The following is a 96,564-nucleotide window of genomic DNA, read 5'->3' on the forward strand; positions in this document are numbered from 1 at the left end:
TACCCTGCCGCGGCGGATGCGGTTAACAGGCCAACCCCCACAACCACCCCGCCCATCCCTCCCCCCCCCCCCCCCCCCCCCCCTCCCCCCCCCCCCCCCCCGCGTCCGGACGGCGGCCGGTGGTGGCCAGGTACATCATCAGTGGCAGCTGTACTTCGGGCTGGTGTCCTTGACCTGGCCGTCCGTGCCGACGTAGCTCCAGCCGTACCCGGAGTCGGTGAAGTCCAGCTTCAGCACGCCGTATTCACCGCTGATCCGCTTCTGGCTGTTCGGCTGGACCTGTTCGATCGGGTACGGCTCGGCGCCGCCCATCCCGCCGACGATCTCGACGATCCCGTCCGCGGTGGCCTTCCCGTCCGGGTCCTGCGGGGCGAACCGCTCGTAGTGGTGGTCGTGCCCGTTCAGCACCAGGTCGGCCCGGGCGCCGTAGAGGATCTTCCAGACCGGCCGGGAGACCGGGTCGTTGCCGTGCCCGCCCGAGGAGTACAGCGGGTGGTGCCAGTAGGCGGCGACGCACTTCTTCGCGTTGGCCGCCAGGTCGGCCTTCAGCCAGTCGATCTGGGCGCTCTGGTCGAAGGCGTTGGAGTCCAGCGCGACGAAGTGCCAGTTGCCCTCGTCGAAGCTGTACCAGCTCTTGCCCTGCGGGTAGGCGATGCTGCCGAAGTACGACTTGTACCCGGCGAGCGACCCGGCCGGGTCGTAGGTCTCGTGGTTCCCCGGTACCGGGTGGGTCTTCGCCTTGAACGCACCCCAGCTCTTGTCGTAGTAGTTCCGGAAGTCCGAAAGCCGGGCGTCGTCGTACTGGTTGTCACCCATCGTCAGGTAGAACTTCGGGTTGATCTGCTGGGCCAGCGCGGCGGTCTTCGGGTGCGCGCAGCCGCTGTCCGAGGCGGTGCACTGCGCGGCGATGTCGCCCGCCGCCACCACGGTGAACGCCCCGCCCGGCGGGGGCCCGTCGTCCAGCGCCCCGTACACCTCCATCTCGAACAGCGAGTACCCGTACGAGGTCCCGCGCGCCGTTCCGTACATCCGGACGTAGCGGCCCTTGCCGGCCAGCCCCGTCCAGTCGTCCGTCCCGCCGTTCCCGGCCTTCTCCTCCGCCAGCGTCGTCCAGGTCACCCCGTCCGCCGACACCTCCAACCGGTACGCCTTGGCGTACGCGGCCTCCCAGCCCAGCTTCACCCGTGAGACGTTGGCGTTCCCGCCGAGGTCCACCCGCAGCCACTGCGGGTCCTTCCCCTCCACGCTCGCCCACCGGGTGGTGGCGCTCCCGTCGAACGCCTTCCCCGCCGCGTACGACGAGCCTTCCGTGGACGACGCCGTCGCGGGTTTCCCCTGCGAGATCAGCGGATCGGCCGCCGCCCCCGCCCGCCCGGACCAGCCGAGCAACAGGCCGCCGAGCAACGCGAGCACAGCGGCGAACACACCGATACGGACAGGCCTTGCCGAGACACCAAGACGCATTCCTGGACTCCCTGACCTTGAGAAACGGCGAGAGCTGGACACCGGCGCACACCACACGAGCCCGCCGGTCAAGCGGCGACCGCACCACCGCAGCGGCCGGGTCAGAGCTCTCGCTGAGCGCGTCACACCCCGTTCGGTGCGGGTGCCGCGCCAAGCCGCCGGCCGACAGCCTAGTAGAAAGTAAAGTTTCCTATCAATGGTCGAACAGGACCGAACTTCGTCCGGAGTCCGACCCGCGGGCGCCGTCGCCAGGCTCTAGGCTGACGCTCATGTCGGGCTACGAACTGCAACGCATCAACGCCTTCCTCGCCGGGTTCGCGCGCAGGCAGGCCGAGCGAACGTCTGAACTCCCCTTCGGGTTCGCGGTTTTCGACGATCGGTTCGCCGGCTCGTGGTCGAACAACCAGGTCGTCGCCGACCGCGCCGGCGCGGACCCGGCAGTCGTACCGGGCCTGGTGGACGAGGCGATGGGCGAACGGCCGTTCCGCCTCGTCTCCGTCCTCGACGAAGGATTCGGGGACGCGTGCGCGGGGCCCTTCGAACGCGCCGGCTACCGGCACCGCACCTACCTGGTGATGCTTCACACCGGCCCGGCACCCGGCGCCGGCGGGCACGCGGCCGAGGACGTCGACCTGGAAGCGATCCGGGAGCCGCTCTCCGCGCGCTGGCGCACCCTGCTGCCGGAGGCCGGTGAGGAGGTGATCCGCACGCTGGTCGACCGCCGTGCGACGCGTCGACGCGGGGCCGACGGCGTGCGGCTGATCGGCTCGCGGGCGGAGAGCGGCGAGGTGGCCGCCTGGGCGGACCTCTACCTCGAACCTGCCCTCGGCATCGCCCAGGTCGAGGACCTGATGACCGCCGAGGCCCATCTGCGACGCGGCCACGCCGACGCCGTCCTCGCCACCGCGCTGCGCCGGGCGGTGGACGCGGGCTGCGGCACGCGCTTCCTGATCGCCGACGCCGACGACTGGCCTCGCCACTGGTACGAACGCCGGGGCTTCGCCGTCATCGGGCGCTCCCACGGCTTCGAGCGCACCTGACCGCTGCCCGGCTGCGGGCTGCCTGGCGGCCTGGCAGGGGTGCCGGGCGGTGGCGGGCATGCCGCCGGCAGGTCCGAGGACCGGTCAGGGACGGTCCTGGTCGGCGGGGTGGTGCTGTCCGGCAGGGTCGGGCCGGGAGGGCTGCGGGGTCGCGGTGGCGGGCATGACGCGGCAGGCGAAGACGATGTGGGCGGCGATGAGGAGCACGACGGGGAGGCCTCCGAGAAGCAGGAGGAAGGCCGGCGTGAGGTTGGCGAGCAGTGCGAGGGGGAGGCGGGCGTTCCGGCCGCGCGACGCCCAGGGGGCCACCATGAGCAGGGCGGCAAGGACCGGGGCACCGATGAACAGGGCTACGACGCCGGCGATCTGGAGGTACAGCCCCGGTGGGGAGTCGGGGAAGCCCGCGTCGGGGGAGGTGGTCCCGACGGCGAGGGCCGGCAGGGGGGCCAGCAGGACGATGGGCGTCAGGTAGTAGGCGAGGTAGTGGGCTGCGGCCTTTCCGGCCCAGCGCAGGGCCGTCCGGCCGTTGGTCGCCCAGGTGCGGGCACCGAGGGCGAAGGGGAGGAGCAGCAGCGGCGCGATGAACAGGAGCAGGAGCCCGAGGTCTCCGCCGGGGTACTCCTCGGCGAGTTCGAACAGCGCCAGGTAGGCGGCGGGCAGCGCGATGAGGGTCGAAACGGTGAAGGAGTGGCCGACCGCGCAGCACAGGCCGTGCCCGGCCGGTCGCCCGAGCGGCGGCCGTCCGCGCCTCGGGGCGGCGGTGCGGGCTGCCACGAAGGGACCTTCCAAGGCCACCCCGGTCAGCCTGCGTCCTTGCGTGACAGCGCTCGGCCCGATCTGCTGGAACGCTTGCACAGGGCTTCCCCCTCGGTAAAATTGAACGCGTTCAAAGTAGCCCCTGATGCCACGTCCGGTCAATTGACGATCACTCAACTGCCCTGCCGGCGGCGCAGGGCGGCATGCCGGGACCGGCGGGGAGCGCACGATGCCGTGGTGACGGCCCGGGAGGTGACGTCGTCGACGGTGTCGGAGACCGCCGGTCAGGCCCGGCCCTTCTGCCGTAGGAGCGTCCTGAGGTTCTCCTTCGCCTCGGCCAGTCCGGCATCGGCGGCCTTCCTGAACCACTGCTCGGCCTGGACGAGATCCCCGGTGTGCCAGGAGCGGACTCCCACGTCGTTCATGGCGGTCGGATCGCCGGACTCGGCGGCCCTCCGGCGCCAGATTCCCGCTTGGGACAGGGCTCCGCGCCGTTCGAGCAGGCGCGACAGCCGAAGCATCGCGTCGGGCCGCCCGGCCTCGGCGGCCCTGCGGTACTGGTGCTCCGCCTCGGCGGTCGAGCCGACCCGCTCCAGCCGCTCCCCCTCCTTGACCAGTGCCTCCGGGTCGGGGGAGTGGGTGTACAGCCGGTTCCGGACCAGGGCGAGCTTGCCGGCCGTGCGGGTGTTGCGCTGCTCGGGGCGCGGGTGCCCCTGACTGGGCAGCACCCTGGCGAGATGCTCGTGGATGGCCAGCAGGGTGAGGAACTCCGCCGCCTCCGTCGACCCGTGCCGCAGGAGGCGCAGCAGTTCACCGGTGTAGGCCGTGTGCTTCGCGTCGGAGGGCGCGACGGAGGGCCGGTTCGCCGGTGAGGAGGCCAGGGTGCACGTCCCGGCCGCCTCCAGCTGGCCGGCCACCACCGAGGTGGCGGAGGCCATCGTGTCGATGGCCATCCCTGAGAAGCAGCAGTCCAGGATCAGGACCCGGTTCGCCGCCCGGGCGGTGGCCAGCGTGCGGCGCAGCAGGCTGAAGGGCAGCCCCGTCCAGGCGATCAGCGCGGGGTCGCTGGAGGTCCCGGGCAGCGACAGGTACAGCTCCCCGTCCGGGCCGACCAGGCCGTGGCCGGTGTAGTAGACCAGCAGGAGGTCCTCCGCCTGCGCGGCCGCGGTCACCAACCGGGTGCCGATCACGGCGAGATCGGCCAGGTCGGGCTCCGCCACACAGTGCTCGGACCGGAGGGCCGTGCCCCACGGGCTTGTGAGCACCTCGGCGAGGTCGGCGATGTTGTTGCGCACGGCGGGCAGGTCGGGCAGGTCGGGGTCGGCGTACCGGCTGGAGCCCAGCAGCAGGGCCCTGGAGCGCGGCGGGTCCGGCAGGCGCATTCACCGCTCCGGGGCGCGCCGCGGGACGGCATCCGTGCCTGCGCGGCGCGCCCCTGGGGCGACGTGGGTCGGGAGAACGAGGCGGGTCACGGGAGTTCGGCGGGTCGGGCGATCCCGGCGGGTCGGGCGAGCGCCGCGGGTCGCGTGAGGTCCGCGGGTCCGTCGCGTCCGGCCTGCCGGTCGCGTCCGGCCGGCCCGGTCACTGCTCCAAGGCATGCCGCAGCACGGCTTCCACGTCCAGTTCCGGAGCGTCCCGCACGGAGATCCTGACACTCCGTCCGTCGGGCCCGGTCACCTCGATGTCCGCGGACGGACGGCGGTGCCTGATCCACACCGCCACCGAGGCGGCCAGCACGGTGCCGGCTCCCTGCGCCCCGAGGGCGACGATCAGGATGTCGGCGAGCCCTCCCATCTGCTCGGGAAGCGTCTCGGGCTTCTCGATCGCGGTCTGTCCGCGGAGTTCGTCCTCCCGCGACAGCCAGTCCGCCAGCTCGATCAGCTCCGCGGGGCCCTTCTCTCCGGTCAGCCGGATCCGTGCCTGCATCGTGCTCCCCTTCTCGGTTCTCATCCCCAACGCCGCGCGTCCGTCACGGCCTTCAGATCGATCAGCGCGTTGGCGTATCCGGCATCGATCGCCAGCCGACACCACTGCTCCGCCTGGGCCGTCTCGCCGAGCTCGGCCAGCAGCAGCCCGAGCATCGCCATCGCCGACGCGTTGCCCGCGGCGGCGCTCCTGCGCAGCCACAGTTCCGCCGCCTCCAGGTCCCGCTGGTCCCACCGCAGCCGCCCCACCTGGAACATGCCGAACTCGCTGCCCGCCTCGGCGGACCGCAGGTACCACCGCTCCGCCTCGGCCAGGTCCTCGCGCTCCTCCGCGTGCGCACCCATCCTGTACATGGCCAGGGTGTCCCCGGTGTCCGCCGCCCTCCGGCACCACTGCTCCGCCTCGGCCGCCGCGCCGCGCCGTTCCAGCACGGAGGCCAGCCGAAGCATCGTCTTCTGGATCCCGGCGCTCACGGCCTCCCGGTACCACCGCTCCGCCTCGGCGAAGTCCTGCCGCTTCTCCAGCAGCCTCCCCAGCAGGTCCATCGCCATCGGCGCCCCCGCCTCGGCCGCCGACCGGTACCAGGGCTCGGCCCCGGCCGCGTCCCCGCGCTCCTCCAGCAGGGTGGCCAGCATCATCATGGACCGGATGTGTCCGGCCTCCGCCGCCTGGCGGTGCCACTGCTCGGCCCCGGCCAGGTCACCCTGCTGCTCCAGCAGTCCGGCCAGGCTGAAGACCGCGGGGAGGTGCCCGACACCGGCGGCCCAGCGCAGCAGCCCCTCCGCCTCGGCCGGTTCGCCGCGCTCCGTCAGCAGGGACGCCAGCAGGGTCAGCAGCTCGGCCACGAGCTCGACCGCCTCGTCCTGCGGGGCGTCGCCCGCCTGCGACACGATCGTGGCGGCGCTCCGCACCAGCTCCTCCGCCTCGTCCAGGTCACCGCGCTGCATCGCCAGACGTGCGAGATCCCTCAGCGCGTTTCCCCGCACCACGGAGTAGCCCGTGGTGTCGGCCGCCTTGCGCAGCCACTCCCGCGCCGCGTCCAGGCGGCTCTCCTGCACCAGCAGGCACCCGATCTTCCACATCGCGTAGGCGTCGCCGTGCTCCACCGCCCGGTGGTACCAGTTCTGCGCGCCCGCGAGATCGCCGCGCTGCTCGAGGAGGTAGCCCATTGCTCCCATCGCGTTCACGTGCCCCGCTTCCGCGGCCTTGCGCATCCACTCCTCGGCCGCCGCGGGCTCTCCCCGGTCCCGCAGCAGCTGGCCCAGCCGCGCCATCCCGTCGAGATCCCCGCCGGACGCGGCCCGCCGGTACCACCCCTCGGCCTGAGCGGAATCCCCGCGCTGCTCCAGCAGCCAGCCCAGCCGGATCATCGCCTTCGGATCGCCGCCCTCGGCGGCCTCACGGTACTGCTCCTCCACCTGACCCCCTGTCGGTGTGCGGATGATGCGCGCCGGCCGTGGGCCGGGCGCCCGCCGGGCCCGTGGCTACGTCTCGGAGCCGGCACCTCCCATGCTGCCCGCAGGCGGACATGATCATCCGACTGTTTGTGCCGTATCCACCGGACCACCGCATCCGCGCGTGGTGGCCGTCGGTTCCCGCAGCCGGCGTGCCGGCCGGCGTGGCACCGCTCGACGGCGGGCCTGAGCCCCACGCGCCGACCCCGCCCCACCCGGCCGGCGGGCCGGACGGCGTCGTCCGCGAATCCGGCGACCTTGTTCTTGAATGGTCGCTCATGTATGTTCCTTCCATGCCCAGACCGCGTGAGTTCGACCCCGACACCGTCCTGAACCAGGCGATGCTGCGGTTCTGGGAGCGGGGGTACCGGGCCACCTCGATCGAGGACCTGGTGAAGGCCACGGGCGTCAAGCCCGGAAGCATCTACAGTGCGTTCCCCGGCGGCAAGCGCGCGCTCTTCGTGAAGTCGCTGGAGCGTTACTCGAAGCTGGTCGTCCCGCAGAAGCTCGGGGAGCTGGAGGCGCCGGGGGCGTCGGTGGCGGAGGTCCGCGGCTACTTCGACGGGCTGGTGCGCGACCTGCTCAGCCCCGAGGGGCGCCAGGGCTGCCTCCTGGTCAACACCGCGATCGAGAAGGCCGCCGAGGACGACGAGGCGGCGGCGGTCGTGCGCGGCCACCTGGCGCGCCTGGAGCGGTGCATGACCCGCGCCCTGGAGAACGCGGTCCGCCGCGGCGAGGTGCGGGACTCCCTCGATGCGGGCGGCAGCGCCAAGCTGCTGGTCGCGACCTGTCAGGGGCTCATGGTCGTCGGCAAGGCGAATCCGGACGAGACGGTCCTGCGGGCGATCGTCGACAACGCCTTCGCCGTGCTCGCCTGACCGTACGACTTTCGGGCCACCGCGCGCGGTGGCCCTTTCGTCGGCCCAATAGTTGAATGACTACTCAAGAACGAGGTTCGGACATGAAGGCCATCGTCATATCCGCTCACGGCGGCCCCGAGGTGCTGACCGTCACCGACCTGCCCGACCCGGTGCCCGCCGCCGGCGAGGTCCTCGTCAGGGTCAAGGCGTTCGGCCTCAACCACGCCGAGGCGTACATGCGCAGCGGCGCCTGGGGTCAGGTCGCCGCCGTCCCCGGAATCGAGTGCGCCGGCCTCGTCGAGGCCGACCCCTCGGGCCGGCTCCCCGCCGGGACGAAGGTGGTGGCGATCCTGGGAGGCATGGGCCGCACCCGCAACGGCAGCTATGCGGAACTGGTGACCGTCCCTTCGGCCAACGTCGTGGCCGTGAACGCGCGGCTGCCCTGGGCCGACCTGGCCGCGGTGCCCGAGGTGTACGCCACGGCGTACAGCGCCCTGCACGGCAACCTCGCCCTGCGGCCGGGCGAGACACTGCTGATCCGCGGTGCGACCTCCTCCCTCGGGCAGGCCGCCGTCAACCTCGCCGTCCAGCACGGCGCGAGCGTGCTCGCCACGACCCGCCACCCGGCGCACGTGCCCCTGCTGAAGGAACTCGGGGCCTCCGACGTGCTCATCGACGACGGCCACCTGGCGGCGGAGGTCGGCCGGCGGGGCGTCGTCGTCGACGCGCTGCTCGACATCGTCGGCAACACGGTGCTGCGTGACTCGCTGGCCGCGGTCGGGCCGCGCGGACGGGTCTGCCAGGTCGGCTTCCTCGGCGGATTCGCCCCGGTGGCGGACTTCGACCCGATCGCCGATCTGCCCAGCGGCGTCCAGCTCAGCTTCTTCGGCAGCGCCTTCGTCCTGGGAACCCCTGCCTTCCCCCTCGCGGAGGTTCCGTTGGACGCGATCTACGCCCGGGTCGAGGCCGGCGCCCTGCGGGCCCGCCCCACCCGGATCTTCCGCTTCGGCGAGATCGTCGAAGCCCACCGGGTGATGGAGGCCGGCCGGGCACTGGGAAAGATGGTCGTCGTCCTCGACTGACGACGGTGCGCTCCCGGGCGCCGTTCGTGATTCGTAAGGCCGTACCGCGCCGGCTCCCGCTGCGGCGGCTCCTACAGTGGCGGCACAGTCAGGCGAGAAAGGTGTGTGAAGTGACGGGCAATCAGTTCCTGCTTCCCCGGGCCGATGTAGGTGTGATCGGCGGGTCCGGGCTCTACGAGCTGCTGGACGACGTGGCCGAGGTGCGGGTGGAGACCCCGTACGGCGAGCCGAGCGACGCGCTGTTCGTGGGGGAGGTGGCCGGCCGCCGGGTGGCGTTCCTGCCCCGGCACGGGCGCGGCCACCGGCTGCCGCCGCACCGGATCAACTACCGCGCCAACGTCTGGGCGCTGCGTTCGCTCGGCGTGCGTCAGGTGCTCGGGCCCTGCGCGGTCGGCGGGCTGCGGCCCGCGTACGGGCCCGGGACGCTGCTGGTGCCCGACCAGTTCGTCGACCGGACCTCCGGACGCGTCCAGACCTTCTACGACGGACTGCCGTTGCCGGACGGTTCGGTGCCCGGGGTGGTCCACGTGTCGATGGCGGATCCGTACTGCCCGCAGGGGCGCCGGGCCGTGCTCGCGGCAGCCGCGGGCGCCGCCTGGGACCCGGTGGACGGCGGGACCCTGGTGGTGATCGAGGGGCCTCGGTTCTCCACCCGTGCGGAGTCACGGTGGTTCACCTCCAACGGGTGGTCGGTGGTCGGCATGACCGGCCACCCCGAGGCCGTCCTGGCTCGTGAACTCGGCCTGTGCTACACCTCGATCGCCCTGGTCACCGACCTCGACGCCGGCGTGGAGACCGGCGAGGGAGTGACCCACGCGGAGGTGCTCGCGGAATTCGGGCGCAACGTGGAGCGGCTGCGCACGGTGCTGTTCAAGGCGATCGGGCGGCTTCCCGCCGACCGCGCCTGCCCGTGCGGGCACGCGCTGGACGGCCTCACGACCGGTCTTCCCGGCGTTCCGGGCGACTGACCGGCCGGGGTCGGCGCCACCGCCGCACGAGCCCGACCAGGACGGCGAGTGCGGCGGTGGCAGCCAGGACGGACAGCCAGTTGCGCAGGTAGGGCAACGGCAGCAGGGAGGGGTTGCCGTGATCGTCGCCGGCACGCAGAACGGCGGGCAGGCCGACGGCGGTCACGGCTGCGACCACGATCAGCCAGCCGCGCAGGACCGGCCCTCGGGCCAGGCGGGCGCCGACGAGGCAGAGCAGCGGCAGCCAGACGCCGTCGTGCAGGACCAGCGCCCCGACCCCCCAGGTGAGGATCTGTGCCGGGGCGGTGATGTAGGAGTCGGTCAGCAGGCCGTACAGGCCGAAGGCGATCAGCGCGAGACCGGAGGCGAGGGTGGTGCCTCGGAGCCAGGCCGTCATCGGGCCACCTCGATCCGGGCGACCCACTTGGTCTGGAGCACGCCTGGGCGGTTCGGCGCGATGATGCGCGCCGGGAACCCGTGATCGGCGTCCAGCGTCTCGCCGTTGACCCTCAGGGCCAGCAGGGTGAGCGGGTCGTCGGCGTACTGCGCGGGCATCTCCATGACCCGGTACGGGCCGGCCGCCTCCAACGAGGTGATCCGTGCGGCGGACCCGGCGGGCGCACCGGCCCGGGCCAGCAGGTCGGCGACCCGGACGCCGCCCCAACGGGCGCTCGCGCTCCACCCCTCCACGCAGGAGATCGGCAGGACCGCCTCGTGCTGGGGGAGTTGGGCCAGCTCGTCGAGCGTGAGCTCGTACGGCCGGGGCCCGTCCACCCGGAGAACCCAGGTGTCGGGAACGGTGACGGTTCCGGCCTGGGCGGCGGTGCGGTTGACCGGGAGACCCTGGGGGCCGAGGTCGGGGCGTCGTGGCGACAGCAGGTTCAGCGGGCGCAGCCAGGGCACGGTCTGTCCGGCGGTGGTGAGTGTGACCGCGCCGACCGCCGCGGCGACCGACGTCAGGAGCGCACGCCGCCCGGGAACGGGGGCTTGCGGGCGTCGCCAGTTCCCGGCGATGAGCGGCAACTTGGCGGCGATGTGGACCAGCAGGCCTCCGGTGGCCAGCCAGCCGAGCCAGAAGTGGGTCTGCCGGAACGGGAACGGCCACGGGTACCACTGGAGGGTGTTCAGCAGGCCGGTGAACAGCTCCAGCAGCACGGCGGCCACCAGGACGGCGACACCCAGCCGCTCCAGCGCGTGCGGCACGCTCCGCGCCGGAGGCCACGCGAACAACCGGGGGTAGACCGTCCAGAGTTTGGCCCCGGTCAGGGGGATGGCGGCAAGGCCGCTGATGACGTGCAGTCCCTGGGTGACGCGGTAGCCGTTCACCGGACGCGCGGGCAGCAGGCCGGACAGCCCGCCCGGCGGGTCCTGGAGCAGATGGCTGGCGAGACCGGTCAGGAAGCAGACCAGGAGTGCGGCGCCCAGCCACCGGCCGAGGACGACGGCGGTGCGCGGCTCGTGCACCGCCGAGGAGAAGGCGTCGTCACGGAACGGACCGCGGCGCAGGACCGCGGGTGGGGGCGGGATCGCGGGACGGAGGCGGCGCCGGGCGCCGGAGTGCTTGGATTCCACGCCCTCATCGAAGCGTTACCGGGCCCTCGTCGGGTGGTGCGACGTGCTTACGGAATCCGAACGGCGGCCCGCCGGAGCCGTCCGCCCGGCGGGGCCGGTGGCAGGGTGGGCGCGTGGCCACACGTACCCTGCTGCCCTGCACGCTCGCTCTCTCCGCGCTGGTGGTGGCTCTGGCCATGACCGTGACCGGCGGTGGCACGCTCGCCGACCGGAGCCCGCTGTGGGGCTGGTACGCACTCGACGCCGGACTGTTCGCGGCGGCGCTGGTGCTCCTGCGGCGGGTGCCCGGCCGCCGGGTGGCGCCGCTGGTGCTGGCCGGGAGCGTGGCCGTCGCCGCGGTCGGGCTGCTGGCCCCGCCGCGTACCAGCGACGACGCCTACCGGTACGTGTGGGACGGACGGGTGCAGGCGGCCGGCATCTCGCCGTACGCGCACGCCCCGGACGATCCGGCGCTCGTCCGGTTGCGCGACGAGGCCCTGTTCCCGGCGACGGACGGCTGTACGGGGTGGGACGAGCGGCGGACGGCGTCCGGCGACTGCACCCGGATCAACCGGCCCGCCGTGCACACCATCTACCCCCCGGTCGCGCAGGTGTGGTTCCTCGCCGTGCACCCCTTCGGGGGCGGGGTGCGGGGGGTGCAGGCCGGGGGTGCGCTGCTGGCGGTCGCGACCACGGGTGTGCTGCTGGCGATCGGGCGGGGGAGCCGGCGGGCGGCCCTGTGGGGTTGGTGTCCCGGCGTCACCGTGTGGGCGGTCAACGACGCGCACATCGACACCCTCGGGGCTCTGTTGGCGGCCGCCGGGCTCGGCTGTGCGGCCCGTCTGCACGTGGCCCACCGTCGTGCCGGAGCCGGAGCCGGAGCCAGGGCCAGGGCCAGGGCCGGAACGGGAGTGGGGGCGGGAGCCGCGGGCGTGCTGCTGGGCGCGTCGGTCGCCACCAAGCTGCTGCCGGCCCTCGCCCTGCCCGGAGCCCTGTCCGGGGCGCTCTCCCGCCGTCCGACCAGGAGCGACCTCGCCGTCCTCGGCGCGGCTCTCGGGGCGTTCGCGGCGGCGTATGCGCCCCATGTGGCCGTGTCCGGCCCGGCCGTCCTGGGATACCTGCCCGGATACCTGCGGGAGGAGGGCTACGAGCAGGGGCACCTCGACCGGTTCGGGCTGCTGCGGCTCGTGGTTCCGGACGGCTGGGCGCCATGGGCGGCGGGACTGGTGGCGGCGGCGGTGGTGCTGTGGGTGCTGCGGCGCGGTGACCCCCGCCGCCCGTGGCGGGGCGCGCTGCTCGTGACCGGGACGGCGCTGCTGCTCGTCGCGCCGGCCTACCCCTGGTACGGCCTGCTGGTGGTGGCCCTGGTCGCACTCGACGGTGCCTGGGAGTGGCTGGCGGTTCCCGCCGCCGGGCAGGTGCTCTACCTGGTCGGCGGTGAGGTGGCGCAGCAGGTCGCCTACGGGGCGGCCCTGGCCTGCGTCCTCCTGGTGCCGGTGCTGCGCGGGCTCGCGCGGTTCCCGCAGGGCGGGACGGCGCCGTGGTCCACGCGTGACGCGCCCGGCGCGGAACGGCCAGTGGTGCGCGGACGGAGATGACGAAAGCCTGACGGCTCGGCGCCGGATCTGGTCGCGGCACCGGTGCGACTGGTCGAATCGGAGGCGTGGACAGAACAGCGAAGCATTCCGGGGGCACCCCGGTGGGCCGGCGGGTGGTGCTCGGCATGCTCGGCCTCGGCGCCGTGGGCGTGGCGGCCGGCCCGTATCTCCAGCGGGCCCAGGACGCCGTGGCCGGGAAGGACCCGACGGGACTCACCGGACTGCTGCCGGGCGGTGGCGGCTTCCGGTACTACTCCGTGGTGCCCTCGGTACCGGCCAGGGGCCCTGATACGTACACCCTGACGGTGGACGGGCTGGTGGAGCGGCCCGGCAGCCACCGCCTGGCCGACCTTCAGGCGATGCCGCAGCGCCGGATCGTGCGGGACGTGCAGTGCGTGACCGGCTGGCGGGTACCGGACACACCGTTCGAGGGCGTGCCGCTCGCCCACCTGCTCGACGCCGCCGGCGTCCGGGCGGGCGCCGGAGCGGTGCGGTTCAGCTGCTTCGACGGCGAGTACACCGAGAGTCTCACCCTGGAACAGGCCCGGCGTGACGACGTGGTGGTCGCGCTCAAGCTCCAGGACGCCCCGATCTCGCACTCCCACGGCGGACCGGTGCGCCTCTACGTGGCGCCGATGTACTTCTACAAGTCGGCCAAGTGGCTGTCCGGGATCACCGTCACCGACACGGTGCAGCCGGGCTACTGGGAGCAGAACGGCTATGACGTCGACGCCTGGGTCGGCCGGTCGAACGGACGTGACGATGCGCCGACCGCCTGAGCTCGTCCTCCGTTTCACCCGCGCCGAGCGCTGGGTGCACCGCGCCACCGCCGCCCTGATGCTGACCTGCCTGGCCACCGCCGCCTGCCTCTACGTGACGCCGCTGGCCGAACTGGTCGGGCGCCGAAGGCTGGTCGCCACCGTCCACGTGTGGTGCGGCCTGGCGCTGCCGGTACCGCTGCTGCTCGGCCTGGCCTTCCGGGCGGTGCGCGCGGACGTGTCGAGGCTGAGCCGCTTCCTTCCGGCCGACCGGGCGTGGCTGCGGGCGACGTGGGCGCGCGCGTCGCACCGTCCGGCGGGGAAGTTCAACGCCGGGCAGAAGCTGTACGCCCAGTGGACCCTCGGGGCGATGCTGGTGATCCTCGGTACGGGCCTGTTGATGTGGCTCACCCACCTGACGCCGCCGGCCTGGCGGACCGGCGCGACCTTCGTCCACGACTGGCTCGCGGCGGCCATCGCCACGGTGACGGCCGGGCACATCCGGATGGCCGTACGGGATCCCGAGGCCCGGCGCGGGATGCGGACGGGGCTGGTCGACCGGCGATGGGCCGAGCGGGAGCACTCTCAGTGGCCGGCCGGGAGCCCGGCGGCCCGGGAGGAGTAGGCCGATGGGGAGGTCCTGTCCGGCCGGTCCCGCCGGGCGCGAGATCGACCGGACCGCGATCGGTCGGACCGCGATCGACCGGACAGGACCTGGCTCCCGCTGCGCGTCTCGTCAGCGGGGGCGGACCGCCTTCCGGAAGGAGAGGAAGCGGCGGCCGTGGGAGGACCAGCGCTCGGTCTCGACGAGCCCGGCATGGCCGGCGCGACGGACGGTGGCCGCCGCGCCGCAGCGGGCCCAGGCGAACGGAGGCCCGAGCCGTCCCTCGGGGCCCTCGACCCGGACGGTGATCCGCTCGTCGACCTCCCACGGCTCGACTTCGACCAGCAACACGCCTGCCGGAGCGAGGAGTTCGGCGCTTCTGGCGAGCAGCAGCCCCGGGTCGCCGCCGATCCCGAGGTTGCCGTCGGCGAGGAGCGCGCCACCCCAGCGGCCCTCGGCGGGCAGCCGGTCGAACACCGACCGGCACAGGGCCGGCCCGCCGAGCATGCGGGTCCGGGCCACCGCGGCTCCGGTGATGTCGACACCGAGCGCCGGCACGCCGAGGCCCAGCAGAGCGGCGACGAGGCGGCCGGGACCGCAGCCGAGGTCCACCACCGGCGCGGGCAGCCGCGTGCAGCGCAGCAGCAGGCCGTGATCCGCGCCGGCGGCGGGTGCGCACCAGCGTTCGACGTCGAGCGGGATCCGGTCGCCGTCCTCGCGTCGTAGCCACAGCGGGCCCCGCCCGGCACGAACGGCCTCGGCGAACGGGTCGTCCACCCACGCCTCCGCCGCGACGGTCACCGCGTCGTCTCCGGCGCGGCCCCGATCAGGCGGAGGCATGCCGCGAACCTGCTGCCCGGAGCCTCGGCGGCGACGTGGCGCGCGTCCCGGATGGTGTCCACGTCGGTGAGCACCGGGAGGTGGCCGACCGTCAGGCCGTTCGCCGCCAGTCGGTCGAGCAGGGCCTGCCCGGTCTCCGGTGTGGACATCGGCAGGCCCAGAAGCAGCCGCCGGGCCAGTTCTGCGGTGGGCCTCGCCAGCCCGAGAGCCCAGAAACCGCCGTCGCCGGCCGGGCCGTACCAGGCGTCGACGCCGGTGCGGCGGGCCGGTGACAGGGGCTCCGCGAGGAGGGCGCCGCCGATCTGCGGCGTGTCCATGCCGACCAGCAGCGCGGGCGTGTCAGGGGCGGTCCCGGCGGCGTGCGCGAAGGCGGCCGCGAGCCGTTCGTCCAGCCCGCCCCCCGACTGCGGCACGACCTGCCAACCGGGCGGGAGCCAGGGGCCGGCCTCGCCCTCCAGCACGAGCAGCCGCCGTCCGGCCGGTACCCGGTCGAGGGTAGCCAGGGTGTCGGCCAGGGCGGCCTCGGCCAGCGCCGCCGCCTGCTCGGGTGTGCAGGGCGGGGTGAGGCGGGTCTTCACCCGTCCCGGGACGGGTGACTTGGCGATCACCAGCAGGGTCGGCGGCGGAGCGGCCAGAACGGCCCGCATGTCCCGGACGGCCTGCCGGGTGCCGCGCACGGTTCCGGTGACCTTGGAGCGGCCCGTGCGAGGCAGGTAGTCGACGGACGTCTCGGCGATCCGCATCCCGGCCGCCGAGGCGGCGAGCACCATCTCCAGGGGGTAGCCGGAGCGTCGGTCGCCCAGCCCGAGTGCCAGCAGCCGCTCACGGCGGGCGGCCCGCATCGGCCCGAGGTCGTGCAGCGGCGCCCCCGTGCTCGCCCGCAGCCGGCGGGCCAGGGCGGCATTGGCGAGGCGGGCGTGCAGCGGCCACGCGCCGGCGGTCGTGGGGCGGCGGCGGCCGAGCACCAAGTCCGCCGAGCCCGCGTGGACCGGCGCGGTGACGCGCGGCAACTGTGCGGGATCGAGGGAGCCGTCGCAGTCCAGGAAGCAGACCAGCTCGGCGGTGGCGGCCAGCAGTCCGGCGTGGCACGCGGCGCCGAAACCGCGCCGCGGCTCCTCGACGACGCTCGCGCCCAGCGAGCGCGCCAGCTCGGCCGAGCCGTCGCGCGAACCGTTGTCGACGACGATCGCCCGCCAGCCCGCGGGTACTCGTCCCAGCACCCAGGGGAGGGCCTCGGCCTCGTCGAGGCACGGAAGGATCACATCGGCGGGTGGCAGTGGGGGAATCGGAGAGATCACGTCGGTCACGCTAAGGGCGGGCGGCCCGGCGGCGGCCGAACGGCGGCCTTACGAAAGTCCTACGGGCCGTCGCGGGCGCCGTGCCCGGCCGGGCCGCGATCTTACGGAACCCGAACGTGAACCCCGGTGCGGCACCTGCCCACGGCCGCAGCTCGTATCCTCGGCGAGGTGAACGAGAGCCCCGCTTCCTCCGGACCACCGGACCCCGCCCGCATCCTGGTGGTCGACGACGACCTGACCGTGGGCGAGGTCGTCGCCGGCTACCTCACCCGGGCCGGCCACCGGGTCGACCGGGCCTGCGACGGCAACCAGGGCCTCGACCTGGCCCGCAGCAATCGCCCCGACCTGCTGGTCCTGGATCTCATGCTCCCCGGGATCGACGGCCTGGAGCTGCTGCGCAGGCTGCGCGCCACCGAGAACGGCGCCGACCTGCCGGTGGTCGTGCTCACCGCCAAGGGCGACGAGGCCGACCGTATCCTCGGCCTGGAGCTGGGCGCGGACGACTACGTCACCAAGCCGTTCAGCCCGAGGGAACTCGTCCTCCGGGTGCAGTCCGTCCTCCGTCGCTCCCGTGCCGCCGCACCCTCCGCGCCGTTCCCCGCGCCGCTGGCCTCCGGGGACATCACGCTCGATCCGCAGGCCCGCCGGGCCCACCGCCGAGGAGGCGAACTCCTCCTCACGCTGCGGGAGTTCGACCTGCTTGCACACTTCCTCCGGCACCCCCGGACGGTCTTCGCCCGGCAGGAGCTGATGCAGCGGGTCTGGGGCTGGGACTTCGGCGACCTGTCCACCGTCACCGTCCACGTCCGCCGGCTGCGCGAGAAGATCGAGGACGACCCCGCCGCACCGACGCTGATCACCACGGTCTGGGGCGTCGGCTACCGCTACGACCCGGTGACGGCCGGCATGGACGGCCCGGCGTGACGGACCTGCTGCTGATCGCCCTGTTCGCAGGCCTCGGCGCCACCGGCGCCGGCCTCCTCGGATGGGTGGCCGTGCGCCTGCTGCGCCGCCGTTCGGTGGCGCTCTCACTCTTCTGCGTCGCCGTCGTCACCGTTCTCGCGGTCACCTCCGGGACGCTCGCCGTCGCCCAGGCGATGTTCCTGTCCGGGCACGACCTCGGCGTGGTGATCACCGTGCTCGGCATGGCCTCCGTGGTCTCACTGCTCACGGCCGCGCTGCTCGGACGCCAGGTCGTGGCCGGCAGCCGGGCCCTGACCGCGGGCGCCCGCACCGTCGGAAGCGACACCGGTTTCACCGCTCCGGACCACCCCCTCGGGCTCGAACTGGCCCAGTTGAGCGAGGAACTCGCCGCCACCAGTGCCCGGCTCGCCGAGTCACGCTCCCGGGCGCAGGCGCTGGACGCCTCGCGGCGCGAGCTGATCGCCTGGATCTCCCACGACCTGCGCACCCCGCTGGCCGGCCTGCGCGCCATGGCCGAGGCGCTGGAGGACGGGGTGGCCGACCAGCCGGAGCAGTACCTCCAGCGGATCCGTGCCGAGGTCGAGCGCCTCACCGGGATGGTCGACGACCTCTTCGAACTCTCCCGGATCCAGGCCGGCGCGCTGTCCCTCTCGTTGTCCCGGGTGTCCGTCTACGACCTGGTCGACGACGCACTGGCCGGTGCCCACCCGCTGGCCCGGCAGCGCGGCGTCCGTCTGGAGGGCCGTCAGGTCGCCGCCGAGCCGGTCGAGGTGGACAGCCGCGAGATCACCCGGGTGCTCGGCAACCTTCTGGTCAACGCGATCCGCTCGACGCCCGAGGAGGGCGTGGTCGCCGTCTCGGCCCGCCGCGAGGTGGACGACGTGGTGCTCTCGGTCACCGACGGCTGCGGGGGCATCCCTGAGCAGGACCTCTCCCGGGTGTTCGAGACCGGCTGGCGCGGCAGCGCCGCGCGCACGCCCCGGCGGGATCCCGGCGAGGGAGGGGACAGCGGTGCCGGGCTCGGCCTGGCCATCGTCCGCGGTATCGTCGAGGCGCACGCCGGGCGCGCCCGGGTGCACAACGTCGCAGGGGGCTGCTGCTTCGAGATCGCACTCCCGGCGGCGCGTGCGTAGTCAGGCCCGCAGGGGCGCGGCGGCGAACCCGGCCATCCCCGCACGGAACGGGACCCGGGCCCGCCAGCCCAGTTCGGCACGCAGCCGGGAGGAGTCGGCCGTGATGTGCCGGACGTCCCCCAGCCGGTACCGGCCCGTCACCACGGGCGCCGGCCCACCGCAGGCGTCGGCGAGGGCCCGGGCCATCTCGCCGACCGTACGCACCTCGCCGCTGCCGACGTTGTACGCCCGGGAGCTGCCCGGCAGCCGGCTGCCGAGGTCCTCCAGCGCGGCGAGGTTGGCCGCGGCGACGTCGTCGACATGGACGAAGTCCCGGCGCTGGCCGCCGTCCTCGAACACCCGGGGGGCCTCGCCGCGGGCGAGCGCGGAGCGGAACAGGGCGGCGACTCCGGCGTACGGGGTGTCACGCGGCATGCCCGGGCCGTAGACGTTGTGGTAGCGCAGCGCCAGGACGGACCCGCCGCAGGCGCGGGCCCAGGCCGCGGCCAGGTGTTCCTGCGCGAGCTTGGTCGCGGCGTAGACGTTGCGGGGGTCGCCCGGCGCGTCCTCGGTGACCAGCCCCGGCCGCAACTCGGCGCCGCACCTCGGGCACGGCGGTTCGAACCGGCCTGCGTCGAGATGGTCCGGCCGTCGTGGACCGGGTGCCACGTCCCCGTGGGCCGGGCACACGTACCGGCCCTCGCCGTAGACCACCATCGATCCGGCCAGTACCAGCTTCCGCACCCCGCCGCGTGCCATCGCGGACAGGAGGACCGCCGTTCCGAGGTCGTTGCAGCCCACGTAGTCGGGCGCGTCATCGAGGTCGAGCCCGAGACCGACCATCGCCGCCTGGTGGCAGACCGCGTCCACCCCGGCGAGGGCCCCCTCCACGGCCGCCGCGTCCCGTACGTCGCCGAGCCGGAACCCGACGCCGGCCGGCAGAACGGGCGCCGCACCCGACGGGTGGACCGCAGGCAGCAGTGCGTCCAGCACACGGACCTCGTGGCCCGCCGCGACCACGGCACGGACGACGGCCGAACCGATGAACCCGGCACCGCCGGTGACCAGAATCCTCATGACCGGCGACGCTACCGGCCGGGGACGGCGCGGTGGCCGACGACGGGCGTCACGTCATGCATCGGTAAGAGAGATTCGCCCCTTCCCCCGGCGGCCGCCTGCTCGCCGGAGCCGTCGACACCGCCGGCGCCGACCTCACCGCGCACGGCCGTGCCCGCAGGCACGGTGCGGCGTCGGCCCCGCCGCGGGCGGGTGCGCCGACGTGACGTGGCGCAGCGGGTGCGCCGGCGGGCCTTCGCCTCCGACCGGGCGCGCGGGCGGGAGGAGCGGCCGAAGAGAGAGGGTGGGCGCGCGTTAGGGCTGCGGGCACCGGGGTAGCCGCGATCAGGTAGCGGGGGGAGAGAAGCGCACGACGACAACCTGACCGGAGAGAAGGGATTCCCGACATGTTGCTGCTCGGACTCTTGCTGATGGCCGCGGCCGGCGCCTTCACCGGCCTGTTGATCGCGGACAACCTCTCCGGCGGGCCGGACTACCAGGTGACCGTTCTCGGCAACGACCTGGTGGTCATGAACAGCCTGGCCGTCTTCCTGTCCGGCGTCGCCCTCGCCCTGCTGTTCTGCCTCGGTCTGGCGTTGATCGGCCTCTCCCGGCGGGCACGGCGCCCGGTCGGGCTCGGCGCCCACCGTCGGGTGCGTCCGCAGGCGTACCCGGCCGCGGAGGCGGACACCGCGCAGGAGGCCGCTGAACGGGTCGGCCCGGCCGCCGGACCGACCGCGCCCGAGCGCCGCGGGCGGATCCGGCACCTGCTCGGGCACTGAGGCCGGCGGCCGGTCCGCGCGACACCCTGCGATGCGCCGTGGCGGAGGCCGACGACTCCGCACACGAACAGCCGGACCATCGGAGGCCCGGAGGGGCGGGCCTCCGGGCGGTGCCGGCTCCGCCCCGCCCGGTCAGCCGATGAGGCCGAGCCGCTGTCCGCCCCGGCCGTGCAGTCGCCTCAGGAAGGCGAGCACGCCGGCGGAGCCGCCGGCCCAGGTGGCGCTCGACCCGGTCAGGCCGGCGTCCGGGAACACCGGACGCGACGAGGTGCCGCCGCTGCGGCTCAGGATGATCGCGGCGACGGTCTCGGCGGCGTCCCGGAACTCCTCGGACCCGGACGCCTCGGCGACGTCCACCATCAGGTCGCCGGCACCGGACAGCCCGCAGCACTGGGTGACCAGCGGCATGCGGGGCGCCAGGGCGGCGCAGGTGCGCGCGGCCCGCTGGGCGAGGGCGAGGTACCCGGGTTCGCCGAGGCGGTCGGCGGCCCGGACGAGCACCGCCCCGATCCCGGCCAGGCCCCGGCACCACGAGCCGTAGCGGCGTGTCGCCCCCGGGCCGGCCGCCGCCGCGACGATGCCCGGCGTGAGGGCGGCGAGCTGCGCGCATGCCTCCCCGGCCCTGCGGACGGCGGCCGGCTCCCCGGTCGCGCTTGCGTACTCGAGCAGGAAGTACGCGACCCCGGCCTCGCCGTGCGCGAGTCCTTCGCGCAGGGCGGCGCTGCCGATGGTGCCGGTGCCGACGGGCGTCAGCCGGGCCCTGCCGGACGCCAGCATCCGGTCGCACTCGGCGGCGACGGCGAGGTGTCGGTCGGCGAGCCGGCTGTTGCCGTCCGCGACGGCGTGCCGGGCGAGAAGCAGGCGGCCGATGCCGATTCCGGCGACGCCCTCGATCAGGTCCGCTTCCGGTGGTCCGCCGTCCGGGCCCCGGGTCGGCAGGGCCGGGTGGCCTGCCGGCCCGGCCGGTCGTGTCGTTCGGTGCCCTTTCCGGTGCCCGTCCCCGTCCCCGTCCCCGTCGCCGTTCCCGGCGTCCGGGGTCGCCCCTGCTGCGGTGAGGAAGAGCTCGACGCCGGTGCGGCCCGAGTAGAAGCCGGGTGACAGGCTCCTGGACTGGCTCGCCGTCCAGTGCGCGAGGGCGTCGACGGCTTCGCGCACCCCGCTTCGGTGGAGGTGGTGAAGGAGTTCCAGGCCGAGTCCCGAGCTGCCGCGGTAGACGTCGACCGGCGTCGGGATGGTCGCGCGTGCGGCGAGTACGGGGTCTGACATCCTGCGGGCCTCGTCGACGCAGAACGCGGTCGTGTGCTCGATGATCTCTTCGAGCAGGCCGTCGTCGAATCGGACCCGGCGGGGACCCCGGGACGCCCGGGGTGCCACCGGCGGCTCGAACGCCGCTGGCACCCCCGTACGGAGCCGGTCGGCGCCCGCGGTCCGCACGGCCGGATCGAAGCTCGTCAACTCGGCGATCGCCGCCCGGATCCGCCGGTGCTCGTCGCCGGGCAGCGCCCATGCCAGGCCGGCGAGGGTGCGGTCCCGGTTGACGGTGGCGTCCGTGTCGACGATCACCGGATCCATGCCGGTGGCGGCGAAGCAGAGGGTCGCGCCCAGGGCGTAGTAGTCGTCGGCGGGCTCGGCCGGTCCGGTCGCGCGTCGGACCGGGTCACTGTAGCCGGGGGTCGAGCCGTCCGGACCGACGCCGTCGAGGGCGCTGATCCCGAAGTCGATCACGTGGCACCGGCCCGTGGCGTCGAGCACGACGTTGTCGGGCTTGAGATCGCGGACGACCACGCCCCGGAGATGGATGGCGTCCAGGACACGCAGGAGCTGGGCGGCCAGGTCGGGGAGCGTGCGCGACGGCCGGGCCTCGTCGTCCCGGTACGGGCCGTTCTCCTGGACGTCCCGCCGCAGGTCCCGGTCGCCGCAGGCGGTCATCACCAGGTACTCGTCCGTGCGGTGCCGGAAGTAGTCGAGCGCGCGGGGCACCCCCGTGACGGTGGCGAGCGCGGCCAGGACCGTCCGCTCGTTGCGCAGCCGGTCGCGGGTGTCCGCACCGGACTCGTCCTCGGCCACGAAGGCCCGGGCCTGCTTGACGACCACCGGCAGCCCGGTGAGCCGGTCGGCCGCGCGGTAGACGTTGCCCTGCGGCTTGCGCACGATGCCGCCGGTGACTAGGTAGCGTCCGTCGCCGAATCCGGGGGAGGACTGCGGCCGGGCGCCGTGCCCGGGCCGGTTCTCGAAGGGGTCCTCGGCCCACGGCGGGCAGCGGTACGCACCGGCCGCCAGGCCGTCGAAGGCCCGGCCGTCCGGACCCACCATGACCGACTCGAGCCGCCCGCTCCGGCCGGTCCGGTAGTCGCCCGTGAAGGGCCCGTAGCGGTAGTAGACGGGGGAGCGTGGATCGACCCGCCGGTCGCTGACGATCTGCGGACCCTCCCGGTCGCGCAGCAGGGCGACGAGTTCGTCGGCGAGCCCGAGGACGGTGCCGGGTGCCGGGTAGACCGTGATCGCCTTCCCGACGGCACCCGCACTCGACACACCGGAGTTGATCGCCCGCAGGGTCTCCGGACTCCTCGCCCACTTCGCGTGGCAGACGTGGCGCGCCAGCACCGGCAGGACGAGGCCGGTCACGGCCTCGAGGTCGCCGGGCCGCGCCGAGATGTGCAGCTTCCAACCGTGCTCCATCGCCGGCATCCGCGGATCGTTCAGGTACGACCAGGTGTCATCGGACCATCCGCTGCGGCCGGCGATGGGCGCGGTCACCGCTAGGAGTTGAAGTCGCAGGCGAAGCGCGTGGTCGCGGTCACCCACGGGTCGGCGAGACACGCCGTGGCGTCGTGGTCGCTTCGGTCGTCGTCCTCGAACACGATGGCCTCGTCGTCGACCACCAGCGGACCCGCGTCGCGGATCTCGTCCATCATGGCTACGGGCATGTGACGCCTCCAGGTCTTGTCGTGCGTCCGGCGACGGCGCGGGTTGCGCCCGTCGCGGACCGCCAGGCCCGATGGGGCCGGGGTCCTGACCCCCGAAGGTAGGGAGGAATGATCGGCCTGACAAGGGGTCAGAACACGTGAATTTCACAGGGAGCACACATCCATGGAGGGATGGTGCGCTCCGGTGGGTTCTCGGTCCCGCCGCCTCCTGGGCGCTGCGGGGGCCGTGGCCTGATCGTTCCGTTCCCGCGGACCTGTGACCGGTCGAGGGGTGGCGTCCGGGGAGGGCCGGCCGGAGTGACGACGGCCGACCGCGTGGGCGGGCCGCCCTTCTCGGGGGCCGGGGCGTGGCGCATCCGCCCCCGGGGTCACAGTCCGCGTGGCGGTGCGACGCCTGGCCCGGATCCGGGCCGCGGCCTTGGTCTACTCATGGGGCCGGGGTCGTCGTCCCGGTCCAGCCAGGGCCGGTCGACCCGGCCGATGGCCGGCGGGAGGAGAGTGGTCATGACGTTCCAGCATCCGGCGCAGAAGCGCGACGACGGGCGGCGTGGCCGGTTCGAGGAGGCGGCCGAGCTGGCGTCGAACTTCACGAGTTCGCCGTTGTTCGCCGCGCTCTGTCTGGGACTGGTCGGCCTGTTCGTGGCGGCTCATGTCGCGGGGTGGTCCGCGAGCTGGCAGTTGCTGGTCGGTGACGCGATGAGCGCGGTGACGCTGCTGTTGCTGGCGTTGCTGAAGAACGCGGAGCGCCGTGCCGAGCACGCGATCCAGCGCAAGCTCGATGCGATCGCCGCGGCCCTGCTGGAGCAGCAGGAGGGCAAGCGGGGCGAGGCGCACGAACATCTGAAGAAGGTCATTCGGATGGAGGAGCGACTCTGATCCCGTCGCGGTCCGGACATCGTGGCCTCCTCCGCAGCGGCGAAGCCGGAAACAGGGTTGCGGAAACCGGCATTTCGGTTCATATAATGGGTTTTATGGCCGAAGTCCAGGAGTCGCGCAGTAGCTGGACGTTCCTGACGCAGCACGCCAGGGTCCTGCTGCTGATCTCGCGCGACGCGGACGTGCGCCTGCGGGACGTCGCCGCGGCGTGCGGGGTCACCGAGCGGGCCGTCCAGGCGATCGTCACCGACCTGGAGAGCGCCGGCTACGTCACCCGCACCCGGCACGGGCGCCGTAACCACTACCAGGTCGTACGTGGCACGCACTTTCGCCACCCCGCCGAGGAAAGCCACGAGATCGCCGGGCTGCTCGGACTGTTCGCCGACAGCGCCCGGCTCCCCGGCAGCCCGGAGTCTCCCGACACCGCAAGGGAGTGAGCGCCATGACCGCACCACGAGTCCCCGACTCCCGGACCTCGCTCTCCGGCCCGGGCCAGGCGAACGGAAGGCCCCGGCCGGGCAGTGTCCCGGACGGTGGCAGCCTGCCTCCCTCCGTGGACCAGGTCTCCCGGCCGCGGTCGGCTCCGGGAGGCCCGGACGGACGGCACACGGGGCACCGCGCGGAGCCGCAGAGGGAGCCGGCTGCGGACACGCCCACCGCCCGCCCGTCGGCGGCCTCCGGCCCGGCCGAGGTCCCGGTACCGCTCGGTGAGGTCGCCGGGCCGGATCTGGCGATCCGGCTCACGCCCGGCCGGGCGGGTCGCTGCCGTGCGGAGGTGCGCGGCGAGATCGACACGGAGACGGCGCCCGAGGTCGTCGACGCGCTGACCGCGGCGCTGCGGGACGCCATCACGGGCGTGGACGTGGTGCTGGAGGACGTGTCGTTCTGCGACTGCGGCGGCCTCAACGCCCTGCTGGAACTGCGGCTGCTGGCCGAGGAGGCGGGCAAGGACCTCGTTCTGGCGGGAGCCTCCCCCCAGGTCCTCCGGCTGCTGGACCTGACCGGCACCACCGCTCTGCTCACCGCACCCGCACGCCCCCGGCGTGACCCGTAGACGTCCTTCGGCGCCCCGCCCGGCTCACGACGATGCCGCGTGCTCCGTGCGCTCCGCCTGGTCCAGCAGCAGCCGGGCGAGTTCGCGTGCCTCGGCCGGGCTCAGCCCGGCCCAGATCCTCGATGTCCCGCCACGTTCGGGCCCCACGGCCAGCGCGATCCGGCCGAGGCGCAGTCCGGCTGCGCCGAGCCGGAGTCGGCGAACCTCGATCCGCCGCCCACAGGCCGTCACCAGCGGCTCGATCCCGGTGTCGTCGGTCGCACGCGACAACGTCCTCACACCCCTTCGATACGTCCCGGTCGGTATAGGAGGGAACGCGTACGGCGGGTGGGCCATTCCACGGCCACCCCGTGGGGCGGAACGCTCGCCCCGGCCGCGGTGACGCGGCAGGCCGGTCGCCGAGGCCGGAAGCGGTGGCCGCCCGCACATCGTCGGCGGCAACTCGACGGCGCCCGGCGGCTTTCATCCGGTACGAACACGAAGTCCGGGCCGGGCGGGAGCCGCTGCATGTTTGTGGTTTCCACCAGTACGACGCCCCGGCCGACGGGAGGGAGACTTCCCGCCAGAGGCCGCGGCCTGTCCCGAAGGCCGACGCCAGAGGAACAGAGGGGGAACAGCACGATGAGTGGTCAGCTGTACGACGAGATCGGCGAGGCGTTCGAGGGCTTCAAGACCCTGCCTCTCGCGCGCTACGGGGAGGTGCCCGGCTTCCTCTCCCTCGTCGGTGACGTGAACGGCAGGTCGATCCTCGACCTGGCCTCCGGAACCGGCTTCTACAGCCGGGAGTTCAAGCGCCGCGGCGCCTCCCGCGTCCTCGGCGTCGACATCTCCACCGCGATGGTCGACGCGGCCCGGGCCCTGGAGGACAGCGAGCCGCTGGGCGTGGAGTACGAGGTCGGCGACGTCGCCGAGCTGCGCACCTTCGGGCAGCGCTTCGACATCGCGGTTGCGGTCCAGCTGTTCAACTACGCCGAGGACGTCGCCACCATCGAGCGGATGTGTCGCAACATCCACCGGAGCATCGCCGACGGGGCCGAGTTCTTCGCCTTCGTACAGAGCCCGGAATTCCGTTTCGACGGGCCGTCGCTGGCCAAGTACGGCTTCCTGTGCGAATCACTCGGCGAGGAAACCGAGATCGGGCCGCGCGTGAGGATCACCGCGCTTCTCGACCCGCCGATCTCGTTCGTCGCGAACCCGCCCAGCCGCGAGGTCTACGAGAAGTGCCTGCGGGCGGCCGGATTCGCCGAGGTCACCTGGGTCCCCCTGGAGATCTCCGCCGCCGGCGTGCACGAGTACGGCAAGGAGTTCTGGGACGACTACGCCGCCAACCCGCCGCTGACGATGCTGCGCTGCCGCGCCTGACTCCGAGCGGCCCGCCCCCGGTTCGCCCGGGGGCGGGCCGCCCTCCGGCATACCCCTACGGGGAACGGCGGTTGTTCAGGACGGGTCCGGAGGGCGGACCCGCAGACGCGGCCGGCGAAAAATCCGTACCGCGTCTGTCCGGGCAGGAGCAAAATCGCCCCATGGCGGACATGCGAGCGTTCCGGGATGCGGTCACCAGCTGGGCGGCGGGCAGCCCCGGTGGGCCGGCGGATGAGCAGACGAGTGAGTCTGCGGGTGAGTTGGCGGGTGAGCTGGCCGTGCGACTGCGCGTGCGGACGGCGGTGCTGTTGGAAGGGCCGAGCGACCTCGCGGCCGTGGAGGCGCTGGCCGGGCGCTACGGCCGGGACCTGCCCGCCGAAGGGGTGTGCGTCATCCCCATGGGCGGCGCGATGAGCATCGGCCGCTACGCCGGCCTCCTCGGCCCGCCGGGGCTGGGTCTGCGCCTCGCCGGGCTCTGCGACGAGGGGGAGCAGGGCTTCTACGAGCGCGGTCTCGAGAGGGCGGGCGCGCCGCGGCAAGGGTTCTTCGTGTGCACGGCGGACCTCGAGGACGAACTCATCCGCGCGCTGGGTGTGGCACGGGTGGAGGAGATCGTCCGGGCCGAGGGCGACCTCCCGGCCTGGCAGACCTTCGTGCGCCAGCCCGCGCACCAAGGCCGCTCCCCGCAACGGCAGATGCGGCGCTTCCTCGGCACGAAGAAGGGCCGCAAGATCCGCTACGGCAGCCTCCTGGTCGAGGCCCTCGACTCCGTGCCGGTGCCGGCTCCCCTCCACGATCTGCTCGCGAGCCTCTGACCGATGCGCTGATCGAGGGTCGGCAGCCCCGGCTGCAGCCGGGGCTGCCAGGAGGCCGCGGTCCGGCAGCCGGGGGGGTGAGCGTGACGATGCCGCCGGGCCCGGGCCGAGGTGGGCCCCCGGACCCGGCGGTGGCCGCGGGAGCGGCGGCAACGGCGCCGAACGCAAGGGCCGTTGTCACCGGAGCGGCAACGGATGAACCACGGGCTATGAGAGAGATCTTCATGTCGGTTTTCTGCTTTCGGGCAGCCTTCGGCGTGCCGAGGTGCACGGTGAATTTCGGTGAATTGGTCCAGAGCCGGGTGGACGACGGTCCGCCGATTGCGCCGTCCTGATCGGCCGGCCTGACCGCGACCCTCACCCCGGCCCCGTGGCGGCCGCAGAACTCAGCGGGGACGGCACATCCTGGACCGCGATCGGGAATCGCGATCCGCCGGATTGAAGACCCGAGAACGGGAAAGACGCAGCTCGACCTCCGCGTCGGCGGATGGCCATTGTCGGGAGCAGCGAAAATCGGAGGTCATCGTGATCGTCCTCGGAGTCATCCTCCTCGTTATCGGATTCGTCACCGGTCTTTCCATCCTGTGGACCATCGGCATCATCCTGGTCCTCATAGGCGTGGTCCTGTGGATCATGGGTGCGGTCGGCCACGAGGTCGCCGGCCGCCGCCATTACTGGTAGAGGCCGGCCGAAACTCTCCGACGTCCGGCGGGTGCGCGTTCACAGCAAGGCGGGTTCCGCGCGGCCGGCACCGAGGTCGTGAAAGCGGGCCTGGGGGTGCCGGACCGCGCTGATTCCAACAGTCGAAGGCAGCGGGTGGCGGTTCGGCTCCCGCCTGCAGATCCCCGAATGCCCGACTCCCCGCATGCCCGCAGAGGCGTTGCGAAAGGCACCGACCTCGTGGAGGGGTCACGGTCAGGCAGCACGCGGCGGGCGCGGTCCTCTCAGGGCCCCGCCCGCCGCCGTTGCGTGCCCGGCAGCCCCTGCCACGAGCCGGAGACCACCGCGAGTACGGAGCCTCGACTCTCTTCGCCTCTCGTCTCTTCGCCCCTTCATCGCCTCGCCTCGTCGGAACGCGGCAACTCGGTTGGCGCGGGAAGGGCGGTCTCATACGGTGGCGCCATGCATGATGAACCCGCACGTGCGGCAGGATTACTGGATGCCCAGGCGAAGGCCGTGGAGCTGTTCTCCGAGGTGGAGAGGCGAGGTCTGATCGCGGCCGGGGAGGGCGAGCGGGCCGTCAGCGACCGGATCCGTGACCTCGCGAACGAGATGTTCGACGTGAGGCGCCACTGGCACAAGCGGATCGTCAGGTCGGGACCGAACACGCTGCACCCGTACCGGGAGAACCCGCCGGACCGGGTGATCGGCGAGGACGACATCGTCTTCTGCGACTTCGGCCCCATCTTCGAGGAGTGGGAGGCCGACTTCGGGCGGACCTTCGTCCTCGGCGACGATCCGGACAAGCACCGGCTGCGGGACGACCTGCCGGCCGTCTTCGCGGCCGGCCGGCGATACTTCGAAGCCCACCCGGATGTCACCGGCGCCCAGCTCCACGCCGAGGTGGCACGGCTGGCCGCCGAGGCCGGCTGGGGGCTCGGGGGTTCGATCGCCGGGCACCTGGTGGGGGAGTTCCCGCACGAGAAGATCGACGGCGCCGACATCGAGTCGTACATCGCGCCGGGCAGTGACCACCCGATGCGTCGCACCGACCGGGTCGGGCGGCGCTGCCACTGGATTCTGGAGGTCCACTTGGTGGACCTCGAGCGTGGCTACGGGGGCTTCCACGAGGAGTTGCTCGACCTCGGCTGACCGGAGCACCGGCTCTTTCCCGCACCACCTTTCATCATCAGATTTCTCCAGGAGGTTGTCCGCATGGCTGATCCGGCTACTCACCAGCTGTTCTCCTACGGCACGTTGCAGTTGCCCGAGGTGCAGCTCGCACGATTCGGTCGGCTGCTCGAAGGGAGCCCCGACGCACTGCCGGGGTACCGGCTGACCTACATAGAGATCACCGATCCCGAGGTGATCGCGGCCAGCGGCACCGACCGGCACCCGCTGGTCGTCGCCTCGTCCGATCCGGGCGACGCCGTCGACGGCAGCGTCTTCTCCATCACCGACACCGAACTTGCCGCGGCGGACGACTACGAGGTCGACGACTACGCCCGGGCGGAGGTCGTCCTGCGCTCGGGCGTCAAGGCGTGGGTGTACCTCGACGCGACGGCGGGGGCGAAGGTCTGACGGTTCGTCGGTCTCATGTGGCGGAACCGTCCCGGGGTGCGACCTCGAGCACGTCGCGCTGCCATCCGGGCCGGTGGGGCCGGACCGGTGAGGCCGCGCGGGCGCGGACCTGGCGGGGCGAACCCCGTGGGCCGCGCCCGCGCAGACCTCAGCGGCAGGTGACGGTGTGTCCAGCACCAAATCCGGTTGCCGGCCCGGGCGCCGCCTGAGTAGCGTCGCCGTCCGTGACCCCGACTTTGCGCACCGAGCGGCTGCTTCTGGACCCGTACGTCCCCGGCGATGAAGAGGGCTTCGTCGCCCTGTTCCAGGACACCAGGGTGTCGCAGTGGATGGGTGACGGCCCCGCGTCCGAAGCGGAGGACCGGGCCCTGTTCGGGCGGATCTTCACCAAGGTCTATGCCCGGAGCCTCTTCGACGTCTGGGCCGTTCGCCGGGACGGACTCCTCGTCGGGCATGCCGAGATCAAGCCGACCGGTGTCACCGGGGGCCACGAGATCGTCTACGCCCTGGCGCCGGCGGCCTGGGGGCTCGGCCTGGGCACCGAGCTGGCGGAGGCGCTCACCGCCTACGGCTTCGGCACCCTCGGACTGGCGGAGGTCCATGCCACCGTTGCCGCACCGAACCAGGCCTCACTGACCCTGCTGCACAGGATCGGTTTCGAGCACGTCCGGGACATCGAGGAGGACGACGGAAGCACCACCCGCGTGTTGGTCCGCCGTCCGGTGGCGGGCGCCGAGTAGCCCTCGGTAGCCCTCGCCCGACGGGGGATCCGCTGATCGAAATCCTACCGGTCGTGGCGCCGACGCGCGAGATGGACGGTGATGTCGGCGGTGATCTCGACCGTCTCCGGCAGGGCCCGCAGGATCCGGCGGAAGACCTGCTCCTGCTCCGCGAGCGGGAGCACGAGATAGGCCGAGACGGTCGAGAGATGGCCGACGTACTCGCGGGCACTCACCGTCAAACGTCGTTCGATGACCGACTGCCGGACACCGGTGAACCACTCGGACCGTTGGAGCTCCGTACCCGGCCACTGCAGGTCGTGCCCCGGCGGCGTCCCGTCGGGCGACGGGACGCCGCCGCTCTCCAGGAACGGAGCCCGGGCCGCGCGGACGGCTTCCTCCACCGCCGGGTCGGCCGGCCGTACCGGCCCGCCGAAGGAGGCGAACACACCACCCGGCTCCAGCAGCCCGGCCATGCGTGACCACCGGCCCTCCGGGGTGGTCCAGTGCAGTGCCGCTGCCGCGTAGACCAGCCCGTACCGCTGGCCCGGCCGCAGGTCCTCGAACGCCGCCTGCACCGCTTTGACGTTCCCCGGCACGTGCTTGCGCAGCTCGGCGAGCATGGCCCCGTCGGGCTCGGTCGCCGTGACCGTGACCCCCCGGTGAGCGAAGAGGCGGGTCGCCTTGCCCGTCCCGGCGCCGATTTCGAGCGCGGTTCGCAGCCGACGGCCCGCGTACGCCGCCACGAGGTCGAAGAGCTCCGCGGGGTACCCCGGACGGAACCGTTCGTAGGCTTCCGCCATCACTCCGAAGCTCAGCGCACGACTCGACATGCCGAGCATCCTGGCACGAGCTACGCCGTCGATGCCCGGTCTTTCGCGCGACCCACGGCCTCGGGCTCACCGGGCGCGGTGTCGAGCAGGCGGGCGGTGTCCAGCAGGCGGGCGGTGTTCAGTTCGGCGAGGGCGCGTCGGATCACGGTCGCGTCCGCCGCCGGGTGGGTGCCGGCGACGGCGGTGCCGAGGTCGGTGAGGGTGCGGGTGCCGTCGGCGAGGCGGAAGACGGCTGCGCACAGCGGGCTGAGGAGGTGCCCCTGCTCGGCGTGCTCGTCGTAGACGGCCAGGCGGCCGTCGGCGAGCTCCTTGACGCGCAGCCCGTCGCGGTGGGCACGGAAGGTGGTCATCGGCGGCGCTCCTTGCGGTGGCCCGGCGTCGGGTGTGGTTCAGGAGGTGAACCGGTCGCGGAGGTCCTCGGCCACCGGGCCGGTCTGGTCGGCCTGGGCGGCGATGACCGGCACGGTGCGGTGGATGTCGGGCCGGTCCCAGCGGGAGAGGTACTGGTCGAGGGCGGCGTGGCGCTGGATCCAGGCGGTCATGCCCTCGACCGTGTCGGGGAGTTCGTCGAGCAGGTGGGCGAAGACGCTGTGGTGGTAGGCGATGGCGTGGCTGGTGGTGATGCCGGTGACCGTTTCGAGGTGGTGGCAGCCCTCGGCCCGCGGGAAGACCCGGCCCCGGTCGGCGCCGCCGAGGTAGAGCAACGACCAGGACCTGCCGTCGAGTTCGGCCAGGGCGCGGCGCAGGACCCAGGTGGCACCGGGCAGGAAGAGGGCGTCGTCCTCCAGGACGAGCAGGGAGTGCAGGCCGTCGATGTGGGCCTGCTGGATGGCACGGCGGTGGGAGAGCGCGCAGCCGATGCGGTGGTTGCCCGGTGTCGCGGTGGCCGGTTGGCGGTGCACGCGTTCGGGACGCAGGCCGAGTCGGGTCAGGCGCCGTTGCACGGCCTGCCAGCGGTCGGGTCGTTCGTCGAGGTTGATGCAGGTGATGCCGCCGAAGGCGGTGAAGGGGTTGCGTTTCTCGGCCTCGTAGTCGGCCAGTGCCTGACGGACGGCCTTCTCTCCCAGGACGGCGGTGAAGTGGTCGATCGCCTCGTCGGCACTCTGGCCGAGTTCGTCATAGCCGATGAGGTAGTTGAGCAGGCGCTGGTACCAGGTCGAGGCGCTCCCGCCGCGACGCGGTCCGTCGAAGCGGTGCGTCCAGCGCAGGGCGGGCAGGCACCGTACGGCGTGGCCGGCGCGGCGGAACTTCTCGTGCAGGTGGCCCTCTTCGCCGCCGTGGCCGGCGAAGGCGGGGTTGAGCCCGGGCCAGGCCCCGGTGCGGCAGGCGAACAGGCCGAGGCCCTGCATGGCGATCTCGAAGGGCGGGGCGGCGGGGTCGGTGCCGCGCGGGTCGGTGCCCCAGACCCCGTACATGAGCCGTTCCCAGCGGGGTTCCCAGTGGGTGGACACCTCGCGTCCGTCGGCGGACACCAGCGGCCCCTGGAGCAGGTCGTCGCTGTCGGGGTGGGCGTCGATGTGGTCCAGGAGACCGGCCAGCGCCCCGGGGTGCAACTGGACGTGGGAGTCCACGCACAGGACCCAGTCCGAGGTGGCCTCGCGGAAGATCCGGTCGCGGGCGGCGGTGCCGAGGCGCCGGTCGTAGGGCACGTAGCGCAGCTGGGGAACCTCCTGCTCCAGCCGCTTCAGCGCCCAGGCGTGCGGGCCGGAGGGGTGACCGTCGACCACCATGATGCTGACCCGGTCCATCACCTCCGCGTGGTAGAGGAGCAGGCTCGTCACGGTGAAGTACACGCCGTCGTAGTCGTCGTACGTCCCCATGCCCACGGTGAGGGTGCGCGGTTCCTGGGCCGGTCCGGGTTCCGGGCGCAGCCGGAAGCGGTCGCCGGACGCGGCCACCAGCTCCCGCAGGGCGGCCAGCCCCGCCTCGTCCGGCGTCCCGGCCGGTTCGCCGGAGGGTTGCGTCGTCATTGCCGCCTCGCTGCCGGGACTGTGTGCCGGCCGCCGGGGCCGCTTCCGCCTGCTCACCGGCTCGCTTCGGAGTCCTGGGCGAGTTCGCGCAAACGCCGGACCTCGGAGGTGAGTTCGTCGATGCGTCGGTTCAGGGCCTGGATGCAGACCAGGGCGATGCCGTTGGCGTCGACGACGGGGATCACGCGGGTGTTCTCGTGGTGGAAGTCGAAGGCGGCATGCCAGTCCTGGGCCATCGGGCCGATGTGGCGCACCTGTTCGGGCTCCCAGAGGTAGCGCCAGGTGCTGATGGGCAGGTCGACGACCGTCTGCAGCACCTGGTGGCCGTTGACCGCCCCGGCCGGGGCGACCGCGGAGGCGCCGGGGGCGGCGGTGGGTTCCGGGGCGGCCTGGGCCGCCTTGCCGGAGCGTCGGAACAGTCGCACGGTCAGCAACTCCAGTCGACCGGGACCACGTCGCACTTGAGCCGGCGGTCGCTGGGAGGCGGCGTGGGGGCGCAGTCCGTGCCGACGGTGATCGCCCCGTGCGCCGAGGCCGCGACGTGGACACCGTCGCCGACCAGCACGGCCTCGTAGCCGTTCAGCAGTTCCTGGATGGTGCCGGGGCCGAGGTTCTCCGAGGCGGTGATGCCCGCGATGCCGCCGTAGTTGGTGTAGGCCGACCCCAGCAGACGGCCGCCGGACGTGTAGAACCGGACCTGCAGGCCCACCAGCGGCCGCCCGGTGACGATGTCGTTGACGGTGGCGGAGATGTTCTCCAACTGCAGGCTCGTGAGGTTCAGCGCCCCCTGGCTGGCACTCATGCCGACGGGCTTCAGACTGGGGCAGTCGGCCTCGCCGCAGACGGGCGGCTGGGCCATGGCGGGCGTGGCGGAGCTGATGATGGCGCCGAGCGACAGCGTGCTCACCGCGACGGCCGCGAGTCCGGCGATCCGGCTTCCTGAAAGCTTCATGTTCGTCTCCACGGGTGACTCGGTTGCGGGGCCGTCCTGCGCCATCTCACCCGGCCGGCCCATCATCCGATCCCGGCAATCGGGACATAGAGGATGGCGGTCGCGCATTGCGCCCCATCGGGTGACCGCCACGGTCGAGGCCGCGTTCGCTCACCGGGCTCCTGTCCGAGCGGCCCGGGGCGCCCGGTAGGCCCGAGCGGCGCCCGGGAGGCCGGGAAGGTCACGGGTGGTGGTCGCGATGCCCTCGGCGGACGCCCACGGGACCGGAAGGTCAGCCGTGCTCCGCCGAGCCGGTGAGCCGGAGCTTGCGCTGGGCCCGCTGGTAGAAGGTGGTGTGGCCGAGTCGTACGACGCGTGCGGCGGCGGGCAGCATGTTCACCTCGACGATGTCGCCCGGTGAGACATGGCCGACCAGCAGGCCGTCGGCCTCGATGGCGAGGTCACCGCTGTGCGGCAGTACGTCCAGTTGGAGGCGCTCACCGCTGGAGAGGAACACGGAGCGGTTGAACGCGGCGTGCGGAGCCACGGGAGTGATCAGCAGCCCCTCCGCGTTGGGGGAGACGATCGGGCCGCCGGCGGAGAAGCTGTACGCGGTGGAGCCGGTCGGCGTGGCGACGACGACCGCGTCGGCGGTGTAGGACACGAAGGGCTCGTCCTGGACCCGCACGGCCACCGCCGCGGACTTGTGCCCCGGGCTGCGCAGGAGCACGACGTCGTTGAGCGCCGTCTCCTCGGTGGCGCCGAAGCGGGCGTGGACGCCGGATCGTACTTCCACGGTGAAGCGCTGGTCGTCGATGGCGTCCAGCGCGGCAGGGAGTTCGGGGATGTCGACCTCGGCGAGGAAACCCAGGCGACCGACGTTGACGCCCAGGACGGGTGCGTGCCCCCCGGTCATGAGCCGCATGGCGCGCAGCATGGTGCCGTCCCCGCCCAGGCTGATCATGAGGTCGGCACTCGCGGTCATCTCCTCGGCCTCGACCGGTATGGCCTCGCAGCCGATTCGTGCCACCTCCGCCGCCAGCCCCAGGACCTTCGCACCCCTGGCCCGGCTCCACCGCACCACTGCATCCACCGTGGGCGCGCAGGTACGTTCGGGGTGGAGCACCAGCCCCACCGTGCCGATGAATCCCATCCGGAGCACCTCGATGTCGGCCAGGTCACTGTTGCTCCCTCCAGTCACGCACAGCCGGTCGCCGGCTTCAAGGTCACCACGGGGCTTCGGTCCGTCGCGGGTGTCCCCGCTGGACCGGCGACCGGCCCGCTCCTCAGCGTCACGGCCTCCTCCGAGAGCGTCCACAGGCGCCGGGCGGTTCAGCCGGCGGCCGCGAGGAGCTCTTCCGAACCCGTCGTCCGCCTCGCGGCCGCCCTGCGGGCCGCTGCCCTCGGCACCGGCACCGTCCCGGATCCGTGACCGGGACTCCCCGGCGGCCGGCCGCACTGCACCGCACCGCACCTCGCCCGTCACGAGTTGCGGGGGCTGCGGGCCCGGCCGGCTGCCGTCGGGCTGGCGGGATCTTGACGGTTGTGGGCGATCGCGCCGCTCGCGGGGTCCGGTCCGGACCGGCGAGGATCGAACCACCGCCGAACAGGGCGGGCCCCGGGGCGGGTTCGCCCCGGTGGGACTTCGCCCGCGCCGAGCCGAGGAGCACCCTGATGACCAGCCGGACGACCATCAGCGCCGTTCTCGGCGTCCCCGCCGCCGACCCCGCCGTCGCCGCCGCCCACTACCTCGCCCGGCTGTCCTTCGAGGCCGACGTCTCCGACGTGCACGCCGACCTGGCCGCGGGCGTTCCCGGCGTGGTGGTGGTCGACTCCCGCAGCGACACCGCCTGGGCGCAGGGCCGCATCCCCGGGGCCGTGCACATCCCCACCGCGCGGATCGCCGAACTCGCGCCGCGGCTGATCGCCCCCGGCACGACCGTGGTCACCTACTGCTGGGGCCCCGGCTGCAACGGCGCCACCCGGGCCGCCCTCGCCTTCGCCCGGCTCGGCTACGCGGTCAAGGAGATGCTCGGCGGCTTCGAGTACTGGGCCCGCGAGGGCTTCGCCTACGACACCGACCACGGCACCGGGCAGCGGCCCGTCGACGACCTCACCGCGCCCCGCTCGGGGATCTCCTGCGCCTGCTGAGTCCTCCCCGGCCCGGGTGGCCCCGGCGCCGGCCGGCGACCGTTGGCGGGCGGAGGGTGGGCGGCGAAGGGCGAAGGGCGAAGGGCGGCTGACGGCCGACGGCCGGCGCACGGCGAAGGGGGAGGCCCCAGGCCCGGAGCGAGCGTGCCGTTCACTCCGGGCCTTCAAGGCGTGCGGATGTCAGCCCGGCAGGCTGACGACCAGGGACTCGGACTCCGGCGACAGGTAGTAGTGATCGGGGAAGTAGTCGACGTGAAGATGGTCGAGCGAGTTCCCGGCGTCGGCGTGGCGGCCGTACTCCTCGACGTTGGCCGCGAGTACGTCCAGCAGGCGAGGCTCCCCGGTGATCCGGAACCGGTCGGAGCTCCCCTCGACGGACAGCGTGACCGCCGCCTCGGCGACGGTCTCCACCTCCAGGACCGCCAGACCGCGGTCATAGGGCGCCGCATCGGTGACCGGGGCGAGTCCGACGCGGCCGGTTCCCGAGCGGATCACCTCCGCGAGCGCCAGCAGCTCCTCCCGATTGCCGAGGAGCAGCGCCTCCCCCGTGCTGTCCGAGTAGTGGATCTCCATGGTGTTCCTCCTTCTTCGGGCGGGTCGTGCTCCGCGGGCCGGCCGGGGTCGTCGGCGACGGGGATCCCGCGATGGCATGCCGGTCGCGGGTACGGCCGTTCGCCGCCGGGGTCCGGACCAGGGCCCTCCCCGTCGCCCGAGGATCCCACGCGCTGTCCTGACCCTCCCGCACCCGGGCCCAGCTCGTGTGATGGTCCGTTTCGGTATCGGGCGGGATGCCAACAGCGGCACGGCCCCCCGACGACGCCAGGGCGGAGTCCGTCCCGTGACGGGGCATCGAACCGGGTCGTCAGTGTCCACAACTACCGTGACAGCCATGACCGATACCGGTTTCTGGACGTGTGCGCCCGATCGCAGGGTCGACGGATGGGGCGAGTACACCATCACCATCCTCCGGCCCCGTTCCCGGCTTCCACCGGCCCGAGCACCCTCGCCACGGTCGCCGCCCTGGCTCCCCACGACCCGGCAGCGGCCCGCCGGTTCGCCGGCGCCTTCGGTACCGTCGACAGCATCCTGGAAGAACTCCCCCTCACCGACTCGGTCGTTCCCAGCCCGCGCACGCGAGCCGACCTGGACGTCGTCCACGTCGGTTGCTGGGGCAACGTCGTCGCCATCTCCGACCCGGCTCTGGCCGACAACGGAAACACGTGCCCGCTGCTGACGGAGACCGAAGCCCTGCACCGGCGTCACCCCGGCGCCCGGATCGTCGGATCGGTCGGCGTCGACATGGGGGAGCACCACTCGGAGGACACCGTCCACCTGCCCGAGGGGCTGATGCTGCACTCCGAAGGCTGGGACAGCACGCTGTGGGATCTGACCGGGGACCCCCACGCCGTCCTGCGTGCGCTCGGCGTCACGCCCGCCTCGCTGGCCGGGCATGACGCCGAACTGAACGAGGAGGACCCGGCCTTCACCAACTGGCAGGCATTCGGCCGCCTGGTGCTCGGGCCCTACGACCCGTGGGGGTTCGAAGCCCTCCGGATGTCCGCGTTCCGCGTCCGCCACACCGAGGGCTACACGGCCCTGATGGAAGAGATCTGGCGCTTCGGGCCTGTCTGACGAGTGCCGCCGCGCGCTGATGCGACGCGAGTCATCAGACTAGCCCTCGGGGACCGGGCCGCGCGGGCGAGGGCACCGTCCCGCCGATTCCTGCTGCTGTCGGCCCGTTGCCACCGAGGGGGCGCGGCCGTGCCGGTCTGCGGGTCAGGCGCTGAGGAAGCCCGCGTCGGAGAGCACTTTCTGGCCGTCGGGGGATTCCACCAGGGCGACGAAGGCCTGGGCCCCGGCGCGGTTGGGGGCGTGGGTGAGGGGGCGATGGGGTAGTCGTTGATGGCGGAGGAGGCCTCGGGGAAGGTGACGCCGTCGACCTTGCCCGCGGCGGATCTGACGTCGGTCTGGTAGACGAGGGAGGCGTCCGCCTCCTGGAGTTCCACCTTGGTCAGGGCACCCTTGACGTCCTGTTCGTAGCTGACGGGGGTGACCTGCACGTTGCCGGCCGCCAAGGCCTTCTGGGCGGCGGCCCCGCAGGTACCTCCTTCGCGCAGAGGACGACCTTCAGCCCCGGCTGGGCGAGATCCTGGAGGGATGAGATGTGTTGGGGGTTGCCCGGTACGGTGGCGATCTCCAGCTGGTTGCGGACGAAGGTCTTCGGGGTGCCGACCGCGTCTCCCTTGTCCGTGACGGTCTTCATGGTGGCCGGGCTGGCGGCGGCGAAGACGTCGGCCGGGGCGCCGCTCACGATGCTGGCGGCGAGGGCGTCGCTGCCGGCGAAGTTGAAGACCACCTTGGTGCCGGGGTGTGCGGCCTCGCACTGCCGGCCGATCGTCGTGAAGGCCTCCTTCAGCGACGCGGCGGCGAAGACGGTCACCGTGCCGGTGATGTTCGCCGCCGTCCCCGACGCCGTGGCGGAGGCGGACGCACCCGCCGATGTGCCGGAATTGCTGGACGAGCAGGCGTTGAGGGCCAGGAGGACCGCAGTGCAGGCGCCTGCCAACTGCAGCGTCCGGCGACGGGTGGCACGGGTGGGCACGGGGCTTCTCCCTGTCTGCCGTCCGGTGTGCGGCGGCATGGTCGTGGCGGGGCCTGCCGGGCGGGTGGACGCCGGCCCGGACGGGAAGGCCGTCGGCACGGTCAGGGTCGGGCCTGCGCATGTGGTCAGGGCCCCGCCCGACAGCTCGGGGCCCGGGTGTCCCTCACGCGCCGCCGGCACCGGTCCGACGGCGCCGGTCGGAACGCGCCGCGCCGAGCATAGAGCCGCATCTGCGAGGGATATCAGCACATTCGCCTGGAATTGGCCCGATGGTGTGAGCGATTGCCCGCCGCGTTCCGCCGCCATGACGCTCTCCCGCCGCCTTGTTGACGAAATGTCAGCAAGTTCGACGCAGTGTCTTGACGGTGCATGGACACGGCTCTACAACGTAGTCAGCTCCCAGATCCCCCCACCGCCGGGGAGCACTGAAAGTTCGCCTTCTCGATCCCCCCTCACCGAGGAAGAGGCTTTCCCATGCGCCTTCACCGCCATCTTGCCGTCGCCGCCACCGTCGCCTCCGTGCTCGCACTGGGCGCAGTACCCGCCTCAGCGACGCCGGAGCCCGTCGCCACCCCGGTGCTGACCGCCGGCAGCGCGGGCGGCACCGCCGTCGCGGCGGGCGACGTGCTCGCCGCACCGCTGGCCGCGAACACCCGCGCCACCTTCTACTCGACCGCCACCAGCACGACCGGCGTCACCTGCGCCCTCTCCCAGCTCTCGGCCACGGTCCTGGGCAACCCGGCGGCGCCCGGCACGGCGACCGAGTCCCTCACCGGGCTGACCTTCGGCTCGTGCACCAGCAACGTCACCGGTGTCACCTCGGTCCGCAGCCTGACGGTCGGCAATCTGCCCCACGGCATCGCCGTCGACGACGGCCCCGGCCTCCCGGTCACCCTCACGGCCGGAGCCGCCGGGCCGATCCAGGCCACCGCCGTGCTCAACACCTGGTTCGGCACCATCACCTGCACCTACCAGCTCAGCGGCGCGTTCACCGGCAACGCCGACAACACCGCCCACAGCCTCGGCTTCCGCAACGAGCACTTCGCCAAGAGCGGCGGCTCGGGCCTCTGCCCCGCCGACGGCTACTTCTCCGCCGCCTACGGCCCCGTCACCGACACCACCCAGCCCGGCAGCCCGGCGGTCTACGTCAACTGACCCGCGTCGGCCCGACCGGCGACCGGCGACCGGCGGCCGGCGGTCACCGGTCGGGCCCGGCCCCGCTGTTCCGGTACGCGACGTCGCCACGGCCGGGCGGTGGGGCGATCGCGGACCGCTCACGGTCCGCGGTCCCGCTCACGGACCGCGGACCTGTTCGCAGACCGGAAGGGGCCGCAGCGTTGGCTGCGGCCCCTCGGTGGTGCGGGGTCGGTCAGGAGACGTTGAGTGCGGCGTCGTCGACGACGAAGCCGGTCTGGAGGGAGCTGTCCTCGGTGCCGGTGAACTTGACGGTCACCGTCTGGCCGGCGAAGGCGGAGAGGTCGTAGCTGCGGAGGGTGTAGCCGGTGCCGGCGTTGGCGTTGCTGAAGGTGGCCAGGGTGGTGGAGTTGGCCTGGACGGTCAGCTTGTCGTAGACGGTGGAGCCGGACTCGGACGTGTCGATGTGCAGGTAGAAGCTGAGCGTCGCCCGGCAGCCCTGCGGGATGGTGACCGCCTGGGAGAGCGTGTCGGTGTGGGTGGAGCCGTAGCCGTCGAGCCAGGCCTTCCAGCTGCCGGAGTGGGCGGCCTCGCTGCCGGAGTTGTCGATCACGCCGGCGGTGGCGTTCCACGGCGTGGCACTGCCCGTCTCGAAGCCCGGGTTGCCGAGCAGTTGGGCGGCGGTGCAGCCGCCGCCGGTGCCGGTGACCGCCCAGGTGAAGGTGGTCGAGCCGCTCGCGCCGGTGGTGTCGGTGGCCGTGACGCTCACGGTGTACGTGCCGGCCGCGGTGGCGGTGCCGGTGATCAGGCCGGTGGCGGAGTCGACGGACAGGCCGGTGGGCAGGCCGCTCGCGCCGTACGTGAGGGTCTGGCCGGAGGCGGAGTCGGTGGCGTGGATCTGCAGGCTGACCGAACCGCCCTGCGCGGTGGACTGGTTGCCCGGGTTGGTGACGGTGACGGTGTTGCCGGAGGTGCTGCCCGAGGTGAAGGCGGCGGTGCCGTTGGGGGTGCCGAGGCCGGTCGGGCCGTCGTAGCCGCTGCCCGCGGTGCAGAGGTAGGACGGGGAGCAGCTGCCGTTGGCGCCGCTGGTCACGTCGTACAGCGCGGAGGTGTGCGCGTACGGGTAGGAGGCCGGGGTGGTGCCGGCGGCGGGGGTGCCGGCCAGGGCGTACACGGCGGCGATGATCGGGGCGGAGGCGCTGGTGCCGCCGTAGACGTTCCAGCCGCTGCCGCCGTAGGTCTGGTAGACGGCGACGCCGGTGGCGGGGTCGGCGACGGCGGAGACGTCGGCGACGGTGCGCTTGGCGCAGCCGCTGTCGGTCTGCCAGGTGGGCTTGGCGTCGTAGCCGGAGCAGCCGGAGCCGGCGCCGTTGCCGCCGGAGGTGGTGCCCCAGACCTTCTCGCTCCAGCCGCGGGTGGTGGAGGTGCGGCTGAGGCTGGTGCCGCCGACGGCGGTGACGTACCTGGAGGCGGCCGGGTACTCGACGCCGTAGCCGGAGTCGCCGGAGGAGACGGTGATGGCGACGCCGGGGTGGTTGAAGTAGCTTGCGTCGGAGCTCGGGTCGGTGGAGTCCTCGCCGCCGCCGTAGCTGTTGGAGACGTACTTGGCGCCCAGGCTGACCGCGGTGTTGACGGCGGCGCCGAGGTTCTCCATGGTCGGGGTGTCGGCTTCGACCAGCAGGATGTGGCAGTTGGGGCAGACGGCGCTGACCATGTCGACGTCGAGCGAGATCTCGCCGGCCCAGCCGCTGTCGGCGGTCGGGTAGGAGGTCCCGCCGCGCTGGTCGGCCTTCTTGAAGCAGCCGTTGGCGGTGGTGCAGGCCGGGAGGCCGTACTGGGAGCGGTAGGCGGCGAGGTCGGATTCGGCCTTGGGGTCGTCGTAGGCGTCGACGATGGCGACGGTCGCGCCCGAGCCGGCCGAGGCGGGCAGGTTGTAGGCGGAGGCGAGGTCGCCCGGGCCGTAGCCGGAGGGGGTGGCGTTCGGCGCCAGGGTGCGCTGCTGGGCGATGTCCGTCCTGGCCAGGGCCAGGCAGGCCATCTCACCGGGGTGGCTCGCGCAGAGCCGCTTGGTGGTGATGGGGGAGTGCGGCGCGGTGCCGGCCGCGGTGGCGCCGGGGGCGGCGGTGAAGAGCCCGGCGGCCGCCATGGCCAGGGCGGGCAGGACGGCGAGGAGCCGGCGTGCTCTGGGCAGGCGCGGCCTGCCGGGGGAGTGGAAGCGCAAGGATCGACCCTCCGTGGGGTGAGGGCGCGGCCGGTGCCGGCATGGGGGTGCTCGCCGGTACGGGCTCGTGCCCGTGCTGACGGATCTCGGCATGTGCGGCCGGCCGCGGCGGGTGGCCGGGCCGGCTGGTGCTTGCGCTGTACGGGAGTCGGGTTGCTCCGGGGCGCGTGGCAGGCTCATGACAGCTCTCTGAGCACACCAAAGGCCCTACCGCATACGGTCGTTGCCGGGCGGTGTGGCCACGACGCTACTGACGGGTCACCGGCGGCGACAAGGCCGGGCGCGCAGCCTTTACCGGGCCTTGTGCATGAATTGCCAAGTGCGATACGTGACTTGGCCGGACGGCGGGCGGTGATGGGGCCTGTCGCCGCGGGTCGTGGATTCCGTGGGCTGCCCGGCCGTCACGGCCGGTCGGCGGCGTCGGCGGCGTCGGCGGGGGAGGGCCGGCGGGCCCGGACCGGCGCTGGGGCGAGGGGTGGGGCGGACGTGACGTGCCGCCGGCATGTGCTCCGGTCAGGCCGCCCCGATGGTACGGACCTCGGCGTACCCGGCGGTGCGTCGGCGGTGCGGCGGGCGGGCCGGGGTGCTGTTCTCCGGGTGGGGCTCGCGGAGGCCGCCAGGCGCGCGCGGGCGGGCGCGTGCCGGCGGGCGTGCCGTGGGGTACCGGTCAGGGAGTGCGGGCGACGAAGAGCTGGTACCCGAGCAGCGTCACGGGATGGTCCTCGCCGGGCAGGGTGAGGGCGGATCCGAAGCCCGCGGCGGCCAGCACGTCGAGCCACCCCTGTCGGGAGGGTGGTCCGGCGTGTGCGGCGGGCGAGGGGGCGAGGAAGTCGCGGGTGATCAGGCGGTCGAGGTGTTCCCGGGTCGGCTCGACGGCGAGCAGCCAGCCGCCGGGAGCGAGCAGGCCGGCCAGTCGGCGGGCACGGTCCCCGGCATCGCGGGCGCCGCCCAGTACGCCGGTGGAGACCACCACGTCGACCGGGCCGGGTTCAGTGGTGCCCGGCCCGCCGTGGGGGTCGAGGAGTCCGAAGCGTAGCCAGGGGTGGCGTCGGAGCCGGGCCCGGGCGGCGTCGAGGAGGACACCGGACGGCTCGGTGCACAGGTAGTCGACGGGGTGGACGGCCCCGCACGCGGCCGCCAGCGCGTCCGCGATCGCCTCGGTGGCCGCCCCGGTACCGGCGCCGAGTTCCAGCAGCCGCAGCGGACGACGGCCGCGGTGGGCCGTGGCGATGTGCCGTACCGCCGAGCCGAGGGCGCTGCCGAGGTAGCGCCCTGTGGCGGTGGACCGCGTCAGGGCGTCGATACCGCCGGCGCTCCCGTCGGGGCGGAACAGCCTCCCGGCGGGCTGCTCGCCCGAGAGGAGACCGGGCAGGTGGGCGGCGCCGCGTCGCAGGTGGTCGATGACGGCGGCCGCGCCGAGGTGGCCGGTCCAGGCCTCGGCGGCCTGCTCCCAGGCCGTGTGCGCGGCGGCGTCGTCGACCGGCCGGGCACCGTGGACGTGCTCTCCCCGGAGGGTGACCAACTGCCCCCGTACCAGCGCCCGCAGCCAGCGTGCGGCGAGCGGGCGGTCCTCGGGCGCCACCCGGGCGGCGTCCAGGATCTCGGTGCGTGGGTGACCACGGGCCGGGTCGTCCAGGACGCCGGCGCTCTGCAGGGCCGACAGCATCGACAGGAGCACGGCGTCGTCGAGCCGTTCGACGAACAGCCGCGCCTGCCCGGCGGTGACGCCGATGGTCTGCTTCCAGGCGGTGTCCGCCGCGGCGCCCACGACTTCGCGCAGCCGGTGGTCGGCGAGCTCGGCCTCGCTGCGCGGCGGGCGGACGTGGGCCACGACGGCGCCGAGGGCGTCCATGGCGGCGTACACGTCGTCCTGGGCGGGTTCGGGGCCGACGTGGAGCACCTGGCGGAGCGCGGCGAGGTCGCTCCCGCGCAGCGTGGTGACCCGGCTGAGCCGCCAGAGCAGCTCGGACGGCAGGCTCAGGTGGGTGGTGCCGGACTGTTCGAGCTGGGCGGGGAGTTGGTCGGCCGGCTGGTCGGGGTCGCCGCAGATGACCGTCCCGCCGGCGAGCAGGGTGGCGAGGGCGAGTTCGACCCCGAGCTCGGTCGCCGGGTAGAGCACGGTGTGCCGGATCGGCGGCGGGCCGAGTACGCCGGCCCAGTGCCGCAGCCGGCGTTCGGCCTGCGCGCTCTCCGCGGCGGGGAGCGCCGCGTGCGCCGCCACGCGTTCGGCCACGGCCTCCGGCAGGCCACCCTGCGGTGCGACGCCGAGCAGGAGCCCGATGCCGCTGATCGCGCGGCCGCCTGCGACGACGGCGGGCCGGTCGCCGAGTGTGCGCAGGGCGCTGACGAGCGCGGGGATGGCAGGCACGGTGATCACTCCGGGGTCGGCGCGGGCGCGGGGACCACTGAACCATGTCGCGTGCATGAGCAGCACTGATGTTCGGGTCAAGTTTCGGCAATGGTTTTCATCTCACGCTGGATCGGCAGGAGACGAGACGCCTGCGCCGAGCCCGCGGCCCCGGGCTCCCGGGCACCGTCCAGAGAGGGAACACGCCCGGGTCGGAACCGGCGGCGAGCGCGCGGAGGCCCGGGTCGCCGAGGGCGAGTTCCTCGGCGACCCGGCGCCGGGTGACCGGGGTGACGCCCTGGCGCCGCAGGGCCCGCCTGCCGGTCGGCGTGGCGGGCGGTCAACTCCACTGCTCCCGGCTCGACTTCGGCGGGTGGCCGGAAGGAGGGCGGCCGGGCGCGTTCACGGGCGGTCTCGGAGAAGCCGAAGGTCTCGGCGGTCGCCCGCTCGGCCTGCGCCGGCGTGACGCAGTCGGCCGGGCCGCGGGCGAGGGGATCGACGGCGAGTGCCCTGGCGAGGGTGGGGCGGTGGACTCCGGCGCTGCGCTCGTCCAGGCGCAGCGGCTCGGGGTCGTCCCGGATGGCGCAGAGGCCGCGCGCGCCCCGGGCGGCGGCCGGCATCGCGCTGGGGTGGGAGGGGTGCCGGCCGAACGCCTGGCGGACCGGTGCGGCGTGCGCGGCGGTGAGGGTGAACGCGGCCGGGGTAGCCGGGCGGACAGACCGCGCTCCGGAATCTCCCGGTCCGGGCCCGGGCCGCCACCGTCGTCCGGGCGGCCCGGTGGAGTCGGGCGGGGCGGTGTCAGACGGTCGCGCTGCGGTGGAGCCCTGCGGCGAGCGGGACGGGGGCGCCGCTGCGGGCGGTGAGCTCCAGCTTCTCCAGCAGCGCCGACGGCGAGACAGTGATCACGGGGCAGGGCGCGTGGGTGCGGCAGTGGCGGGTGACGGAGCCGTGCAGCAGGTGGTCGAGGCGGCTGTGGCCGCCAGAGCCGACCACGAGCAGGTCGTCCGGGCCGGTGGCGGCGACCAGGGCCGGGCCGGCCGGGCCGCGGATCACCAGCGGGCGCAGGACGAGGCCGGCGGGGTAGCCGCCGAAGGCCTGCTCGAAGGTGGTGTCCAGACGCTTGCGGGTCGCGCGCTCCAGCTCGGAGTGGGGTCGCGGGCCGTCATGGCGCGACGGCTCCCAGGCGGCGACCGGGACGAGCGTCGCCGCGCGGCGGGTGGCCTCGTCGACGGCGCGGTACAGGGCCGCGAGACTGCTCAACGACCCGTTGAGCCCGACGATCACCCGTGTGGTACCGGTCATGGCCGCTCAACTCCTTCTCGGTGTTCCGCTGCCTTCAGTGAAACCCGCCGCAGGAGCGGGCGGAGCGGCCGCTGATGGGGCTCTGACGCCCGGCGCGTGCTTCTTGACGGGGCCTTGACGAGCTGCCGGTTCTCCTGGCCTCAGCCGAGGCCGGGGACGAACTGGACGAGCAGGTCGATCGCCTTGATGCCGAGGAAGGGGAGGATCAGCCCGCCCAGCCCGTAGACGCGGAGGTTGCGGCGGAGCAGGTCGGTGGCGGAGGCGGGCTGGTAGCGGACGCCGCGCAGGGCGAGCGGGATCAGGGCGATGATGATCAGGGCGTTGAAGATGATCGCGGAGGCGATGGCCGAGGTCGGGCTGTGCAGGCCCATGATGTTGAGGTGGGCGAGGCCGGGGTGGGAGCCGACGAACATCGCGGGGATGATGGCGAAGAACTTGGCGACGTCGTTGGTGATCGAGAAGGTGGTCAACGCCCCTCGGGTGATGAGGAGTTGCTTGCCGACGCGGATGATCTCGATCAGTTTGGTGGGGTTGGAGTCGAGGTCGACCATGTTGCCGGCCTCCTTGGCGGCCGGGGTGCCGGTGTTCATGGCGACGCCGACGTCGGCCTGGGCGAGGGCGGGGGCGTCGTTGGTGCCGTCGCCGGTCATCGCGACCATGTTGCCGGCGGCCTGTTCCCGTTTGAGGTAGGCGAGTTTGTCCTCGGGGGTGGCCTCGGCGAGGTAGTCGTCGACGCCGGCCTCGGCGGCGATCGCGCGGGCGGTGAGCGGGTTGTCGCCGGTGACCATGACGGTGCGGATGCCCATCCGGCGCAGCTCGGCGAAGCGGTCCGCGATGCCCTCCTTGACGACGTCCTTGAGCTCGATCACGCCCAGCGCCCGGGCGCCGTGCCGGTCGTGGACGGCGACCAGCAGCGGGGTGCCGCCGGCGGCGGAGATCCGGTCGACGACGCCCTTGGCCTCCATCGGCAGCCGTCCGCCGGAGCGCACCACCCAATGGGCGACGGCGACGGCGGCACCCTTGCGGATGAGACAGGTGGCGCCGTCGGGCCAGGCGAGGTCGGCGCCGCTCATCCGGCTCTGGGCGGTGAACGGGACGGTGCTCCGCTCGCCCAGTTCGCCCTCGGCGCGCGGCGGCGTCCAGTACTGACGGTTGGTCAGCTCGATGACGGAGCGTCCCTCGGGGGTCTCGTCCGCCGCAGAGGCGAGCTGGGCGGCCTCGGCGAGTTGCTCGACGGTGGCGCCGGGCAGCGGGTGCAGGGCGACGGCGCGGCGGTTGCCGTGGGTGATGGTGCCGGTCTTGTCGAGCAGCAGGACGTCGACGTCGCCCGCGGCCTCGACCGCCCGGCCGGAGAGCGCGACCACGTTGCGCTGCACCAGGCGGTCCATGCCGGCGATGCCGATCGCGGAGAGCAGGGCGCCGATCGTGGTCGGGATGAGGGCGACCATCAGGGCGACCAGCACGACGGTGGTCTGCGGGGAGCCGGCGTAGATCGCCATCGGCTGGAGGGAGACCACGGAGAGGACGAAGACGATGGTGAGCGAGGCGAGCAGGATGTTGAGGGCGATCTCGTTCGGTGTCTTCTGCCGGTTGGCGCCCTCGACCAGGGTGATCATCCGGTCGATGAAGCTCTGGCCCGGCCGGGAGGTGATCCGGACGACGAGGTGGTCGGAGAGGACGCGGGTGCCGCCGGTCACGCTGGTGCGGTCGCCGCCGGACTCGCGGATGACGGGCGCGGACTCGCCGGTGATGGCGGATTCGTCCACGGCCGCGACGCCCTCGATCACCTCCCCGTCGCGGGGGATCACCTCGCCGGCGGGGACGAGCACGATGTCGTGCAGCAGCAGGTGCTCGGCCGGGATGGATTCGTGGCGGCGGTCGGGGCTGCCGACCCGCCAGTGCAGGAGGCGGCGGGCCGTCGTCCCGGTCTGCGCCTGCCTCAGCGAGTCGGCCTGCGCCTTGCCCCGGCTCTCGGCGACGGCTTCCGCCAGGTTGGCGAAGAGCACGGTGAGCCAGAGCCAGAAGCTGATCATCCAGGCGAAGACGCCCGGGCGGACGACGGCGGTGAGCGTGGTGAGGGCGGAGCCGGTCTCGACCACCAGCATGACCGGGTTCCTCGCCATGGTGCGCGGGCGGAGCTTGCGCACGGCGGCGGGCAGGGCTTCGCGGAGCTGCTGCGCGGTGATCAGCCGGCGGCGGCCCGGGCGGGGCGCGCCGGGGCGGTGGCGCGGGGGTGCCGGCTCGGCGCCGGTGGCCTTTGCGCGGCGGGACCGGCCGGGCCCAGCCGGGTCGGGGGTGGTGGCCGGTGGGGTGAGGGCCGAGCGGCGCATCAGTTCTGGGACCTTCCGGAGCCGGCCCGGCGGAGCGGGACGGCATGTCGGCGATGACGGGACGAACGGGACGGGCACAGCGAAGCACCGACCCGCCACGGGCCGTACGCGTTTTGACGCCTGCTTGGCGTGACGCGGGAAGTCCTTGATGCGGCCCTGACGCATGCACCTGCTGCCCCGGCGTGTCCCGTCGGCCAGGGCGGGGGCCACCCGGACGCGCCGGGCCCGCCCGTGGCTGCCCGGGCCCGCGCGAGGGCGGCCAGGGCGTCCATCGACGGCGGCGCGAACGTACGCCCGGATGGTGACACAGGGGATGCGAGTGAATGTGGAGTGTCACGGCCCGGTGCGACGGCGTCAAGGTTGCGCCAAGAAGTGCCGTCCGCGCTCAGGATTTCGGCGATCCCAGGTGCATCCCGTTGCTAAGGATGTATTACGCAGGCTAGACTCGGACAACAGCCTATGAATCGAAGGAAGCGAAGCGTCATGGCCGAGGACACTCGGGTTATCGCCGGAGTCAGTGGATCACTGGGCAATCTGGCGGCCCTGCACCGCGCGATGGAGGAGGCCGTGCTCCGCGACGCCGTGCTCGTCCCGGTGATCACCTGGACGCCGGTCGGCGGCGAGCCGGCCTACCGGGCCCACCCGTGCCCGCCGCTGGCGAAGCTCTGGGCGCAGGCGGCCGGCGAGCGGCTCGACACCGCCTTCGAGCAGGCCTTCGGGGGCTACCCGACCGGCGTCCGCATCGAGCCGCTGGTGCTGCGCGCCGAGGCCGGCCGGGCCCTGGTGGAGGTCGCGAACCGCCCGGACGACCTCCTGGTGGTGGGCACCGGCCGGAGCGGTCGGCTGCCGCGGATCCTGCGGCCCTCGGTGAGCCGCTACTGCCAGGCGCACGCGGCCTGCACCGTGATCACGGTGCCCCCGTCCGAACTGCTGAAGGACCTCCGGCACGTGGCGCGCAGCGCGGACCTGCTGACCCTCCTCGCGGCCTGACCTCCTGACGGTTCGACCACCTGAGCCCCGGCCCGCGAGGGGCTGCCGCTCCCGGTCGTGACCTCCGGCGCCAAGGGGTCGTCAAGATCGTCGCGCGGCCCGTCAGGGAGGCGTCAGGGCCGGTCGGATGCCGTACCGGCGGGCATAGCGTCAGCAGCGAGGAAACGGTTCGCCACCAGAGTCAACGACTGGACGGCGGACCGTGCCGAATCCCGGCCCCGGCGTTCCTCCGGGGCCGTTTTCGGCGGCCAGTGAAAAACAGGGGTGGGGGCGCGCGGCGATTGCCAAAGGGTGCCCGGGCAGATCGGTTGTCGTGGGGACGGGCCCGCCGGGGGTGGCGGGCTCAAATCCGGTCGACCCGACACCCGAGCCGCGCGCCCCCCGTCACCGGCACCTCATGCGCGGCCTCCCGTGGTTGGTCCCGCCGGTTGTGGTGGAACAGCCCGGAGCAGGTGCGCGGCCGCCGCTCAGTGGGGTGCCAGCGGCGGGAATGCGACCTCGTAGGCCTGCTCCGTCCCACCCCGCAGGAAGACCAGTCGGACCGTCAGCGCGCCGGCCTCCGGTGGTACGGGCGGGCGCCCGGAGTTGCTGCGGTCGGTCCGCAGTCCGTCGGGGCTGAGCCCGTGGGCGCCGCCGTAGTCGAGGTAGTGGCGGCCGCGGTCGTCGACGGCCTCCAGCCAGAGGAACAGCGGCGGTGCGTCGCTGCTCCGTCTCCGCGTGCCTTCTGGTGCTGCCGGGCGCCGGGACCGGGCAGGAGCTGTACCGGTCGGCCGCGGTGTCCGGGTGGCCGACCCTTGAGGGGCCAGGTGACTTTGTGGCCGGTCCGGACGGTGTCCCCCACCGCCGCCGATGAACCGGCAACCCGTGAGGCCGCCGTGGAAGTTCTACCAGTTCGGCTCGGGGTGCGGGCCGTCCGGCGGGTCGACGGCCGGCCGTCCACGGCGGAGTGCGCCGTCGTCACCGTGGCCGCCGGTCGAGGACGACCAGGACGAGCGCGGCGAGCACCATGACGCCGCCCAGCCCCAGGAACGCGTACTCCAGCCGACGGCGCTCGCGCCCGCTGACGAGGACGTGACGAGGGTCCGCAGGGTCGTACCGGATGCCGACGTACGAGCCGTCGACGAGCGGCGCGCGGCGGCTCGACGGCACCGGCGAGAAGACCTCGACCACGCGGCCGTCCTCGGTGGTGAACTGCAGCAGCGGGCGGGAGACGGCCGAGCGGTCCTCCAGCCCTGGAACGCGCTCGCGCACCAGTGCCCGCACCGGCACGCCGGCCCGGCGCAGCCGCCGGAGATCCCGCAGCCCCGCGACGCCGGCCAGGTAGGCGACCAGGCCGCCGAGGGCCGCGAACACCGCCAGGGCGGCCGCGATCCCGGTCGTCGTCCCCATGGTCCCTCCAGTCCTCGGAACCCTTGGCACCTGCCGGATCCGCCGCTCGCGACCTGCCCGGTATCGCCGTCGCCGACCGGGTGTGACGTCAGCCCCGCGTCAAGATTCGACCCGGGTCACGGCACGTTGCGGCGCCGGCTGTCGACATGGCGGCGAGCCCGGCCGGCATCGACAGGGAAGGCAACAGGAATGGCAGCGGGAAGGGCAGTGGGAATGGCAGTGGGATAGGCAGCGGGAAGGGCAGTGGGATAGGCAGCCGGGAAGGCAACAGGTAAGGCAACAGGTAAGGCGCTGGCGAATATTGACGAGTTGTTAACAATTCCTGTAGCCGACTAACGTGATCGAATCATCGACCGGGGAGGGGATGATCAGCGGTGAGTGGTTCGCCGAAGAACAACGAGGGCGTCGACCCGCCCGGGAGTATCGCGCCGGTGAGAGCCGCGCTGACCGAACTCGCCGACGCGAACACCAGGATCCGCGGACTCGGCGCCCACTCGGGTGCCTCCGCGGTGGCCGCCCTCGACGGTTTCGCCACCGGTGGCGCGCTCCGGACGGCGCTCGCCCGGTGGCAGTGCCAGGCCGAAGCGGTGGGCCAGGCGCTCCGCGACGCCTCGACCGCCCTCGGCGACGGCCGCCCGGGGCCTTCCGCCTGACGGTGCGTCCCGGCCCTGGGCGTGGCGTGTGCGACCGAGGGCGACGTGCAGGCCGCCGTGCGCTGGGCCGCCGGGCACGGCGTGCCGTTCGCGCCACGCTCGGGCGGCCACAACCACGCGGGCACCGGCTGAGCCGGGGCGGGCTCGTTCGCGCCGTGGCGGGCCGTCCGTTCGCGGCAGGCGCGCACCGTGTCGTCCTCCCGCCCCGGCCGCTTCCGCCGGTCCGGGCCGGGGTCACCGGCTCAGCTCCTCGTCCGGGGCGCGGCCCGGCCGATGTCCCGCGGGAGTTCGAGACCGAGGACGCGGTCGAGGCGCACGGAGGTCTCGAACCGGGCGCCGGCCGGCCCGGAGCCATCGGCGATCCGGTCCAGCTCGGCCAGGCCGGTCGCGGTGTCGAGGTCGTTCTCGAAGGCTGCGAAGGCCCGGTGGGTCGGGTCGGCGAGCGAGGGGAGGGAGGGCTCCTGCGCCCAGTCGGCGACCAGCCGCCGCCAGCGGTCGAGCGTTTCCTGGGCGGCGGTGAGTGTCCGGCGGGTGAGGTCCACGGGTACGCGGTAGGGGTGGCGCAGCAGCGCGAGGCGGACGGCGAGCGGTTCCACCTCCATGCGGTCCAGGAATCCGAGCGGTGGCTCGCCGGGGACCGGCGGCCGGGCGGGCGCCGTGGCGGTGACGACGGCGCCGGCGACCGGCCGGGCGGCGCCGGTACCGGGCGCGAGCAGGTGGACGTCGGCCGGGGCGGTGGCACCGTCGGGGTCGGGCGGGTGGACGCCCATCAGGTCGGCGTCCCGGGCCAGCGCCTTGACCTGGGCGGGCGGCAGGTCGGGGTGTGCCCACACGAGGCCGACCTGGAGATCCCCGCCGAGCTCGCAGACGCGGCGCAGCACGTCGGCGACCAGCAGGGCGCGCAGGTCCGCGAGGTCGAACGGGTGCTCCGGGCGCCCGAGGTGGACGACGACGCGCAGCAGGCCGCGCCGGGCGGGGCGGATCTCGGCGGTGGTGCCGGTGCGGGTGTCGGTGAGACGCAAGGATTCCTCCCGGGACGGGTCAGGGTCGTCGGACGCCGGGGCGTTCGGTCAGGGCCGCGAGTTCCCGGCCGAGGCCGTGGTGCAGGTCGCGCAGGAGTCGGGCGGGTGCGCCGAGGCCGGCGAGGCGCGCGCGGCTCTCGACGAGCCGGCGGGCACGCCGCTCCTGCCCTGGCCGGATGGAGGCCGTCAGCGCCGCGGCATCGAGGGCGGTCGAGGGCGAGCGTCATCGCCCCTGGCTGTCTCCAGTGTCGCCCCCGCGGCCGTAGGCGGCCATGCCGCGGTGTGCCCACCGGTGCCGGTCACCGGGCGCGCCGGGCCGCGCCCCCGACCGGCGGGCAGGCACAGCCGTCAATTCGCGCCACTTCGCTGACAGAAGCTGTCAGGGAAGTGGCCATAGCGTCCGCTGCATGACGAACAACGGCTTCGCTTTCCTCACCGGCACCTACGACGTCGCCAACCGCTGGCGCAAGAACTTCCTCGACCCCAGCGACGGCGAGGAGCACTGGGAGGAGTTCCCCGGCGTCACCCGCGCCTCCGTCCACTTCGACGGCGCCGCCAGTTTCGACGAGATCGAGTTCCCCACGAAGGGCTTCTCCGGTCTGACCCTGCGCCTGTTCGACCCGGCCACCGCCCAGTGGTCGCTCTACTGGGCCAGCAAGCGCACCGGCACCCTCTTCCCGCCGGTCAGCGGCGGCTTCCGCCCGGACGGCACCGGCGTCTTCCACGGCGACGACGAGCACGACGGCCACAAGATCCGGGCCCGCTTCATGTGGTCGGGCATCACCGCCGACCGCGCGCACTGGGAGCAGGCGTTCTCCCTCGACGGCGGGCAGACATGGATCACCAACTGGCACATGGACCTGACCCGGCGCACAGCCGCGGCCGGCGAGTGACGGGACCGGGAGCAGGCCTGCCGCAGCGCGTCGAGGGCGCCTCCCGGCCGGCCCCGCACGCCGGGGCGAAGCCCTGGCCCGCTGATTGGGATCCCGCTTCGCGGGCAGGCGCCGGTTGGCTCGGAACCTCCGGGCCGCACCTGTGGAAGGGGAACGTCATGAGCACGGTGAAGGAGTCCATCGACGTCGAGGTCCCGCTGCACAGCGTCTACAACCAGTGGACGCAGTTCGAGGACTTCCCGCAGTTCATGGACGGCGTGGAGCAGGTCCGCCAGACCGATGACCGGCACTGCCACTGGACGACGAAGGTCGCCGGCGCCCGGCGCGAGTTCGACACCGAGATAGTCGACCAACTGCCCGACGAGCGCATCGCCTGGCGCACCGTGGGCGGCGACGTCCGGCAGATGGGCGTCGTGACGTTCCAGCGCATCGACGAGGCCCGCACCCGCGTGAGCCTGGCCATGGACTACGAGCCCCACGGCATGGCCGAGAGGGCGGGCGCCATGCTCGGTGTCCTGGACCGGCAGGTCAAGGGCGACCTCAAGCGGTTCAAGGGGTTCATCGAGGAGCAGGGCCGGGAGCGGGGCGCCTGGCGCGGCCGGCTGACACCGGACGGCGGGCCGGCTGCCCCGGCCGGGGCAGGGCCGACCGGTCCCGCCGACGCGCCGGACAGGGAGACGCCGCAGACGCGGATGACGGGGGAGGGCGCGCCGCCCCTGCCGGAGGACGGCGGCCGCGGCACGTCGGCGGGCCTTCCCGCCGACCCGGACGACATGCGGCACGGCTGACCGCGACGAGCCCACCCGTGCGGGCTGCCGGCTTCCGGGCGCCGGCAGCCCGCTGTTTCTGGCGTAGAGGTCTCCTGACGAGGGTGCCCGAGGCCGCCGCCCGGGTGACCGAATCCGTGGGCACGTGCCCGGCCGAGGCGTCGGCGATGACCCGAGCGGTCGCCGGGCCGGCCCCCCGGAGGGTCAGGCGGCGTGTCCTGCGTCGATGTCGGTCACGTCGCGGAGGGTGAGCGGGTGGCCGTGGTCGGTGGTGGTGCGGGTGACGAACGGGTCGAGGAGGAAGCCGACGTGGTCGCCCCAGTCGGCGCGGTCGAGCACGCGGCCGGCGAACCACGCGACGGCGTCGGTGAGGACGGGGACGCCGTCCGGGCCGGGGGTCCAGCGGACGGCCGTGAACTTGTCGACCCGGTCGCCGGTAAGGCCGCCGAACAGTTCGGCGAGGTCGTGGCGCTGTCGTGACAGCAGGTGGACCGCCAGGGTGTCGGCGCGCGAGGCGACGGCGTAGGTGTGGTTCGCCTTGGAGATCCACACGGTGAACCGGGGCGGCCGGATCGAGCACTGCCCGGCGAAGCCGACCAGACAGCCCGCCCGTTCCTCGCCGACGGCCGCGGTGACGACGTGGACCGGACAGTCGAGCATGGCGGTGAACGCGTCGAACCTGTTCATGGTGCGGCCTCTTTCCTCGGCGCCGTGCGTTTCCCCGGTGCCGTGCGGCGGGTGACAACGGCGCCCCTCCCGGGGCCCGCGCCGGCGCGATGGGGCCGGGACGATGCGGGAGATGTGAACGAGGGGGCACGGGGCATCCACCATTCCCCCCGAACGGGGAGGACATGTACCTCCGCGGCCCGGGTAGACGCCCGGGCACCACACCGCAGGGAGGAGTACGGAGTGAGCCATCTGATCGAGGACGTCGTGGAGGCCTGCATCCTGGGGCCGGCGCCGCAGATGATCCGCATCTGCGCGCGCTACGCCAGTGACGACCCGCTCGCCCTCACACTCGGCTTTCCGGCCCGGGCGTCGGTCCGGCCGTGCGAGGACGTGGAGACGGAGTGGACCGCCGCGCGCGACCTCTTCGCCGCCGGGCTGGAGGCGCTCTCCGGCCACGGGGACATCCGGGTCGGCCCGTGGGAGGAGGGGTTCACCCAGATCCAGATCCATGGCACGGAGGGCTGCGCGCTGGTCGTGTTGCGCACCGACGAGCTCGCCAGGTTCCTCGACCGCACCTACCGCGCCGTCCCGGCAGGCGAGGAGAGCTCCTTCATCGACTGCCCGGACACGGTTGCCGAACTCCTGGGCGACCGGAGCTGAGGCGACGAACTCCTGGGCGACCGGAGCTGAGGCGACCGGAGCCGAGCCGCCTCTTTCCACGCGATCCCACCTCACCGGGTCGCGCGCCCGCCCCCGCGCCGGAACCGGACCGCGGAGATGCCCAGGGCGAGGAGCAGTACCGCGATGCCGAGGAACAGCAGGTAGAGCAGCCCGTGGGCGACCACGCCGATAAGCCCGAGCACGATCGCGATGATGATCAGGAAGAGTACGAGCGCCATGGCGGCCCTCCTTCGTGGGCATGTCCGCGTCCCTCGCGGGCATCCGGTGGTCGGTCCCCGGGCCCCCGCGATCCTCGCCCCCGCGGTCCTCTCCTCCGCGGTCCTCGGCGGCCGCCCATCGGCGGGCGGGCGCTCATCGGCGGCACCACCGGCGTCGGACGTCGGACGAGGAGCCGCCGGCGAGGACGATGCCCGCCACCCGGGCCACGAGCCCGGTGGGCGCCGGCGCCCGCAGTACGTCGACCGCGCGCAGCACGCCGACGGCGAGACCTGCGCCGCAGAAACAGAGCGAACCGCAGGACGATGATCAGCAGGGTCATGATGTCCCCACCTCCGGCCCTTCCGTCTGCCCGGTTCGGCGGGAAACACTCGCGGTGCCGGGGCCGTCCGGTGGTACGGGAGTGAAGCCCGCAATCTCCGGTTGTGCAGGAGGATGCTGGGCAGGCGCGCGGTATGTTGCTGCTCAGACCACCCGGTGTGTACCCGGCGCAGGGCGACACGGCCCTGTTGGCGGAGAGCCTGGCCCGGGAGGGGCCGCTGCGCGGGGTGCGCTGCCTCGATCTCGGGACCGGCAGCGGTGCGATCGCGCTGGCGGCGGCCTGCCGCGGTGCCCGGGTGACGGCGGTGGACGTGTCGTGGCTGGCCCTCGCGACCGCGGGCGCGAACGCCTGGCTCCACCGGTGTCGCGTCCGGCTGCGCCACGGCGACCTGACCGGCCCCGTCCGGGGCCGGCGGTTCGACCTGGTGCTCAGCAACCCGCCGTACGTGCCCGCCGAGCGGCCCGGGAGCCCGCGGCGGGGCGTCGCGCGGGCCTGGGACGCCGGGCCGGACGGCCGGCTGCTGCTCGACCGGATCTGCCGAGAGGCCCCCGGGCTGTTGGCGCGCGGCGGGGTGCTGCTCTTGGTGCAGTCCTCGCTGGCCGACGTCCGGGCGACCGTGCGAGCCCTGGAACGGGCCGGGCTGCGGGCCGAGGTGGTGGCCCGGCGGCGCCAGCGCTTCGGGCCGGTGATGACCGCACGGGCGGTCTGGTTCGAGAGCCGCGGCCTGATCGACCCGGGCGTTCGCGAGGAGGAACTGGCGGTGATCCGCGGTGCCCGCCCTGCCTGACCCACCCGCCCGTCCCGTCCTGCCAGGGCGGCCCGAGCCGTCCGAGCCGTCCGAGCCGTCCGAGCCGTCCGAGCCGCCCGTGCTGTCCGAGCCGCCCGTGCTGTCCGAGCCGCCCCGCCCCGACCGTGGCGGCCCGCGGCGGGTGCAGCCGACCGGGCACGGCCCGGTGCTGATCGAGGGCCCGGTCGAGATCGTGCTCCCGGACGGCACCACCGTCTGCTCCGACCGTCCGGTGGTGGCCCTGTGCACCTGCGGCCGCAGCCGCCGCTACCCCTTCTGCGACACCAGCCACCGTCGTCACCGCCCCGGCGGCTCACCCGGCCCGGGCGGTCCACCCGGTTCCGGCGAGCGGTCCGCCGCGCAGTGAGCTGCGCCCGGCAGCCCACGCGCCGGTCAGGTGGTCGGCCAGGTGCTCCTCGGCGAGCGAGCTCGCGGCGACCCCGAAGGCGACGTCGCCGGCCAGCCCGGGCTCCGCCGCGAGGAGCGGGGCGATCACCCCGTGCCGGACCAGCTGCTCGTGCACGGCGTCGGCCTCCACGTGCTCCTGGTAGAAGCGGATGCCGGCCGGCCCCGCGCCGAGCCGCTCGAACGCCCGGACCAGCCGGGCGGACCCGGGCGAGGAGGTGATCTCCACCGCCGCGAACTGCCCCACCAGCGCGCCGCGCAGGGCTCGGTGGAGACCGAACAGCGACATCAGGTTGACCACCGCCAGCGCCGGGGCGGCCGCCGCGTCGACGTAGTGGCCGTACGTGGGGTCCAGGCCGAAGTCCGCCATCATCTCGGCGAAGAGCCGGGAGTGCGCCCGATCGGGGTGCCCCGCCCCGTACTCGTCGTACTCGACGGCGAGGAAGGCCGCCTGCGCCGCGCCGCCGAGGCGGGGCGCCGCCCACAGTTGGGGGTCGGCCTCCTTGAGGTGGTACAGCGAGCGGTGCACCAGGTACTCGCAGGCCTGCCAGCGCCGTCCGTCGGCCAGCAGGAAGTGGGAGGGGCCGGTGCCGGTGCGCGGCTCGGTGAGCAGCCGTTCGAGCAGGTCGTCCAGCGGCGGCGGCCCGCCCGCCTCCGCCCGTACGGCGGCCAGGAAGTGCCGTTCCAACGTGCGGCGCAGTCGCAAGAGTTCAGGGTCCCACTCCCAGCCCGGGTCGACGCCCCCGAAGCCGCGGTAGTGCAGCTCGTAGCAGACGTAGAGGGCCAGCTGAAGGTCCTCGCCCCACGGGTCCTGCGTGCGCACCGGGACGGGGTCGGGCAGGCCCGCGGCGCCGGGCGGGCCCGAGGCGAGGACGGTCCGGACGGCCTCGGAGAGCGGGCCGCGCGGGGCGGGCAGGCGGGGCGGTCGGGAGGTCTCGATCACGGTGGTCTCCTCACGCTGGTCTCCTGGTGGTGGTCTCCGGGGGAGGAGGGCGGCTGCGGTCAGGCCGCGGCGAGTTCGAGGGTGCAGCACTTGGCCCCGCCGCCGGCCTTGCGGAACTCCGACACGTCGACGCCGACCGGCTCGAACCCGCGACCGGCGAGGCGTGCGGCCAGCCGGTCCGCGGTGACGGGGAGCACGACGTGGTGGCCGTCGCTGAAGGCGTTCACCTCGAAGCGGCCGGCCTCCTCCCGGGTGGCGAGCAGGGCGTCCGGGAACAGCGCCGTCAGCGCCGCCAGGCTCGGCCGGTCGAACGCGCCGGGGTAGTACAGCGCCTCGGTTTCGCTCAGCACGCACAGCGCGGTGTCGAGGTGGTAGAAGCAGGGGTCCGCCAGCCGCAGGGTCACCACCGGGAGGCCGAGGCGGCGGCGGACCTCGTCGTGGGCCGCCGGCTCGGTGCGGAACCCCGTGCCGGCGAGCAGGATGCGGCCTGCGGTGAGGATGTCGCCCTGCCCCTCGTTGACGTGCGCCGCCATGCCGACCTCCGGGAACGGACGGCCGGCGAACCAGCGCCAGAACGCCACCGCCTCCGGTGCCCGTTGCGGATGGCGGAAGCGGGCGATCAGCACCCTCCCGTCGACCACGGTGGCGGCATTCGCGCTGAACACCATGTCGGGCAGCCCCGGCACCGGGTCGGCGAACTCCACCAGGTGCCCCAGCGAGCGGTACACACCCACCAGCTCCTCCCACTGGCGGACCGCCCGCCGCCGGTCGACCGGTCGTTCCGGGTCCATCCACGGGTTGATCGTGTAGTCCACCGAGAAGTAGGTGGGCGGGCACATCAGTACCCGGCGGCGGAGCGGAGTTCGTTGCGGGCGGGGCATGGTGGTCACACCTCCGGTTCGGCGGCCCCCAGCGCGCGTCTGCCCGGCACGGGCCGGCTCACTCGGACTCCGGCCGCCCCGTGGTCCGGCCGCCCGACGTCCCGCCGCCCGCCGTCAGCGCGGCGAGCGCGTCGACCACGTCCGGCAGCAGGCCGCGCCGGGCGAAAGCGGCCCGCTGGGCGTCCGCGCCGGCGCCGCAGGCCAGCAGCCGGGCGGAGAGCCGCCGGGCCAGGTCGAGGTCGCCCTCTGCCGCCAGGCCCGGCGCGGCCCGTTCCAGCAGCTCGCCGAGCAGCACGGACACCGGCGCGGACCTGGGCGCGTCGTCGCCGCCGCGCACGTCCAGGGCGGTGCCGTGCAGCCCGGCCGCCGCGGCCCGCCGGTGGGCCGCGCGCAGCAGCCGCTCCCCGACGGGCGGACACGGCCGGTCCGTCTCCGAGAGCAGGACGCGGGTCAGCCCGCGGAGCAGCACCGCGATCAGCACCGGGACCCCGACGTCGGCGTTCACGTCCGCGATCCGCACCTCCAACGTGGGCAGGTGCTCGGACGGGCGGGCGTACCAGTAGATCATCCGCCGGTCGACGACGGTGCCGTCGGCGACCAGCCGCTCGACGTACCGCTCGTACCCGGTCTCGTCGAGGCTCGGGGCCGGACCGACCGTCGGCCAGCGTTCGTAGTGTGCCGCCCGCGAGCTCGCCCCGCCGCGGTCCGCGCCCTCGCAGAACGGCGAGTTCGCACCGAGGGCCTGGACGACCGGCAGCCACGGGCTCAGGCGGGTGCTCACCGCGAGAGCCTCGCCCCGGGTCAGGTCGCCGACATGGACGTGGCAGCCGCAGACCTCCCCGCCGGCCTGGTCCGCGACGCCCGGCCCCACAAGGCCGGCGATGCGCCGGTAGCGCGGTGCGTCGGTGACCGGCAGCGGATGGGCGCTCGGCAGCACGGCCGACCCGGAGGCGACCAGCAGGCAGCCGGCCCGGGCCGCCGCCGCCGTCAGGGCCGCCCGGACCGCCAGCAGGTGTGCGCGCAGCTCGGCGGCGGTGCGTACCGGGGGAGTGCAGCCCTCGATCTGGGTGGCGTAGAACTCCGCCTGTGCCCGGTCGCCGAGTACGCGCGACACGTCCCGCAGCACGGAGGGCGCCCGGGGCACCGTGGTCCTGGTCCGGGTGTCCACGAGGAGGTACTCCTCCTCCACACCGAAACGCAGCGGCCGCACGTCGGCCTCCTTCCCGCGGTGCGGTGCCGGCGAACGGGAGGGCCGGGGGACACCGCCGCCTCCCGCGGCTACCCGCCAGGGGCGGGGCCAAGCCCGGGCCGGCCGGGCGGTTTGAGGTCCGCCAACCGGAGCAGACGCCCCGGGACGCCGGCCGGACCACGGCCGGGCCGAGAGCAGAGGAGCGACGCCATGGGCGCCGGGGACAAGGTGAAGAACGTCGCCGAGAAGGCGAAGGGCAAGGCGAAGGAGTCCGTCGGCAGGGCCACGGACGACCCCGTTCTGAAGGCCGAGGGCCGGGCGACCCAGGCCAAGAGCGACCTCAAGCAGGCCGCCCAGAAGGTCAAGGACGCCGCCAAGGACTGACCGCCGACGAGGAGGAGCACTCATGAGCATGGTGCGGCAATCGATCGACGTGGACGTGCCGCTGCACACCGCGTACAACCAGTGGACGCAGTTCGAGGAGTTCCCGAACTTCATGGACGGCGTGGAGGAGGTCCGGCAGGTCGACGACCGGCACAACCACTGGAAGACCAGCATCGCGGGCGTGAGCCGCGAGTTCGACACCGAGATCGTCGACCAGCTGCCCGACGAGCGCGTGTCCTGGCGGACCGTCGGCGGGGACGTGCAGCAGATGGGCATGGTGACCTTCCGAAAGATCGACGAGAACCACACCCGGGTGATCCTGGCGATGGAGTTCGAGCCGGAGGGCCTGGCCGAGTCGGCGGCCGACACGCTCGGCATGGTCGACTGGCGGGTGAAGGGCGATCTCGACCGCTTCAAGGGATTCATCGAGGGACGCGGCGGCGAGAGCGGCGGATGGCGGGGCCGCCTCACCCCGGCCTGAGGCCGCCCGGAACGACAGAAGGCCCCCGTCTTCCAGGGCGCCGCGCCGGCCCACGGTCGGCGCGGCGCCCTGGACGGCTGTCGGGGGCCGGCGGCCTTCGTCCCGAGCGGCCTTCGTTTCGAACGGTGTCTAGTCCCGAGCGGTGTCTCGTCCCGAGCGGTGTCACCGTCCCGAACGGTGCCCCTCCCGGCATCGGAGCCGCAGGTTACGCCGGCTGCGGTGGGGTAGGCGCGAGGTCCGGACCGGACGCGAGGAGAGCCGAGGTGACGTCATGCGATGTGTCCCCTCGCTCGAGGTCGACCTCGACGGCGCCCCGGGCTCGGAGGCCAGGGCCAGGCGCGCCGCGCGCCGTTTCCTCGGTGAGCTGGCCGGTCTCGGCAGGGGCCGGCTGAGCCCCCAGACCTGCCAGGACGCGCTGCTGGTGGTCGGCGAGCTGGTGGGCAACGCATGCCGTCACGCGCCGGGCCCGTGCACGCTGAGCATGGCGGTCGCCGACGCGGGCGTCGAGATCGCGGTCGAGGACACCAGCCCGGAGCTTCTCCACCCGGCCGCCCGGCCCGGGCCGGGCGGGTACGGACTGCTCGTGGTGGCCACGATCGGCCACCGGGTGCACGCCGTCCGCACGGCCACGGGCAAGATCGTCGAGACGACCGTCCGCGACCGCTGAGAGTACACGCGGCCTATCGTTGAACAAGGACATGGGAGGAGCGGAGGCCATGGAAGCCGACGGTGGCCCGGCGGGGCTCACGGTGACGGTCAGCGCCTCGGGGCGGAGCGTGGTCGTCCGCCCCGAGGGCGAGCTGGACCACGACACGGCGCAGCCTCTGCGGGAAGCCCTGGAAACGGCCCTGCACGGCCCGCCCGGGCCGGTCGTGATCGACTGCGACGGCCTCTCCTTCTGCGACTCCACCGGCCTGAACGTGCTGCTGCGCACCCGCCTCGCCGCCGAGGGCGGCGGCCGGGTGCTGGTGCTCGCCGGTCCCAGCCCGATGGTGGCCCGCATGCTGGAGATCACCGGCGCGGCCGAGATCTTCCGCATCGCCCCCTCGATGGCCGAGGCGCTCGCCGGCCAGGACGGCTGATGCCACCCGCCGCCGACCAGCGCAGCCTGGCCCTCGTCTCCGGCAGGGGAGCGGTCACCAGGTCCCGCGAGTTCACCCGCGCGGCCCTGTTCGACTGGGGCTGGCTCCCGGCCGCCGGGGACGAGCGCCGGGCGGTGGCCGAGGACGTCCTGCTGGTCGTCAGCGAGCTGGTCACCAACGCCGCCCGGCACGCCGGCGGTCCGATCGAGCTGCGGCTGCGCCACTCGCCGTCGGGGCTGCGCGTGGAAGTGTCGGACGAGAGCCCCGAACCGCCGGTACTCCGGAGCAACGACGATCCGGCGGTCCCCGGCCGGCACGGGCTACGTGTGGTCGCGCTGCTCTCCTGGGCCTGGGGCAGCGTGCCGGACGCGGGCGGCAAGACCGTGTGGTCGGAGATCGCCGCCCCGCCGGCCCGCCTGGGCCCCGCGACCGGACGCGACCCGCACTGAACTGACGGCGCCCACGCCCCGCGCCGCCGACGGACGCCCCGCCCGCACGCGGCACCGCCCGGGCCACCGGCCTAAGCTGGACCCACACCTCAACACGGTGCCTCGCACCGTCCCCGGCAGCCCAGAGACGCGAACCGGGACCTTGGCAGGACAGACCAGGGGGCGCGGATGTCGGAATCGCACAGCGAGAGCGCCCGGCTACGGGCCACCATCGACCGGCTGCGCAGCGAGGTGGAGGGCCAGCGCCGCGCGATGCGGACGCGTGCCGTGATCGAACAGGCGAAGGGCATCCTGACCGAACGGATCGGGTGCACCCCGGACGAGGCGTTCAGCCACCTCGTCCAGCTCTCCCAGGACAGCAACCGCAAACTCGTCGACATCGCCGCCGACCTCCTCGGGACCGTCGCGCCGCCCGAGGCCGATGAGCACCTCCCCGTGGTGGAGCGGCGTCCGTCCTTCGCGCCGCCGCCCGCCCCCGTGGTGCGCGGCCCCGACCCCCCGCAGCCGCGGGCGGGTGCTCCCGCGGCCGGGGGCGAGTACGCCGCCCGCTACCACGTCACCGCTTCGGCCCTCGGCTCGGCCGAGACACCGGACGAGCTGGCCGCCCTGCTCATCGAGGCCGCCCTCGCCCCGCTGGGTGTCGGCGCGGTGGCCCTCACCGTCCTGGAGCCCGACGGCGCGCTGAGGCTGGTCGCCAGCCACGGGGTGCCCGCCCACCAGCTCAGCCAGTGGCAGCGCATTCCCCCGCACATGTCCCTGCCGCTGACCGACGCCGCCCGCGCCGGGGCGACCGTGTGGGTGCGCGGCCGCTCCGACTTCGCCACGCGCTACCCCGACCTGAAGGGGGAGGACCTCGTCCCCGGCGACACCGTCTGCGCGCTGCCGCTGCGCACCGGCGAACAGCTGATCGGCGCGATGAAGCTCGGCTGGCCCGGCGACTTCCACGCCGACGGGCCCACCGCGCACCACCTCTCCGCCCTGGCCCGGCTGTGCGCCGCCCAGCTGCTGCGCGTGCTCACCCCGGGCGCGGAGGAGGAAGCTCCGGTGCCGGCCGGCGAGCCGTGGTTCCGGGCGGTGCTCGACGCGCTCCTCGACCCCGTCCTGATCCTGCACGCCGTCCGCGAGCCCGAGGGGAAGGTCACCGACCTTCGGGTCGGGCACGCCAACGCCGCCACCGTCGACCTGGCCGGGCGCACCGGTCAGGACATCGTCGGCCGGCTGCTCAGCGAGCTCTACCCCGGCATGGTCTCCTCCGGCACCTTCCAGCACCTGCTCGACGTCGCGGCCGGCGGCGTGCCCTACCGGGGTGAGGCCGAGCAGTACGTCGAGGTCGTCGGCGGCGCGGTCCACGGCTCGACCATGACCCTCCATGCCACCCCGTTCCTCGACGGCGTCCTGGTCAGCTGGCGCACCCACGACGAGCAGGAACGCCGGGAACAGCAGCTCGCCCAGGCGCAACGGCTGGCCGGCCTCGGCACCTGGCAGTGGGAGGTCTCCGCCGCGAGACTCGACTGCTCGCCCGAGGTCTTCCGGCTGCTCGGCCTGCCGGAACGGGCCGAGCCCGGCACGCTGGGCCCGGCCGAGGCGGAGGCCGCCATCGCACCGGCCGACCGCGCCGCCGTCCGGCTCCTGGCCGAGAGGCTGCTCGCCGGCCACACCTCCGCCACGCTCGAGTTCCGGGTCGTCCGCGCCGACGGCGTCAGCCGGGCCGTCCGGGCCATCGCCGAGACCGTCCCCGGGCAGCTGGACGGCGAGGCTCTCGCCGTACGCGGCGTCATCCAGGACATCACCGCCTGGCGGCACACCGAGAAGGCGCTCGCCGACACCCGGGCCCGGCTGGCCGAACAGGTCCGTCAGACGGCCGTCGAGCACCGTGCCGTCCGCGCCCTCCAGCACGCGCTCATGGACGTGCCGAACGGCCCGCCCGCGCCCAACCTCGACATGGCGGCCCGCTACCTGCCGGCCGAGAGCGACACCCAGGTCGGCGGCGACTGGTACGACGCCCTGACCCTCCCCGACGGCACCGTCCTCATCGTGGTCGGCGACGTCTCCGGCCACGGTCTGCGCGCCGCCGCCGGCATGGCGCAACTGCGCGACGCGCTGCGCGGCCTCGCCTTCACCGGTGCCGAACCGGACCAGTTGCTCCAGCGCCTCAACCAGATGCTCTGCCACCTCGGCGGCGAGTTCATCGCCACCGCCGTCTGCGGCCGGCTCGACACCGGGCGGCGCACCCTCACCTGGGCCAGGGCCGGGCACCTGCCGCCCCTGCTGGTCCACGACGGTGTCGGCCGCTACCTCGACCCGCCCCTGGGACCGCTGCTCGGCGCCCACCCCGGCGCCGTCTACCGCAGCACCGTCCTGACGCTCGCGCCGGGCGACCTGGTCCTGCTCTTCACCGACGGACTGGTCGAGCGCCGCGGCGAGGGCCTCGACCGCGGCCTCGACCGGCTGCTCAGGGCGGTCGAGGAGTACAGGGTGCCGGGGATCCCCGGCTGCCTCGACCACGTACTGCGCCGGCTCAAGGCACCCAACCCGTACGACGACACCTGCGTCATCGGCATCCGGTTGTCCTGAGACGGCCGGCGCCCGGGCCGCGCCGGCGGAGGCTCACCGGCGCGGCTCCGGCAGCACGCCCGAGACCGTGTTCACCGGCGCCGGGCCGGTGCTACGCCCGACACCCGAGCGGCCAGGACCTTCCGTCGTGCGGGTGCGGGTGCGGGTGCGGGTGCGGGCGCGAGGGCCCGGCGTCACGGCGCCGGGTGCCATTCCGCGAGCAGTACGGTGGCGTCGTCGCGAAGACCCGCACCCTGGTAGTCGAGAAGGGCACGCACCAGCCGGCGCAGCGCCTCGGGGGCCGGCTCACCGGCCGCCACCGAGCGGACGACCAGGTCGAGCAGCCGCTGCTCGCCGAAATGCTCTCCGGTGGGGCCCCGGCCCTCGGTCACCCCGTCGGTGTGGACGAGGACCCGGTCACCCGGCTCCAGCTGGGTGTGGTGGACCGTCCGGTTCGCCACCGGGTAGCCCTCGCCCAGTCCGAGCGGCAGCTCGGAGCGCCGCCGCAGGGCGTCGGGCACGACGCGCTGGCGGCGGATCAGCAGCGGCGGCGGATGGCCGCAGTTGACCCACGACAACCGGCCGCCGGCGAGATCGATCTCGCCGAAGACCGCCGTCAGCAGCCGGCCCGGTATCCAGCGGGCGAGCACCCCGTCGACGGCCGCCACGATCTCGGCGAGGCCGCCGCCGGCCCGGCGGACCGACCGGCACCCGGCCAGCGCCACCGCCGACGCCCCGCCGGCCGCGAGGTCGTGCCCCATCGCGTCGACGACCGCCAGGTGCAGCCGCCCCTCGTCGAGGCTGTGGTCGAAGGCGTCCCCGCCGATCTCGTACGCGGGCTCCAGCACGGCACTGGAGGTGACCTGGCGGGTGCCCAGGGTCATGGGCGGCATGAACGCCCACGCCAGCTCGGCCTGCAGGGTCATCGGGCGGCGCCGTACCGTCCGCGCCACGGTGTCGCTGAACGCCGACTTCGACGCCACGAGGAGGGCGGTCAGCGAGGCCAGCGTCCGGCACCGGTCGATCGTCGCGGCATCCAGCGAGGCGGCCGACACCCGCAGCACCCCGATCCGCTCGATCCCGTCGGCCAGCGGGAGCCACAGGGTCAGCCCGGGGCCCGAGGAGAGCCGCTCCGACATCGTCCGGTACGCCCACCCCGCCAGCGTCCCGTCGATCTCCAGCACGTCGCCCGCCTGCCCGGCCGCCGGATCCGCCCTGTCGGAGGGCGCGTCGGACGGAAGGGCGACCAGCCGACCCTGTTGGACGTCCGCCAGGTACACGGCCGCGCCCGCCAGGCCCATGGCGGCGGCGGTGCGGCCGATGAGGGCCGGCAGGGCGCCGGGGGCCGTGGTGTGCGACTCCTCCAGCACCGTGCCCAGCAGCCGTCCGAACGCGGCGTCGTCCATGATCCCGGCCACCTCAGCCCCCGGCCCGGCGGGCCCGGTCCCGGAGCCCGGCACCGGCGGACTCCCCGTCGGAGGGGAGGTGTCCGAGGGAGGTCATGCGATCACGTCCTGTCGGGTCTGCTCGATGGGGCGGTGCGGTGCGGGGCCGTGCAGTGCGGGGCAGGGGCGGCGCGGTCGTGGCGGCCATGGCCGGTCTCCTCGGCGCGCGAGTCGGTCCCCGGGCCGCGCGTCTGCCCGGTCGGCGGACCGGGAAACGGCGCAGGACCACGTCCGTCGCCATGACGATCGTCCGTTCGTCGCCACGCCCCGTGGCGGGCGCCTCCGGAAAAGGTTGATCCGCCCGGCGGCCGGGCATAAACGGAGAACGGAGTGCCGGGCTTGCCGCCCCCTCCGCACCGGCGGTCTCGCAGCCGCCGGATTCACGGCACGGTCACCGTGCCGGGACGCCGCCGCCTGAAGAAGCCGGGTGTCACGGTCTCCCATCATCCGATCCCTGCGTGCCCCCGTCGTGGCTGTCCGTGGCCGCCGCACGGGTGGAGGCATCACCCCGTCCGGGGGTGAGGCGGCGCGGGGACAAGCCAGGGAGATGACCCCGTGTCCGCCCTCACCACTGCGGTGCTGCCCGCGAGCGCGCCACGAGCGCTGGACTTCCACCGACCGACCCGCGACGAGCTGCGGGGCATGGGCAAGACCGAGGCCCGGGCGCGGAGCGACGCGCTGTTCGAGCGCCTCGCCGGCCTGGACCGCGAGTCGGACGCCTACAGCTACGTACGCGGCACGATCATCGAGCTCAACATGCCGCTGGTGCGGTTCGTCGTTTCCGGCTTCCGCAACCGCTCCGCCGAGCTGGAGGACCTCCTGCAGGTCGGCACGGTCGGGCTGATCAAGGCGGTGGACGGCTACGACCACCGGCGGGGCGTGGAGTTCGTGACGTACGCGATCCCGACGATCGTCGGTGAGATCAAACGGTTCTTCCGTGACACCTCCTGGCCGGTGCGGGTCCCGCGCAGCCTCCAGGAGCTCTACCTGCGGGTCGCCCGGCGCTCGGACGTCCTGGAGCAGGAGCTCGGGCGGCTGCCCACCGCGGAGGAGCTCGCCGAGGAGCTGGAGCTGGACGTCGCCGAGGTCGCCGCCGCGCTCGGCGTGGGCCGTGCCTACCGCTCGGACTCGCTGGACGCGCTGCGTGAGGACCGCGAGGACGAGACGGGCAGCGCGCTGATCGACCGGCTGGGCGAGCGCGACCGGAACCTCGCCCTGGTGGAGTTCCGGGAGTCCGTGCGGCCGCTGCTCGGCGAGCTCTCGCCGCGCGAGCGCACGATCCTGATGCTGCGGTTCTGGGGCGACTGCACCCAGTCGGAGATCGCCGAGCAGATCGGCTGCTCCCAGATGCACGTCTCCCGGCTCCTGGCCGCCACGCTCGGCAGCCTGCGGGAGCGGCTGGCCGATCCGGCGGCGGACGCCTCCTGACGGGGGATCGCCCGGCGGTCGACCGCTCACGGGCGGTCCGCCGACGGACGGTCTGCCCGGAGGTCGTTCGCCCCGGCGACCCGGCGGTCGACCGCTCACGGGACCCGGAGGTCGTTTGCCCCCGGGAGAGCAGGGCAGATGCGCCCACGGGCCCCCGGGGGGAGGAGGTCTGTGCGGACGGCCCCGGCACACCCGTCCGGCCCCGCCGGCCGGACGGAGCGGCATCAGGAGGCCGCCATGGAACACATCGAGCGATACGCCGTCACGATCCCCGGCGCCCCGGGCGCCCACGCCGAGCCGCGCGTCGTCGTCGTGAGCCTGACGCACACGACCGGGCCGGACGGACGGCCGGTCTACACCGACGACACGGGGACCTTCCTGGTCTACGTGAACGGCGGGGTGGCCGAGCCGGTCGCCGACCCGCCCGGGCCCACCTCGATGCGATGCCTGCACGCCGTACCGCTGCCGTGATCCGCCGCGCCCGGAGCGTGGTCGCCGTGACGTGGCGGCGGGGCCGCGAGGTCGAGCTGCTGCACCGGGCGATGGCGTTCGCGGCGCTGTGCTTCGTGACGCTCGTGCCGCTGCTCGTGGTGATCGCCGCCGCGTCACCGACCCGCGGCAGCGGAATCGCCGACTGGATCGCCGACGGCCTCGGCCTGTCCGGCCGGTCGTCGGCGGCGGTGGCGCAGCTGTTCGCCTCGCGGCGGGAGGTTCTCAGCACCGCCACCGGCCTCAGCCTCGCCGCGCTCGCGGTGTTCGGGGTCACCCTGATGACCGCCCTGCAGACCGCGTACGAGCGGATCTGGCAGCTGGCGCCCGCCGCCTGGCGCAGCGTGTGGCGGCAGGCCGCGGCCCTGGCGGGGCTGATCGGCTACATCCTGGTCGCGGCCTGGAGCCGGGTCCCCTGGGAGCACACCGCCGCGCAGCCGGCCCTGAGGGTGGCCGCCACGGTGGGGGGCGGGATCCTGCTCTTCTGGTGGCTGCAACGCCTGCTGCTCGGCGCGCGGGTCTCCTGGCGCAGGCTGCTGCCGGGCGCGGCCGCGACCGTCTTCGCGCTGGCCGGCCTGCGGGCGTTCTCCCGGCTGGTGTTCGCACCGCTGATCGTGGCCAACGTGGTCTCGTACGGGCCGGTCGGCACGGTACTGGTCGTCCAGTCCTGGCTGATCGGGGTGGGCTTCTCGGTGTACGGGGGAGCCACCGTGGGCCGCGCCCTGCTGTCCCTGCGGCTGGTCCCGCGCCGCCGGGGGCCGCGGTGAGCTCCACCCGGCGCCGGCGCGTCACCAACGGCGCCGGGCGGACCTTCGGCACCGGCCCGGCCCCCGGCCCGGCCACCACCGGCCCGGCCACCACCGGCCCGGCCACAGACCTGGCCGCCCGGTCCGCCCGGTCGCCGGATCCGGACGGCACGCGAGATCCTGGGTTCACACCGACCCCGGGAACCGAGCTGGGCCCGGCGGCCTGCGGCCACCGGGCGGAGGAGCCGGCATGACCCATCAGCCTCCCACCCCGCCGCGCTGCCTGGTGACCGGCGCCACCGGCTACATCGGCGGCCGCCTGGTCCCCGAACTGCTCGCGGCCGGACACCCGGTGCGCTGCCTGGTCCGCGACCCCGGCCGGCTGCGCGACCAGCCGTGGCGGGCGCAGGTCGAGACCGTCACCGGCGACGTCACCCGGCCGGACACAATCCCCGCCGCCGTCGACGGGGTGGACGTCGCCTACTACCTCGTCCACTCGCTGGGCACCGGGCCCGGGTTCGAGCAGACCGACCGCGAGGCCGCCCGCGCGTTCGGCGAGGCCGCCGCCGCGGCCGGCGTGGCCCGCATCGTCTACCTGGGCGGACTGATCCCCGGCGGGGTGCCCGAGCAGCAGCTCTCGCCGCACCTCCGCTCGCGCGCGGAGGTCGGCCGCACGCTGCGGCGCAGCGGCGTGCCCACCGCGGAACTGCGCGCCGCGGTGATCATCGGATCCGGCAGCGCGTCGTTCGAGATGCTGCGCTACCTCACCGAGCGGCTGCCGGTGATGGTCACCCCGAGCTGGGTGGGGACCCGTATCCAGCCGATCGCCGTACGGGACGTGCTCCGCTACCTGGTCGGCGCGGCCGGGCTGCCGTCCGGGGTCAACCGGACCTTCGACCTCGGCGGGCCCGACGTCCTGACCTACCGGGGCATGATGCGCCGCTACGCCCGGGTCGCCGGGCTGCGCCGGCGCGTCATCGTCCCGGTGCCGGTGCTCACCCCGGGGCTGTCCAGCCACTGGGTGGGCCTGGTCACCCCGGTGCCGAACGCCATCGCCCGGCCGCTGGTCGAGTCGCTGCGGCACGAGGTGGTGTGCGGCGAGCACGACATCGCCCGCTGGGTGCCCGACCCGGCCGGCGGCCTGATCGGCTTCGACCGGGCGGTGGAGCTCGCCCTGCGCCGGATCCGCGACGCCGAGGTGGTCACCCGCTGGTCCTCGGCCTCCCTCCCCGGCGCGCCCAGCGACCCGCTGCCCACCGACCCCGGCTGGGCGGGCGGCAGCCTCTACGAGGACGTCCGGGAACGCGCCGTCGGGGCCTCCCCGAGTGCCGTCTGGCAGGTCGTCGAGGGCATCGGGGGCGACAACGGCTGGTACTCCTTCCCGCTCGCCTGGGCGTTGCGCGGCTGGCTGGACCGCCTGGTCGGCGGCGTCGGCCTGCGCCGCGGGCGGCGGGACCCGGCCCGGCTGCGGGTCGGCGACTCGCTGGACTTCTGGCGCGTCGAGGAGATCGAACCGGGGCGGTTGCTGCGGCTGCGAGCCGAGATGCGGCTGCCGGGCCTGGCCTGGCTGGAGTTGTCGGTCGGCCCGGACGGCGAGGGCGGCACGCACTACCGCCAGCGGGCGCTGTTCCACCCGCACGGACTGGCCGGCCACGCCTACTGGTGGGCGGTCGCCCCCTTCCACGCAGCCGTCTTCGGGGGGATGGCCCGCAACATCACCGAGCGGGCCCGGGAGGCGGGCTGACGCCGCGCCCTCCCGGCGGTCAGCCGAGGAACGCCCAGGCGGCCGCGCCGGTGGCCGTTCCCAGTCCCGCGCCCGCCACCGTCTGGCCGAGCGTGTGGTAGCGCAGAGCCACCCGCGACCAGCACACGGCGACCACCGCCGGGCCGCAGCCCCACCACCACGGCGAGTGCACCGCCGCCGCGAGTGCCACCACGGCCGAGGCCACCGCGGAGTCCACGCTGATCTTCCAGACCGTGTTGACGGCGAGCAGGACGACCGTCATCGCCCACAGCGCCAGCATCGCCACCAGGATCCCGCGCGGCGCGTGCCCGAGCAGCATCGCCAGCGCCCCGGACCCGATCGAGCCGAGGATCACCAGGAAGATCGGCCCGCGTTGCCGCCGGTCCACCACGTGCCGGTCACCCCAGGTGCCGCGCCGCCGTTCCCACTCGATGTACCCGGCCGGCACCAGTCCGGCGCACAGCGCGCCCAGCAGCCCCCAGCCGACCCCGGTCCAGTCACCCGCCGCGGCGACCCCGATCGCGACCATCCCCGCCAGCAGCACGTTGCGCGGCTGCAGCACGTCGGTCACCGCCCGGGCCGCGCCCGTCTGCCCGCTCACCCCGTCACCTCTGTCACGATGATCATCGTACGAGTCGCCGGGTGCTTCGACTGAGGGCGGGGCGGGCAGGCGGTGGGGTCAGAAGGCCGCGTGCCGGAGGATGTCGAGGACTTCGTCGGTGATCGCGGCCTCGTTCCGCTCGAAGTCCGGACCGGTGAGCCGGTCGGGCCGGTCGGGCAGGCCGGTGAGGACGGGCGTGTGCAGGTGGCCGCCGGGCAGCCGCGGGGCGAGGTCCAGCCGCAGCCGGTTGGAGCGGTAGGCCACCTCGTTGGAGAGGTAGCCACCGCCGCCGCCGGCGACGGCCCGCGACCCCGGGGTCGGCCCGTCCGCGCGGTCGACCGGCTGTTCGTCCCCGGCCGGGATCTCGGTGACCTCGGTGTTCAGCAGGGAGGGGTACGGCTGCTGGACGGCGGTCATCGCGCCGGTCGGGAGGGTGGTGGGGATGAACTCCGCTCCGGGGCCGAGCCCGGGGGCGGTCACCGGGTGCTCCCGGGTACCGCCGGAGAGCGTGCCGGTGTTGTCGGGGTACGGGTCGGCGGAGCGGGCTCGCCCCGCCCACGCCTCCAGGGTGAACAGGCCGGGGTAGCCCTGGCTGATCGTGGTGATGAGGTCGGCGGACCGGGGGCCGGGGGTGAGGCGCGGGCCGAAGGCGCGCTCGACGATGCCGTGGTCGAAGTCGGCGTAGCGGACGGGGAGCAGGACGGCCCTGATCTCGGCCCGGGTGCCGTCGGCGAGGGTGATCCGGCGGCCGTTCAGCTGCAGGGCGGCGGAGCCGGAGGGGTTGGCGCGGCGAAGCTCGTCGTCGAGGCCGAAGGGGTCGAAGCCGCTGACGAATATTCGCCGCAGGCCCGGGGTGCCGGTGAAGTCGTTCTCCGCCAGCCCTCGGGAGGCGTCCTCGAACCGTTCCCGCAGGGCCATGGCGTCGAAGGGGAAGTCGGGCTGCCACCGGGCGAGTTGGACGGTCATGGCGAGCCGGGTCCAGTAGAGCGGGCGGTCGTCCCGGGCGGGCAGGTCGCCGCCGGGGCGCCGTTCCTGCGCGCGGTCGGTCGCCGCCGACCAGAGGGCCCGTCCCCAGGCCTCCACGAGCCGTCCGGCCTCGGCCGCGTTCCGGGTACTGCACAGGGCGGCGGGGAAGCGTCGGACGAAGTCGCCGAGGGCCGCCCCCTCGGTGAAGGCCGCTGTCCGGGTGTCCCCGAGGCGGTCCTGCTCCCGGTCGGTCGGAGGAGAGGTGACGGTGCGACAGGCAGACCGGTCCTCGGCTGCCGAGGTGGTGGCCGGCAGCAGTGGCGTGGAGAGCACGCCGATGAGGGTCGCTGCCAGGACGGCGCGGCGGGCGGGCATCATGGAGTGTGACATTACACGGCGATCTGACGGTCAGCCAGATGTCCGACCCCTCCCGTGGGTTCGGGTGGCGCCCACCGGGTGGAACCCCGGCCCCGGCAGGCGCCGAAGGAGCGACCGCGGCATGAACCCACCGGCACACGACCGGTACTGACGCACCGGCACGGAACCGGAGCGGGTTCGCCGGACGACGACGGTGCCGTCTTCGCGGTCGCGCCGATGTTCCTCGCCCCCCGGAACGCCCCCCGGAACGCCCCTGGAGCGTCCCAGGAACGCCCCCGCCCACGGCCGGACGCCCGAGGGCTCCCGCGCCGCCCGGGCGCGGGAGCCCCCCGTGGGACGGGCCGGTCAGTGGCCGCCGTGGATCAGTTGGAGCGAGAAGCCGTGGTCGGTGGAGACGGCCGGCGTCCTGATCTCCGTCACCCCGGTCGCGGCGTCGTAGTACCAGCCGGAGGAGGCGGAGCCGAGCGCGGCCGCGGAGTCGAGCCGCGGCAGCAGGCCGCCCTCGGTGACGACCTGGCGCGGGGCGGGCTGGCCGTGCACGGTGAAGCGGTACGCCCGGCGGGCCGGCTTGTCGGCGTAACTTCCCACGCTGGCGCCGACCTTGACGACGGTGACGGCGCGGTTCGCGTGCACGTCGACCTGCTGGGTGGCCGAGGCGCCCTGGGCGAACTGCCGGGTGGTGCCGTCGTCCTCGTACAGGGTGTAGGAGGAGTCGCCCTGCGGGTAGAGGTCGTAGTCGAGTTCGGTCCGGTCCCGGTTCTGCCAGGAGAGCGTGCCCTTGGGCCACATCGGGACGATCGAGCCGCCCTTGACGAACAGCGGCAGCGTGTCGAGCGGCGCGGAGTAGCCGTTGATCGTGGTCGGGCCCTGGTAGGTGTGCCCGGTCCAGTAGTCGGTCCAGGTGCCCTCGGGCAGGTAGATGCCGTCGCGCACCGAGGTGTCCGAGTACACCGGTGCGACCAGGAAGTCCGGTCCGGCCAGGAACTCGTAGGTCGCGTTCGGCCCGAGGGCCGCCGGGTCGTCCGGGTACTCCAGGGCGAGCGGCCGGACCGCGCCGACGCCGGTCCTGGTGGCCTCCGCCGACAGGGTGTACATGTACGGCAGCAGCCGCTCCTTCAGCTGCAGGTACTTGCGGTTGACCGAGGTGTACGGCTCCCCGTCGAGCCAGGGCTGCTGGTCGCGGGGCTCCTTGCCGGCCATGTCCTTCGCCCAGCCGTCCATGGTCATGACGGCCGGGAGGAAGGCCTTCCACTGCAGGTCGCGGGCGTACATCTTCGGGTCGCGCCGGAAGATGGAGCCGATGTCACCGGTGTTGTACGCGATGCCGGACATGGTCGCGCCGGCGTAGGTGGGGATCTGCCAGCGGATGTAGTCCCAGGAGAGGCTCTGGTCACCGCTCCAGAGCACGCCGCAGCGCTGCGCGCCGGCCCAGGAGACGGGCAGCCAGACGAAGCCGCGGGCGTCGCTGTTGTCCTCGATGCCGGCCTTGGCCTGGTCGCAGGCGTTCAGCGCGAAGTCGTAGCCGTTGCCGACCCAGGCGACGTCGAGCTTGCGGACCCGGACCCCGGCCTTGACCTCCTCGGCCTGGTTGGGCAGGCCGTTCTGCGTCCAGAGCCCGAGCTGCGCGTGGTCCTTCCGCAGGCCCTCGCCGGTCTTCGCGAGGTCCTCGTAGCCGCAGCCGTAGCCGTCGTTGACCAGCATCCAGCCCAGCGGCATCTGGTTCTCGGCGTAGCCGTCGGCGACCTTCACCGCGTCCTGGGTGTGCCGCTCGCCGCGGTTGGCGTTGTGCAGGTAGCAGTCGGAGTCGCCGGGCTCCAGGCCGTAGACGGGCGGCATGAAGGGTTTGCCGACCAGCGCGGTGTACCGGCCGATCACCGACTTCACGTCGCCGGTGAAGTAGTAGGCGTCGAGGCGCCGTTCCTGCTGCCCGGTGCGGACGGGCGAGCCGAAGTCGTAGATCCCCGGCGCGAAGGTGTTGCGGAAGACCCCGTAGCCGGCGCTGGAGACGTAGAACGGCTGCGAGTTGTTGTAGCCGCCCTCGTTCCAGTTGGAGCTGTTGGCGACGTGGATGGTCTTGTCGCGGTGCGAGAAGGCGCCGTTCTGCTCGCCGCCGCCGAAGAACTGCTCGTCGGCGCCGCGCACCAGGCTCTGCCGCAGCCCGCTGGTGCTCCAGCGCAGTGGTGCGTCCTCCTGCCAGAGGGCGGTGCGGTCGTCGGCCCGGTAGAGGCCGAACCGCAGAGGGTGTTTGTAGACCCGCAGCACCAGGCCGCCGGAGCGGATCCCGTAGTACGCGCCGGCGTCGAACGTGCTGGTGTCGCGCTGGAGTTCGGGCTGCTTGCGGATGATGGTGCTGCCGGCCGGGTCGGTGAGGACGCCGTCCGGGGCGGCCCGCAGGCGCAGTTGGTCGTCGGCCAGGAAGTCGACCTTGGCCTTGAGGGCGCCCGCGGCGATGTCGTAGCTGCCCTGGGAGCCGTCGAAGGCGGTGAGGTCGCCCGCGTCGGCGGTCTGCGGCAGATAGGCCCGGCCGGTGTAGGAGTTGTCGTGCACGTCGTAGGGGACGACCAGGACGTGGTACGTGCCGGAGGCCCGGGGGATCACCGTCGCCTCGGGGTCGGCGGTGCCCGCGCTCTGGGCGACCTCCTTGCCGTTGGCGTCGTAGACGTACAGGTCGAAGTCGTCGGTGGGGGTCTGCCACTGGATGGAGACCGGGACGCCGCCCTCGGGGTTGTCGTCCCAGTACCCGGCCGGGACGTCGACGGTCAGGTCGAAGTGGTCGCAGACCGCGCCGTCCGGGTCCTGTGCGGCCGGCGGGCAGTCGGCGGCGCCGCCGAGCGTCCCCTTGGCGTACCGGGGGCTCTGCCAGGTCGCGCTCTGGTGGCCCGCGTCGAGGACGGCGGAGCCGGGGGTCGCGGCCCGGGCCGGAACGGCGGGCCCGGCGAGGGCGGCGACGCTGGTGACGGCCGCGGCGAGGGAGGCCCAGCGGAGGTGATGTCGAAGTAGGCGCACGGTGCGTTCTCCTGTCGACTGATCAGAGTGTGTTCACGTGGTGCGTGAAACTGCTTGAAACGCAGACTTTCGGAGCAACATTCACAGTTACTGTCGGTACATGTCAATGGTGGTGCGAGGCCGGACAGCAGACGGTCGGGGCACCCGGGGGTGCCCCGACCGGTAGCCGGCGGGCGTTCCTACTTGACCGATCCGGCGGTGAGCCCGGAGACGACCTGGCGCTCGATGAAGGCGAAGAGCACCACGACGGGGACGATGGCGACGACCGATCCCGCGAAGAGGTAGTTCCACTGGACGGTGTAGTTGCCGATGAAGCTGTTGATGCCGACGGTCAGCGGCTGGCTGTCTGGAGCGGTCGAGAGGGTCAGGCCCATGACGAACTCGTTCCAGGCGGAGATGAAGGTGAAGATCACCGCGGTCACCACGCCGGGCATGGCCAGTGGCAGGACGACCCGGCGCAGCGCTCCGAGCCGGCCGAGGCCGTCGATCATGGCGGCCTCCTCGAGCTCGACGGGGATGGAGCCGATGTAGGCGGTGAGGATCCAGATGGCGAAGGCCAGGTTGAAGGCGGCGTTGCAGAGGATCAGGGTCCAGACGGAGTTGAGCATGCCGAGCTGGTAGAACTCGCGGTAGAGGCCGACCAGCAGCGAGGTCGGCTGGAACATCTGGGTGACCAGGACGAGCAGCAGGAAGAGTTTGCGGCCGCGGTAGCGGATGCGGGCGGTGTAGTAGGCGGCGGGCAGCGCCACGAGCAGGGCCAGCAGGGTGGAGCCGCCGGCGACCAGCAGGGTCACGCGCAGGTTGCCGCCGAGGGTGGAGTCGCGCCAGACGTCGACGAAGTTGGACCAGGCGAAGTGGGTCGGCAGGTAGCCGGGGTCGCGCAGCTCGTCGGCCGGGCGCAGCGCGGTGACGACCATCTCCAGGTAGGGGAGGAGGAAGAGCGCGGCCAGCAGCCAGGCGACGGCCGCGATGACGAGGGTGCGCGGGCTGGTCCGGCGCCCGGTCAGGCGTGCTCGGGAGCCGGGCGCGGCGGCGCCGGGCGCGGGTGTGGGGGCCGGCCGGGCGGGGCGCCGGGCCCGGTCCGTCTGCTGGGCCATCAGCTCTCCTCCTCGTTCCAGCGGCTGACCTTGAGGAAGACCAGCACCATCACCACGACCAGGGCGAAGTTGACGACGGACATGGCCGCGGACTCGCCGATGTCGGTGTTCTTCAACTGGTACATGAACACGGTGGTGGTGGCCGTGGCACTGTCCGGGCCGCCCTGGGTCATGCCCCAGATGACGGGGAAGGAGTTGAAGACGTTGATCAGGTTGATCACCACGCCGACCAGGAAGGCCGGGCGCAGCAGCGGCAGGGTGATGCGCAGGTAGGTCTGCCAGGTGCCGGCGCCGTCCACCCGGGCCGCCTCGTAGACCTCGCCGGGGACGGTCTGCAGCCCGGCGAGCAGGGTGTAGGTGGTGAAGGGGAGGGAGACGAAGACCGCGACGCCCATCATCCAGGGCCAGGCGGTGGAGGGGCTGCCCAGCCAGTCCTGGGGGCCGTCGATCAGGCCGAGGTCGGTCATGGCGGTGTTGAGCACGCCGGCGGTCTGGTTGAGCATCCACTTGAAGCCGATGGCGGTCATCAGGACGGACGCGGCCCAGGGCGCGATCAGGGCCCAGCGGGTGAGACGGCGGCCCGGGAACCGCTGGTTGAACAGCTGGGCGAGGGCCAGCGAGAGCAGCATCGTCAGGCCGACGACGGCGACCGTCCAGATCACCGTGCGGACGAGGACGTGCCCGAGGTCGGTCTCGCCGAAGAGCTTGCGGTACTTGTCGAAGCCGGCGGAGCCGCGGACGAAGCCGCTGGTGCTGATCCGCAGGAAGGAGGTGCGGACCATCTCGTAGACGGGCCACAGGACCACGAACAGGATCAGCAGGACGGCCGGGCCGATCCAGGGCAGGGGGCCGAGCCTGCCGGGGCCGGAGCGGGCGGCCGGCCTGCCCCGGCCGGGCCTGCGGGCCTGGGGGGCAGCGGATTTGAGGGACACGGGTGGTGCCTTCCGGGCGTGTGCGGCAGCGCGTGCCGCACGGCTTGCGACGTGCCGGGGCCCCGGCGCCGGTGGGTGCCGGGGCGGGCGCGGCTACTTGTTCGCGACGGCGTCCTGGGACTTCTTCTGCAGGTCGCCGAGGACCTTGGCCGGGTCGCCGGCGACGGCGGTCCCGATGCTCTTCTTGATCTCGGCGGAGACGGCGTCCCAGCTGGTGTCACCGAGCGGGTAGAAGGAGGCCTGCGGCAGGAGGGCGAAGAACGGTTCGAGGTCCTTGTGCTTGCCGCTGGAGGTCATCTCGTGCAGGGTGTCCTGGGTGACCGGCATCAGGTTGTAGGTCTCGTCGAACTTGAGCGTGTTGTCCTTGGAGTACACGAAGTCGAGGAACTTCTTGATCTGGTCCCGGTGGCCGTTCTTCTTGAACGCCATCGTCCAGTCCGCCACGCCGAGGGTGGACTTGAGCGGGCCGGTCTTGCCGGGGATCGGTGCGACCGCGTAGTCGACCTTGCCGTCCTTGGACATCTGGATCAGCGAGGGGTGGCCGTTGACCATGGCCGCCTTGCCCGCGGCGAAGTCGGCGAACGCGGTCTTGCGGTCGGTGGTCGCCGGGTTGGCGTAGGTCAGGCCGGGGTCGACGAGGTTGGCCTTGAGCCAGCCGAAGGTGTCGATGTTGGCCTGGCTGTTGAGGGTGTACGCGCCGGACTTGTCGGTGGGGCCGCCGCCGTTGCCGAGCTCCCACATCATGCTCTCGCCCTGGGCCTCCTCGGGGCCGAGCGGCAGCGCGTACGGGGTGACCCCGGGGACCTTGGCCTTGACCAGCGCGGCGTCGGCCTTCACCTCGTCCCAGGTCTTCGGAGCCTCGGTGATCCCGGCCTGGGCGAAGAGCGCCTTGTTGTAGAAGAAGGCGCGGGCCGAGGAGACGAACGGGATGCCGTACTGCACGCCCTTGACCTGGCCGGCCTCGGCGAAGGAGTCGATGAAGCCGGCCCGGGTGCCGGTCGACAGCACGTCCTCGGCCTTGTAGAGGAGGTCGTCGGCGACCTTGTCGGCGTAGCCGCCGGTCTGCAGGACGTCCGGCATGTTACCGCTCTGGATCATGGTCTTGACCTGCTTGTCGATGTCGTTCCAGTTCACCACCTGGACATCGACCTTGATGGCCGGGTTGGCCGCGGTGAACGCGGAGGCGACGTCGTTCCAGTAGGCCTTGGAGCTGTTGGACTCCTTGTCGCCGTAGTCGGCGGCGACCAGCTTGAGGGTCACGCTCCCGTCCGCCGAGGCGCCGCCACCGCTGCCGCACGCCGTGAGAGCGAGCGCGGTGACCGTACACACCACCGAGAGACCGAGTACACGTCCGTTCACCGCAGTTACCGCCTTCGTGCCGTCGGACCCGCGTTCCGGCCGGGTCCACTCCTGGGGATTGAGAGTCGGCAGCAGCCTTCGGATCGTCGTGCGGGCGCAGCCCCGTGGGTGGCTGCTGCCTGGCCGCATTGTTCATCTATGCGTGAAGATCGCTCGTTTCGAGCAGATCCGAAAGCTGCTGCGTCGCGAAGTATTCACGAGGTGGGCCGACCGGTCCAGGTGCTGTTATCGGACCGTTGTGCTTCGGACCGCCGATATCCCGGCCGATCCGGCCCGTGGCCGGGACTCTGGCGTGACGCTCTGTCACTGCCTCGGTTCATGTGATGAGTTGGAGTGACTCGACGATCACCCTGAGGCGTGCCGGCTGCCCGTAATGCACCTTCTGTCGTTGCAGGTTATTGACCTGTACCTGTTGACTCATGCTGATAGCGGCGCCACTCTGGACATATTCGAGCATCAGTAAGCATGCGGATGCTCGCTTTCCTCCAGGGAGGACCCTCACATGCGTTCCGCACCGACCCCAGTCCTGCCGAGGCCGGGCAGTCCCGGCGCCAGACCCGCCGCGGTCTCCGTCGCCCTGCTCCTCATCGCCTCGCTCTTCGCCGTCCTCGGCCCGACCGGTACGGCACGTGCCGCAACGGCGGGCAAGGTCACCGGAGTCAGCCGGTCCGGCGACACCTTCACCGTCACCACCTCCGGCGGGGCCGCCGCCCGGGTGGCCGTCGCCAGGGCCGACATCTTCCGGATCTGGCTCTCGCCGGACGGCACGTTCGGCAACGACCCTGCCGGTACCGACCTCGCCGTCAGGACCGGCTTCGGCACCGTCGGCGCCACCCTGACCGACGCCGGCCCGTACTACCGGATCAGCACCCCGGCGATCAGCCTGCGGATCAACAAGTCGCCGCTCACCTTCGCCCTGTACAAGGCCGACAACACCACCCTGGTGTGGGCGGAGTCCAAGCCCACCAGCTGGACCGCCTCGCAGACCACCCAGTACCTCACCCGCGGCGCCGACGAGCAGTTCTACGGCACCGGCCTGCGGCTCGGGGAGTGGGCCCTGCGCGACAAGACCGTCCCGATCTCGGTCTCCAACCGGTGGACCGAGAACAGCAACGCCAGCCCCGCGCCGTTCTACATGTCCACCAACGGCTACGGCGTCATGCGCAACACCTGGGCGCCCGGCTCCTACGACTTCGGTGCGCCGACCGCGCTCACCCACGACGAGAAGCGCTTCGACGCCTGGTACTTCGCGGGCAACTCGCTCAAGGACGTCCTCAACGGCTACACCGACGTCACCGGCAAGCCCTTCCTCGCGCCCATCTGGGGCCTGGAGCTCGGCAACGCCGACTGCTTCAACGCCTCCAACCCCGCCTACACCGGCGATCACGACCGGCTGCGCCACCAGACCACGCCCGACGTGGTCGGTTACGCCACCGACGCCCGGGCCGCCGACATGCCGTCCGGCTGGTTCCTGCCCAACGACGGCTACGGCTGCGGGTACACCGACCTGCCGGACGCCGTCGCCGGCCTCAAGGCCAAGGGGTTCAACACCGGCCTGTGGACCTCCACCGGGCTGGCCGACATCAACTGGGAGGTCGGGACGGCCGGTTCACGCGCCGTGAAGACCGACGTCGCATGGATCGGCGGCGGCTACAAGAACGCCTTCACCGGCGTCAACCAGGCCGTCGCCGGCATCGAGGACAACGCCGACGCCCGGCGCTTCGTCTGGACGGTCGACGGCTGGGCGGGCACCCAGCGCAACGCCGTCGTCTGGACCGGCGACACCAGCGGCACCTGGGACGCCATGCGCTGGCACGTCCCCGCGATCACCGGTGCGGGCCTGTCCGGGCTCAACTACGCCTCCGGCGACATCGACGGCATCTACGGCGGGAGCCCGCAGACCTACGTCCGCGACCTGCAGTGGAAGGCGTTCACCCCGGCGTTCATGACGATGTCCGGATGGGGCGCCGGCAACCCGTCGGCGGGCTACAACGACAAGCAGCCCTGGCGGTTCACCGAGCCGTACCTGTCGGCCAACCGCAAGTACCTCCAGCTGAAGATGCGGCTGATGCCGTACTTCTACACGATGAGCAAGGCGGCCAACGACACCGGCGTGCCCTCCACGCGGGCGATGGTGCTGGAGTACCCGGACGACCCGGTCGCGCGCGGGAACCTGACGAGTGGTCAGTTCATGGCCGGTGACTCCTTCCTGGTCGCCCCGGTCGTCTCCGACACCTCGACCAGGGACGGCATCTACCTGCCCGCGGGCAGCTGGACCGACTACTGGACCGGCAAGGTCTACAACGGTCCGGGCTGGCTCAACGGCTACTCCGCGCCGCTCGACACCCTCCCGCTGTTCGTCAAGGCCGGCGGCGTCGTGCCGATGTGGCCGCAGATGAACTACACCGGCGAGAAGCCCGTCTCCACGCTCACCTACGACGTCTACGCGCGCGGCAACTCCTCCTTCGACCTCTACGAGGACGACGGCACCACCCGCGCCTACCAGTCCGGGGCCTACGCCCGCCAGCGGGTCGACGTCACCGCCCCGGCCGCCGGCACCGGCGACGTCACCCTCTCGGTCGGCGCCTCGACCGGCAGCTACGCCGGCAAACCCGCCTCGCGCGGCTACGAGTTCACCGTGCACAGCGCCACGGCGCCGGCGTCCGTCAAGGCCGGCGGCACCACGCTCACCGCGCTGAACAGCAAGGCCGCGTACGACGCCGCGAGCACCGGCTGGTACTTCGACCCGGCGGACCGGGCCGGGGTGCTGTGGATCAAGACCGGCAGCGCCTCCGGCGCGTTCACCGTCACCGCCACCGGCATCACCGTGCCCAACGGCACGCCCGTGGCGGCGAGCGGCCCGATCGCGCAGACCGGGTGGAAGCTCGCGTACGCCGACAGCCAGGAGACCGCCGGCGAGAACGGCGCCGCGGCCAACGCCTTCGACGGCAACGGCGGCACCATCTGGCACACCAAGTGGAGCAACGGCGCGGACCCGCTCCCGCACGAGATCCAGATCGACCTCGGCGCCCGCTACGACGTCGATTCGACCACCTACCTGCCCCGGCAGGACGGCGGCGTCAACGGCCGGATCGGCCAGTACGAGATCTACGTATCGGACTCCACCACCGCGTGGGGCGCCCCCGTGGCCACCGGCACCTTCGGCGACACCGCCGCTGCCAAGACGGTGAACTTCACCGCCAAGTCCGGCCGCTACCTGCGCCTGAGAGCGCTCACCGAAGCCGGCAACCGGGGCCCCTGGACCAGCCTCGCCGAACTCACCGCCACCGGCCGGCTCTCGCCGTAGGCACGCCGGCCGCCGGCCGCCGCCTGCCGACGGAAACGGCCCGGCCCCCGTGTGAGGGGCCGGGCCCAGCGGTGTTCCAGGTCCTGTCAGTCGATCCGCGCTCCCGGCCGGGCCGGCCGGGCCAGGACCTAGGCGGCGAGGGCGACGCGCCGCCGCGGCGGCCTGCGGCGGGAGCCGGTGGCCGTCTGCGGGGTGCGCTCGGCGGGGGCGGGACGGCTGCGGCGGTTGCGGCCTCCGGCGGCGCTGCGGCGGGGCCGCTCGACGACGGGGTCGGGGATCACGACGGGCACGCCGGTGGGCACACGGGCACCGGTGATGCGGGCGAGCTCCTCGTCGGCGGAGTGCACCCGGGTGGCGGTGGGAGTGATCCCCGCGGTGGCCATCATGCGGGCCATCTCGCGGCGCTGGTTGGGCAGGACGAGCGTGACCACGGTGCCGGACTCCCCGGCCCGTGCGGTGCGCCCGCCACGGTGCAGGTAGTCCTTGTGGTCGCCCGGCGGGTCCAGGTTGACGACCAGGTCGAGCCCGTCGACGTGGATGCCCCGGGCGGCGACGTTGGTGGCGATGAGCGCGGTGACGTGGCCGGTGCGGAACTGCTCCAGCGTGCGGGTCCGCTGGGGCTGGGACTTGCCTCCGTGCAGGGCGGCGGCCTTCACCCCGTTGGCGAGGAGGTCCTCCACCAGGCGGTCGGCGCCGTGCTTGGTGTCGGTGAACATGATCACCCCGCCGTCACGGGAGGCGATGCGGGCGATCGTGGCGTTCTTGTCGTGGTTCTGCACGTGCAGCACGTGGTGCTCCATGGTGCTGACCGCCCCGGCCGACGGGTCCACCGAGTGGGTGACCGGGTCGTTGAGGAAGCGGCGCACCAGGCGGTCCACGTTGCGGTCCAGGGTGGCGGAGAACAGCATCGTCTGGCAGCCCTGCGCGACCTGTTCGAGCAGTTCGGTGACCTGCGGCAGGAAGCCCATGTCGGCCATCTGGTCGGCCTCGTCCAGGACGGCGATGCCGACCTCGTCCAGCCGGCAGTCGCCGCGCTGGATCAGGTCCTTGAGACGGCCGGGGGTGGCGACGACGACGTCGGCCCCGCGGTTCAGCGCGTGGGCCTGGCGGCCGATCGACACCCCGCCCACCACGGTCGCGATCCGCAGGCGGACCGAGTGCGCGAACGGGGTGAGCGCCTCGGTGACCTGCTGCGCGAGCTCACGCGTGGGGACGAGCACCAGCGCCAGCGGCCGGCGCGGCTCCGCACGCCTGCCGGCGGTGCGGGCCAGCACGGCGAGGCCGAAGGCGATGGTCTTGCCCGAACCCGTCCGGCCGCGCCCGAGGACGTCGCGCCCGGCGAGCGAGTTGGGCAGCGTCGCGGCCTGGATCGGGAAGGGCGAGGTGACGCCCTGGCGGGCCAGGGTGGACAGCAGCGCCTTCGGCATGTCCAGCTCGTCGAACGACTCGACGGCCGGCAGCGACGGGGTGGTGCTGACCGGCATCGCGAACTCGCCCTGCGGGGCGGAGCTCTGACGCCCCCTCGCGCCGGAGGGCCGCCGGCCGCCGCCGGAGCGGGGCGCGGAGCTGTTGCCGCGCGCGGAGCGGCCTCCGGAGGCGCTGCCGCCGGAGCGGGAACCGGCACTCTGGTACGGGGAACGACTGGAACGGTTCATACGGAAACCTTCCTCAAAGGGCGGCACGCTTCGAGGAAGGCTCCGCAGCGCGGGGCGCCGGCGGAGATCGCAAGGAACGGGCCAGAAGTGTGACGGGTGGAGCGTGGACGGCACAGCCGTGCGGCACGTCACCTACGGTCGGCGCTCACCGCGCGGGCGGGAGCGGAGAACCTCGAACCGTGAGCTGTCACGGCGGGGCGCCGGTCCGGACGCGGCGCTGTGCGTCTCGCGTGGGACCGGCCGCCGGTGGCGGAGCCAGGGGCCTGAGCGGCCGGGATCGTTCGTGGAGCAAAAGCCGAGGGGCCCGCACCGGGCATGTACGCGGTGCGGGCCCCTCGCTGCCGGGCGGGTGCCGTGGCAGAAGAACTACAGCGGGCGAATGTTCTCGGCCTGCGGGCCCTTCTGGCCCTGCGTGACGTCGAACTCGACCTTCTGGCCCTCGAGCAGCTCACGGAAGCCCTGGGCGTTGATGTTCGAGTAGTGGGCGAACACGTCCGGGCCGCCACCCTCCTGCTCGATGAAGCCGAAGCCCTTTTCCGCGTTGAACCACTTCACGGTGCCATTAGCCATAAAAAAATCTCCTTCAAGGGCTGTCCGAAGACCGCACTGTGCGGACTCCGAGTCGCCGCGATGATGACCCGCCCGGGGAAGAGCCGGGAAACAAAAATGCGCCTGCGAAACATCAGCAGGCGCACACAAAGTTCATGGGAACCACTACTGCAACTGAAAACGACTGTAGCAGGCCCGGGACGGTTCCGGTGGAAAATCCGGCCGCGGATATTTCCGGGGCGCGGTCACGGGCGGCCCGTGACCGCGCCGACGGCTGTCCCGTCACGCCGGTCCGACGGCGTCGACGGCCAGGCTGTACCGCTGCTTCTCCTTGCGGGTGGCGCCGAGCCGGTCGTAGAAGCGGATGGCGCCCTCGTTCCAGGCGGGGGTGTTCCACTGCACCTGTCCGAGCCCGCGAGCCCGGGCCTCGGCCACCACGGCGGCCACCAGTTCCGCGCCGAGGCCCAGACCGCGGTGCTTCTCGCGCAGGTAGAGGCAGTCGAGGTGGAGGTACGGCCGTCCCTCCCAGGTGCTGAACTCGCTCGTACAGGTGGCGTACCCGGCGAGCCCGCCGCCCGGCAGCTCGGCCACCAGGCAGGTCAGCCGCGGCTCCGCGCGCTCGAACAGCTCCACCGCGAGCAGCGCCGCCAGACCTTGCGCCGGCGGGGCCGCCCGCTCGTACGCCGCGTGCTCGGCCGCCAGGACCGCCACCTCCGCGAGGTCGGCCGGCATCGCACGGCGCACGCCCGCCTCGTCCACTCGAGTGCTCATGGAGATCATCATCCTCCACGGCCGGGCCGGCCCGGGGTGCTGCTCACACGGGCTTGCGCGCCGAGGTCGAGACCAGGGTGTAGGAGAGCGCCTCGAAGCCCGGCCTGCGGACCAGCGCGCGGAAGCGGGTCAGCTCGTCGAGCGTGAGACCGGTGGCGAGCAGGGGTTCCTGGAGCTGGCGGGAGTTGATCTCGTGGAGGCGGGCGCCGCCGTCGTGGGACCAGCTCTCGGCCTGGACGGTGGTGTGGACGTCGGTCAGACCGAGGTCCGTCATCGCGCCCTGGACCTGGCGCCCCCAGTCCAGGTCGGCACCCCGGTCGCCGAGGACGGCGAGGACGGCGTCGATGACCCGGGAGAAGAGCTCGCGTTCGGACGGGTCGACCGGGGTGAGGACGGAGAGCGGGCTGCGGTCGAACTCCTCGATCAGCAGGAGGCCGCCGGGCCGCAGGGCGCCGGCCAGGGTGGCGAGCACCTCGCGGCGTTCGGGCAGGTGGAGGAGGAGCAGGCGGGCGTGGATCAGGTCGAAGGGGCCACCGGGCGGCTGCTCGTTCCGGACGTCGTGGCGACGGACGAGGAGGTTCCCGGTGGACCCGGCGGACCCGGCCAGTCGGGCCGGGTCGAGATCGGTGGCGGTCACGGAGCCGGTGGGACCGACCAGTCGGGCGAGCAGCCGCGCGATCGACCCGGCTCCGGCCCCGACCTCCCAGCAGTGGGCGCCGTTCGGGACCCCGAGGCGGTCCAGGTGAGAGGCGGTGATCGGGTCGAGGGAGGACTCCAGCACCTGCAGCTGGTCCACGGCCTCGTCGGCCCGGTTGTCGAAGGCGTAGCGCGTGTCGGTCGGCATCAGGGCAGCTCCTGTGGCGTTCGGCGGGGCGGGGTGAGGGCGGCGAGTACGCGGGCCGGGTCCCGGCGTGCGGCAGCGCCGTCCAGCGCGGCCGTGATCCGGCCGGCGCCGAGGACGGTGATCCGGTCGGCGATGGGGAGCACCTGGGCCGGGCGCGGGGAGGTGACGACAACGGCCATCCCGTCGGCGGCCAACTGGGCCGCCAGGGCGAGGACGTCGGCCGCGACGGCGGGGGCCAGGCCCTCGGTGGGCTCGTCGATCAGCAGGACGCGAGGCCCGGAGAGCAGGGTGCGGGCGATGGCGAGCATCTGCTGCTCGCCGCCGGAGAGGCGGTCGGCGCGATGGTGCAGCCGCTCGCCGAGCCGGGGGAGCAGGTCGACGACCCTGGCCGGTGACCAGGCTGTCGGCCGCCGCCGGTGTGCCACCTTGAGGTGCTCGGCCACCGTCAGGGACGCGAAGACCCGGCGCCCCTGCGGGACGAGGCCGATGCCGGCCCGGGCCCGGCGGTGGGTGGGGAGACGGGTGACGTCGGTTCCGGCGAGTTCGATCCGGCCCGAGCCCACCGGGACCAGGCCGGCCAGCGCGTGCAGGAGGGTCGTCTTTCCGGCGCCGTTGGGCCCGAGAACGGCGTGCACGGAGAACTGCCCGGCCGTCAGGTCGATGCCGTGCAGAACGGTGCCGCCGTGGTAACCGGCCCGTAGGGAGAGCGTTTCGAGCATCCGGATCACCCGGCCCGGGTGTCGAGGTAGGCCGCCCGGACGGCGGGGTCGGCGCTGATCTGATCCGGAGTGCCCTCGGCGATCGACCGGCCCTCGTGCAGGACGGTGATGCGGTCGGCCAGGGCGTTGACGAAGGCGAGGTCGTGCTCGATCAGGAGCACGGCGACCTCGGCGGACACCTGGCGCAGGACCGTCACCAGCCGGTCGGTGTCCTCCTCGGCCAGGCCGGCGGCCGGCTCGTCCAGCAGCAGGATCCGGGGCCGGGTGGCGAGGGCGGCCGCGATCTCCACCAGCCGCTGCTGGCCGTGGGACAGGTGCCCGGCGGTGTGGGAGGCCAGGTGCCCGATGCCGACCTGGTCGAGCTGTTCGTGGCAGCGGCGTCCGAGTTCGCGGTACCGCCGGGGGCGCCAGAGCCCGCGCAGTCCGGTGTGCCGCCAGGCCGCGAGGGCCACGTTGTCCAGGGCGCTCAGGCCGGCGAGCACGGCGGGCTGTTGGAAGGTGCGGGCGATGCCGAGGCGGGACCGTCGGGCCGGGCCGGTGCGGGTGACGTCCTGCCGGTCGAGAAGGATCCGCCCGGACGACGGTACGACCGTGCCGGCGACCAGGCCGAGCAGGGTGGACTTGCCGGCGCCGTTGGGCCCGATCACGGCGTGGCGTGCCCCGGGTGCGACCGTCAGGTCGAGCCGGTCGACGGCGACCAGCGCGCCGTAGCGGCGGGTCACGTTCGCGATGCTGAGCAGGGCGTTCACGGGCCGACCTCCGGGGAGGCGGGACGGGCCGGGGCGCCGGAGGGAGGAGCCGGCAGGGAGCCGCGGGGGAGCCGGCGGAGGCGGACGCCCGCGAGCCCGCGGGGGAGCAGGTACACGGAGGCGATGAACAGGGCGCCGAGCAGCAGCGGGCCGTGCCCCGGCCAGTGGGCGGCGAGCTGGTCCCGGGTGATCAGTATCAGCGCGGTGCCGGCGAGGGCGCCGAGCGGCGAGGCCACGCCGCCGAGGACGGCGGCGAGCAGGCAGAGCGAGGACGTGGTGAAGCCGACGTCGGCGGGGGAGACGTAGCGCTGGGCGGTCACGAGCAGCTGGCCGCCCACTCCCGCCAGGGCGGCGGCCCAGACGTGGGCACCGAGGAGCACACGGGTGACCGGATGGCCGCTGGCCAGCATCCGCGCCTCGTCGTCGCGGCACCCGGCGAGCAGCAGCCCGAGCGGCGAGCGCAGCGCCATGACCGTCGCCGTGATCGCGCAGGCGGCGACGGCGACCGCGTACCGGTAGACGTCCGGGTCCTCCGTCAGCGGTGCCGTGCCCCAGAGCGCGCGGACCGGCGGTATGCCGGCCAGGCCGTCGGTGCCACCGGTGACCGAGCTCCAGCGGGCCGCCGCGGTGGCGGTCAGTTCTCCCAGGGCCAGTGTGATCATCAGGACCGTCACGCCGCGGGCCCGGACGACGGCCGGTCCGGTCAGCAGGGCGAAGAGCGCGGCGGCCGACGCGGCGGCGGCGAGCTGGACCGGCCCGACGTCGACGCCCGCGCGGCCCAGCAGGGCGGTGGTGTAGGCGCCGACGGCGTACGGGGCGGCCTGGCCGAGTGTGGGCAGCCCGGCCCGGCCGGTGAGCACGGTGATGCCGACGGCGGCCAGGCCGAGCGCGGGTACCGGGGTGATGAGGACGAGTGTCGACTCGTCGACCACGGCCGGTACGCCGAACAGCGCGAGCACGGTCAGCAGCAGCGCCCATCCGGCCGGGCGCACGGCAGACCCCCGGCCCGGCGGCCGGGAGCCTCCCGCGGGGCGTGCGCCGCCGCCCGACGGTGTCGCGGCCGACCGGAGCGAGCGGACGATCCCCGGTGCGAGCGACCGGATCCCGTTCATCCGCGCGCTCCGGCGGCGCCGGCGCGGCGCAGGACCAGGGCTGCGGCCATCGCCGTGAACAGGAGGTAGGGGGCGAGGTCCGGTACCAGGTCGACGCCGAGGGTCTGCACCTCGCCCACGGCCACCGCCGCCACCAGGGCGCCCAGGACCGAGCCCATGCCGCCCAGCACCACCACGATCAGGGAGAGCAGCAGGACGGTGTCGGCCGTGCGTGGGCCGGGGCCGATGATGGGCGCGCCGAGGACGCCCGCGAGGCCCGCGAGAGCCCCGGCGCCGGCCAGCACGGCGGTGTGGACCAGACGGGGGTCGGTGCCCAGGCCCGCGACCATCGCGGAGTCGTCCACCGTGGCCCGCAGCAGCGCGCCGGCCCTGGTGCGGCGGAGGAAGAGCTGCCCCGCGGCCGCCAGCAGCGCCGCCACCACGATGAAGGCCAGCCGGTAGACCGGGTAGCGGTGCCCGCCGAGGTCGGTGCTGCCGTCGAGGGCCGCCGGCAGGGTGACCGGGAGGTCGTCGGGCCCGGCGGCCGTGCTGAGCAGATCGCCGCCGACCAGCGCCACGCCGAAGGTGAGCAGTGCCTGGGCGAGATGGCCGCGCCGACGAATCGGTGCGGTGAGTGCGGCGAGCAGCCCGCCGCCGGCGCCGGCCGCGGCGACGGCGACGGCCAGCGCGAGCAGCAGCCCCCACCATGAGCCGTCCGACAGCGCGGCGGCGGTGTAGGCGCCGACGGCGTAGAGGGTGCCGTGGGCGAGATTGAGGACGTCACCGGTCCCGAACGCCAGCGTGAGCCCGGCCGCCGCGACGTACAGCAGCAGCCCGTAGGCCACGCCGTCCACCGCGGGCACCAGATGTGCGTCGATCAGGCCCATCGGCCCCCCTCTCCGGTGCCCGGTCAGTTCCCGATGGTGGCGAGGTCCTGGACCATCTGGTTGGAGAGTGCGCGGCCGTCGCTCCTGACCTCGCGCAGGTACCACTTCTGCACCGGCGAGTGGGTGTTGCTGCCGAACTGCCAGGTGCCGCGGGGGCTGTCGATCTGGCCGAGGCCGGCGATCGCGGTGTTCAGCGTCTGCGGGTCGACCTTGTCGCCCGCCGCGCCGATCGCCTTGTCGAGCACGGAGGCGGCGTCGTAGGAGGCCATCGCGTACGTGGTGGGCGGGGACTGGTGCTTGGACTGCCAGGCCGAGACGAACGCCCGGTTGGCCGCGTTGTCCAGGTCCGGGGCGTAGTTGAGCACCGAGCGGATCCCCTTGGCGGCATCGCCCTGGGCGGTCAGCACGCCGCCCTCGGTGAGGAACCCGGCGGCGTACAGCGGGGTGCCGGCCAGATCGGACTGGGCGTACTGCTTGACGAAGTCGACCGCCGCGCTGCCGGCGTAGAAGCAGTACACCGCCTTGGCCTTGGAGTTCTTGATCTTGTTGAGGTACGGAGTGAAGTCGGTGGTGGCGGGGAACGGCGTGAAGGTCGCCTTGCCGTCGGGGCCGGCGAGCTGGCCACCGGCCTTGGCGAACGCGTCGGTGAATCCGCGCAGTTCGTCCCAGCCACCCTGGTAGTCGGGCCCGATCGCGTAGACCGGCCCGTTGACGACGTCGTGCACGTACTGGGCGATCGCGGCTCCCGGCTCGTCGGACATGAAGCTGGTGCTCCACTGCCGGCTGACCTCCTTGACGGCGGGGCGGCCGTTGGAGCTCACCAGCGGGATCCCGGCCTCGCCGAGCAACGGGGAGATCGCGGCGACGGAACCCGCGCCGACCACACCGGTGACGGCGAGGACCTTGTCCTGCTTGACGAGCTTGGTGGCGGCGGGGAGGGCGGTCGGCGCACCGTCGCCCTCGTCGGCGATCACCAGGTCGACCGGATGGCCGCCGAGCTTGCTGTCGTGGGTGTCCAGATAGAGCTGGAAGCCGTCCCGCAGATCGGTTCCGACGGACTTGTACGTCCCGGAGAGCGACGCCAGCAGGCCGATCTTCACCGTGCTTCGACCACCGCCGGCCGCGTCGCCGCCGCTGTGGCCGCTGCTGCAGCCGGTGGCGAGTAGCAGGGCGGACAGGAGGGCTCCTGCCGAGCGGCGTCTGCGGATCGGTGACATGTGTGCTCCCGGAGTAGGCGTGACAGGCCGGAACTGATGGTCGGTCAGGAGGGCGTGTCGAGCAGCTTGGCGCGGGCCGCGGGGGTGAGTTGCGGGCCGACCTGGTTGATGAGCTCGGCCATCTCGAAGGAGACCTGGCCGATGTCGCAGGCCTTCGAGGCCAGGACCAGCAGCGAGGCACCGCTGCTGACCGCCATGGAGAAGAGGAAGCCGCCGTGCAGCTCGGTCAGGTTGCTGACCACCGGCTCCGCCTTCAACAGCCGTGCGGCGCCGGCCAGCAGGCTGACCAGCCCCGACGCGATCGCGGCGAGCTGGTCGGCGTGCTCCGCGTCGACCTCCTTGGTGGCGGCGATCAGCAGCCCGTCGGCGGAGACCGCCACCGCGTGGGTGATCTCCGGGACCCGGGCCGCGAAGTCGTTCAGCAGCCAGTCGAGATCGTGCGTCGAGGGGGAGGTCATGCGTCTTCCTTCTGGTTCGGATCGGAGAGGAGTGGCTTGGGGGCGGCGCGTCCGGCGCGGCTGGCGCCGATGCCGCGGGCGTAGGCGGCCATGGAGGCCGAGACCTGTCCGGGGTCGCGGTGTGCCAGTCCGTGCGAGGGATGGGCGGCGGGCGGCGGGGAGCCGGAGGTGCTGGGAGCCGCCGCGTGGGCGGGGGCGGGCTCAGCGGCGGAGGCCGCGGGCCGCCTGCGCATGGGCAGGCCGCTCCCGGTGGTGCCCGCGGTCGTCGACTCCGACGGCGCCGGTGAGGCGGCGGGCGGCAGCGCCGGCGCTGCCGCCGGGGCCTGGGCGGGCGCGGGGGCCTGGGCGGGCGCCGGGGCCTCGACGGGCGCGGGGACGGCCACGGAGACGGGGGCCGCGACGGGGGCCGGGTCGGCTGCCTCGGCCACGCCGAACACCGTGTCCGGAAGGGTGACCTCGGCGATGGTGCCGCCGCCCGGACGCGGGCGCAGCTCGACCCGGATGCCGTACCAGGACGCCAGGTGGCCGACCACGGTCAGGCCCATCGCGCGGACGGCGGCGATCTCGACCGGAGGGGGTGTGGCCAGCTTCTCGTTGGCGGCGTCCCAGCGGTCCTCACCCAGGCCGATGCCCCGGTCGCAGACCTGGACCACGAGCCGGTCGGTCAGCAGCCGGGCCTCGGCGGTCACCCGGGTCCCGGGCTTGGAGAAGGCGGTGGCGTTGTCGAGCAACTCGGCGAAGAGGTGGACCAGATGGTCCACCGCCCGGCCCTCGACCAGGACGCCCTGGTCCGTGGTCCCGACGTCGATCCGGGTGTAGCGCTCGGTCTGGGCCGCCGCCGCGCGGAGGACGTCCTCGATCGGGGCGTCCGTCGACCGCACCCGGGCCGTCGCCTCTCCACCGAGGACGAGCAGGCTGTGGTTGTTGCGGCGCATCCTGCTGGCCAGGTGGTCGAGCTCGAAGAGCCGGGCCAGCCGTTCGGGGTCGGGCTCGTCGCGCTCGGCCGCGTCGAGTGCCTGGACCAGTGCGCCGGTGAGCCGCTCGGCCCGGCGGGCCAGGCCGACGAAGACGCTGCCCATCCGGTCGCGCATGGCCGCCTGCTCGGCGGCGATCCGCACGGCCTCCCGGCTGACGGTGTTGAAGGCGGCGCCGACGGCGGCGATCTCGTCCCGGCCGCGGACCTCGACCGCGTCGCCCGCCGCGGCGGCGAACTCCTCCGGCGTGGCCTCGCCGAGTGCGCCTCCCGCCGACAGTGCGGTGACGGCCGCCGGAAGGCGCTCGTGGGCGACCGCGTGCGCGGCGACGCGCAGGCGGCGCAGCTCCCGGATCATCGGCCGGCCCAGCCGGAGTGCGAGGACGATCACCGAGACCACCGCGAGCAGGACCGCCACGCCCTCGCTCAGGGCCAGTCGGCGTTGCGTGTTGCGAAAGTCGGTGACACTGTCGAGCGCCGAGGCGTCGACCTTCTGCTCGACCTGCTGGAGCCGGTCGGTCCGCTCGTCCATCACGGTCGTCCAGCTCGCGTCCACCGGCAGCGGCCGGCCCGGCGTGGCGCGGGCGACGGCGTCCTCCAGCCGGCCCGCCGCGATGATGCCGGGACCGGTCAGCGACCGGTCCAGCCACGTCTGCCACTCCGGGGTGGCGATCCGCTGGAACTCCAGGACGGCTTCGGTGTACCCGGTCCGGGTGGCGGTGATCGCCTGTTGCGCGGCAGGGGTGAGCACGCCGGAGGCCTGCGAGGTGAGGACCGCCACCTCCTGTTGGCTCACCGACTCCTGGGCCCGGGCCAGGGTCACCCCGCTGTTGATGCGGCCGGCGAGATCGGCCCCGGCGCGTCCGGCCCCGGCGACGGCGCCCCGGTAGGCCAGCAGGTCGGCGATGACGATCCGGTAGTGGAAGGTGGTCGCCGACAGGACGGCACCCGAGCTCGACTCCACCTGCTTGCGGAGCGCGGGCAGGCCCGTCAGGTCGTCGTCCACCTGGCGGAGCAGCCCGCTGGAGTTGCCCCGGGAGGCGTGCATGCGCCCCCGCAGCTGACGGTACTGCGCGATGCTCGCGTCGGTTGCCTGGATCTGCCGGAGGTAGGCGTTGGTCCGGTCGGGATTCGCCTCGCCGGTCAGCAGCGTGGCGGCGCAGGCGCGTTCCCGCTGCAGCTGGTGCGTCAGGTCGCCGACCTGGGCGCTGATGGCCACCATCGATCGCAGCTGCGCGGCCCCGAAGACCTGTCCGGCGGTGATGCGCAGGGCGAGCGCCGCGAATGCCACCACCGCGAGCAGTGGCACCGTGGCGAGTACGGCGAGTTTGCGGGTGATCGTCACCGGGCCGGTCCTCCGGCCATGAGCGGAGGGTTGATCAGGCCTTGCTGGTGAGCAGTCATGGCGCCTTGGAGGTCGATCGGACGGGCGGGCGAGGGGTGCTGCGGTGTCGGCCGCTGGGGAGTCCTCCAGTGGGCGCGTACCTGACATGATGCCGCGCCGATCATAGTGGCGCCGGTCGATCAGGTCTTCGAAACCTGCGGAAGCCTAGCCAACTGATGGAGCGTTAAAAAGCCCCCTCCTCAATTCCCGCGCCCGCCCCGCACTCCGGCTCGCCGTGGCAGGCGCCCGGAAGCCCCTCCGGCGCGGCGCCACGGCGTCCCCCGCCCGTCCTGCACCGCGGTCGGCCGGATCAAGCCCGGGCCGAATCCGACCGGAGGCTGCCGTGCCGGCGGCCAGAGGGCGGCGTCCTTGCGACAGGCTGCGGATCGATGGACGAAACGGGAGCGTTACCTACAGGAATCCGTCTGGAAAGGCAGATCGCCTACGGTTCTGAGGGAGATCAGTGTCATGTGGACCGAGGGGGAGCGTGCGCCGCCGAGAGATCAGACCGCCGGACTGGCTGCTCCACCCGCTGCGGCGGCAGTCCGGACCGTTCCCCTGGGGCGGCGTGCTGCGCGGCGCCCTCGGCATGGGGCCGCTGCTCGCGGCCGCCGTCGCGGCCGGGCAGCCGCAGGCCGGCGTCCTGGCCGGGCTCGCCGCGATGTTCGGCGGCATCAACGACCGCCCCGGCACCGCCCGCGCGGCCGCGGCACTGGTCGGCCTGCCGGCCCTGGCAGGGGCCGCCGGACTGCTGATCGGCCAGGCCCCGGGCTGGTGGGCGGTGACACTGCTCGCGGTGGTGGGCGTGGTCTGCGGCGCCATCAGCGTCGCCGGGCCGGTCTGCTCGGCGGCCGGGGTGCAGCTGCTGGTGCTCACCGCCCTCGGCTGCGGAATGCCCATGGCCGGCCCCGCGTGGGCGAAGGCGGGCTGGTACCTGCTCGGCGGCGCCTGGTTCCTGATGCTGCGTCTCGCGGTGCGGCCGGCCCAGGAGTTCCGCCCGCTGCAGGGTGAGCGGCAGGCCGTGGCGGCCGTGTTCGACGCTCTGGCCGAGGCGTTGCGGGCGGTCGGCACACCCGGGGCCGAGCGCGCCCGGCGCGGGCTGACGGTGGCGCTCGACCGGGCCGACGAGGCGCTGCGGCTCCAGCGGCTGCTGCGCCGGCCCGGCCGCCGTCGGCCCGCGGAGCTCCGGCTGGACGAGCGTTTCGCTGCTGCCGCCGCGCTCTGCGAGGCGAGTGTGGCCCTGCTCTGGGAGGGCGAGGCGCTGCCGGCCATGGCGCTGGCGGGCCCGCGCCGCCTGGCGGAGGCCGTCCGGGGCGACACCCAGCCGGGCAGGCTGCCCGTCCCGGTGGCCGACAGCCCCGCCCGGGCCGCCTTCGACCGCGCCGTCCTGGCCGCCGGGTTCGCCTTCGACCACCGCCCGTCCGGAGCGCCGTCCGGCGCTCCGGACGGATCTCGTGTCGGATCCCCGGACGGATCTCGTGACGGATCCCGCGATGCGTCCACCGGCGGGCCCTCGCAGCGGCCGGCCCCCGCCCGCTCCCGCCGGGGCATCCACCCCGCAGGGCCGGCGGGGCGCGAGTGCGGGGTGCGCGTGGGGGCGTGCGTGGCGGTCACCACGGCGCTCGCGCTGCTGCTCCACGCCGACCACTGGTACTGGCTGCCCGCCACGGCGGCCTTCCTGGTCAAGCCCGACTACGGCCCGCTGTTCTCGCGGATCGTCAACCGCTTCGCCGGGACGGCGGCGGGCGTCCTGCTCTTCGCGGGCCTCGGCGGCGTGGCGGCCGGAGCCGCTCCCGGTCTGCCGGTGATCGTCGTCGCCGTCTGCGGGGCGCTCATCGCACCGTCCCTGCGGCACTTCGCGCTCCAGACCGGGGTGGTCACGCTCACCGTCCTCGCCTTCGTCTCGCTCGGCGGCGACACCCAGGCCGCGACCTCCCGGCTCGCGGACACGGCGCTCGCCTGCGCGGTGGTCCTGGTGGTCGGGCACCTGCCGCGGCTGGTCGACACCCGGGCCCGGGTCGGGCACCGCTGCGCCGAGGCGCTGCGCCACACCCAGCGCTACCTGGACGACGTGCTGACCGGGCCACCCGACCCGGGGGCGGCCCCACCCGGCCCGGGGGCCGCACCCGGCGCCGAGGTGGGCCGGCGCGCCGAACTGCGCCGCAGCGCCTACCGGGCGCTCGCGGAGGCCCGGGTGTCGGCCGAGACCGTGCGGGTGGAGCTGCTGGCGGACCCGGGCGAGGACTGGCTGAAGGTGGCGGTGCGAGCCGAGCGGATCGCCGACGCCGCGACCGCCTGCGCCATCCGGCTGGCGCACGGCTGGGAGCCGCCCGGCGCGGCGGCGGTCGGCCAGGTGGTCTCGGCGGTCGGTGAGGTGGCGGACGCGCTGGACGGCCGGGCCGCTCCGGCGGGCCGCCCCGCGGTGGACGCCCTCCCGCCGGACTGCCGCACGCTCCGCGACATCGTCGCGGAGCTCCACGGCATCCAGGAGCGGCAGCGGGCCCTGGCAGGGGTGGCCGGCTGACGGTGCTGGGTGGGCGGCGGGCTCAGATCCTGTCCGGCCGGTCCTGCCGGGCGCGCGACCGGTCGGACAGGGCCTCGCGCCGGACGCGCGGGAACCGGTCCCCGCCGGTGATCCACTCGCCGCGGCGCATCACGGCGACGAGGTCGTAGGTGTGGGAGTCGACCACGACGAGGTCGGCGTTCTTGCCGGTCTCCAGCGAGCCGACGGTGTCGGCGAGGCCGAGCAGGCGGGCGGGGACGGCGCAGAGCGACTCGACGGCCTGGTTCGGGGTCAGGCCGTTGACGGTGACGGAGCGTTTGAACGCGATGTCCAGGGTGAGCGTGGAGCCGGCGATGGAGCTGCCGTCGGTGAGCATGGCGACGCCGTTCCTGACTTCGACCTGGAGGGGGCCGAGGGGGTAGAGGCCGTCGCCCATGCCGGCGGCGCCCATGGCGTCGGTGATCAGGGCGACGCGGGAGGCGCCGGCGGTGCGGTAGGCGAGGTCGAGGACGGAGGGGTGCAGGTGGACGCCGTCGTTGATCAGTTCGACGGTGACGCGTTCGTCCTCGAGGAGGGCGACGATGGGGCCGGGGGCGCGGTGGGCGATGCCGGGCATGGCGTT

Annotated in this window: 91 protein-coding genes and 3 pseudogenes; 42 read left to right on the forward strand and 52 right to left on the reverse strand. The window is 73.7% G+C overall.

The window, feature by feature from the left end; translation table 11 throughout:
• Window positions 1-138 precede the first annotated feature (138 nt).
• Window positions 139-1,425: a discoidin domain-containing protein gene (locus ACZ5WK_RS29375; RefSeq protein WP_465551739.1), complete on the reverse strand. Its 1,287-nt coding sequence runs from the start codon at window positions 1,423-1,425 to the stop codon at window positions 139-141.
• Between the two features lie 308 nt (window positions 1,426-1,733).
• On the opposite strand from ACZ5WK_RS29375, the gene ACZ5WK_RS29380 reads away from it, so the two are divergent.
• Window positions 1,734-2,504 (forward strand): GNAT family N-acetyltransferase, encoded by a 771-nt coding sequence (locus tag ACZ5WK_RS29380; RefSeq protein ID WP_465551741.1) that lies wholly within the window; start codon window positions 1,734-1,736, stop codon window positions 2,502-2,504.
• Between the two features lie 84 nt (window positions 2,505-2,588).
• Here ACZ5WK_RS29380 and ACZ5WK_RS29385 read toward each other — a convergent pair whose 3' ends face one another.
• From ACZ5WK_RS29385 to ACZ5WK_RS29400, 4 genes are all read right to left on the reverse strand, one after another.
• Window positions 2,589-3,278, reverse strand: coding sequence for a hypothetical protein (locus ACZ5WK_RS29385; protein ID WP_465551743.1), 690 nt, complete (start codon window positions 3,276-3,278; stop codon window positions 2,589-2,591).
• A gap of 266 nt (window positions 3,279-3,544) precedes the next feature.
• Entirely contained in the window at window positions 3,545-4,642 is a 1,098-nt protein-coding gene (locus ACZ5WK_RS29390; RefSeq protein WP_465551745.1) for a caspase, EACC1-associated type, read from the reverse strand.
• Between the two features lie 199 nt (window positions 4,643-4,841).
• A complete protein-coding gene (locus ACZ5WK_RS29395) occupies window positions 4,842-5,186 on the reverse strand; it encodes an effector-associated constant component EACC1 (protein ID WP_465551747.1) in 345 nt (114 codons plus the stop codon).
• Between the two features lie 20 nt (window positions 5,187-5,206).
• On the reverse strand, window positions 5,207-6,604 hold the full coding sequence (locus tag ACZ5WK_RS29400) for a tetratricopeptide repeat protein (RefSeq protein ID WP_465551749.1): 1,398 nt from the start codon (window positions 6,602-6,604) through the stop codon (window positions 5,207-5,209).
• Window positions 6,605-6,933: 329 nt separating this feature from the next.
• On the opposite strand from ACZ5WK_RS29400, the gene ACZ5WK_RS29405 reads away from it, so the two are divergent.
• The 3 genes from ACZ5WK_RS29405 (at window position 6,934) to ACZ5WK_RS29415 (ending at window position 9,550) form a co-directional block, all read left to right on the forward strand.
• Complete coding sequence (locus tag ACZ5WK_RS29405; RefSeq protein WP_465551751.1) at window positions 6,934-7,518, forward strand: TetR/AcrR family transcriptional regulator; 585 nt, start codon at window positions 6,934-6,936, stop codon at window positions 7,516-7,518.
• 83 nt (window positions 7,519-7,601) lie between these two features.
• Window positions 7,602-8,582 (forward strand): zinc-binding dehydrogenase, encoded by a 981-nt coding sequence (locus ACZ5WK_RS29410; protein ID WP_465551753.1) that lies wholly within the window; start codon window positions 7,602-7,604, stop codon window positions 8,580-8,582.
• A 110-nt stretch (window positions 8,583-8,692) separates the two neighbouring features.
• Complete coding sequence (locus tag ACZ5WK_RS29415; RefSeq protein ID WP_465551755.1) at window positions 8,693-9,550, forward strand: S-methyl-5'-thioadenosine phosphorylase; 858 nt, start codon at window positions 8,693-8,695, stop codon at window positions 9,548-9,550.
• Here ACZ5WK_RS29415 and ACZ5WK_RS29420 read toward each other — a convergent pair.
• On the reverse strand, window positions 9,516-9,947 hold the full coding sequence (locus tag ACZ5WK_RS29420; RefSeq protein ID WP_465551757.1) for a hypothetical protein: 432 nt from the start codon (window positions 9,945-9,947) through the stop codon (window positions 9,516-9,518). The genes ACZ5WK_RS29415 and ACZ5WK_RS29420 overlap by 35 nt on opposite strands.
• Window positions 9,944-11,122: a molybdopterin-dependent oxidoreductase gene (locus tag ACZ5WK_RS29425; protein ID WP_465551759.1), complete on the reverse strand. Its 1,179-nt coding sequence runs from the start codon at window positions 11,120-11,122 to the stop codon at window positions 9,944-9,946. Before ACZ5WK_RS29425 ends, ACZ5WK_RS29420 begins: the two co-directional genes overlap by 4 nt.
• Before the next feature lie 113 nt (window positions 11,123-11,235).
• Between ACZ5WK_RS29425 and ACZ5WK_RS29430 the strand changes: the two genes are divergently transcribed.
• From ACZ5WK_RS29430 to ACZ5WK_RS29440, 3 genes are all read left to right on the forward strand, one after another.
• Window positions 11,236-12,699 carry a hypothetical protein gene (locus ACZ5WK_RS29430; RefSeq protein ID WP_465551761.1) on the forward strand — a complete coding sequence of 488 codons (1,464 nt, stop codon included), beginning with the start codon at window positions 11,236-11,238 and terminating at the stop codon, window positions 12,697-12,699.
• Between the two features lie 125 nt (window positions 12,700-12,824).
• Complete coding sequence (locus ACZ5WK_RS29435; RefSeq protein ID WP_465551905.1) at window positions 12,825-13,478, forward strand: molybdopterin-dependent oxidoreductase; 654 nt, start codon at window positions 12,825-12,827, stop codon at window positions 13,476-13,478.
• On the forward strand, window positions 13,462-14,082 hold the full coding sequence (locus tag ACZ5WK_RS29440; protein WP_465551763.1) for a cytochrome b/b6 domain-containing protein: 621 nt from the start codon (window positions 13,462-13,464) through the stop codon (window positions 14,080-14,082). The genes ACZ5WK_RS29435 and ACZ5WK_RS29440 overlap by 17 nt, the downstream gene beginning before the upstream one ends.
• Before the next feature lie 111 nt (window positions 14,083-14,193).
• Here ACZ5WK_RS29440 and ACZ5WK_RS29445 read toward each other — a convergent pair whose 3' ends face one another.
• The 3 genes and pseudogenes from ACZ5WK_RS29445 to ACZ5WK_RS29455 all read right to left on the reverse strand — a co-directional run.
• A complete protein-coding gene (locus ACZ5WK_RS29445) occupies window positions 14,194-14,862 on the reverse strand; it encodes a class I SAM-dependent methyltransferase (RefSeq protein ID WP_465551765.1) in 669 nt (222 codons plus the stop codon).
• Window positions 14,859-15,509 (reverse strand): TIGR04282 family arsenosugar biosynthesis glycosyltransferase, encoded by a 651-nt coding sequence (locus ACZ5WK_RS29450; protein WP_465551907.1) that lies wholly within the window; start codon window positions 15,507-15,509, stop codon window positions 14,859-14,861. Before ACZ5WK_RS29450 ends, ACZ5WK_RS29445 begins: the two co-directional genes overlap by 4 nt.
• A pseudogene (locus ACZ5WK_RS29455) lies at window positions 15,489-16,199 on the reverse strand (glycosyltransferase family 2 protein); the annotation flags it as partial. The gene ACZ5WK_RS29450 and the pseudogene ACZ5WK_RS29455, both read right to left, overlap by 21 nt.
• Before the next feature lie 168 nt (window positions 16,200-16,367).
• On the opposite strand from ACZ5WK_RS29455, the gene ACZ5WK_RS29460 reads away from it, so the two are divergent.
• Complete coding sequence (locus ACZ5WK_RS29460; protein WP_465551767.1) at window positions 16,368-17,123, forward strand: response regulator transcription factor; 756 nt, start codon at window positions 16,368-16,370, stop codon at window positions 17,121-17,123.
• Window positions 17,120-18,256, forward strand: coding sequence for a sensor histidine kinase (locus tag ACZ5WK_RS29465; RefSeq protein WP_465551769.1), 1,137 nt, complete (start codon window positions 17,120-17,122; stop codon window positions 18,254-18,256). Before ACZ5WK_RS29460 ends, ACZ5WK_RS29465 begins: the two co-directional genes overlap by 4 nt.
• Here ACZ5WK_RS29465 and ACZ5WK_RS29470 read toward each other — a convergent pair whose 3' ends face one another.
• Window positions 18,257-19,312: an NAD-dependent epimerase/dehydratase family protein gene (locus ACZ5WK_RS29470; protein WP_465551771.1), complete on the reverse strand. Its 1,056-nt coding sequence runs from the start codon at window positions 19,310-19,312 to the stop codon at window positions 18,257-18,259. It lies immediately after the preceding gene.
• A 386-nt stretch (window positions 19,313-19,698) separates the two neighbouring features.
• Here ACZ5WK_RS29470 and ACZ5WK_RS29475 point away from each other — a divergent pair, with 386 nt between their 5' ends.
• On the forward strand, window positions 19,699-20,073 hold the full coding sequence (locus ACZ5WK_RS29475) for a hypothetical protein (protein WP_465551773.1): 375 nt from the start codon (window positions 19,699-19,701) through the stop codon (window positions 20,071-20,073).
• A 132-nt stretch (window positions 20,074-20,205) separates the two neighbouring features.
• On the opposite strand, the gene lanL is transcribed toward ACZ5WK_RS29475, so the two are convergent.
• Window positions 20,206-22,830 carry a class IV lanthionine synthetase LanL gene (lanL, locus tag ACZ5WK_RS29480; RefSeq protein ID WP_465551775.1) on the reverse strand — a complete coding sequence of 875 codons (2,625 nt, stop codon included), beginning with the start codon at window positions 22,828-22,830 and terminating at the stop codon, window positions 20,206-20,208.
• Window positions 22,831-22,832: 2 nt separating this feature from the next.
• Complete coding sequence (locus tag ACZ5WK_RS29485) at window positions 22,833-23,000, reverse strand: SflA family class IV lanthipeptide (protein WP_331741511.1); 168 nt, start codon at window positions 22,998-23,000, stop codon at window positions 22,833-22,835.
• 504 nt (window positions 23,001-23,504) lie between these two features.
• Between ACZ5WK_RS29485 and ACZ5WK_RS29490 the strand changes: the two genes are divergently transcribed.
• From ACZ5WK_RS29490 to ACZ5WK_RS29500, 3 genes are all read left to right on the forward strand, one after another.
• Window positions 23,505-23,876: a low affinity iron permease family protein gene (locus ACZ5WK_RS29490; protein ID WP_465551777.1), complete on the forward strand. Its 372-nt coding sequence runs from the start codon at window positions 23,505-23,507 to the stop codon at window positions 23,874-23,876.
• A gap of 95 nt (window positions 23,877-23,971) precedes the next feature.
• Window positions 23,972-24,313: a helix-turn-helix transcriptional regulator gene (locus tag ACZ5WK_RS29495; protein WP_465551779.1), complete on the forward strand. Its 342-nt coding sequence runs from the start codon at window positions 23,972-23,974 to the stop codon at window positions 24,311-24,313.
• 5 nt (window positions 24,314-24,318) lie between these two features.
• Window positions 24,319-24,930: an STAS domain-containing protein gene (locus ACZ5WK_RS29500; RefSeq protein ID WP_465551781.1), complete on the forward strand. Its 612-nt coding sequence runs from the start codon at window positions 24,319-24,321 to the stop codon at window positions 24,928-24,930.
• Window positions 24,931-24,954: 24 nt separating this feature from the next.
• Here ACZ5WK_RS29500 and ACZ5WK_RS29505 read toward each other — a convergent pair whose 3' ends face one another.
• Window positions 24,955-25,209 carry a hypothetical protein gene (locus ACZ5WK_RS29505; RefSeq protein WP_465551783.1) on the reverse strand — a complete coding sequence of 85 codons (255 nt, stop codon included), beginning with the start codon at window positions 25,207-25,209 and terminating at the stop codon, window positions 24,955-24,957.
• 342 nt (window positions 25,210-25,551) lie between these two features.
• On the opposite strand from ACZ5WK_RS29505, the gene ACZ5WK_RS29510 reads away from it, so the two are divergent.
• The 6 genes from ACZ5WK_RS29510 to ACZ5WK_RS29535 all read left to right on the forward strand — a co-directional run bounded on the left by ACZ5WK_RS29510 (window position 25,552) and on the right by ACZ5WK_RS29535 (window position 30,088).
• Entirely contained in the window at window positions 25,552-26,292 is a 741-nt protein-coding gene (locus ACZ5WK_RS29510; protein ID WP_465551785.1) for a class I SAM-dependent methyltransferase, read from the forward strand.
• Window positions 26,293-26,453: 161 nt separating this feature from the next.
• On the forward strand, window positions 26,454-27,107 hold the full coding sequence (locus tag ACZ5WK_RS29515; RefSeq protein WP_465551787.1) for a TOPRIM nucleotidyl transferase/hydrolase domain-containing protein: 654 nt from the start codon (window positions 26,454-26,456) through the stop codon (window positions 27,105-27,107).
• A 525-nt stretch (window positions 27,108-27,632) separates the two neighbouring features.
• Window positions 27,633-27,788, forward strand: a complete 156-nt coding sequence (locus ACZ5WK_RS29520; RefSeq protein ID WP_465551789.1) for a DUF6131 family protein — start codon at window positions 27,633-27,635, stop codon at window positions 27,786-27,788.
• Window positions 27,789-28,229: 441 nt separating this feature from the next.
• Window positions 28,230-28,919, forward strand: coding sequence for a M24 family metallopeptidase (locus tag ACZ5WK_RS29525; protein WP_465551791.1), 690 nt, complete (start codon window positions 28,230-28,232; stop codon window positions 28,917-28,919).
• Window positions 28,920-28,982: 63 nt separating this feature from the next.
• A complete protein-coding gene (locus ACZ5WK_RS29530; RefSeq protein ID WP_465551793.1) occupies window positions 28,983-29,348 on the forward strand; it encodes a gamma-glutamylcyclotransferase family protein in 366 nt (121 codons plus the stop codon).
• 224 nt (window positions 29,349-29,572) lie between these two features.
• Window positions 29,573-30,088: a GNAT family N-acetyltransferase gene (locus tag ACZ5WK_RS29535; protein WP_465551795.1), complete on the forward strand. Its 516-nt coding sequence runs from the start codon at window positions 29,573-29,575 to the stop codon at window positions 30,086-30,088.
• A 44-nt stretch (window positions 30,089-30,132) separates the two neighbouring features.
• Here the strand turns inward: ACZ5WK_RS29535 and ACZ5WK_RS29540 are convergent, their stop codons facing one another.
• The 6 genes from ACZ5WK_RS29540 to ACZ5WK_RS29565 form a co-directional block, all read right to left on the reverse strand.
• Entirely contained in the window at window positions 30,133-30,900 is a 768-nt protein-coding gene (locus tag ACZ5WK_RS29540) for a class I SAM-dependent methyltransferase (RefSeq protein ID WP_465551797.1), read from the reverse strand.
• Between the two features lie 20 nt (window positions 30,901-30,920).
• On the reverse strand, window positions 30,921-31,250 hold the full coding sequence (locus tag ACZ5WK_RS29545) for a hypothetical protein (protein ID WP_465551799.1): 330 nt from the start codon (window positions 31,248-31,250) through the stop codon (window positions 30,921-30,923).
• Window positions 31,251-31,289: 39 nt separating this feature from the next.
• Entirely contained in the window at window positions 31,290-32,870 is a 1,581-nt protein-coding gene (locus ACZ5WK_RS29550; protein WP_465551801.1) for a glycosyltransferase, read from the reverse strand.
• Between the two features lie 53 nt (window positions 32,871-32,923).
• On the reverse strand, window positions 32,924-33,295 hold the full coding sequence (locus tag ACZ5WK_RS29555) for a tail fiber domain-containing protein (RefSeq protein ID WP_465551803.1): 372 nt from the start codon (window positions 33,293-33,295) through the stop codon (window positions 32,924-32,926).
• A gap of 2 nt (window positions 33,296-33,297) precedes the next feature.
• Window positions 33,298-33,822, reverse strand: a complete 525-nt coding sequence (locus ACZ5WK_RS29560) for a hypothetical protein (RefSeq protein WP_465551805.1) — start codon at window positions 33,820-33,822, stop codon at window positions 33,298-33,300.
• Between the two features lie 271 nt (window positions 33,823-34,093).
• The gene (locus ACZ5WK_RS29565; protein ID WP_465551807.1) at window positions 34,094-35,002 is read right to left on the reverse strand and encodes an NAD(+)/NADH kinase; all 909 of its coding nucleotides are present in this window, start codon (window positions 35,000-35,002) and stop codon (window positions 34,094-34,096) included.
• A gap of 473 nt (window positions 35,003-35,475) precedes the next feature.
• Between ACZ5WK_RS29565 and ACZ5WK_RS29570 the strand changes: the two genes are divergently transcribed.
• Window positions 35,476-35,952 (forward strand): rhodanese-like domain-containing protein, encoded by a 477-nt coding sequence (locus tag ACZ5WK_RS29570; RefSeq protein ID WP_465551809.1) that lies wholly within the window; start codon window positions 35,476-35,478, stop codon window positions 35,950-35,952.
• A gap of 180 nt (window positions 35,953-36,132) precedes the next feature.
• Here the strand turns inward: ACZ5WK_RS29570 and ACZ5WK_RS29575 are convergent, their stop codons facing one another.
• Window positions 36,133-36,525 (reverse strand): Imm32 family immunity protein, encoded by a 393-nt coding sequence (locus tag ACZ5WK_RS29575; RefSeq protein ID WP_465551811.1) that lies wholly within the window; start codon window positions 36,523-36,525, stop codon window positions 36,133-36,135.
• Between the two features lie 366 nt (window positions 36,526-36,891).
• Between ACZ5WK_RS29575 and ACZ5WK_RS29580 the strand changes: the two genes are divergently transcribed.
• Window positions 36,892-37,584: a DUF6333 family protein gene (locus ACZ5WK_RS29580; protein WP_465551813.1), complete on the forward strand. Its 693-nt coding sequence runs from the start codon at window positions 36,892-36,894 to the stop codon at window positions 37,582-37,584.
• Window positions 37,585-37,728: 144 nt separating this feature from the next.
• Here the strand turns inward: ACZ5WK_RS29580 and modA are convergent.
• Window positions 37,729-38,593 (reverse strand): annotated as a pseudogene (gene modA, locus ACZ5WK_RS29585) (molybdate ABC transporter substrate-binding protein).
• 435 nt (window positions 38,594-39,028) lie between these two features.
• On the opposite strand from modA, the gene ACZ5WK_RS29590 reads away from it, so the two are divergent.
• The gene (locus ACZ5WK_RS29590; RefSeq protein ID WP_465551815.1) at window positions 39,029-39,709 is read left to right on the forward strand and encodes a Tat pathway signal sequence domain protein; all 681 of its coding nucleotides are present in this window, start codon (window positions 39,029-39,031) and stop codon (window positions 39,707-39,709) included.
• 214 nt (window positions 39,710-39,923) lie between these two features.
• On the opposite strand, the gene ACZ5WK_RS29595 is transcribed toward ACZ5WK_RS29590, so the two are convergent.
• From ACZ5WK_RS29595 to kdpB, 4 genes are all read right to left on the reverse strand, one after another.
• Complete coding sequence (locus ACZ5WK_RS29595) at window positions 39,924-41,834, reverse strand: putative Ig domain-containing protein (RefSeq protein ID WP_465551909.1); 1,911 nt, start codon at window positions 41,832-41,834, stop codon at window positions 39,924-39,926.
• A gap of 742 nt (window positions 41,835-42,576) precedes the next feature.
• Window positions 42,577-44,277, reverse strand: coding sequence for a methyltransferase (locus ACZ5WK_RS29600; RefSeq protein ID WP_465551817.1), 1,701 nt, complete (start codon window positions 44,275-44,277; stop codon window positions 42,577-42,579).
• A 777-nt stretch (window positions 44,278-45,054) separates the two neighbouring features.
• Complete coding sequence (locus tag ACZ5WK_RS29605) at window positions 45,055-45,558, reverse strand: universal stress protein (protein ID WP_465551819.1); 504 nt, start codon at window positions 45,556-45,558, stop codon at window positions 45,055-45,057.
• 140 nt (window positions 45,559-45,698) lie between these two features.
• Complete coding sequence (gene kdpB / locus ACZ5WK_RS29610) at window positions 45,699-47,888, reverse strand: potassium-transporting ATPase subunit KdpB (RefSeq protein ID WP_465551821.1); 2,190 nt, start codon at window positions 47,886-47,888, stop codon at window positions 45,699-45,701.
• A 483-nt stretch (window positions 47,889-48,371) separates the two neighbouring features.
• On the opposite strand from kdpB, the gene ACZ5WK_RS29615 reads away from it, so the two are divergent.
• Window positions 48,372-48,878 (forward strand): universal stress protein, encoded by a 507-nt coding sequence (locus ACZ5WK_RS29615; RefSeq protein ID WP_465551823.1) that lies wholly within the window; start codon window positions 48,372-48,374, stop codon window positions 48,876-48,878.
• Between the two features lie 957 nt (window positions 48,879-49,835).
• Here the strand turns inward: ACZ5WK_RS29615 and ACZ5WK_RS29620 are convergent.
• Window positions 49,836-50,267 (reverse strand): DUF3592 domain-containing protein, encoded by a 432-nt coding sequence (locus ACZ5WK_RS29620; protein ID WP_465551825.1) that lies wholly within the window; start codon window positions 50,265-50,267, stop codon window positions 49,836-49,838.
• A 374-nt stretch (window positions 50,268-50,641) separates the two neighbouring features.
• Here ACZ5WK_RS29620 and ACZ5WK_RS29625 point away from each other — a divergent pair, with 374 nt between their 5' ends.
• Window positions 50,642-50,920: a hypothetical protein gene (locus ACZ5WK_RS29625; RefSeq protein ID WP_465551827.1), complete on the forward strand. Its 279-nt coding sequence runs from the start codon at window positions 50,642-50,644 to the stop codon at window positions 50,918-50,920.
• Between the two features lie 21 nt (window positions 50,921-50,941).
• Window positions 50,942-51,052: an FAD-binding protein gene (locus tag ACZ5WK_RS29630; protein ID WP_465551829.1), complete on the forward strand. Its 111-nt coding sequence runs from the start codon at window positions 50,942-50,944 to the stop codon at window positions 51,050-51,052.
• Window positions 51,053-51,162: 110 nt separating this feature from the next.
• Here ACZ5WK_RS29630 and ACZ5WK_RS29635 read toward each other — a convergent pair whose 3' ends face one another.
• Window positions 51,163-51,942, reverse strand: coding sequence for a hypothetical protein (locus ACZ5WK_RS29635; protein ID WP_465551831.1), 780 nt, complete (start codon window positions 51,940-51,942; stop codon window positions 51,163-51,165).
• A gap of 407 nt (window positions 51,943-52,349) precedes the next feature.
• Here ACZ5WK_RS29635 and ACZ5WK_RS29640 point away from each other — a divergent pair, with 407 nt between their 5' ends.
• The gene (locus ACZ5WK_RS29640) at window positions 52,350-52,835 is read left to right on the forward strand and encodes a hypothetical protein (protein ID WP_465551833.1); all 486 of its coding nucleotides are present in this window, start codon (window positions 52,350-52,352) and stop codon (window positions 52,833-52,835) included.
• Between the two features lie 158 nt (window positions 52,836-52,993).
• Window positions 52,994-53,446 (forward strand): annotated as a pseudogene (locus tag ACZ5WK_RS29645) (SRPBCC family protein); the annotation flags it as partial.
• A gap of 360 nt (window positions 53,447-53,806) precedes the next feature.
• Here the strand turns inward: ACZ5WK_RS29645 and ACZ5WK_RS29650 are convergent.
• Complete coding sequence (locus ACZ5WK_RS29650) at window positions 53,807-54,289, reverse strand: flavin reductase family protein (RefSeq protein ID WP_465551835.1); 483 nt, start codon at window positions 54,287-54,289, stop codon at window positions 53,807-53,809.
• A 222-nt stretch (window positions 54,290-54,511) separates the two neighbouring features.
• Between ACZ5WK_RS29650 and ACZ5WK_RS29655 the strand changes: the two genes are divergently transcribed.
• The gene (locus ACZ5WK_RS29655) at window positions 54,512-54,931 is read left to right on the forward strand and encodes an SsgA family sporulation/cell division regulator (protein ID WP_465551837.1); all 420 of its coding nucleotides are present in this window, start codon (window positions 54,512-54,514) and stop codon (window positions 54,929-54,931) included.
• Window positions 54,932-55,002: 71 nt separating this feature from the next.
• On the opposite strand, the gene ACZ5WK_RS29660 is transcribed toward ACZ5WK_RS29655, so the two are convergent.
• Window positions 55,003-55,170, reverse strand: a complete 168-nt coding sequence (locus ACZ5WK_RS29660) for a hypothetical protein (protein ID WP_331741551.1) — start codon at window positions 55,168-55,170, stop codon at window positions 55,003-55,005.
• A gap of 453 nt (window positions 55,171-55,623) precedes the next feature.
• Here ACZ5WK_RS29660 and ACZ5WK_RS29665 point away from each other — a divergent pair, with 453 nt between their 5' ends.
• Together ACZ5WK_RS29665 and ACZ5WK_RS29670 are read left to right on the forward strand one after the other, a co-directional pair.
• A complete protein-coding gene (locus ACZ5WK_RS29665; protein ID WP_465551839.1) occupies window positions 55,624-56,277 on the forward strand; it encodes a HemK2/MTQ2 family protein methyltransferase in 654 nt (217 codons plus the stop codon).
• 100 nt (window positions 56,278-56,377) lie between these two features.
• On the forward strand, window positions 56,378-56,644 hold the full coding sequence (locus tag ACZ5WK_RS29670) for a CDGSH iron-sulfur domain-containing protein (protein ID WP_465551911.1): 267 nt from the start codon (window positions 56,378-56,380) through the stop codon (window positions 56,642-56,644).
• Here the strand turns inward: ACZ5WK_RS29670 and ACZ5WK_RS29675 are convergent.
• From ACZ5WK_RS29675 to ACZ5WK_RS29685, 3 genes are read right to left on the reverse strand one after another with little or no spacing between them, the layout of a single operon-like run.
• Entirely contained in the window at window positions 56,591-57,625 is a 1,035-nt protein-coding gene (locus ACZ5WK_RS29675; protein ID WP_465551841.1) for an iron-containing redox enzyme family protein, read from the reverse strand. The genes ACZ5WK_RS29670 and ACZ5WK_RS29675 overlap by 54 nt on opposite strands.
• Window positions 57,626-57,684: 59 nt before the next feature.
• Window positions 57,685-58,506 (reverse strand): dimethylargininase, encoded by an 822-nt coding sequence (gene ddaH, locus ACZ5WK_RS29680; protein ID WP_465551843.1) that lies wholly within the window; start codon window positions 58,504-58,506, stop codon window positions 57,685-57,687.
• A 58-nt stretch (window positions 58,507-58,564) separates the two neighbouring features.
• Complete coding sequence (locus ACZ5WK_RS29685) at window positions 58,565-59,716, reverse strand: carboxylate-amine ligase (RefSeq protein WP_465551845.1); 1,152 nt, start codon at window positions 59,714-59,716, stop codon at window positions 58,565-58,567.
• Between the two features lie 189 nt (window positions 59,717-59,905).
• Between ACZ5WK_RS29685 and ACZ5WK_RS29690 the strand changes: the two genes are divergently transcribed.
• The 6 genes from ACZ5WK_RS29690 to ACZ5WK_RS29715 all read left to right on the forward strand — a co-directional run bounded on the left by ACZ5WK_RS29690 (window position 59,906) and on the right by ACZ5WK_RS29715 (window position 64,665).
• Window positions 59,906-60,079, forward strand: a complete 174-nt coding sequence (locus ACZ5WK_RS29690; RefSeq protein WP_465551847.1) for a CsbD family protein — start codon at window positions 59,906-59,908, stop codon at window positions 60,077-60,079.
• Window positions 60,080-60,101: 22 nt separating this feature from the next.
• Window positions 60,102-60,560 carry an SRPBCC family protein gene (locus ACZ5WK_RS29695; protein WP_465551849.1) on the forward strand — a complete coding sequence of 153 codons (459 nt, stop codon included), beginning with the start codon at window positions 60,102-60,104 and terminating at the stop codon, window positions 60,558-60,560.
• 271 nt (window positions 60,561-60,831) lie between these two features.
• A complete protein-coding gene (locus ACZ5WK_RS29700; protein ID WP_465551851.1) occupies window positions 60,832-61,227 on the forward strand; it encodes an ATP-binding protein in 396 nt (131 codons plus the stop codon).
• A gap of 49 nt (window positions 61,228-61,276) precedes the next feature.
• On the forward strand, window positions 61,277-61,642 hold the full coding sequence (locus ACZ5WK_RS29705; protein ID WP_465551853.1) for an STAS domain-containing protein: 366 nt from the start codon (window positions 61,277-61,279) through the stop codon (window positions 61,640-61,642).
• A complete protein-coding gene (locus ACZ5WK_RS29710) occupies window positions 61,642-62,091 on the forward strand; it encodes an ATP-binding protein (RefSeq protein WP_331741570.1) in 450 nt (149 codons plus the stop codon). The genes ACZ5WK_RS29705 and ACZ5WK_RS29710 overlap by 1 nt, the downstream gene beginning before the upstream one ends.
• Before the next feature lie 168 nt (window positions 62,092-62,259).
• Complete coding sequence (locus ACZ5WK_RS29715; protein WP_465551855.1) at window positions 62,260-64,665, forward strand: SpoIIE family protein phosphatase; 2,406 nt, start codon at window positions 62,260-62,262, stop codon at window positions 64,663-64,665.
• 173 nt (window positions 64,666-64,838) lie between these two features.
• Here ACZ5WK_RS29715 and ACZ5WK_RS29720 read toward each other — a convergent pair whose 3' ends face one another.
• Window positions 64,839-66,050 (reverse strand): PP2C family protein-serine/threonine phosphatase, encoded by a 1,212-nt coding sequence (locus ACZ5WK_RS29720; RefSeq protein ID WP_465551857.1) that lies wholly within the window; start codon window positions 66,048-66,050, stop codon window positions 64,839-64,841.
• Window positions 66,051-66,644: 594 nt separating this feature from the next.
• Here ACZ5WK_RS29720 and ACZ5WK_RS29725 point away from each other — a divergent pair.
• The 4 genes from ACZ5WK_RS29725 (at window position 66,645) to ACZ5WK_RS29740 (ending at window position 70,496) form a co-directional block, all read left to right on the forward strand.
• Window positions 66,645-67,517 carry a SigB/SigF/SigG family RNA polymerase sigma factor gene (locus ACZ5WK_RS29725; protein WP_465551859.1) on the forward strand — a complete coding sequence of 291 codons (873 nt, stop codon included), beginning with the start codon at window positions 66,645-66,647 and terminating at the stop codon, window positions 67,515-67,517.
• Between the two features lie 237 nt (window positions 67,518-67,754).
• Window positions 67,755-67,988, forward strand: coding sequence for a DUF6296 family protein (locus ACZ5WK_RS29730; RefSeq protein ID WP_465551861.1), 234 nt, complete (start codon window positions 67,755-67,757; stop codon window positions 67,986-67,988).
• Window positions 67,961-68,773 (forward strand): ribonuclease BN, encoded by an 813-nt coding sequence (locus ACZ5WK_RS29735; protein WP_465551863.1) that lies wholly within the window; start codon window positions 67,961-67,963, stop codon window positions 68,771-68,773. Before ACZ5WK_RS29730 ends, ACZ5WK_RS29735 begins: the two co-directional genes overlap by 28 nt.
• A 229-nt stretch (window positions 68,774-69,002) precedes the next feature.
• Window positions 69,003-70,496, forward strand: coding sequence for an SDR family oxidoreductase (locus ACZ5WK_RS29740; RefSeq protein WP_465551865.1), 1,494 nt, complete (start codon window positions 69,003-69,005; stop codon window positions 70,494-70,496).
• 19 nt (window positions 70,497-70,515) lie between these two features.
• Here the strand turns inward: ACZ5WK_RS29740 and ACZ5WK_RS29745 are convergent, their stop codons facing one another.
• The 6 genes from ACZ5WK_RS29745 to ACZ5WK_RS29770 form a co-directional block, all read right to left on the reverse strand.
• Window positions 70,516-71,097, reverse strand: coding sequence for a hypothetical protein (locus ACZ5WK_RS29745; RefSeq protein ID WP_465551867.1), 582 nt, complete (start codon window positions 71,095-71,097; stop codon window positions 70,516-70,518).
• Window positions 71,098-71,175: 78 nt separating this feature from the next.
• Window positions 71,176-72,441, reverse strand: a complete 1,266-nt coding sequence (locus tag ACZ5WK_RS29750) for a pyroglutamyl peptidase (RefSeq protein WP_465551869.1) — start codon at window positions 72,439-72,441, stop codon at window positions 71,176-71,178.
• Between the two features lie 345 nt (window positions 72,442-72,786).
• Complete coding sequence (locus ACZ5WK_RS29755) at window positions 72,787-75,447, reverse strand: glycoside hydrolase family 31 protein (protein WP_465551871.1); 2,661 nt, start codon at window positions 75,445-75,447, stop codon at window positions 72,787-72,789.
• Between the two features lie 179 nt (window positions 75,448-75,626).
• Entirely contained in the window at window positions 75,627-76,544 is a 918-nt protein-coding gene (locus tag ACZ5WK_RS29760) for a carbohydrate ABC transporter permease (protein ID WP_465551873.1), read from the reverse strand.
• Window positions 76,544-77,476 (reverse strand): carbohydrate ABC transporter permease, encoded by a 933-nt coding sequence (locus tag ACZ5WK_RS29765; RefSeq protein WP_465551875.1) that lies wholly within the window; start codon window positions 77,474-77,476, stop codon window positions 76,544-76,546. Before ACZ5WK_RS29765 ends, ACZ5WK_RS29760 begins: the two co-directional genes overlap by 1 nt.
• A gap of 93 nt (window positions 77,477-77,569) precedes the next feature.
• Entirely contained in the window at window positions 77,570-78,835 is a 1,266-nt protein-coding gene (locus tag ACZ5WK_RS29770; RefSeq protein WP_465551877.1) for an extracellular solute-binding protein, read from the reverse strand.
• Between the two features lie 502 nt (window positions 78,836-79,337).
• Between ACZ5WK_RS29770 and ACZ5WK_RS29775 the strand changes: the two genes are divergently transcribed.
• Window positions 79,338-82,142 carry a TIM-barrel domain-containing protein gene (locus tag ACZ5WK_RS29775; protein WP_465551879.1) on the forward strand — a complete coding sequence of 935 codons (2,805 nt, stop codon included), beginning with the start codon at window positions 79,338-79,340 and terminating at the stop codon, window positions 82,140-82,142.
• Between the two features lie 128 nt (window positions 82,143-82,270).
• Here the strand turns inward: ACZ5WK_RS29775 and ACZ5WK_RS29780 are convergent, their stop codons facing one another.
• The 11 genes from ACZ5WK_RS29780 to ACZ5WK_RS29830 form a co-directional block, all read right to left on the reverse strand.
• Entirely contained in the window at window positions 82,271-83,797 is a 1,527-nt protein-coding gene (locus ACZ5WK_RS29780; protein WP_465551881.1) for a DEAD/DEAH box helicase, read from the reverse strand.
• Window positions 83,798-84,163: 366 nt separating this feature from the next.
• Window positions 84,164-84,367 (reverse strand): cold-shock protein, encoded by a 204-nt coding sequence (locus ACZ5WK_RS29785; protein WP_042388274.1) that lies wholly within the window; start codon window positions 84,365-84,367, stop codon window positions 84,164-84,166.
• Between the two features lie 261 nt (window positions 84,368-84,628).
• Window positions 84,629-85,117 (reverse strand): GNAT family N-acetyltransferase, encoded by a 489-nt coding sequence (locus tag ACZ5WK_RS29790; protein ID WP_465551883.1) that lies wholly within the window; start codon window positions 85,115-85,117, stop codon window positions 84,629-84,631.
• Between the two features lie 43 nt (window positions 85,118-85,160).
• Window positions 85,161-85,961: a methyltransferase gene (locus ACZ5WK_RS29795; protein WP_465551885.1), complete on the reverse strand. Its 801-nt coding sequence runs from the start codon at window positions 85,959-85,961 to the stop codon at window positions 85,161-85,163.
• Window positions 85,961-86,680 carry an ABC transporter ATP-binding protein gene (locus ACZ5WK_RS29800; protein ID WP_465551887.1) on the reverse strand — a complete coding sequence of 240 codons (720 nt, stop codon included), beginning with the start codon at window positions 86,678-86,680 and terminating at the stop codon, window positions 85,961-85,963. Before ACZ5WK_RS29800 ends, ACZ5WK_RS29795 begins: the two co-directional genes overlap by 1 nt.
• A gap of 5 nt (window positions 86,681-86,685) precedes the next feature.
• The gene (locus ACZ5WK_RS29805) at window positions 86,686-87,429 is read right to left on the reverse strand and encodes an ABC transporter ATP-binding protein (RefSeq protein WP_465551889.1); all 744 of its coding nucleotides are present in this window, start codon (window positions 87,427-87,429) and stop codon (window positions 86,686-86,688) included.
• Entirely contained in the window at window positions 87,426-88,421 is a 996-nt protein-coding gene (locus ACZ5WK_RS29810) for a branched-chain amino acid ABC transporter permease (RefSeq protein ID WP_465551891.1), read from the reverse strand. Before ACZ5WK_RS29810 ends, ACZ5WK_RS29805 begins: the two co-directional genes overlap by 4 nt.
• A gap of 116 nt (window positions 88,422-88,537) precedes the next feature.
• Window positions 88,538-89,407: a branched-chain amino acid ABC transporter permease gene (locus ACZ5WK_RS29815; protein ID WP_465551893.1), complete on the reverse strand. Its 870-nt coding sequence runs from the start codon at window positions 89,405-89,407 to the stop codon at window positions 88,538-88,540.
• Between the two features lie 23 nt (window positions 89,408-89,430).
• The gene (locus ACZ5WK_RS29820) at window positions 89,431-90,624 is read right to left on the reverse strand and encodes an ABC transporter substrate-binding protein (RefSeq protein ID WP_465551895.1); all 1,194 of its coding nucleotides are present in this window, start codon (window positions 90,622-90,624) and stop codon (window positions 89,431-89,433) included.
• Between the two features lie 44 nt (window positions 90,625-90,668).
• The gene (locus ACZ5WK_RS29825) at window positions 90,669-91,082 is read right to left on the reverse strand and encodes a roadblock/LC7 domain-containing protein (protein ID WP_331741638.1); all 414 of its coding nucleotides are present in this window, start codon (window positions 91,080-91,082) and stop codon (window positions 90,669-90,671) included.
• Window positions 91,079-93,400 (reverse strand): sensor histidine kinase, encoded by a 2,322-nt coding sequence (locus ACZ5WK_RS29830; RefSeq protein WP_465551897.1) that lies wholly within the window; start codon window positions 93,398-93,400, stop codon window positions 91,079-91,081. Before ACZ5WK_RS29830 ends, ACZ5WK_RS29825 begins: the two co-directional genes overlap by 4 nt.
• A gap of 526 nt (window positions 93,401-93,926) precedes the next feature.
• Between ACZ5WK_RS29830 and ACZ5WK_RS29835 the strand changes: the two genes are divergently transcribed.
• Window positions 93,927-95,963 (forward strand): FUSC family protein, encoded by a 2,037-nt coding sequence (locus ACZ5WK_RS29835; RefSeq protein ID WP_465551899.1) that lies wholly within the window; start codon window positions 93,927-93,929, stop codon window positions 95,961-95,963.
• A 22-nt stretch (window positions 95,964-95,985) separates the two neighbouring features.
• Here the strand turns inward: ACZ5WK_RS29835 and ACZ5WK_RS29840 are convergent.
• A partial coding sequence (locus ACZ5WK_RS29840; RefSeq protein ID WP_465551901.1) for an amidohydrolase family protein occupies window positions 95,986-96,564 on the reverse strand: 579 nt, incomplete at its 5' end.

It is taken from the genome of Kitasatospora sp. NPDC032757, assembly GCF_055579305.1.

What these genes read in the sequence shown, in the direction of transcription:
- ACZ5WK_RS29380 (WP_465551741.1), top strand. Translation starts at nt 1,734, where the DNA reads ATGTCGGGCTACGAACTGCAACGCATCAACGCCTTCCTCGCCGGGTTC.
- ACZ5WK_RS29390 (WP_465551745.1), bottom strand. Translation starts at nt 4,642, where the DNA reads ATGCGCCTGCCGGACCCGCCGCGCTCCAGGGCCCTGCTGCTGGGCTCC.
- ACZ5WK_RS29395 (WP_465551747.1), bottom strand. Translation starts at nt 5,186, where the DNA reads ATGCAGGCACGGATCCGGCTGACCGGAGAGAAGGGCCCCGCGGAGCTG.
- ACZ5WK_RS29405 (WP_465551751.1), top strand. Translation starts at nt 6,934, where the DNA reads ATGCCCAGACCGCGTGAGTTCGACCCCGACACCGTCCTGAACCAGGCG.
- ACZ5WK_RS29410 (WP_465551753.1), top strand. Translation starts at nt 7,602, where the DNA reads ATGAAGGCCATCGTCATATCCGCTCACGGCGGCCCCGAGGTGCTGACC.
- ACZ5WK_RS29420 (WP_465551757.1), bottom strand. Translation starts at nt 9,947, where the DNA reads ATGACGGCCTGGCTCCGAGGCACCACCCTCGCCTCCGGTCTCGCGCTG.
- ACZ5WK_RS29435 (WP_465551905.1), top strand. Translation starts at nt 12,825, where the DNA reads ATGCTCGGCCTCGGCGCCGTGGGCGTGGCGGCCGGCCCGTATCTCCAG.
- ACZ5WK_RS29440 (WP_465551763.1), top strand. Translation starts at nt 13,462, where the DNA reads ATGCGCCGACCGCCTGAGCTCGTCCTCCGTTTCACCCGCGCCGAGCGC.
- ACZ5WK_RS29470 (WP_465551771.1), bottom strand. Translation starts at nt 19,312, where the DNA reads ATGAGGATTCTGGTCACCGGCGGTGCCGGGTTCATCGGTTCGGCCGTC.
- ACZ5WK_RS29475 (WP_465551773.1), top strand. Translation starts at nt 19,699, where the DNA reads ATGTTGCTGCTCGGACTCTTGCTGATGGCCGCGGCCGGCGCCTTCACC.
- ACZ5WK_RS29485 (WP_331741511.1), bottom strand. Translation starts at nt 23,000, where the DNA reads ATGCCCGTAGCCATGATGGACGAGATCCGCGACGCGGGTCCGCTGGTG.
- ACZ5WK_RS29490 (WP_465551777.1), top strand. Translation starts at nt 23,505, where the DNA reads ATGACGTTCCAGCATCCGGCGCAGAAGCGCGACGACGGGCGGCGTGGC.
- ACZ5WK_RS29495 (WP_465551779.1), top strand. Translation starts at nt 23,972, where the DNA reads ATGGCCGAAGTCCAGGAGTCGCGCAGTAGCTGGACGTTCCTGACGCAG.
- ACZ5WK_RS29500 (WP_465551781.1), top strand. Translation starts at nt 24,319, where the DNA reads ATGACCGCACCACGAGTCCCCGACTCCCGGACCTCGCTCTCCGGCCCG.
- ACZ5WK_RS29510 (WP_465551785.1), top strand. Translation starts at nt 25,552, where the DNA reads ATGAGTGGTCAGCTGTACGACGAGATCGGCGAGGCGTTCGAGGGCTTC.
- ACZ5WK_RS29515 (WP_465551787.1), top strand. Translation starts at nt 26,454, where the DNA reads ATGGCGGACATGCGAGCGTTCCGGGATGCGGTCACCAGCTGGGCGGCG.
- ACZ5WK_RS29525 (WP_465551791.1), top strand. Translation starts at nt 28,230, where the DNA reads ATGCATGATGAACCCGCACGTGCGGCAGGATTACTGGATGCCCAGGCG.
- ACZ5WK_RS29530 (WP_465551793.1), top strand. Translation starts at nt 28,983, where the DNA reads ATGGCTGATCCGGCTACTCACCAGCTGTTCTCCTACGGCACGTTGCAG.
- ACZ5WK_RS29540 (WP_465551797.1), bottom strand. Translation starts at nt 30,900, where the DNA reads ATGTCGAGTCGTGCGCTGAGCTTCGGAGTGATGGCGGAAGCCTACGAA.
- ACZ5WK_RS29545 (WP_465551799.1), bottom strand. Translation starts at nt 31,250, where the DNA reads ATGACCACCTTCCGTGCCCACCGCGACGGGCTGCGCGTCAAGGAGCTC.
- ACZ5WK_RS29550 (WP_465551801.1), bottom strand. Translation starts at nt 32,870, where the DNA reads ATGACGACGCAACCCTCCGGCGAACCGGCCGGGACGCCGGACGAGGCG.
- ACZ5WK_RS29560 (WP_465551805.1), bottom strand. Translation starts at nt 33,822, where the DNA reads ATGAAGCTTTCAGGAAGCCGGATCGCCGGACTCGCGGCCGTCGCGGTG.
- ACZ5WK_RS29570 (WP_465551809.1), top strand. Translation starts at nt 35,476, where the DNA reads ATGACCAGCCGGACGACCATCAGCGCCGTTCTCGGCGTCCCCGCCGCC.
- ACZ5WK_RS29575 (WP_465551811.1), bottom strand. Translation starts at nt 36,525, where the DNA reads ATGGAGATCCACTACTCGGACAGCACGGGGGAGGCGCTGCTCCTCGGC.
- ACZ5WK_RS29580 (WP_465551813.1), top strand. Translation starts at nt 36,892, where the DNA reads ATGGGGCGAGTACACCATCACCATCCTCCGGCCCCGTTCCCGGCTTCC.
- ACZ5WK_RS29590 (WP_465551815.1), top strand. Translation starts at nt 39,029, where the DNA reads ATGCGCCTTCACCGCCATCTTGCCGTCGCCGCCACCGTCGCCTCCGTG.
- ACZ5WK_RS29595 (WP_465551909.1), bottom strand. Translation starts at nt 41,834, where the DNA reads ATGGCGGCCGCCGGGCTCTTCACCGCCGCCCCCGGCGCCACCGCGGCC.
- ACZ5WK_RS29605 (WP_465551819.1), bottom strand. Translation starts at nt 45,558, where the DNA reads ATGACCGGTACCACACGGGTGATCGTCGGGCTCAACGGGTCGTTGAGC.
- kdpB (WP_465551821.1), bottom strand. Translation starts at nt 47,888, where the DNA reads ATGCGCCGCTCGGCCCTCACCCCACCGGCCACCACCCCCGACCCGGCT.
- ACZ5WK_RS29615 (WP_465551823.1), top strand. Translation starts at nt 48,372, where the DNA reads ATGGCCGAGGACACTCGGGTTATCGCCGGAGTCAGTGGATCACTGGGC.
- ACZ5WK_RS29620 (WP_465551825.1), bottom strand. Translation starts at nt 50,267, where the DNA reads ATGGGGACGACGACCGGGATCGCGGCCGCCCTGGCGGTGTTCGCGGCC.
- ACZ5WK_RS29640 (WP_465551833.1), top strand. Translation starts at nt 52,350, where the DNA reads ATGACGAACAACGGCTTCGCTTTCCTCACCGGCACCTACGACGTCGCC.
- ACZ5WK_RS29650 (WP_465551835.1), bottom strand. Translation starts at nt 54,289, where the DNA reads ATGAACAGGTTCGACGCGTTCACCGCCATGCTCGACTGTCCGGTCCAC.
- ACZ5WK_RS29660 (WP_331741551.1), bottom strand. Translation starts at nt 55,170, where the DNA reads ATGGCGCTCGTACTCTTCCTGATCATCATCGCGATCGTGCTCGGGCTT.
- ACZ5WK_RS29665 (WP_465551839.1), top strand. Translation starts at nt 55,624, where the DNA reads ATGTTGCTGCTCAGACCACCCGGTGTGTACCCGGCGCAGGGCGACACG.
- ddaH (WP_465551843.1), bottom strand. Translation starts at nt 58,506, where the DNA reads ATGCCCCGCCCGCAACGAACTCCGCTCCGCCGCCGGGTACTGATGTGC.
- ACZ5WK_RS29690 (WP_465551847.1), top strand. Translation starts at nt 59,906, where the DNA reads ATGGGCGCCGGGGACAAGGTGAAGAACGTCGCCGAGAAGGCGAAGGGC.
- ACZ5WK_RS29695 (WP_465551849.1), top strand. Translation starts at nt 60,102, where the DNA reads ATGAGCATGGTGCGGCAATCGATCGACGTGGACGTGCCGCTGCACACC.
- ACZ5WK_RS29700 (WP_465551851.1), top strand. Translation starts at nt 60,832, where the DNA reads ATGCGATGTGTCCCCTCGCTCGAGGTCGACCTCGACGGCGCCCCGGGC.
- ACZ5WK_RS29705 (WP_465551853.1), top strand. Translation starts at nt 61,277, where the DNA reads ATGGAAGCCGACGGTGGCCCGGCGGGGCTCACGGTGACGGTCAGCGCC.
- ACZ5WK_RS29710 (WP_331741570.1), top strand. Translation starts at nt 61,642, where the DNA reads ATGCCACCCGCCGCCGACCAGCGCAGCCTGGCCCTCGTCTCCGGCAGG.
- ACZ5WK_RS29715 (WP_465551855.1), top strand. Translation starts at nt 62,260, where the DNA reads ATGTCGGAATCGCACAGCGAGAGCGCCCGGCTACGGGCCACCATCGAC.
- ACZ5WK_RS29720 (WP_465551857.1), bottom strand. Translation starts at nt 66,050, where the DNA reads ATGGACGACGCCGCGTTCGGACGGCTGCTGGGCACGGTGCTGGAGGAG.
- ACZ5WK_RS29730 (WP_465551861.1), top strand. Translation starts at nt 67,755, where the DNA reads ATGGAACACATCGAGCGATACGCCGTCACGATCCCCGGCGCCCCGGGC.
- ACZ5WK_RS29735 (WP_465551863.1), top strand. Translation starts at nt 67,961, where the DNA reads ATGCCTGCACGCCGTACCGCTGCCGTGATCCGCCGCGCCCGGAGCGTG.
- ACZ5WK_RS29740 (WP_465551865.1), top strand. Translation starts at nt 69,003, where the DNA reads ATGACCCATCAGCCTCCCACCCCGCCGCGCTGCCTGGTGACCGGCGCC.
- ACZ5WK_RS29750 (WP_465551869.1), bottom strand. Translation starts at nt 72,441, where the DNA reads ATGATGCCCGCCCGCCGCGCCGTCCTGGCAGCGACCCTCATCGGCGTG.
- ACZ5WK_RS29760 (WP_465551873.1), bottom strand. Translation starts at nt 76,544, where the DNA reads ATGGCCCAGCAGACGGACCGGGCCCGGCGCCCCGCCCGGCCGGCCCCC.
- ACZ5WK_RS29775 (WP_465551879.1), top strand. Translation starts at nt 79,338, where the DNA reads ATGCGTTCCGCACCGACCCCAGTCCTGCCGAGGCCGGGCAGTCCCGGC.
- ACZ5WK_RS29780 (WP_465551881.1), bottom strand. Translation starts at nt 83,797, where the DNA reads ATGAACCGTTCCAGTCGTTCCCCGTACCAGAGTGCCGGTTCCCGCTCC.
- ACZ5WK_RS29785 (WP_042388274.1), bottom strand. Translation starts at nt 84,367, where the DNA reads ATGGCTAATGGCACCGTGAAGTGGTTCAACGCGGAAAAGGGCTTCGGC.
- ACZ5WK_RS29790 (WP_465551883.1), bottom strand. Translation starts at nt 85,117, where the DNA reads ATGAGCACTCGAGTGGACGAGGCGGGCGTGCGCCGTGCGATGCCGGCC.
- ACZ5WK_RS29795 (WP_465551885.1), bottom strand. Translation starts at nt 85,961, where the DNA reads ATGCCGACCGACACGCGCTACGCCTTCGACAACCGGGCCGACGAGGCC.
- ACZ5WK_RS29800 (WP_465551887.1), bottom strand. Translation starts at nt 86,680, where the DNA reads ATGCTCGAAACGCTCTCCCTACGGGCCGGTTACCACGGCGGCACCGTT.
- ACZ5WK_RS29815 (WP_465551893.1), bottom strand. Translation starts at nt 89,407, where the DNA reads ATGGGCCTGATCGACGCACATCTGGTGCCCGCGGTGGACGGCGTGGCC.
- ACZ5WK_RS29820 (WP_465551895.1), bottom strand. Translation starts at nt 90,624, where the DNA reads ATGTCACCGATCCGCAGACGCCGCTCGGCAGGAGCCCTCCTGTCCGCC.
- ACZ5WK_RS29825 (WP_331741638.1), bottom strand. Translation starts at nt 91,082, where the DNA reads ATGACCTCCCCCTCGACGCACGATCTCGACTGGCTGCTGAACGACTTC.